The 111,345-nt window shown below is 69.7% G+C and carries 101 protein-coding genes and 1 pseudogene (1 of these 102 only partly in view); 62 read left to right on the top strand and 40 right to left on the bottom strand.

Annotated elements, in window-relative coordinates; translation table 11 throughout:
* Both Q0Q47_RS13015 and Q0Q47_RS13010 read left to right on the top strand, forming a co-directional pair.
* Positions 1-877: the 3' portion of an SH3 domain-containing protein gene (locus tag Q0Q47_RS13015; protein WP_293860086.1), read on the top strand. It extends 59 nt beyond the left edge of the window; the window shows 877 of its 936 coding nt (coding positions 60-936); its start codon lies beyond the left edge, outside the window; its stop codon occupies positions 875-877.
* A complete protein-coding gene (locus Q0Q47_RS13010) occupies positions 874-1,899 on the top strand; it encodes a L,D-transpeptidase (RefSeq protein ID WP_293860083.1) in 1,026 nt (341 codons plus the stop codon). Before Q0Q47_RS13015 ends, Q0Q47_RS13010 begins: the two co-directional genes overlap by 4 nt.
* A gap of 18 nt (positions 1,900-1,917) precedes the next feature.
* Here Q0Q47_RS13010 and Q0Q47_RS13005 read toward each other — a convergent pair whose 3' ends face one another.
* Complete coding sequence (locus tag Q0Q47_RS13005; RefSeq protein ID WP_293860080.1) at positions 1,918-3,054, bottom strand: 12-oxophytodienoate reductase; 1,137 nt, start codon at positions 3,052-3,054, stop codon at positions 1,918-1,920.
* 231 nt (positions 3,055-3,285) lie between these two features.
* On the opposite strand from Q0Q47_RS13005, the gene Q0Q47_RS13000 reads away from it, so the two are divergent.
* From Q0Q47_RS13000 to Q0Q47_RS12990, 3 genes are all read left to right on the top strand, one after another.
* On the top strand, positions 3,286-3,774 hold the full coding sequence (locus Q0Q47_RS13000; RefSeq protein WP_293860077.1) for a MarR family transcriptional regulator: 489 nt from the start codon (positions 3,286-3,288) through the stop codon (positions 3,772-3,774).
* A gap of 129 nt (positions 3,775-3,903) precedes the next feature.
* Complete coding sequence (locus Q0Q47_RS12995; protein WP_293860074.1) at positions 3,904-4,908, top strand: amidohydrolase family protein; 1,005 nt, start codon at positions 3,904-3,906, stop codon at positions 4,906-4,908.
* Between the two features lie 31 nt (positions 4,909-4,939).
* On the top strand, positions 4,940-6,313 hold the full coding sequence (locus tag Q0Q47_RS12990; RefSeq protein WP_293860071.1) for an amidohydrolase family protein: 1,374 nt from the start codon (positions 4,940-4,942) through the stop codon (positions 6,311-6,313).
* 66 nt (positions 6,314-6,379) lie between these two features.
* On the opposite strand, the gene Q0Q47_RS12985 is transcribed toward Q0Q47_RS12990, so the two are convergent.
* Positions 6,380-7,096, bottom strand: coding sequence for a DUF1045 domain-containing protein (locus Q0Q47_RS12985; RefSeq protein WP_293860068.1), 717 nt, complete (start codon positions 7,094-7,096; stop codon positions 6,380-6,382).
* Positions 7,089-7,706, bottom strand: coding sequence for a DapH/DapD/GlmU-related protein (locus Q0Q47_RS12980; protein ID WP_293860065.1), 618 nt, complete (start codon positions 7,704-7,706; stop codon positions 7,089-7,091). The genes Q0Q47_RS12985 and Q0Q47_RS12980 overlap by 8 nt, the downstream gene beginning before the upstream one ends.
* A 145-nt stretch (positions 7,707-7,851) precedes the next feature.
* On the opposite strand from Q0Q47_RS12980, the gene phnC reads away from it, so the two are divergent.
* From phnC to phnN, 12 genes are read left to right on the top strand one after another with little or no spacing between them, the layout of a single operon-like run.
* Complete coding sequence (phnC, locus tag Q0Q47_RS12975) at positions 7,852-8,658, top strand: phosphonate ABC transporter ATP-binding protein (RefSeq protein WP_293860062.1); 807 nt, start codon at positions 7,852-7,854, stop codon at positions 8,656-8,658.
* Between the two features lie 44 nt (positions 8,659-8,702).
* Entirely contained in the window at positions 8,703-9,641 is a 939-nt protein-coding gene (gene phnD, locus Q0Q47_RS12970) for a phosphonate ABC transporter substrate-binding protein (RefSeq protein ID WP_293860059.1), read from the top strand.
* Between the two features lie 25 nt (positions 9,642-9,666).
* The gene (gene phnE, locus Q0Q47_RS12965) at positions 9,667-10,581 is read left to right on the top strand and encodes a phosphonate ABC transporter, permease protein PhnE (RefSeq protein WP_293860056.1); all 915 of its coding nucleotides are present in this window, start codon (positions 9,667-9,669) and stop codon (positions 10,579-10,581) included.
* A complete protein-coding gene (phnE, locus tag Q0Q47_RS12960) occupies positions 10,578-11,453 on the top strand; it encodes a phosphonate ABC transporter, permease protein PhnE (RefSeq protein WP_293860053.1) in 876 nt (291 codons plus the stop codon). Before phnE (Q0Q47_RS12965) ends, phnE (Q0Q47_RS12960) begins: the two co-directional genes overlap by 4 nt.
* A 42-nt stretch (positions 11,454-11,495) precedes the next feature.
* Entirely contained in the window at positions 11,496-11,969 is a 474-nt protein-coding gene (gene phnG / locus Q0Q47_RS12955; RefSeq protein ID WP_293860050.1) for a phosphonate C-P lyase system protein PhnG, read from the top strand.
* A complete protein-coding gene (phnH, locus tag Q0Q47_RS12950) occupies positions 11,969-12,562 on the top strand; it encodes a phosphonate C-P lyase system protein PhnH (RefSeq protein WP_293860047.1) in 594 nt (197 codons plus the stop codon). The genes phnG and phnH overlap by 1 nt, the downstream gene beginning before the upstream one ends.
* 2 nt (positions 12,563-12,564) lie before the next feature.
* Entirely contained in the window at positions 12,565-13,674 is a 1,110-nt protein-coding gene (locus Q0Q47_RS12945; protein WP_293860044.1) for a carbon-phosphorus lyase complex subunit PhnI, read from the top strand.
* Positions 13,671-14,558 carry an alpha-D-ribose 1-methylphosphonate 5-phosphate C-P-lyase PhnJ gene (locus Q0Q47_RS12940; protein ID WP_293860041.1) on the top strand — a complete coding sequence of 296 codons (888 nt, stop codon included), beginning with the start codon at positions 13,671-13,673 and terminating at the stop codon, positions 14,556-14,558. The genes Q0Q47_RS12945 and Q0Q47_RS12940 overlap by 4 nt, the downstream gene beginning before the upstream one ends.
* Positions 14,555-15,334: a phosphonate C-P lyase system protein PhnK gene (phnK, locus tag Q0Q47_RS12935; RefSeq protein ID WP_293860038.1), complete on the top strand. Its 780-nt coding sequence runs from the start codon at positions 14,555-14,557 to the stop codon at positions 15,332-15,334. The genes Q0Q47_RS12940 and phnK overlap by 4 nt, the downstream gene beginning before the upstream one ends.
* A 2-nt stretch (positions 15,335-15,336) precedes the next feature.
* On the top strand, positions 15,337-16,047 hold the full coding sequence (gene phnL / locus Q0Q47_RS12930; protein ID WP_293860035.1) for a phosphonate C-P lyase system protein PhnL: 711 nt from the start codon (positions 15,337-15,339) through the stop codon (positions 16,045-16,047).
* Positions 16,048-16,056: 9 nt separating this feature from the next.
* A complete protein-coding gene (locus Q0Q47_RS12925) occupies positions 16,057-17,202 on the top strand; it encodes an alpha-D-ribose 1-methylphosphonate 5-triphosphate diphosphatase (protein WP_293860032.1) in 1,146 nt (381 codons plus the stop codon).
* On the top strand, positions 17,192-17,767 hold the full coding sequence (phnN, locus tag Q0Q47_RS12920) for a phosphonate metabolism protein/1,5-bisphosphokinase (PRPP-forming) PhnN (RefSeq protein WP_293860029.1): 576 nt from the start codon (positions 17,192-17,194) through the stop codon (positions 17,765-17,767). Before Q0Q47_RS12925 ends, phnN begins: the two co-directional genes overlap by 11 nt.
* On the opposite strand, the gene Q0Q47_RS12915 is transcribed toward phnN, so the two are convergent.
* The 3 genes from Q0Q47_RS12915 to Q0Q47_RS12905 all read right to left on the bottom strand — a co-directional run bounded on the left by Q0Q47_RS12915 (position 17,724) and on the right by Q0Q47_RS12905 (position 20,436).
* Entirely contained in the window at positions 17,724-18,740 is a 1,017-nt protein-coding gene (locus tag Q0Q47_RS12915; RefSeq protein ID WP_293860026.1) for an alpha/beta fold hydrolase, read from the bottom strand. The genes phnN and Q0Q47_RS12915 overlap by 44 nt on opposite strands.
* Positions 18,741-18,859: 119 nt before the next feature.
* Complete coding sequence (locus Q0Q47_RS12910; RefSeq protein WP_293860023.1) at positions 18,860-19,222, bottom strand: hypothetical protein; 363 nt, start codon at positions 19,220-19,222, stop codon at positions 18,860-18,862.
* Positions 19,222-20,436 (bottom strand): glycosyltransferase, encoded by a 1,215-nt coding sequence (locus tag Q0Q47_RS12905; RefSeq protein ID WP_293860020.1) that lies wholly within the window; start codon positions 20,434-20,436, stop codon positions 19,222-19,224. The genes Q0Q47_RS12910 and Q0Q47_RS12905 overlap by 1 nt, the downstream gene beginning before the upstream one ends.
* A 327-nt stretch (positions 20,437-20,763) precedes the next feature.
* On the opposite strand from Q0Q47_RS12905, the gene Q0Q47_RS12900 reads away from it, so the two are divergent.
* A complete protein-coding gene (locus Q0Q47_RS12900; protein WP_293860149.1) occupies positions 20,764-21,783 on the top strand; it encodes a glycosyltransferase family 1 protein in 1,020 nt (339 codons plus the stop codon).
* A 200-nt stretch (positions 21,784-21,983) separates the two neighbouring features.
* Here Q0Q47_RS12900 and Q0Q47_RS12895 read toward each other — a convergent pair whose 3' ends face one another.
* The 4 genes from Q0Q47_RS12895 to Q0Q47_RS12880 all read right to left on the bottom strand — a co-directional run bounded on the left by Q0Q47_RS12895 (position 21,984) and on the right by Q0Q47_RS12880 (position 25,086).
* Positions 21,984-22,790 (bottom strand): UDP-2,3-diacylglucosamine diphosphatase, encoded by an 807-nt coding sequence (locus Q0Q47_RS12895; protein WP_293860017.1) that lies wholly within the window; start codon positions 22,788-22,790, stop codon positions 21,984-21,986.
* A 65-nt stretch (positions 22,791-22,855) separates the two neighbouring features.
* The gene (locus tag Q0Q47_RS12890; protein ID WP_293860014.1) at positions 22,856-23,479 is read right to left on the bottom strand and encodes a CDP-alcohol phosphatidyltransferase family protein; all 624 of its coding nucleotides are present in this window, start codon (positions 23,477-23,479) and stop codon (positions 22,856-22,858) included.
* Between the two features lie 10 nt (positions 23,480-23,489).
* Positions 23,490-24,422 (bottom strand): phosphatidate cytidylyltransferase, encoded by a 933-nt coding sequence (locus tag Q0Q47_RS12885; RefSeq protein ID WP_293860009.1) that lies wholly within the window; start codon positions 24,420-24,422, stop codon positions 23,490-23,492.
* A complete protein-coding gene (locus tag Q0Q47_RS12880; protein ID WP_293860006.1) occupies positions 24,412-25,086 on the bottom strand; it encodes a 1-acyl-sn-glycerol-3-phosphate acyltransferase in 675 nt (224 codons plus the stop codon). Before Q0Q47_RS12880 ends, Q0Q47_RS12885 begins: the two co-directional genes overlap by 11 nt.
* A 232-nt stretch (positions 25,087-25,318) precedes the next feature.
* Between Q0Q47_RS12880 and Q0Q47_RS12875 the strand changes: the two genes are divergently transcribed.
* From Q0Q47_RS12875 to Q0Q47_RS12855, 5 genes and pseudogenes are all read left to right on the top strand, one after another.
* Entirely contained in the window at positions 25,319-27,397 is a 2,079-nt protein-coding gene (locus tag Q0Q47_RS12875; RefSeq protein ID WP_293860003.1) for a 3-hydroxyacyl-CoA dehydrogenase NAD-binding domain-containing protein, read from the top strand.
* A gap of 88 nt (positions 27,398-27,485) precedes the next feature.
* Positions 27,486-28,472 carry an ABC transporter permease gene (locus Q0Q47_RS12870; protein ID WP_293860000.1) on the top strand — a complete coding sequence of 329 codons (987 nt, stop codon included), beginning with the start codon at positions 27,486-27,488 and terminating at the stop codon, positions 28,470-28,472.
* A 35-nt stretch (positions 28,473-28,507) separates the two neighbouring features.
* Positions 28,508-29,347, top strand: a pseudogene (locus tag Q0Q47_RS12865) (ABC transporter permease); the annotation flags it as partial.
* A 3-nt stretch (positions 29,348-29,350) separates the two neighbouring features.
* Positions 29,351-30,352 carry an ABC transporter ATP-binding protein gene (locus Q0Q47_RS12860; RefSeq protein ID WP_293859997.1) on the top strand — a complete coding sequence of 334 codons (1,002 nt, stop codon included), beginning with the start codon at positions 29,351-29,353 and terminating at the stop codon, positions 30,350-30,352.
* Positions 30,349-31,296, top strand: a complete 948-nt coding sequence (locus tag Q0Q47_RS12855) for an ABC transporter ATP-binding protein (protein WP_293859995.1) — start codon at positions 30,349-30,351, stop codon at positions 31,294-31,296. Before Q0Q47_RS12860 ends, Q0Q47_RS12855 begins: the two co-directional genes overlap by 4 nt.
* Positions 31,297-31,329: 33 nt before the next feature.
* On the opposite strand, the gene Q0Q47_RS12850 is transcribed toward Q0Q47_RS12855, so the two are convergent.
* The gene (locus Q0Q47_RS12850) at positions 31,330-32,553 is read right to left on the bottom strand and encodes a Xaa-Pro peptidase family protein (RefSeq protein ID WP_293859992.1); all 1,224 of its coding nucleotides are present in this window, start codon (positions 32,551-32,553) and stop codon (positions 31,330-31,332) included.
* An 83-nt stretch (positions 32,554-32,636) separates the two neighbouring features.
* Between Q0Q47_RS12850 and Q0Q47_RS12845 the strand changes: the two genes are divergently transcribed.
* The 4 genes from Q0Q47_RS12845 (at position 32,637) to glpD (ending at position 37,870) form a co-directional block, all read left to right on the top strand.
* A complete protein-coding gene (locus Q0Q47_RS12845; protein WP_293859989.1) occupies positions 32,637-33,368 on the top strand; it encodes a VOC family protein in 732 nt (243 codons plus the stop codon).
* Positions 33,369-33,497: 129 nt separating this feature from the next.
* Positions 33,498-35,078 carry an ABC transporter substrate-binding protein gene (locus Q0Q47_RS12840; protein WP_293859986.1) on the top strand — a complete coding sequence of 527 codons (1,581 nt, stop codon included), beginning with the start codon at positions 33,498-33,500 and terminating at the stop codon, positions 35,076-35,078.
* Positions 35,079-35,452: 374 nt separating this feature from the next.
* Entirely contained in the window at positions 35,453-36,238 is a 786-nt protein-coding gene (locus Q0Q47_RS12835) for a DeoR/GlpR family DNA-binding transcription regulator (RefSeq protein WP_293859983.1), read from the top strand.
* Between the two features lie 108 nt (positions 36,239-36,346).
* A complete protein-coding gene (glpD, locus tag Q0Q47_RS12830) occupies positions 36,347-37,870 on the top strand; it encodes a glycerol-3-phosphate dehydrogenase (RefSeq protein ID WP_293859980.1) in 1,524 nt (507 codons plus the stop codon).
* A gap of 22 nt (positions 37,871-37,892) precedes the next feature.
* On the opposite strand, the gene Q0Q47_RS12825 is transcribed toward glpD, so the two are convergent.
* On the bottom strand, positions 37,893-38,648 hold the full coding sequence (locus tag Q0Q47_RS12825) for an SDR family oxidoreductase (RefSeq protein ID WP_293859977.1): 756 nt from the start codon (positions 38,646-38,648) through the stop codon (positions 37,893-37,895).
* Between the two features lie 165 nt (positions 38,649-38,813).
* On the opposite strand from Q0Q47_RS12825, the gene Q0Q47_RS12820 reads away from it, so the two are divergent.
* The 4 genes from Q0Q47_RS12820 (at position 38,814) to Q0Q47_RS12805 (ending at position 43,845) form a co-directional block, all read left to right on the top strand.
* Entirely contained in the window at positions 38,814-39,536 is a 723-nt protein-coding gene (locus Q0Q47_RS12820; protein WP_293859974.1) for a response regulator, read from the top strand.
* Complete coding sequence (locus tag Q0Q47_RS12815; protein ID WP_293859971.1) at positions 39,533-40,966, top strand: ATP-binding protein; 1,434 nt, start codon at positions 39,533-39,535, stop codon at positions 40,964-40,966. Before Q0Q47_RS12820 ends, Q0Q47_RS12815 begins: the two co-directional genes overlap by 4 nt.
* 33 nt (positions 40,967-40,999) lie before the next feature.
* Complete coding sequence (locus tag Q0Q47_RS12810; RefSeq protein ID WP_293859968.1) at positions 41,000-41,938, top strand: PepSY-associated TM helix domain-containing protein; 939 nt, start codon at positions 41,000-41,002, stop codon at positions 41,936-41,938.
* Positions 41,939-42,237: 299 nt separating this feature from the next.
* Positions 42,238-43,845, top strand: coding sequence for a sensor histidine kinase (locus tag Q0Q47_RS12805; protein ID WP_293859965.1), 1,608 nt, complete (start codon positions 42,238-42,240; stop codon positions 43,843-43,845).
* Between the two features lie 109 nt (positions 43,846-43,954).
* Here Q0Q47_RS12805 and Q0Q47_RS12800 read toward each other — a convergent pair whose 3' ends face one another.
* The 3 genes from Q0Q47_RS12800 to Q0Q47_RS12790 all read right to left on the bottom strand — a co-directional run bounded on the left by Q0Q47_RS12800 (position 43,955) and on the right by Q0Q47_RS12790 (position 47,873).
* Complete coding sequence (locus Q0Q47_RS12800; protein WP_293859962.1) at positions 43,955-45,028, bottom strand: NAD(P)-dependent alcohol dehydrogenase; 1,074 nt, start codon at positions 45,026-45,028, stop codon at positions 43,955-43,957.
* Between the two features lie 122 nt (positions 45,029-45,150).
* Positions 45,151-46,272, bottom strand: coding sequence for a Gfo/Idh/MocA family oxidoreductase (locus tag Q0Q47_RS12795; protein WP_293859959.1), 1,122 nt, complete (start codon positions 46,270-46,272; stop codon positions 45,151-45,153).
* 95 nt (positions 46,273-46,367) lie between these two features.
* Complete coding sequence (locus Q0Q47_RS12790; RefSeq protein WP_293859956.1) at positions 46,368-47,873, bottom strand: amidase; 1,506 nt, start codon at positions 47,871-47,873, stop codon at positions 46,368-46,370.
* Between the two features lie 347 nt (positions 47,874-48,220).
* On the opposite strand from Q0Q47_RS12790, the gene Q0Q47_RS12785 reads away from it, so the two are divergent.
* From Q0Q47_RS12785 to Q0Q47_RS12755, 7 genes are all read left to right on the top strand, one after another.
* Positions 48,221-48,910, top strand: coding sequence for an isochorismatase family protein (locus Q0Q47_RS12785; protein ID WP_293859953.1), 690 nt, complete (start codon positions 48,221-48,223; stop codon positions 48,908-48,910).
* A 101-nt stretch (positions 48,911-49,011) separates the two neighbouring features.
* Positions 49,012-50,550: an ABC transporter substrate-binding protein gene (locus Q0Q47_RS12780; protein ID WP_293859950.1), complete on the top strand. Its 1,539-nt coding sequence runs from the start codon at positions 49,012-49,014 to the stop codon at positions 50,548-50,550.
* A 13-nt stretch (positions 50,551-50,563) separates the two neighbouring features.
* On the top strand, positions 50,564-51,511 hold the full coding sequence (locus Q0Q47_RS12775; RefSeq protein ID WP_293859947.1) for an ABC transporter permease: 948 nt from the start codon (positions 50,564-50,566) through the stop codon (positions 51,509-51,511).
* Between the two features lie 81 nt (positions 51,512-51,592).
* Positions 51,593-52,480, top strand: a complete 888-nt coding sequence (locus Q0Q47_RS12770) for an ABC transporter permease (protein WP_293859944.1) — start codon at positions 51,593-51,595, stop codon at positions 52,478-52,480.
* A 54-nt stretch (positions 52,481-52,534) separates the two neighbouring features.
* Complete coding sequence (locus Q0Q47_RS12765; RefSeq protein ID WP_293859940.1) at positions 52,535-54,529, top strand: ABC transporter ATP-binding protein; 1,995 nt, start codon at positions 52,535-52,537, stop codon at positions 54,527-54,529.
* The gene (locus Q0Q47_RS12760) at positions 54,519-55,742 is read left to right on the top strand and encodes an MFS transporter (RefSeq protein WP_293859937.1); all 1,224 of its coding nucleotides are present in this window, start codon (positions 54,519-54,521) and stop codon (positions 55,740-55,742) included. Before Q0Q47_RS12765 ends, Q0Q47_RS12760 begins: the two co-directional genes overlap by 11 nt.
* A 24-nt stretch (positions 55,743-55,766) precedes the next feature.
* Positions 55,767-56,483 carry an isochorismatase family protein gene (locus Q0Q47_RS12755; protein WP_293859934.1) on the top strand — a complete coding sequence of 239 codons (717 nt, stop codon included), beginning with the start codon at positions 55,767-55,769 and terminating at the stop codon, positions 56,481-56,483.
* A 24-nt stretch (positions 56,484-56,507) separates the two neighbouring features.
* Here the strand turns inward: Q0Q47_RS12755 and Q0Q47_RS12750 are convergent, their stop codons facing one another.
* Together Q0Q47_RS12750 and Q0Q47_RS12745 are read right to left on the bottom strand one after the other, a co-directional pair.
* Positions 56,508-59,036, bottom strand: a complete 2,529-nt coding sequence (locus Q0Q47_RS12750; protein ID WP_293859931.1) for an HWE histidine kinase domain-containing protein — start codon at positions 59,034-59,036, stop codon at positions 56,508-56,510.
* Positions 59,026-59,541: a biliverdin-producing heme oxygenase gene (locus Q0Q47_RS12745; protein WP_293859928.1), complete on the bottom strand. Its 516-nt coding sequence runs from the start codon at positions 59,539-59,541 to the stop codon at positions 59,026-59,028. The genes Q0Q47_RS12750 and Q0Q47_RS12745 overlap by 11 nt, the downstream gene beginning before the upstream one ends.
* 227 nt (positions 59,542-59,768) lie before the next feature.
* Between Q0Q47_RS12745 and Q0Q47_RS12740 the strand changes: the two genes are divergently transcribed.
* Entirely contained in the window at positions 59,769-60,500 is a 732-nt protein-coding gene (locus tag Q0Q47_RS12740) for a Crp/Fnr family transcriptional regulator (protein WP_293859925.1), read from the top strand.
* Between the two features lie 16 nt (positions 60,501-60,516).
* Here the strand turns inward: Q0Q47_RS12740 and Q0Q47_RS12735 are convergent, their stop codons facing one another.
* Together Q0Q47_RS12735 and Q0Q47_RS12730 are read right to left on the bottom strand one after the other, a co-directional pair.
* Positions 60,517-61,818: a sorbosone dehydrogenase family protein gene (locus Q0Q47_RS12735; RefSeq protein WP_293859922.1), complete on the bottom strand. Its 1,302-nt coding sequence runs from the start codon at positions 61,816-61,818 to the stop codon at positions 60,517-60,519.
* A 41-nt stretch (positions 61,819-61,859) separates the two neighbouring features.
* Entirely contained in the window at positions 61,860-63,509 is a 1,650-nt protein-coding gene (locus Q0Q47_RS12730) for a glycoside hydrolase family 3 N-terminal domain-containing protein (protein WP_293859919.1), read from the bottom strand.
* A gap of 197 nt (positions 63,510-63,706) precedes the next feature.
* Here Q0Q47_RS12730 and Q0Q47_RS12725 point away from each other — a divergent pair, with 197 nt between their 5' ends.
* The 3 genes from Q0Q47_RS12725 (at position 63,707) to ade (ending at position 66,885) form a co-directional block, all read left to right on the top strand.
* Entirely contained in the window at positions 63,707-64,489 is a 783-nt protein-coding gene (locus Q0Q47_RS12725; protein ID WP_293859916.1) for a tRNA-uridine aminocarboxypropyltransferase, read from the top strand.
* Between the two features lie 68 nt (positions 64,490-64,557).
* Entirely contained in the window at positions 64,558-65,031 is a 474-nt protein-coding gene (locus Q0Q47_RS12720) for an OsmC family protein (protein ID WP_293859913.1), read from the top strand.
* A gap of 36 nt (positions 65,032-65,067) precedes the next feature.
* Positions 65,068-66,885: an adenine deaminase gene (gene ade, locus Q0Q47_RS12715; RefSeq protein WP_293859910.1), complete on the top strand. Its 1,818-nt coding sequence runs from the start codon at positions 65,068-65,070 to the stop codon at positions 66,883-66,885.
* Between the two features lie 188 nt (positions 66,886-67,073).
* Here ade and Q0Q47_RS12710 read toward each other — a convergent pair whose 3' ends face one another.
* The 9 genes from Q0Q47_RS12710 to Q0Q47_RS12670 form a co-directional block, all read right to left on the bottom strand.
* Entirely contained in the window at positions 67,074-68,246 is a 1,173-nt protein-coding gene (locus tag Q0Q47_RS12710) for an ABC transporter substrate-binding protein (RefSeq protein ID WP_293859907.1), read from the bottom strand.
* A 102-nt stretch (positions 68,247-68,348) separates the two neighbouring features.
* The gene (locus Q0Q47_RS12705; protein ID WP_293859904.1) at positions 68,349-68,798 is read right to left on the bottom strand and encodes an Rrf2 family transcriptional regulator; all 450 of its coding nucleotides are present in this window, start codon (positions 68,796-68,798) and stop codon (positions 68,349-68,351) included.
* An 18-nt stretch (positions 68,799-68,816) separates the two neighbouring features.
* Positions 68,817-69,032: a heavy-metal-associated domain-containing protein gene (locus Q0Q47_RS12700; RefSeq protein ID WP_293859901.1), complete on the bottom strand. Its 216-nt coding sequence runs from the start codon at positions 69,030-69,032 to the stop codon at positions 68,817-68,819.
* Between the two features lie 115 nt (positions 69,033-69,147).
* Positions 69,148-71,661, bottom strand: coding sequence for a methyl-accepting chemotaxis protein (locus tag Q0Q47_RS12695; RefSeq protein ID WP_293859898.1), 2,514 nt, complete (start codon positions 71,659-71,661; stop codon positions 69,148-69,150).
* A gap of 138 nt (positions 71,662-71,799) precedes the next feature.
* Complete coding sequence (locus Q0Q47_RS12690) at positions 71,800-73,197, bottom strand: M20/M25/M40 family metallo-hydrolase (RefSeq protein ID WP_293859895.1); 1,398 nt, start codon at positions 73,195-73,197, stop codon at positions 71,800-71,802.
* Positions 73,198-73,256: 59 nt separating this feature from the next.
* Positions 73,257-74,315, bottom strand: a complete 1,059-nt coding sequence (locus tag Q0Q47_RS12685; protein ID WP_293859892.1) for an ABC transporter ATP-binding protein — start codon at positions 74,313-74,315, stop codon at positions 73,257-73,259.
* The gene (locus tag Q0Q47_RS12680; protein WP_293859889.1) at positions 74,312-75,097 is read right to left on the bottom strand and encodes an ABC transporter permease; all 786 of its coding nucleotides are present in this window, start codon (positions 75,095-75,097) and stop codon (positions 74,312-74,314) included. The genes Q0Q47_RS12685 and Q0Q47_RS12680 overlap by 4 nt, the downstream gene beginning before the upstream one ends.
* 4 nt (positions 75,098-75,101) lie before the next feature.
* The gene (locus Q0Q47_RS12675) at positions 75,102-75,953 is read right to left on the bottom strand and encodes an ABC transporter permease (RefSeq protein WP_293859886.1); all 852 of its coding nucleotides are present in this window, start codon (positions 75,951-75,953) and stop codon (positions 75,102-75,104) included.
* 22 nt (positions 75,954-75,975) lie between these two features.
* Positions 75,976-77,016, bottom strand: a complete 1,041-nt coding sequence (locus tag Q0Q47_RS12670) for an ABC transporter substrate-binding protein (RefSeq protein ID WP_293859883.1) — start codon at positions 77,014-77,016, stop codon at positions 75,976-75,978.
* Positions 77,017-77,140: 124 nt separating this feature from the next.
* Between Q0Q47_RS12670 and Q0Q47_RS12665 the strand changes: the two genes are divergently transcribed.
* Positions 77,141-78,097 (top strand): nucleoside hydrolase, encoded by a 957-nt coding sequence (locus tag Q0Q47_RS12665; protein WP_293859878.1) that lies wholly within the window; start codon positions 77,141-77,143, stop codon positions 78,095-78,097.
* Between the two features lie 333 nt (positions 78,098-78,430).
* Here the strand turns inward: Q0Q47_RS12665 and Q0Q47_RS12660 are convergent, their stop codons facing one another.
* The gene (locus tag Q0Q47_RS12660; protein ID WP_367278242.1) at positions 78,431-79,363 is read right to left on the bottom strand and encodes a LysR family transcriptional regulator; all 933 of its coding nucleotides are present in this window, start codon (positions 79,361-79,363) and stop codon (positions 78,431-78,433) included.
* Between the two features lie 89 nt (positions 79,364-79,452).
* On the opposite strand from Q0Q47_RS12660, the gene pcaH reads away from it, so the two are divergent.
* Together pcaH and pcaG are read left to right on the top strand one after the other, a co-directional pair.
* Positions 79,453-80,181 carry a protocatechuate 3,4-dioxygenase subunit beta gene (gene pcaH, locus Q0Q47_RS12655; RefSeq protein WP_293859872.1) on the top strand — a complete coding sequence of 243 codons (729 nt, stop codon included), beginning with the start codon at positions 79,453-79,455 and terminating at the stop codon, positions 80,179-80,181.
* Between the two features lie 3 nt (positions 80,182-80,184).
* Positions 80,185-80,811, top strand: a complete 627-nt coding sequence (gene pcaG / locus Q0Q47_RS12650) for a protocatechuate 3,4-dioxygenase subunit alpha (RefSeq protein WP_293859869.1) — start codon at positions 80,185-80,187, stop codon at positions 80,809-80,811.
* A 123-nt stretch (positions 80,812-80,934) separates the two neighbouring features.
* On the opposite strand, the gene Q0Q47_RS12645 is transcribed toward pcaG, so the two are convergent.
* Together Q0Q47_RS12645 and Q0Q47_RS12640 are read right to left on the bottom strand one after the other, a co-directional pair.
* Entirely contained in the window at positions 80,935-82,971 is a 2,037-nt protein-coding gene (locus Q0Q47_RS12645; RefSeq protein WP_293859866.1) for an NADH:flavin oxidoreductase, read from the bottom strand.
* Between the two features lie 148 nt (positions 82,972-83,119).
* Positions 83,120-85,270: a family 1 glycosylhydrolase gene (locus tag Q0Q47_RS12640; RefSeq protein ID WP_293859862.1), complete on the bottom strand. Its 2,151-nt coding sequence runs from the start codon at positions 85,268-85,270 to the stop codon at positions 83,120-83,122.
* Between the two features lie 107 nt (positions 85,271-85,377).
* Between Q0Q47_RS12640 and Q0Q47_RS12635 the strand changes: the two genes are divergently transcribed.
* The 10 genes from Q0Q47_RS12635 to Q0Q47_RS12590 all read left to right on the top strand — a co-directional run bounded on the left by Q0Q47_RS12635 (position 85,378) and on the right by Q0Q47_RS12590 (position 95,461).
* The gene (locus Q0Q47_RS12635) at positions 85,378-85,785 is read left to right on the top strand and encodes a DUF6455 family protein (RefSeq protein ID WP_293859859.1); all 408 of its coding nucleotides are present in this window, start codon (positions 85,378-85,380) and stop codon (positions 85,783-85,785) included.
* 526 nt (positions 85,786-86,311) lie between these two features.
* Positions 86,312-86,512: a DUF2892 domain-containing protein gene (locus tag Q0Q47_RS12630; RefSeq protein ID WP_293859856.1), complete on the top strand. Its 201-nt coding sequence runs from the start codon at positions 86,312-86,314 to the stop codon at positions 86,510-86,512.
* A gap of 133 nt (positions 86,513-86,645) precedes the next feature.
* Entirely contained in the window at positions 86,646-88,085 is a 1,440-nt protein-coding gene (gene ccoG, locus Q0Q47_RS12625) for a cytochrome c oxidase accessory protein CcoG (protein WP_293859853.1), read from the top strand.
* Positions 88,086-88,196: 111 nt separating this feature from the next.
* Positions 88,197-89,876, top strand: coding sequence for a methyl-accepting chemotaxis protein (locus tag Q0Q47_RS12620; protein WP_293859850.1), 1,680 nt, complete (start codon positions 88,197-88,199; stop codon positions 89,874-89,876).
* Positions 89,877-89,985: 109 nt separating this feature from the next.
* Positions 89,986-91,359: an Nramp family divalent metal transporter gene (locus Q0Q47_RS12615; protein ID WP_293859847.1), complete on the top strand. Its 1,374-nt coding sequence runs from the start codon at positions 89,986-89,988 to the stop codon at positions 91,357-91,359.
* Between the two features lie 53 nt (positions 91,360-91,412).
* Positions 91,413-91,850, top strand: a complete 438-nt coding sequence (locus Q0Q47_RS12610; protein WP_293859844.1) for a Fur family transcriptional regulator — start codon at positions 91,413-91,415, stop codon at positions 91,848-91,850.
* Positions 91,847-92,398 (top strand): hypothetical protein, encoded by a 552-nt coding sequence (locus Q0Q47_RS12605; RefSeq protein WP_293859841.1) that lies wholly within the window; start codon positions 91,847-91,849, stop codon positions 92,396-92,398. The genes Q0Q47_RS12610 and Q0Q47_RS12605 overlap by 4 nt, the downstream gene beginning before the upstream one ends.
* 149 nt (positions 92,399-92,547) lie before the next feature.
* The gene (locus Q0Q47_RS12600; RefSeq protein WP_293859839.1) at positions 92,548-93,540 is read left to right on the top strand and encodes an ABC transporter transmembrane domain-containing protein; all 993 of its coding nucleotides are present in this window, start codon (positions 92,548-92,550) and stop codon (positions 93,538-93,540) included.
* A gap of 271 nt (positions 93,541-93,811) precedes the next feature.
* The gene (locus Q0Q47_RS12595; RefSeq protein ID WP_293859836.1) at positions 93,812-94,525 is read left to right on the top strand and encodes a ribonuclease activity regulator RraA; all 714 of its coding nucleotides are present in this window, start codon (positions 93,812-93,814) and stop codon (positions 94,523-94,525) included.
* 174 nt (positions 94,526-94,699) lie between these two features.
* Positions 94,700-95,461 carry a sulfite exporter TauE/SafE family protein gene (locus Q0Q47_RS12590; protein ID WP_293859833.1) on the top strand — a complete coding sequence of 254 codons (762 nt, stop codon included), beginning with the start codon at positions 94,700-94,702 and terminating at the stop codon, positions 95,459-95,461.
* Positions 95,462-95,473: 12 nt separating this feature from the next.
* Here the strand turns inward: Q0Q47_RS12590 and Q0Q47_RS12585 are convergent, their stop codons facing one another.
* The 5 genes from Q0Q47_RS12585 to Q0Q47_RS12565 form a co-directional block, all read right to left on the bottom strand.
* On the bottom strand, positions 95,474-98,632 hold the full coding sequence (locus Q0Q47_RS12585; RefSeq protein ID WP_293859830.1) for an efflux RND transporter permease subunit: 3,159 nt from the start codon (positions 98,630-98,632) through the stop codon (positions 95,474-95,476).
* A gap of 10 nt (positions 98,633-98,642) precedes the next feature.
* On the bottom strand, positions 98,643-99,746 hold the full coding sequence (locus tag Q0Q47_RS12580; protein ID WP_293859827.1) for an efflux RND transporter periplasmic adaptor subunit: 1,104 nt from the start codon (positions 99,744-99,746) through the stop codon (positions 98,643-98,645).
* A gap of 100 nt (positions 99,747-99,846) precedes the next feature.
* A complete protein-coding gene (locus Q0Q47_RS12575; RefSeq protein ID WP_293859824.1) occupies positions 99,847-100,179 on the bottom strand; it encodes a hypothetical protein in 333 nt (110 codons plus the stop codon).
* Between the two features lie 325 nt (positions 100,180-100,504).
* Complete coding sequence (locus Q0Q47_RS12570) at positions 100,505-100,807, bottom strand: hypothetical protein (RefSeq protein ID WP_293859821.1); 303 nt, start codon at positions 100,805-100,807, stop codon at positions 100,505-100,507.
* A gap of 152 nt (positions 100,808-100,959) precedes the next feature.
* Positions 100,960-101,535, bottom strand: coding sequence for a histidine phosphatase family protein (locus tag Q0Q47_RS12565; protein ID WP_293859818.1), 576 nt, complete (start codon positions 101,533-101,535; stop codon positions 100,960-100,962).
* Positions 101,536-101,751: 216 nt separating this feature from the next.
* Between Q0Q47_RS12565 and Q0Q47_RS12560 the strand changes: the two genes are divergently transcribed.
* A complete protein-coding gene (locus tag Q0Q47_RS12560; protein WP_293859815.1) occupies positions 101,752-102,543 on the top strand; it encodes a DUF2189 domain-containing protein in 792 nt (263 codons plus the stop codon).
* A 154-nt stretch (positions 102,544-102,697) separates the two neighbouring features.
* On the opposite strand, the gene Q0Q47_RS12555 is transcribed toward Q0Q47_RS12560, so the two are convergent.
* Genes Q0Q47_RS12555 through Q0Q47_RS12545 form a run of 3 tightly spaced genes read right to left on the bottom strand, consistent with a single transcriptional unit; the run spans position 102,698 to position 104,489 of the window.
* Complete coding sequence (locus Q0Q47_RS12555; RefSeq protein ID WP_293859812.1) at positions 102,698-102,976, bottom strand: MoaD/ThiS family protein; 279 nt, start codon at positions 102,974-102,976, stop codon at positions 102,698-102,700.
* An 11-nt stretch (positions 102,977-102,987) separates the two neighbouring features.
* A complete protein-coding gene (locus tag Q0Q47_RS12550; protein ID WP_293859809.1) occupies positions 102,988-104,061 on the bottom strand; it encodes an exo-alpha-sialidase in 1,074 nt (357 codons plus the stop codon).
* A gap of 11 nt (positions 104,062-104,072) precedes the next feature.
* On the bottom strand, positions 104,073-104,489 hold the full coding sequence (locus tag Q0Q47_RS12545) for a VOC family protein (RefSeq protein WP_293859806.1): 417 nt from the start codon (positions 104,487-104,489) through the stop codon (positions 104,073-104,075).
* 201 nt (positions 104,490-104,690) lie between these two features.
* Here Q0Q47_RS12545 and Q0Q47_RS12540 point away from each other — a divergent pair, with 201 nt between their 5' ends.
* The 5 genes from Q0Q47_RS12540 to Q0Q47_RS12520 all read left to right on the top strand — a co-directional run bounded on the left by Q0Q47_RS12540 (position 104,691) and on the right by Q0Q47_RS12520 (position 109,823).
* A complete protein-coding gene (locus tag Q0Q47_RS12540) occupies positions 104,691-105,308 on the top strand; it encodes a TetR/AcrR family transcriptional regulator (protein ID WP_293859803.1) in 618 nt (205 codons plus the stop codon).
* Positions 105,305-106,291, top strand: a complete 987-nt coding sequence (locus tag Q0Q47_RS12535; protein ID WP_293859800.1) for an HlyD family efflux transporter periplasmic adaptor subunit — start codon at positions 105,305-105,307, stop codon at positions 106,289-106,291. The genes Q0Q47_RS12540 and Q0Q47_RS12535 overlap by 4 nt, the downstream gene beginning before the upstream one ends.
* The gene (locus Q0Q47_RS12530) at positions 106,278-107,243 is read left to right on the top strand and encodes an ABC transporter ATP-binding protein (protein WP_293859797.1); all 966 of its coding nucleotides are present in this window, start codon (positions 106,278-106,280) and stop codon (positions 107,241-107,243) included. The genes Q0Q47_RS12535 and Q0Q47_RS12530 overlap by 14 nt, the downstream gene beginning before the upstream one ends.
* Complete coding sequence (locus Q0Q47_RS12525) at positions 107,240-108,403, top strand: ABC transporter permease (protein WP_293859794.1); 1,164 nt, start codon at positions 107,240-107,242, stop codon at positions 108,401-108,403. The genes Q0Q47_RS12530 and Q0Q47_RS12525 overlap by 4 nt, the downstream gene beginning before the upstream one ends.
* A gap of 190 nt (positions 108,404-108,593) precedes the next feature.
* The gene (locus Q0Q47_RS12520; protein WP_293859791.1) at positions 108,594-109,823 is read left to right on the top strand and encodes a TCR/Tet family MFS transporter; all 1,230 of its coding nucleotides are present in this window, start codon (positions 108,594-108,596) and stop codon (positions 109,821-109,823) included.
* A gap of 71 nt (positions 109,824-109,894) precedes the next feature.
* Here Q0Q47_RS12520 and Q0Q47_RS12515 read toward each other — a convergent pair whose 3' ends face one another.
* Positions 109,895-110,197 carry a DUF6496 domain-containing protein gene (locus Q0Q47_RS12515; protein WP_293859788.1) on the bottom strand — a complete coding sequence of 101 codons (303 nt, stop codon included), beginning with the start codon at positions 110,195-110,197 and terminating at the stop codon, positions 109,895-109,897.
* Positions 110,198-110,303: 106 nt separating this feature from the next.
* Between Q0Q47_RS12515 and Q0Q47_RS12510 the strand changes: the two genes are divergently transcribed.
* On the top strand, positions 110,304-111,239 hold the full coding sequence (locus Q0Q47_RS12510) for a dihydrodipicolinate synthase family protein (protein ID WP_293859785.1): 936 nt from the start codon (positions 110,304-110,306) through the stop codon (positions 111,237-111,239).
* The last annotated feature ends 106 nt before the right edge of the window (positions 111,240-111,345 follow it).

Raw genomic sequence — 111,345 nt, 5'->3', positions numbered from 1 at the left:
CATGGCGCAGGACATGCGCCCCGTCGCCGTGCGCTTCGCCCCCGGTGCGACGAGCGCCACGCTGCGCGGGACCGTCGTCGGCGACGCGACCGTCGCCTACACGGTGGCCGCCGAAGCGGGCCAGACCCTGAAGCTCGCCTTCAAGAGCTCGAGCAGGTTCGCCTCGTTCAATCTCTACGCACCCGGTCGAGGCCCCGGCGACGAGGCCCTCGCCGTCGCCGACATGCTGCCCGATCCCAACCGCTTCGAAGGCGCCCTGGCGACCTCGGGCACCTACACCGTGACCGTGTTCCTGAACCGGGCCGCCGCCCGACGAGGCCAGCGGGCGAACTTCACGCTCACCGTCGCGATCCCCGGCGCCTCGGCGGCGGCAGCGGGTCCTGTGAAGGGCGATTTCGCGGACGGCCTCCAGGGCGGCCCGGACACGTGGGTCGTGGCCGGTGTGCCGCGGGGTGACACGCTGCATCTGCGCGGTGATCCGTCCCTGCGCGCGGCGAGCCTCGCCGATCTGGCCAACGGCACGACGCTGCGCAACGGCGGCTGCCGCATGGTCGGGGCGCAGCGATGGTGCCAGGTCGAGACGACCGGCGGCTCGCCGATGCGTGGCTGGGTCAACGGCCGCTATCTGCGAGAAGCGTCGGGCAGTGCCGTGCCGGCCAGGGACCAGTCGGCCGAGTGTCGCCGCTACGCGGCGGTAGACTTCGCCACGAAGCCGGACAGGATCCGCATCCTCGGCACGCGGCCGGGCCCGGAAGGGTCGCTGGTCGATGCGACCGCCGATCTCGGGTCCCAGGGCGTGAAGCCCTTCGCCTGCCGCTTCAATCCGGCCGGGGTCTATCTCGGCGTGATGTCCAAGGTGAACGAGGGCGGGCTGTGAGCGTCGACGACGGTGGATCGGCGCGTCCGAGCCGCCGCGCCGTCCTGCGTGGCCTGGCGGGGGGCGCGGCGGCGACGGCGATCCTGGGCGGGCCGACGCCTGGGCTCGGCCAACGCACCACCAAGCTCGCCGACGAGCTCAAGAACGGCGAGTACGACTGGTTCCCGGACCGCTCCGACGCCGGGCCGATCCTGATCATCGTGTCGATCCCGGACCAGCGGGTCCACGTCTACCGCAACGGCGTGCGGATCGGCGCGTCGAGCTGCTCGACGGGCAAGGCGGGACACCGCACGCCGACGGGGGTCTTCACGATCCTGCAGAAGGACAAGCACCACCGCTCCTCGACCTACAACGGAGCGCCGATGCCCAACATGAACCGGCTCACCTGGTCGGGCATCGCGCTGCATGCCGGCCAGCTGCCGGGCTACCCGGCCTCGCACGGTTGCGTGCGCCTGCCGATGGGGTTTTCCGAACTGCTGTTCGGCGTCACCAGGCTCGGCATGACCGTGGTCATCGCGGACGACACCTCCCAGCCCTCCTCCGTCACGCACCCGGGCATGATCCTCGGGCAATATGCCCGCAACGAGTTCCACGCCGTGCAGACCGCGCTGCTGCGCCAGGCCTATGCGGAAGGACATGAGGCCACCCCGAAGACGACGGCCGTCGTCGTGAGCCGCAAGAGCCAGACCGCGCGCGTTCTCGAGAACGGCCGCGAGGTGGCACGCGGCCGCGTGGCGATCAAGGATCCCGGCAAGCCGCTGGGCAACAGGGTCTACACGCTGGCGCAGGCCGATGCCGACGCCGACAGGCTCACCTGGCTCGCCTCGTCCTTCACCGCCAGCACGGACCCGTTCGCCCAGCCGCAGACACTGGAACGGATCTCGATCGACCCCGCCCTGCTCGAGCAGGCCCGCCGGCGCATGCACATGGGCATGACGCTGGTGACGACCGACGACGCGGACACGATCTCGCGGCGCACGACGGCGCGGACCGGGTTCGTGGTGATGGACGCGGAAGGCTAGGGCGGCGCCGGGCGCGTTTCACTCCAGCGTGGCGAGCTGCGCGCGATCGAAGCCGTGCAGGTCGCCGATACGACCCCGCCGCAGGATTTCGGGCAGGTCGGGGTTGGCGATGAGGGCGCGGCCGATGGCGGCTGCGTCGACCTCGCCGCGCGCGAGCATGCCGGCCAACAGCTCCATCCGTTCCGCGGTCACGGCGCCGGCGGCGGTCCCGCCGCCGCGCTCCGTGGTGCCCTGCTTGAAGTCGGCGTCGAGCAGGATGGAGCCGACCGTGATGGACGGCTTGCCGGTGACCTTCCGGGCCCAGCCGGCGAGGTTGAGGGGGCTGCCGGCGAAGGCCGGTTCCCAGAAGCGGCGCTGGGAGGCGTGGAACGCGGTCACGCCGGCGTCGGCGAGCGGACGCAGGACGCGCTCCATGTCCGCCGGGCCGTCGAACAGCGTCGCGCCGTAGTCGAGCGACTTCCATTGCGAGAAGCGGAACAGGATGGGGAAGTCCGGTCCGCCCTCGGCCCTGCAGGCCTGGACCAGCTCGCGGGCGAAGGTCGCCCGCTGCAGGGCGTCTCCGCCGTAGCGGTCGGCGCGGCGATTGGTGCGGGCCCAGAGAAACTGGTCCACGAGATAGCCGTGCGCACCGTGGATCTCGATGCCGTCGAAGCCGATGTCGCGCGCCCGCCGCGTCGCCGTCGCGAAGGCCGCGATCGTGTCGGCGACGTCGCGCCCGCTCATCGCGCGGGCGATCGGCTCCCCGGCTCCCGACAGGCCGGAGGGCCCCGCGCGCGGCACGCGCGGGCGCACCTCGCCGGCATGCAGGACGGTGGTCCAGGCGGTGGCGCCGACGTGCCAGAGCTGCGCCGCGATGCGCCCCCCGGCCGCGTGCACCCGCTCGACCACGCGCCTCCACGGCAGCACGATGTCGTCGCCGTAGAGACGCGGCGCCGTGAAGGAGTGCCAACCTTCGGCATTGACCGCGACCCCCTCGGTGACGATCAGACCGACGCCGCCGGCGGCACGGCGTTCGTAGTAGGCCGCGACGGTCTCCCCAGGCACACCGTCGGGCGAGAAGCCGCGGGTCATCGGCGCCATGACGATGCGGTTGGGCAGGCGCAGCGACCCCAGGGTCACCGGGGTGAAAAGTCCGTGCTCCGGCGAGGCCATCATCGGCGGTCGCCTCCCATGCATCCGCCCATCGCCCCGGTCCCGACCCGTGTCCGGGGTCAGGCTAGGGACCGCCGTCGCGCCGGGTCAAGCGCGGATCGGCACGGTTGCTTCACCGCGACCGCGCGCAGCGGCCTTGCGGGCATCGCCGTCCTTGTGCACCCTGCCGGCGCCGGCGCGCCGGGGGCGCGGGGCTCGATGACGACAGACCGGGGTCACGGCGTGCCTCAGAAGATGACTGCGAAGACGGCTCGCGAACCCGACGCGGCGGACGTCCCCGTCCCCGGCCAGCGCGTCTCGTTCAAGATCCACCGGCTGAACGCCAAGCTGGCGCTGGTCGCCAACCGCCTGCTGCGCGAGCGCAAGATCGAGCAGATCACCTCGCGCCTGCTGGTGTTCCTGGCGGAGGCCGGCGAGGCGCGCGTCGGACAGCTCGTCGACGTGCTCGTGCTGCCCCAGTCGACGATCTCCCACCAGTTGCTCAACCTGGAGCGCCGCGGGTTGATCACGCGCACGCGGGCGCAGGACGACAACAGGTCGGTCGCCGTCACGCTCACCGACGAGGGCCGCCGCATCGCGGCCGAATGCGAGGCGCTGAGCCGCGACGTCTACCTCCACATGGTGCAATCCCTGTCGGAGGCTGAGCTCGGCGAGCTCTCCACGCTGCTCGATCGGCTGTTCGTCTCGCTCGAAGACTACTCCAAGGCCCACGACGACGATTGACGGCCGCGCTGCCGCTGGCCATTTATATCGAAATCGATCATTATCGATCCAGGGCGCGGGCAGGCGCCCCTTCGATCCTGCCCGAACGAGGCGCGCGGGCCGCTGGCACCGCCGCCCAGGGAGGTGGCCGTGGGACTGAAGGATGCAGCCGTCATCGACGTTCACGCCCACGTGGTCATCGCCGAGACCATGGGCGCCGCCGGTCCGTTCGGGCCGGAAATCGGCCAGCACCCTGACGGCATGCCCTGGTTCCGTGTCGGCTCCTACCGCCTCGACGGCGTGCGCTACGTCGGCGGGCCGTTCATGGAAGCCGACCTTCGGGTCCAGCGGATGGACCAGGCGGGCATCGACGTCCAGGTCCTCTCGCCGAACCCGCTGACCTATTTCCACTTCATCGATCCGGCCGCCGCCGTCACCTTCTGCCGGACGCACAACGAGGCGCTGGCCAGGATCGTGGCGGCACACCCCGGCCGTCTCGCCGCCTTCGCGGCCCTGCCGCTGCAGGATCCGGCCGCCGCCGTGGCCGAACTCGAGCACGCCGTGACGTCCCTCGGGTTCCTGGGCGGCTACATCGGCACGGACAGCCCGGTGCCGCTCGACCATCCCTCGCTCGACCAGTTCTATGCCGCCTGCGTCCGGCTCGACGTGCCGCTGTTCATCCATCCGGGCCCGGCGGGGCTCGACGGCCCGCCCGGCGACCCGAACCTCAAGCGCTTCGACCTCGACGTGGTCATCGGCTTCGCCGCCCAGGAGACGATCGCCGTCGCCACGCTGATCTACGGGGGCGTGCTCGACCGGCACCCGCAGATCGACATCTGCCTCAGCCACGGCGGCGGCTCGTCCGCCTACCTGCTGGGACGGATGGAGCGCGCCGCGCGCAAGCGCCCATGGTCGCCGCCGGAGCTGCGCCAGGACGGTGCCTTCGAGGAGCGCTACGCGCGCCTGTGGTTCGACAATCACCTCAACAGCGAGCGCTCCGAGCACTTCTTCGAGCAGATCGTCGGCCGCGAGCGCCTCGTCTACGGCACGAACTTCTCGGGCTGGGATGCCCCCGATCTCGGCACCGCCCATCGCCCCGCCCCCGACCTCGCCGACAACGCCCGTCGGCTGCTGCGCGTCGGCAAGGCCCGCTGACCCCGAAACGACGACCAGGAAAGGCTGACCGATGACGAACGCCGTTCTCTTCCAGAATGCCAACGTGATCGATGGCGCCGGCCGCGCTCCCTTTGCCGCCTCCGTGCTCGTCTCGGACGGCAAGATCGAGGCGGTGGGGCCCGAGGCCGATGCCCGCGCCAACCATCTCGCCCGCCGCATCGACCGGCTGGACGTCGCGGGCCGCACGCTGATGCCGGGCCTGATCGACACCCATTGCCACCTCGCGTTCGACGACGCCGCGTCGAACTCCGAGATCTTCTTCCAGCGGCGCAACGCACTTTCCGCCCTGGTCGCGGCCTACAACGCGAAGAAGCTGCTTCGCGCCGGCGTGACCGGCCTGCTGGATCCCGACTCCACCTTCGAGAACATGATCGACCTGCGCGACGCCATCGAGGCCAACGTGGCCGAAGGTCCGCGCATGTCCTGCGGCAGCTACGCGCTGATCACGGCCGTCGGCGGCACGGCGGGCCGGCTGATCAACGACACCGGCATCACCGGTTACTACATGGCGGTGCGGTCGAAGGACGAGATCGTCGCGGAGGTGCGTCGTCAGATCAAGGCCGGCGCCGACTGGATCAAGGTGCACGTCACCGGGGTCATCCCGCGGCTCTCGCATCTGGGCGAACTCTGCGTGTGGACCGACGAGGAGCTCGAGCTCATCACCGGCACCGCGCACGACCTCGGCACCCCGGTGATGGGCCATTGCCGCGGCGCCGGCGCGACCTACAAGGCGGCCAAAGCGGGCTTCGACCTCATCTTCCATGCCACCGGCATGGACGACCGCGCGCTCGAGATCATCGCCGACAAGAAGATCCCGATCTCGCCCGCGCTCACCTTCCAGGCCAACATGGTCGACTTCGGCGAACGGCTCGGCACGGACGCCTCTCTCATCTCGCTCTTCGAGCGCGAGATCACCGACAGCATCGAGACCATGCAGAAGGCCTACAAGGCCGGCGTGCCGCTGCTGTGCGGCAGCGAGAGCGGCTTCTCGATGGTGCCCTACGGCCATTGGCACTACCGCGAGATGGAGGTGTTCGTTCGCTATTTCGGGCTCACCAATCTCCAGGCGATCGAGTGCGGCACCCGCAACGGCGCCATCGGCCTGAAGATGCCCGGCAAGGTCGGCGAGATCGCGCCCGGCATGCTGGCCGATCTCATCATCGTCGACGGCGACCCCTCCAAGGACGTCCGCATCCTGGGCGAGCCCGGCCGCATCCAGCAGGTGATGGTCAACGGCGACTTCAAGGACATCTCCGAGCCCAAGACCCGCCGCAACATCCCTGGCTGGCGCCACGCCGGCATGGGCCTGCAACTCACCCGCGAGATGGCAATGTCCGACGGCCGCCTGCCCGCCGGCTCATTGCATGTGGAGGAGTTGCACTGAGGGGGCCCCGTTTGTGAGAGGTCGGGAGCCGTATCGTTGTGGACACGCAGCGATGGCCCCGCCTGATCACCCCTGAAGAGCAACCCGCGCCACGATCTTGAAGCGCGAGTCCGGGGTGTCCTGGCGGCAGAGCGAGATGCCATCGAGCAGGGTGGGGCTTGCGTCGATCACGGGCGCGAAAAGGCGCCGCAGGGCATCGACCGGGTCGGAGGCCCCTGCTGGAAGCGCCCCCGTGAGGGTCATGTGGAAGCGGAAGTCCTCCGCCACGTAGGGGTAGCCGAACCGGTCGAGATAGGCGCGCTGGCGCTCCGTCAGCCGCTCGGGCCTGCGGCGGGCGATCTCGCCGGCGTTGAGCGGTGAGCGCATGTCCTCGAACCGTTCGACGCAGGCGAAGGCAAGGGCGCCGAGGGCAGCCGGGGCCTGCCGCGGCACGATGGCGACGAAAGAGCCGAGGCGCGCGACCTGAAGGTCCATGGAGAAGGCAGCGGACGCGCGACCAAGACCCTGGAGTGCCGCCAGCAGATCGCCTTCCGTCACGCCCTCCCTGGGCCTGAAGGGCGCCTTGAGGGTGGCGTGGAAACCGTATGTCCGAGGATCGTCCGTAAGGGCATGCCAGGCCTCGGCTGACCACCCTTCGGGAACCTTTGCTGCAACGTCTGCGCCGCTCGCTGCGTCGTAGCCGAGGACGGCCGATCCGAGGCGCCACAGGGCCGTCTCGGGTCCTGGCGCAAAATAGACGGCGTAGCGGTGCCCGCGCCCGGCAGGCCGTGCGCCGTCAGCCACCGTGCTTCTCCAGGAAGGCCTCGACAGCCAGCGCGCGGAAATCGGGGAGTGCGGCACGAAGTCGTTCATGCTCCCAGTCCCACCAGGCAAGCGCCTGCAGGCGGTCGCCGATGCGGGTCCCGAAACGCCGGCGCACGGGCTTGGCCGGCACACCCGCCACGATCGTGTAAGGCTCCACGTCCTTCGTCACGACCGCCCCCGCCGCGACGACCGCCCCGGTGCCGATGGACCGGCCGGGCAGGATGATCGCGCCATGGCCGATCCACACGTCGTGCCCGATCGTGACGGGCGTCGACCGGCGCCACTCGAAGAACGTCGCTTCGTCCTCCTCGCCCTCGAAATAGGCCGAGGCGCGGTAGGTGAAATGGGCCTGCGTGGCGCGGTGCATCGGGTGGTTGCCCGGATTGATGCGGACCATCGCCGCGATCGAGCAGAACTTGCCGATGGTCGTGGAGATGATGCTGCCGTCGTTCACCACGTAGGAGTAGTCGCCCATCGTGGTCTCCGCCACGCTGGTCCGCTCGCCCACCTCCGTGTACCGCCCCAGGCGGCAGTCCTGCACACGGGCGGTGGGATGGATAAGTGGCTCGGGTCCGAGTTTCTTCGCCATGGCGTCCTCCGGCATCGATACGGCTCGCTCGCACGCGGGCATGACGTTCGCGTGACGTCGTTTTCGCGGGATCGTCGTCTCCCCGTCACAAGACCGTTGCGTGCGCTCGTTAGCGGAGTCCGGTGACAGCAACCGGAGCACGACCATGCTGGAGATCGACGACCTGACCCGTCGGTTTGGCGCCAAGGCCGCCGTCGACGCGGTGTCCCTGTCCGTCACGCCGGGCAGCTTCGTGGGCGTCATCGGGCGGTCCGGCGCGGGCAAGTCGACGCTGCTGCGGATGATCAACCGCCTGCAGGAGCCCACCGGCGGCACCATCCGGTTCGACGGGCGCGACGTCACCGCCCTGAGGGGCCAGGCGCTGCGCGACTGGCGCGCGCAATGCGCGATGATCTTCCAGCAGTTCAATCTCGTTGGCCGGCTCGACGTGCTCACCAACGTGCTGATGGGCCGCCTGAATAAGACCTCGACCGTGTCCTCGGTCCTGCGGTTGTGGAACGACTCCGACAAGGCGATGGCCCTGGCGGCTCTCGAGATGCTGGACATCGCCGGCCTCGCGTCCCAGCGCGCCGACAGTCTTTCGGGCGGCCAGCAGCAGCGCGTGGCCATCGCCCGCGCTCTCGTCCAGGAGCCACGCATCGTCCTTGCTGACGAACCGATCGCCTCGCTCGACCCGCGCAACACGAAGGTCGTCATGAACGCGCTCCTGCGCATCAACAAGCACTTCGGCATCACCGTGCTGTGCAACCTCCATTCCCTCGACCTGGCCCGCTCCTATTGCGACCGCCTCGTCGGGATGGCGTCGGGCCGCATCGTCTTCGACGGCACGCCCGAGGCCCTCACTGACGACGTGGCCCGAGACCTCTATGGGCTCGAGGCCGGAGACGTCATGGATCCCGTGCACGACGCGGGTCGTCCGCAGGCCGCGGCCACAGCCGCCGCGGCAGCCTGACAGACCGGTCCCGTCCAGACCGTCAACCTCAACCGGAGACACCGATGATCAACCGCCGTTTCTTCGTCGCGGCCGCCGCGACCCTGGCCGCAACCACGCTCGCCACCAGCGCCTTCGCCCAGGACTGGAAGGCGAAGTACCCCGAACTGACCTTCGCCATCGTTCCGGCCGAGAACGCGTCCGGCGTGCAGGAGCGCTTCGCGCCGTTCCTGTCCTACCTGTCGAAGGAAGTCGGCGTGCCGGTGAAGCTGCGCGTCGCGCAGGACTACGCGGCCGTCATCGAGGGCCAGCGCGCCGGCAACATCCACATCGCCAACTACGGCTCGGCCTCCTACGCGCGTGCGGCGCTGACCGGCGTGAAGACCGAAGTCTTCGCCACCGACGTCAGCGGCAACGGTTCGAAGGGCTACTACTCGGTCTTCTTCGTGCTGGCGAAATCGCCCTATCAGACGATCGAGGACCTGAAGGGCAAGAACCTCGGCCTCGTCGACCCGAACTCGACGTCGGGCAACAATATCCCGCGCTTCGTCCTGGACCGGAAGGGCATCAACCCGGACGCCTATTTCTCCAAGGTCGTCTACGCCGGCAGCCACGAGAACGCGATCCTCGCGCTGGCGCAGGGGCAGGTCGACGTCGCGGCCAACCAGTGGACGTCCGAGACCGACTCGACGCTGCAGCAGATGCTCACCAAGGGCATGCTGAAGAACGCCGACGGCTCCGCGATGAAGAAGGACGACTTCCGCATCATCGGCAAGTCGGACGAGATCTCCAACGGTCCGTACACCTACCTCGCCGACCTGCCGGCCGACCTGAAGGCCCGCATAGCCAAGGCCTTCTTCGATGCGCCGAGCAAGGACAAGTCCGCCTTCGACAAGCTCTCCGACGGCCAGCGCCCCGCCTTCGCGCCGATGACGAACAAGGACTACGAGAGCTACATCGACCTGATCAAGTTCGTCGACACGCTGCGCAAGAAGTCGTCCTGATCCGGACGCCCGGGCGCGGCTCGCCATGCCCGGGCAATCCGGCTCGTTCGCCGCCATGGGCGCGACCGTTCCCACCCTCCCGGCCGGCCAGGCGGCTGCGCTCATCCGGGCCTACGACCTCCAGGTCGCCGCGCGGCGCCGGCAGACGTTGCTGGGCTTCGCCGTCGTGGCTGGCCTCGCCCTCGTTTTCGGCGTCCTCGCCGAGGCCGATCCCACGAAGCTCGTCGCCAACATCGGGCGGCTGACCAGCTATGTCGGCCGCCTGTTCGTCCTCGACAGCGGGCAACTCGTCTTGCTCGATCCACGGGAGTGGTTCTGGGGCTTGGGCAAGTGGCTGAAGCTCCTGGGCGAGACCCTGCTCATCGCTTATCTGGGCACGGTGATCGGCGGGCTCGGCGCCTTCGTGCTGTCGTTCCTGGCCGCCCGCAACACGGCGCCCTCGGGCTGGATGTGCTTCGTCGTCCGCCGCTTCCTCGAAGTCTGCCGGACGGTCCCGGAGATCGTCTTCGCCCTCGTCTTCGTGGTGGCCTTCGGACTGGGGGCGCTGCCGGGCGTGCTCGCGCTCGCCATCCACACCATGGGTGCGCTGGGCAAGCTGTTCTCGGAAGTCGTCGAGAACATCGACATGAAGCCGATCGACGGCGTCCGCGCCACGGGTGCCGCATGGATCCCTACGATCCGCTTCGCGGCGGTGCCGCAGGTTCTGTCGAACTTCACCAGCTACGCGCTGCTGCGCTTCGAGATCAACGTGCGCGGCGCGGCCATCATGGGCTTCGTCGGAGCGGGCGGCATCGGACAGGATCTCGTCGAGGCCATCCGCAAATTCTACTACTCGGACGTCAGCGCGATCCTGGTCCTGATCGTCGTCACCGTGATGTGCATCGACCTCGCCACGGAGCGGGCGCGCCACGCTCTGCTGGGACGGGAGGCTGACCGATGAGCGCCCCGCCGAGCTTCCTGCGCGAGCGCGCCATGGCCGAGGAGGCCGGGCTGCGCAGCCGCCATCCCGACGCCTTCCGCGCGCATTGGCGCAGGCGCGCCGGCGTCGTCGGCGGCCTCGGCGCCGCCCTCCTGCTCTTCGTTTTCGCGTTGTGGGACCTCGACGTGTCCTGGGGCCGGGTGATCGGCGGCATCGGTCGGCTCGGCGAGTTTACCGAGCTGATGTTTCCGCCCCGCTTCGGGACGGTCGAGCGACTGTGGAGCTATCTGCATGCCCTCGTCGAGACTGTGGCCATCGCGTTTCTCGGTACGCTCCTGGCGGCGATCCTGGCAGCGCCTTTCGGCTTCCTGGCGGCACGCAACGTCGTCCCGCAGGCGCTCTTCCACTTCGGGCTTCGACGGGTCCTCGATACCCTGCGGAGTGTGGATACCCTGATCTGGGCACTCGTCTGGATCAACGTCGTGGGCCTGGGACCCTTCGCCGGCGTGCTGGCGATCATGAGCTCGGATTTCGGGGCCTTCGGGAAGCTCTTCTCCGAAGCCCTCGAGGCGGCCGACCGCAAGCCGGTGGAAGGCGTGGTCTCGGCCGGCGGCGGTCCCCTCCATCGTGTCCGGTTCGGGTTGCTGCCGCAGGTGCTGCCGGTGGTGGCGAGCCAGGTCCTCTACTTCTTCGAATCGAACACCCGCTCAGCCACGATCATCGGGATCGTGGGGGCCGGCGGCATCGGGCAGCATCTCTACGAGCAGATCAAGATCCTGGAATGGGGCCACGTCTCCTTCCTCGTCCTGCTGGTGCTCGCCGCGGTCTTCGTCATCGACGCCATCTCCGCCCGGCTGCGCTTCGCCATCATCGGGCAGCGCACCGGCGTGTGATCCGTCATCGGAGCGTCACCTCGCCGCAGTAGCAGGAACACCATGTCCAGCGCATCGACTCCATCCGACAGGCCAGCGGTTTCGACCGCCGAACGCAGGGCGCTCATGGCCCTTTCCGCCGAAGCCACCCACGAGGAGCTCTCCGCCGCTTTCGACGCGCTCGGGCGCCCTGAGCACGGCGACCTGCGTGCGCCGGAGATCGGCCTGGTCATGCTGCGCGGCCGCACCGGAGGCGACGGAGCGCCGTTCAACCTCGGCGAAGCGACGGTGACCCGTGCCGCCGTCAGGCTTGGCTCCGGCCACGTCGGTTACGCCTACCTGCTCGGACGCGATCCCGCGCGCGCCAGGCTGGCCGCCGTCCTCGACGCTGTCCAGCAATCCGGCGGCACGGCGGCGATCGAGCGATGCTTCGCGGATCCGGTCCGCAGGCGGATCGCGCACGACCGGGCCCGCGGCGCCGCCCGCACGGCGGCAACCCGGGTCGATTTCTTCACCCTCGTCCGCGGAGAAGACTGATGAGCGCAGCCCTCGCCGCCGGCTTTGCCAGCCCCGTCCACGATGCGCAGGCCGTCTTCCGGTGCGTGATGATGGCGATGGCCCGCCCCGGCACGGTCCGTCGCATCGCGGTACCGCTCGATCCGCCGGGCTGCATGCAGCCCGCCGCCGCCGCGGCGGCGCTGGCCTTGTGCGACTTCGAAACGCCCGTGTGGCTCGACGAGGCGTTGTCGAGCCACCCGCACGTCCGCGAGTGGCTGCGCTTCCACACGGGCGCACCGGTCGTCGCGGCCTCGCGCGCCGCGGCCTTCGCCTTCGTCGCGGACGGCAGAGCCTTGCCTGCGTTCTCCACGTTCGCTCTCGGAACGCTCGACTACCCGGACCGGTCGGTGACGGCGGTCGTCGCAGTCGATGCCCTGCACGAAGGCATGGGCTGGCGGCTCACGGGCCCCGGCATCCCCGGGGAGACGCGCTTCATCGCCGAAGGACTGCCGGCCGACATGCTGGATCGCCTTGCCGGCAACCGAGGTCTGTTCCCGCGCGGCATCGACATCGTGCTCGTCTGCGGCGACCGCATCGCCGCCCTGCCGCGCACCACCATCGTGGAGGCTTGACCATGTATGTCGCGGTGAAGGGCGGCGAGCGCGCGATCGCCAATGCCCACGCCCTCCTCGATCATTCCCGCCGCGGCGACCATGCCGTTCCCGAGATCGCTCCCAAGCAGATCCGCGAGCAGCTGGCGCTCGCGGTGGACCGGGTGATGGCCGAAGGCTCGCTCTACGACCGCGACCTCGCCGCGCTCGCCATCAAGCAGGCACGCGGCGATCTGATCGAGGCGATCTTCCTGGTTCGCGCCTTCCGCACGACGCTGCCGCGCTTCGGGCACGGCGAACCGGCGGACACGGCGGCGATGCAGATCCGCCGCCGCATCTCGGCCACCTACAAGGACCTGCCGGGCGGACAGGTCCTGGGACCGACCTTCGACTACACCCATCGCCTGATCGACTTCGCCCTGGCGGCCGGCGCTCCGGTGGCGGAACCCGCCGAGGCGGGGGAGGGCGAACCCGCCGACACGCCGCACGTGACCGCCCTTCTGGATGGCGAGGGGCTGATCGAGCGCAATCCGCCGCAGCCTTCCGGTCGGCCCGTCGGCGACCTGACCCGCGAGCCACTGGCCTTTCCCGCCGACCGCGATCTCAGGCTGCAGAACCTCGCACGGGCTGACGAGGGTTTCCTGCTGGCGATGGGCTACTCGACCCAGCGCGGCTACGGGCGGACCCATCCCTTCGTGGGCGAGATCCGCTTCGGCGAGATCGAGGTCGAGTTCGTGCCGGAGGACCTGGGCTTCGCGGTCCCGCTGGGCCGCATCCAGGTCACCGAATGCGAAATGGTGACCCAGTTCAAGGGGACGGCGGAAACCTCGCCGCAATTCACCCGCGGCTACGGCCTCGTGTTCGGACAGTCCGAGCGCAAGGCCATGTCAATGGCCCTCGTCGACCGGGCCCTGCGCGCGCGCGAGTTCGGGGAGGACGTCGTCGCGCCCGCCCAGGACGAGGAGTTCGTGCTGTCGCACTCCGACAACGTGCAGGCGACCGGTTTCGTGGAGCACCTCAAGCTGCCCCACTACGTCGACTTCCAGGCCGAGCTCGGCCTCATCCGGCAATTGCGTCGCGAGCATGCCGATCGAGCCGCCGCGGCCGGCTTCACCCGGGAGGCCGCGGAATGAACGCGCCGACGCTCACCGGCTACAACTTCGCCTATCTCGACGAGCAGACGAAGCGGATGATCCGCCGCGCGATCCTGAAGGCGATCGCGATCCCCGGCTACCAGGTGCCATTCGCCTCCCGCGAGATGCCGATGCCCTATGGCTGGGGAACCGGCGGCGTGCAGGTGACCGCCTCGGTCATCGGGCCGCAGGACGTCCTCAAGGTCATCGACCAGGGCTCCGACGACACCACCAACGCCGTGTCGATCCGTGCCTTCTTCGCGCGGACGGCCGGCGTGGCGACCACGACCGCGACGGCGGACGCGACGATCATCCAGACGCGCCACCGCATCCCGGAGGCGCCACTCACCGACGGCCAGATCCTGGTCTACCAGGTGCCGATTCCCGAGCCGCTGCGCTTCCTCGAGCCGCGCGAGACCGAGACCCGCACGATGCACGCGCTGGAGGAGTACGGCCTCATGCACGTGAAGCTCTACGAGGACATCGCGCGACACGGCCACATCGCCACGACCTATGCCTATCCCGTCAGGGTTGCCGGCCGCTACCTGATGGATCCTTCGCCCACGCCGAAGTTCGACAACCCGAAAATGCACATGTCGCCGGCCCTCCAGCTCTTCGGCGCCGGACGCGAGAAGCGCATCTACGCGGTGCCGCCGTACACGCGGGTGGTGTCGCTCGATTTCGAGGACCACCCCTTCGAAGTCAACCGCTTCGACAAGCCTTGCGCGCTGTGCGGTGCGCACGGCGTCTATCTCGACGAGGTGGTCCTGGACGATCGCGGCGGGCGCATGTTCGTGTGCTCCGACACGGATCACTGCGGCACGCGCCAGGAGCAAGGTCACCGCGGCGACCTGTCCACCCCCCGCGAAGGATCCGCCGCATGACCCAGGATCTCCCGCTCCTGTCTGTCCGCAGGCTCGGCAAGAGCTACGGCGCCCGTACCGGCTGCCGCGACGTCTCCTTCGACATCCATGCCGGCGAAGTGCTGGCCGTCGTCGGCGAGTCGGGCTCGGGCAAGTCGACCCTTCTCAACGTCCTGTCGACACAGCTCGCCCCGACCACGGGCGAAATTCACTACCGCATGCGCGATGGGGTCATGCGCGACGTCTTCGCGCTGTCGGACGCGGAGCGTCGCTTCCTGCTGCGCACGGACTGGGGCTTCGTGCACCAGGACCCGGCCCAGGGCTTGCGCATGACGGTGTCGGCGGGCGCCAACGTGGGCGAGCGCCTGATGGCCGTCGGCCAGCGGCACTACGGGCACATCCGCCACACGGCCGTCGATTGGCTCGGCCGGGTCGAGATCGACGCGGGTCGCATCGACGACGCGCCGCGCTCCTTTTCCGGGGGCATGCGCCAGCGACTGCAGATCGCGCGCAACCTGGTGACGCACCCGCGGCTCGTGTTCATGGACGAGCCCACCGGCGGCCTCGACGTGTCCGTCCAGGCCCGCCTGCTCGACCTCCTGCGCGGCCTCGTCGCGGATCTGGGTCTCTCGGTCGTGATCGTCACTCATGACCTCGCCGTGGCTCGGCTGCTGTCGCACCGGATCATGGTCATGCGCCACGGCACGGTGATCGAGACGGGTCTCACCGACCAGGTGCTCGACGATCCGCGCGAACCCTACACGCAGCTCCTCGTCTCCTCCGTCCTGCAGGTGTGACCATGGCCGCGAATCCCGCACCGGCCCTCGCCCTCGAGGCCGTGGGCAAGACCTTCACCATGCATCTGCAGGGCGGCCTCCGCCTGCCCGTCGTGCACGGCGTCACAGTCCGCGTCCTGCCCGGGGAATGCGTCGTGCTGGGCGGACCCTCCGGCGCCGGCAAGTCGTCCCTCCTGAAGATCGCCTACGGCAACTACCGCTGCGACGAGGGCCATGTCCTCGTCCGCGAGCCGGACGAGATCGTCGACGTCGCGACCGCCGAGCCGCGCCGCATCATCCGCCTGCGCCGCACGACCATCGGCTATGTCAGCCAGTTCCTTCGGGTCATCCCGCGCGTCCCGGCACTGGACGTGGTGATCCAGGCCGCCGTTGAGCAGGGTTTCGTGCCAGACGACGCCGCCACGCGGGCTCGTACACTCCTCGCCCGGCTCAACGTGCCCGAGCGTCTGTGGACACTGCCGCCGGCGACCTTCTCGGGAGGCGAGCAGCAGCGGGTGAACATCGCCCGGGGCTTCGTCGCCGACCATCCCATCCTGCTCCTGGACGAGCCGACCGCGTCGCTCGACGCGCGCAACCGCGCGGCCGTGGTCGACCTGATCCGGGAGAAGAAGGACCGGGGCGTCGCCATCCTCGGCATCTTCCACGACGAGGACGTGCGCGACCGTGTCGCGGACCGGATCGTCGACGTCACCCGCTTTGCATCCGCCGCCTGAGGACAAGCCATGGAACCCCGCGCCTTCGTCATCGAGAACGCCCGCCTCGTCCTGCGCGACCGGGTTGTCGAGGCCGGATGGCTGGCCGTGGCCGACGGCCGGATCGCGGAGACGGGGGAGGGGCGCGCGCCGGAGCGCGGCTTCGACGTCGAGGGCGACACCCTCATTCCCGGTCTCGTCGAACTCCATACCGATCATCTCGAGCTCCACTACACGCCGCGCCCGGCGGTCAAGTGGCCGCCCATCTCGGCCGTGCTGGCCTACGACGCCCAGATCGCCGCGTCCGGCATCACCACCGTGTTCGACAGCCTGCGCGCCGGGCAGGAGGATCGCCGCGACGACGTGACGAGCAATCTCGAGGTGCTCGCCGCCGCGCTCGACGAAGCGAAGGACCAGGGGCTCCTGAGGGCCGAGCATCTCACCCACCTGCGCTGCGAACTCTGCGCGCCGGACGTCATCGAGGCGACGCAGAGCTTCACGCACAAACGCCCCGTGCATCTCATGTCCTTGATGGACCACACGCCGGGCCAGCGGCAGTTCCGCGACGTCGAGAAATTCCTCGTCTACTACCGGGGCAAGACGAGCCTCACCGAGGCCGAATTGCAGGCTCTCATCGACCGGCGCCTGCGCCAGCACGAACAATGGTCCGCCTCGAACCGCCGCAGCCTGGTCTCGTTCGCCAAGGCCAACGGCGTCGCGCTGGCCAGCCACGACGACGCCACGCTGGACCATGTGGAGGAGTCGGTGGCCGACGGTGTCAGCATCGCCGAGTTCCCCACCACGGTGGAGGCGGCGCGGGCCTCGCACGAGGCGGGGATCGGCGTGCTGATGGGAGCGCCCAATCTCGTGCGTGGTGGATCCCATTCCGGCAACGTCGCCGCCGAGGATCTCGCCCGGCAGGGACTTCTCGACATCTTCTCGTCCGACTACGTGCCGGGCAGCCTGATCCACGCCGCCTTCGACCTCGCGCGAAGGGTCCCTGCCATCGCGCTGAACGACGCCGTCGCGACCGTGACCGACAATCCCGCCCGGTCCGCGGGGCTCGGCGACCGGGGGCGGATCGAGGCGGGTCTGCGCGCCGACTTCGTCCGGGTGCGCGAGACCACCACGCCCGTGGTGCGGGCCGTGTGGCGCGAGGGCCGGCGTGTCGCCTGACGGCACCACGCGCCGGGGCAGGCTCGTCCTGGTCGTCGGCCCGAGCGGCGCCGGCAAGGACACGCTGATGCGGCTGGCCGCCCGCGCGCTCGGCGGCAGGACCGACGTCACGTTCGCCCGCCGCCTGGTCACCCGGGCGTCCGGCGCCCACGAAGATCACGACACGATCGACGAGCCCGCGTTCGAAGCGGCCTTCGCCGACCGGGTGTTTCCGCTGGCATGGAAGGCCCATGGTCTCGGCTACGCCTTGCCCGGCACGATCGTGGACGACTTGCGCCAGGGCAGGACCGTCGTCGCCAATGTCTCGCGCAGTGTCGTGGACGACGCGCGATGCCGATTTGCCAACGTCGCCGTCGTGCTCGTGACCGCTCCCGTCGAGGAACTGGCGCGCCGCGTCGCCGCGCGCGGGCGGGACGCCGACACCGCCCAGCGCGTGGGAAGGGACGCTCCGGCAATCGAGGTGCTCATCCCCGATCTCGTCATCGAGAACGTGGGGGATCCCGTCGTCGCCGCCGCGAAACTCAGCGGCTTCCTGTCGCGAGCGGTGTCCTGCGCTGCGCCGTGAAGCCGTCGAACGCGGTCCAGAACCGATCCCGCAGCGCGTCGCGTTCCATCATCACGTCGTGCGCCGCGCCTTCGATCACCACGGCCTCGGCCGACGGCATGCGCCGTGCGAGCGCGAGGGCCGCGGGCGTGTGGGTGACCCGGTCGCGGTCGCCCGCGACCACGAGGATCGGCGTGTCGATCGTCGCGAGAGCCTCGCCGCGCAACCCCGCCATTCCGTCGTAGGCGGCCTTCAGCCAGCCGATGGTCGGCTTGCCGACCCCGAGCCGCGGCGCCTCCTTCAGGATGTCGTAGGAGCGCAGGTAGCGCACGGGATCGGACGTCAGCCAATTGTCCGGCTGGAACGCCGGCGCGGCCTGTCCGCGCCGGGCCGGACCCGGCACCGTCGCCGTGCCCAATCCGGCCCAATCCAGTGCCGAGGCGAGGGCGCGCGCGCCGACCGGGGCCAGGGCGGGTGACAGCCCCACCATGGGTGCTGTCAGGACGGCCCGGTCCAGGGAGGCGTCGCGCCGGACTAGCGCATGCAGAAGAATGGCGGCACCCATGGAGTGCGCCAGGCCCGTCCAGGGGCGCGGCAGGGCCGTCAGGATATCGCCGACGACGGTCGCGACGTCGCCGACGTAGCGGGCAAAGCCGTCCACGTGGCCCTTCGCGGGATTGGGCAGAAGGCGCTGCGATCCGCCCTGCCCGCGCCAGTCGAACGTGGCCACGGCGAAGCCTCGCGCCAGGAGATCCGCGATCACCTCGAAATACTTCTCGATGAAGTCACCGCGACCCTGCAGGAGCAGCACGGTGCCGCGCGTCCGGCCGGGCGGCAACCAGGCCGCGGTGCGCAGCAGGGCGCCCTCGGACCGGAGGAGCCTGAGCCGAGGGCGAAGCGGCACCGGGTTGCCTGCCACGCCGCACAGCCCCTGCACGGCGTCCAAGGCATCCCGGGGCGTGACGAAACGATCGAAGCGAACATGCACGGACACGGCGAGAACGATCCTCGTGATGGCGAGCCCTGGAGCGGACCGACATCGTTGCGACCGTCGCGCGTGTCATACAAGCGTTATGTGCGTCACGTATCCTCAAGACCGGCCCGGCGGGTGGCTCAGGCTTTCCCGCCCTTCCGGCGGTCGGCCTTGCGCTCCGTGCCGGAGGCCTCCGGCGACGCTTGCACCTTCGTCTTCGCGCCGGCCTTGGCGACGGCGGTCGCGTCCGGCACACCGTCGTCCGCATGGCGGACGGCATGGGCGGCCAAGCGCTTGAGCGCGCGACGCTCCTGGCGCAGCGCGTCCAGCTCGGCCTCGACCGCCTTGACGCCGGCCTTGGAGCCGAGCGCGGCGGCCGTCAGTACGCCGCCGTTCGAAGTCCTGAGCTCTCGCGTGGCCGCGGACGCGGCCTTGCGAGCCTCCCGCGCCGTCTCGTAGGCGGTGCGCAGCTTCTCGAACTTGCGCGCTGACTTGTCACTCATCACCAGACTCCTTCGCCGAGCCTGCTTGCTTCTCCAGCCCGGCTGTCACAATCCACGGCAAACTGTGTCGCAATCGTCATGCTCGCCGCGCGCTTTGCCGCGCCGTCGATGCTGACGCTGGTCCCGCGCCACGAGAAGGACCGGCCCGACAAGCCCGCCACCCAGACGGCCGGAATCGCGAGATCGCGCACGATCCACGCCGGAAGCGTGGCGATGTGCAGGGGCCATCCCGCGACGCGCGCGAGCGCCGCCTCGGCGCCGTACCAGATGCAAAGCCATGGCACGGCGACGGCCGCCACGGGGGCGTCCGCCACATGCGCCGCGCCGAGCATCGCCAGGAACGGCAGCAGCCCGCCCGACAGGATCTCCGGCGCGAACAGGAGCGGGAAGGTGGCCCGTCGCAGCCTGGCCCAGCGCACCTGTCGCGACCAGACGTCCCGCCAGCGCCGCGTGCCGAGCGGCTGCTCGCAGGGTGGGGCGGCCAGGCGAACCCGCAGCCCGAGGCCGCGGATCGCCTTGGTCGCCGCGGCGTCCTCGGCGGGCTCGCGGCCCAGCGCGGCATACCCACCCGCGCGCGCCAGGACGGACCGCCTCAGCGACAGCGTCTTGCCCTGCGCGAAACCCATGCCCAGCGCGTCGACCGCATACTGGATGCGCGCCTGATAGGTGTTGAGCACGGCACATTCCACGATGGCCCAGAACCCGTCGGCATGGCTGCCGACGGGAGGGGCACTCACCATCCCCACCCCCTCGCCCTCCGCCGCCGCGATGCGCGCGGCGTAGTCGGGCGGCAGCACGATGTTGCTGTCGGCCATCACCACCCAGTCATGGCGGGCCGCCTCCCACCCCTTGGCGCAATTGTCCAGCTTCGGGTTGTGGGGATGGCGATCCCGACCCACGAGGATGCGGCAGGGCACGCCGGGATGCTGCCGGGCGAGGTCCGCGACGAGGCCCCGGACCGGATCGTCCGCGTCCGCCGCGCAGAAGACGACCTCGTAGTCCGGGTGCGCGAGGTGGAAGCTGCTGCCGAGCGTCCGCACGGCGTCGTGGTCGATCCCGCAAACAGGCCTGACGAGCGTCATGGGCGCGAGCGCCGTCGCGGGCGCAGGGCCGTTGCGCGGCCTGCAGCGCCGTCCTGCGAGGAGGCAGGACACGAGCTGCACCGCAAGGGCCCCGGCCGCGAAGAGCCCGAGGACAAGTCCCACGGCGTTCATGCGTCCCCGCGGCTCCGTGCCGGTCCTGGCGATCGGTGAAGATCGTAGCGGACGAAGGCGATCATGACTGCTCCGTGCGTGCCGTGCCGACCGGGTGAGGGCTAGCGGCGCCGTGCGACGCCGCCATGACATCTGCGCCGTGACGTCGGCGCCATGACACGGACGACAGACAACCGTGCGCGGACTGTCATCAAACCGCAGCGCAAATCGGGTCTTGGTGGTTCGAAGCCGCAGGGTGACATCCGCATGCAGCAGAATCGCGAGCCCTTCTCGGCGGCTCTCTCCGTCCCCCCCACCGTCGGGTCCGACCTGGTGCGCGGCGCGGCGATGCCGTTTCGCATCCTGGTGGCCACCGATGCCTGGCGCCCGCAGGTCAATGGCGTGGTCCGCACCCTCGAGGCGCTGGCCGACGAGGCCCCGCGCCATGGCGCCGAGATCCTCCCGCTCACGCCGGAGCCGTTCCGCTCCGTGCCGATGCCGAGCTATCCGGAGATCCGGCTGGCGATTGCAGCGCCCTCCGCCGTCGCCGGGGCCATCGAGGCGGCGCGCCCCAACGCGATCCACATCGCGACCGAGGGCCCGATCGGCTACATGGTGCGCCGCTACTGCCTGCAGAACGGGATCCCGTTCACCACCTGCTATCACACGCGCTATCCCGAGTACCTCGCGGCGCGGTTGCCGGTCCCGCTCGGCGCGAGCTACGCGTGGCTTCGGCGCTTCCACAACGCCGCCGCGGCGACGATGGTGGCCACCCCCGCGCTGCAGGGCGAACTGGCCGCCCGCGGGTTCCAGCGGCTCGTGCTGTGGAAGCGCGGTGTCCCGGTGCAGAGCTTCGGCACGGGCCGGCCGGGCCTGATGCACCTGCCGCGCCCGATCTTCCTGTGCGTCGCGCGGGTCGCGGTCGAGAAGAACATCGAGGCCTTCCTGTCGCTCGACCTGCCCGGCACCAAGGTCGTGGTGGGCGAGGGCCCGGCGCGGGCCGAGCTCGCGGCGCGCTTCCCGCGCGCGGTCTTCCTCGGCCTGCGGACCGGGCAGGATCTCGCCGACGTCTACGCGTCGGCGGACGCCTTCGTCTTTCCCAGCCGCACCGACACCTACGGCCTCGTGCTGCTGGAAGCCCTCGCCGCGGGCGTGCCCGTCGCGGCCTTTCCCGTGACCGGGCCCCGCGAGATCCTGCAGGGCTCGGGCTGCGGCGTCCTGTCGGACGACCTGCGCATGGCCGCACTCTCGGCCCTGACCATCCCGCGTGAGCGCTGCCGGGCTTTCGCGACGCGCCACGACCTCGCCGACAGCACGCGGTCGTTCGTCCAGAACGTCCGCGCCGCGCTTCTGGACGGCGTGCGCTGAAACGAACCCGCTGCTCAGAGCTTGTGAATCGTTCCGTAGTCCAGCTGGCACCCCCCCGCGTCATGGCCGGGCCCGGCCACCCACGACTTCAGGATGACCCCAGCCAAAGTCGTGGATGCCCGGGCAGGACGGCGGAGAGGTGGTCGCGGGCTGGAGAAGTCGGATGCTACACCGCACCGGGGGGATTGATTTACAAGCTCTCAGGCCGCGGCGGGGACGGCTGCGGTCTCGGCGTGGTCCTCGCGCGTGCGGGCCGGCATCAGGCTCGTCCAGCGGATGAGCTCGAGGCGGCCGTCATGGTGCTCGACCACGGCCGAGCAGGATTCCACCCAGTCCCCCGTGTTCACGTAGTCGATCCCGTCGATCGTCTTCATGACCGGGTGATGGATGTGGCCGCAGACCACGACGTCCGCGCCGGCCTTCCGCGCCTCGGCGGCGACGGCGTCCTCGAAGGCGCCGATGAAGCTGACGGCGCGCTTCACCTTGTGCTTGCTCCAGGCCGAGAACGACCAGTAGGGCAGCCCGAGCCTGCGGCGCAGGCGGCTGATGTGGACGCTCAGCCAGATGGCGAAGTCGTAGGCCTGGTCGCCGAGCAGCGCCAGCCAGCGCATGTGGCGCACGACGACGTCGAACTTGTCGCCGTGCAGCACCAGCACGCTGCGTCCGTCGGCCGTGCGATGGATCGTCTCCTCGACGATCTCGATGCCGCCGAAGTTCGAGCCCGCATAGTCGCGCAGGAACTCGTCGTGGTTGCCCGGCACGTAGACGATGCGCCCGCCCTTGCGCACCTTGCGCAGCAGCTTCTGCACGACGTCGTTGTGCAGCTGCGGCCAGAACCAGGACGACTTCAGGCGCCATCCGTCGACGATGTCGCCCACGAGGTAGATCGTGTCCGCCTCGCAATGCTTGAGGAAATCGAGAAGCAGGTCGGGCTGGCACCCCTTGGTGCCGAGGTGGACGTCGGAGATGAACAGGGTCCGTACGTCCAGGGCGGGTCGGTCGGCCATGGAGGCTCCTGACAGGGCGAGTCCGAGCCGTTCAAGCCGATTTGTCTTGCAGCGGTGTGACAGCGTCAGCCGATTCTGTCGGCGATGGCGCGCGTGCGGGTGACGCAGGTCGCGAGACTGCCCAGCGCGACGATCCACAGGCCCGCCTGGAGCGCCCAGCCTGAGCCCAGCGCGAGGTGCTCGACCAGCGACACGACGCAGGTCGCCGTGAGCAGTGCCATGCGGTGCTGCTTGGCCATGGGGCCGCGGAAGTCCTGCTTCTGCCCAAGCGCTCCGCCCAGGACGCGCAGATAGGCCGTTAGGGCGGCGGCCAGCGCCGCGGCCCAGCCGAGCGACGGGATGCCCGCGGCCCAGCCCCAGGCGACGAGGAACAGGGTATCGGCCACCCGGTCCGGCACTTCGTTGTAGAGCGCGCCGACCGGCGTGCCGCGCCCACCCTCGACCGCGACCATCCCGTCCAGGAGGTTGCACACGAGGCGAAGCTGCACCGCGAGCGCCGCGAGCAGGAACAGCGCCGGCCAGCGCGGCGCCGCGGCGAGGGCCGCCGCGCCCAGCGCCGCGATCGCCACGCTGGCCACGGAGATCTGGTTCGGCGTGACGGACGTCTTCAGGAGCAGCGCCACGGCCTTGCGGGCGAAAGCGCTGCCGCGGCTGGCGAGCGGGCGGCGGGAGGACGTGTCGGCGGACATGGGGCTCTCCTCAGGTCCACCAGTAGCGGGTGAGGTGGAAGAAGATCGGGGCGGAGAAGACGATGCTGTCGATGCGGTCGAGCACGCCGCCGTGGCCGGCGATCATGTGGCCCCAGTCCTTCACGCCGCGGTCGCGCTTGATCCCGGACATGACGAGCCCGCCGAGAAAGCCCATGACGCAGATCACGAAGGCCAGCAGGCCGGCCTGCCAGGGCGTGAACGGCGTGATCCACCACAGGGCGGCGCCGAGCAGCGTGGCCGACAGCACGCCGCCCACCAGGCCTTCCCACGTCTTGGAGGGCGACAGCAGCGGCGCCACCTTGTGGCGGCCGTAGAGCTTGCCGAAGACGTATTGCAGCACGTCGGAGCCCTGCACCACGATGATCAGGAAGGCGACGAGCAGCACCTGCCGGCCCTCGTAGCCGGGAATCTCGAGGGTGAGCAGCGCCGGCACATGGCTGGCGCAGTAGACGCAGATCATCAGCGCCCATTGCTGCGCCGCGACGCGCGTGAGGAAGTCCGACGTGTCCTGCCGCAGCGCCGCGATCGCCGGCATGAGCAGGAAGCCGTAGACCGGGATGAACACGGCGAACAGGCCGTACCAGTTGGTCCAGACCAGCCAGTATTGCACCGGCAGGGCCACGAAGAAGGCCACCAGCAGCGCCCAATGGTCGCCGCGGCGCGTGTCGGTGAGCGTGATGAACTCCCGCAGCGCGAAGAACGACGCCATCGCGTAGAGCACGACGACGGCCGCCTTGCCGAAGGCGATGGCGGCGCCCAGCAGGGCCACCATCACCCACCAGGCCTTCACCCGGGCGTTGAGGTTGTCGACGGTGGGCGACGGGTCCCCCCCGGACCTGGCCTTGAGGATCGCACCCACGGCACTGGCGAACACCAGCACGCCGACGACGCCGGCGAAAAGGATGAGCGTCTCACGCGGCATGGGGCTGTCCGTCGAGCGGAACGGGAGCCGGATGGGCATCCTGGCGCCCCGAAAGCGCCAGGAGAGCCGCTCGGGCCCGATCGAGGAAGACGTGGCGGTCCTCGCCGGGCTGCAGGCGCAGGGGCTCGCCGAAGGTCACGCTGCACAGCAGCGGCACGGGCAGCACCTCGCCCTTGGGCAGGACGCGCGAGATGTTGTCGATCCAGGTCGGAACCAGCGCCACGTCGGGGTGCTTTGCCGCCAGGTTGTAGAGGCCCGAACGGAAGGGCAGCAGCGTCTCCTCCGTGGTGTTGCGGGTCCCCTCCGGAAACAGGATGAGGCTGTCGCCCTCGCCCAGCGCGCGCGACATCACCGACAGGGGGTCCTCCTTGCGGGCCGAGGCGACCCGGTCGATCAGGACGGCGCGGAACACCTCCGTCCCGATGAAGTGGCGCAGGCGGTCCTTCTCCCAGTAGTCGGCACCCGCCACGGGCCGCGTCCGGTCGCGCAGGGGCTTGGGCAGCACCGACCAGATCAGCACGAAATCGCCGTGGCTGGCATGGTTGGCGAAGTAGATGCGCTGGCTGGCGTCGGGAAGCGTCCCCCGCCAGTCGGGGCGGACGCCGGTGACGACGCGTGCAAAGCCTGTGATCAGGGTGGACGCAAACATCTGCAGGACGGACATGAACCCCTCGCGACGCTTTTTCTGACCCCACCGGCCGGCCGCTGGACGGCGAGGACAACCACGCGCGCAGGCTCGCACGGGGCTTGCCGGGCCGGGAGTGCGGATTCACACATCTGAGTCTGGGGCGGCCCTCTTTCTGCCGACTTTTCCACCGGGCGGGATCTGCTACACAGCACCCGGACGCAATCGCCGCGCACGACACCTCCTTCGCGGCGCAGGGAGTTTGAGGGTCATGACCGATCAGCCGGTTCGCACCGAGCGCCGCGGCGACGCGCTCCTGGTCACGATCGACAATCCGCCGGTCAACGTCGTGTCGCAGGCGGTTCGCGCGGGGCTCCTCGCGGCGGCGGCCGAGGCGCGGGCCGGCCTGGTGTCGGGAGCGATCCGGCGCGTGGTGCTGACCGGGGCCGGGCGCGCCTTCGTCGCGGGGGCGGACGCCCGCGAGTTCGACCTGCCGCCGATGGAGCCGCACCTGCCGGACGTGCTCCTGCAGCTCATGGACCTGCCGGTCGTCGCCGCCATCAACGGCGTGGCGCTGGGAGGCGGCCTCGAGATCGCGCTCGCCTGCCGCGCGCGCGTGGCCCATCCCTCCGCCCAGCTCGGCCTTCCCGAGGTCACGCTCGGCGTGGTGCCGGGCGCCGGCGGCACCCAGCGCCTGCCCCGTCTCGTCGGCCTCGCCGCGGCGGTGTCGCTCATCTCCGAGGGTCGTCTGGTCCGCGCCGCCGAAGCCCTGTCGCTGGGCATCGTGGACGGCGTGGAAGACGACGTCGTCGCGGCCGCCCTGGCCCTCGATCCCGCTCTCCTGGCACGCCCGGCGGTGGACGCGTCGCCGGCTCCGGCCGCCGATGCGGATGCCGTCTCGCGGGCCCGGGCCCAGGCCGCCAGCCGCATGCGCGGACAGATCGCGCCGCAGCGCGCCATCGACCTCGTCGAGGCCGCGGCCGCCGTCCCCCTGGCGGACGGTCTTGCCCGCGAGCGCCAGACCTTCCTCGACCTGCGCAAGGGCGAGCAGGCGGCCGCGCTGCGGCATGTCTTCTTCGCCGAGCGGGGCGCGGGCGCGCCCAAGGACCTCGCCGCGCTGACGCCGGCCGCGCTGAAGACGGCGCTGGTGGTCGGCGGCGGGACGATGGGCGCCGCCATCGCCTACGCGCTCTCGGGGATCGGCCTGCACGTCACGGTGCTGGAGAACGACGAGGCCGCGGTCGGCCGCGCCCGCACGAACGTGGCCGCCCTGTTCGCCGACGCCGTGAAGCGCGGCAAGACCGACGCGGACTCGGCTCAGCGCAAGCAGGCGGAGGGTTTCGCCTTCCTGCACGGGCCCGACACGCCGCTGCCGCCGGTCGACCTCGCCATCGAGGCCGTGTTCGAGGATCTCGCGGTGAAGAGGGCGGTGTTCGCACGCCTGGGGGCCGGGCTTCCCGCCACCACGCTGATCGCCACCAACACGTCCTACCTGGACGTCGACGCTATCGCCGAGACCCTGCCCGAGCCCTCGCGCTTCCTGGGCCTCCACTTCTTCGCGCCGGCCCACGTGATGAAGCTTCTGGAGGTCATCCGGGCCCGTCGCACCTCGTCCCACACGCTCGCCTCCGCCTTCGGCCTCGCCCGCAAGCTGGGCAAGATCGCCGTCGAGGCCGGCGTCTGCGACGGCTTCATCGGCAACCGCATCCTAACCCGCTATCGCCAGACGACGGACATCCTGCTGCTCGAGGGCGCCACGCCGGCCGCGGTCGACACGGCCCTGGAGCAGTTCGGCATGGCGATGGGGCCCTATGCGGTCCAGGACCTGTCGGGGCTCGACATCGCCTATGCCAACCGCAAGCGGAAGAACCTGAAGGACAAGCCGGGGATCCGCTACATCGCCATCGCAGACCGGATGGTCGAGGACCTGAAGCGCCTCGGCCGCAAGTCGGGGGCGGGCTGGTACGACTACGAGGGCACGGCGCGCCGCCCGTCCGCCGACGTGGTCGCCCTGGTCGAGCGCACCTCGGCCGACGCCGGCGTGACCCGGCGCGTCTTCGAGGCCGAGGAGATCGCGCGGCGGGCCATGCTGGCGATGATGGCCGAGGGCTTCGACATCCTGGCCGAGGGCATCGCGCGCAAGCCGTCCGACATCGATCTCGTGATGGTTCACGGCTACGGCTTCCCGCGCTGGCGCGGCGGCCCCATGCATCTCGCCGACCGCTGGGGCCTCGCCGCCGTCCGCGACGATCTCGCCCGCCTCGCCAAGGAAGACCCGCTGTCGTGGCGCGTCCCGGCGCTGCTCGACGAGCTCGTGAAAAGCGGCGCGAAGCTTGCCTCCCTGAACTGAGGGCTCGTCCGCCCGCGCCGATTGGCGTTGGACAGGTCGCGCCCGAGATGCGACCTTTCCACGCCGACGACCCCCGTTTCCCCTTCCGATGACGTCCTTCCAACGCATCCTGGCCACCCTCCGACGCAATGCCGTGGCGGCCGTGCCGACCATCCTGGCGATCGTCGTGCTCAACTTCTTCCTGCTGCGCCTGGCGCCGGGGGATGCGGCCGACGTGCTGGCGGGCGAGTCGGGCGCGGCCACCGAGGAGCTCATGCGCCAGCTGAGGGCGCGCTTCGGCCTCGACCTGCCCGTGCTCATCCAGCTGAAGAACTATCTCCTGGGGCTGGCCCAGGGCAGCCTCGGCTTCTCGCCCCGCTACAACATGCCCGTCACGGACCTCATCCTGCAGAGGCTGCCGGTGACCGTCGCGCTGATGGCGTCGGCGCTCGTCGTCGCGTTCGTGGTCGGCGTGACGGCCGGCTACGTGATGGCGCTGTGCGCCGGGCGCTGGCCCGACCGCGTGCTGTCCGTCGTGGCGCTGCTGCTCTATTCGCTGCCCGGCTTTTGGATCGGGCTGATGCTCATCGTCGCCTTCTCGGTGAAGCTCGGCTGGCTGCCCAGCGGCGGGTCGGAAACCATCGCATCGGGCCTCACGGGCGTGGATCTCCTGCTCGACAGGCTGCGCCACCTCGTGCTGCCGGCGACCACCCTGGCGCTCTTCTACGTCGCCATCTACGCGCGCCTGACGCGGGCGTCCGTGCTGGAGGTCTCCGAGCTCGACTTCGTCCGCACCGCCCGCGCCAAGGGCGTCGGCGGCGCGGGGCTGGCGTTGCGCCACATCCTGCGCAACGCCCTCATCCCCGTGACCACGATGGCAGGCATCCACGTCGGCGGCGTGCTCGGCGGGGCGGTGGTGGTGGAGACGGTGTTCACCTGGCCCGGTATGGGCCGCCTCGCCTTCGAGGCGGTGCAGCGCCGCGACTTCGCCGTCCTGCTCGGCGTGCTGTTCCTCTCCTCCATCGTCGTGATCGTCGTGAACATGCTGGTCGACCTGCTGCAGGCCTGGCTCGACCCCCGCATCGAGGCCTCGTGATGCAGGCGGTCGCCACAACCCAGCCCCCGTCGACAGGCCGACGGCGAGCCCTGAGGGCCTTCCTCGCCAATCCGGCCGGGGTCCTGGCGGTCCTGTTCCTCCTGTTCGTGGCCGTGCTGTCTCTCGCGGCGCCCCTGATCTACCCCGAGGACCCGCTGTCCATGGTCGCGCGCCCGCTGCTCTGGCCGGGGCAGAACGCGGCCTATCCGCTCGGCACCGACAGCCTGGGACGCGACGTCGCCGCGGGCATCGTGTGGGGCGGGCGCGTGTCGCTGCTGGTGGGGATCGTGGCGATGCTTCTCGGCGTGGCGATCGGCCTCGCCATCGGCGCCACGGCCGGCTATTTCGGCGGACGCGTCGACCAGGTGCTGGTCAAGATCGTGGAGATCTTCCAGACCCCGCCGAGCTTCGTGCTGCTGGTCGTGCTCGTCGCCGTCGCCCAGCCGTCGCTCACCACCGTCGTCCTGGCGATCGGCGGTGTCACCTGGCCCTCGACGGCGCGGCTGGTTCGGGCCGAGTTCAGGAGCCTGCGGTCCAAGGACTTCGTCATGGCGGCGCGCAGCCTCGGCTACGGGCACGCCCGGATCATCCTGCGGGAGATCCTGCCCAACGCGCTGCCACCGCTCATCGTGTCCTCCTCGGTGATGGTCGCGACGGCGATCCTCATGGAGTCCGCGCTCTCGTTCCTGGGGCTCAGCGACCCCAACGTGGTCAGCTGGGGCAGCATGATCGGCGCGGGCCGCGAGATGCTGCGCACGGCCTGGTACCTGAGCGCCGTCCCGGGCCTCGCCATCGTGGCGACCGTGCTGGCCCTCAACGCGCTGGGCGACGCGCTCAACGACGCGCTGAACCCCCGCCTGTCCGGACCGCGGTGAGCCATGGCCGACGCTGCCGCACCCCTCCTGGACGTTCGCGGGCTCACGGTGGCCGTGCACGGCATCCCCCGCGTCCGCGATCTCAGCTTCTCCGTGGCCTCCGGCGAGACGCTGGCGCTGGTGGGGGAATCCGGGTCGGGCAAGTCGCTCACCGGCCTCGCCATCATGCGCCTGCTGCCGCGGGCGGCGCGGCTCGCGGGCGGCGTGCTGCATTTCGCGGATCCGTCGGGCGCCGGCGTCGATCTCGCCACGATCGACGAGAGCGCGCTGCGGACGATCCGCGGTGGTCGCATCGCCATGGTGTTCCAGGAGCCCATGACCTCGCTGAACCCGGTGCTGACCGTCGGTGCCCAGATCGGCGAGACGCTGCGCATCCATGCCGGGCTCTCGGCCGCGGCGGCGCGCAGGCGCGCCGTCGAACTGCTCGACCTCGTGCGCGTGCCCGATCCCTCGCGGCAGGTCGACGAGTATCCGCATCGGCTCTCCGGCGGCATGCGCCAGCGCGTGATGATCGCCATGGCGGTCGCCTGCAATCCGGCGTTGCTCATCGCGGACGAGCCCACGACGGCGCTCGACGTGACCATCCAGGCGCAGGTGCTGGAACTGATCGACCGCCTGCGGCGGGACCTGTCGATGGGCGTGATCCTCATCACGCACGACCTCGGCGTGGTGGGCCAGTGGGCCGACCGGGTCGTCGTGCTCTACGCCGGCTCGAAGGCGGAGGAAGCCCGGGCGGAGACCGTCTTCGCGGATCCTCGGCATCCCTACACCCAGGGCCTCATCGGCGCCTCGCCGCGCGCCGCCGGACGCGGCGGCTGGCGCGCCGGCCCGCTGCCCGAGATCCCGGGCAGCATCGCCGACGCCCCCGCCGAGGGATGCGCTTTCGCGCCGCGCTGCCCGCACGTGCGTCCCTCCTGCCGGGCCGCGCGCCCGCCGGCCATCGCGGTCGGGCCGGCCCACCTGGCGGCCTGCCCGGTGCTGAACCCGGTGGAGACGGCCGCATGACGCTGCTCGCCGTCGACGACCTCGCGACCCATTTCCCCACCCGCCGCGGGCTCGTGCGCGCCGTCGACGGCGTGAGCCTGACGGTCGAGCGCGGCGAGACTGTGGGGCTCGTGGGCGAGTCGGGCTGCGGCAAGTCCACGCTCGCCAAGGCCATCCTGGGGCTCGTCCCGGTCACCGCGGGGAGCGTCAGGCTCGAGGGGCGGGAGATCGCCGGGCTGAGCGACGCGGCCATGCGCCCCGTGCGCCGGCGCCTGCAGATGATCTTCCAGGACCCCTACGGGTCCCTCAATCCCCGCCACCTGATCCGCGACATCCTCGGCGTGCCGCTGGCGGTCCACGGCATCGGCACGGGCGCCGCCGACCGGCGCGCGCGGGTGGCCGACGTGCTCGCGGCGGTGGGGCTGCCCGCGGACGCCGCCAACCGCTATCCGCACGAGTTCTCCGGCGGCCAGCGCCAGCGCATCGGCATCGCGCGCGCCCTCGTGCTGCGCCCGGACCTCGTCATCTGCGACGAGCCCGTGTCGGCGCTCGACCTGTCGATCCAGGCGCAGATCCTCAATCTCATGGTGCGCCTGAAGGAGGAGTTCGGGCTCTCCTACCTGTTCGTGTCCCACGACCTTTCGGTGGTCCGCTACTTCACCGATCGCGTCGTGGTCATGTATCTGGGCCGCATCGTCGAGAGCGCCGCGGTGGAGCGTCTCTTCCAGACGCCGCTGCACCCCTACACCCGCGCCCTCATCGATGCCGTGCCGGACCCTGCGCGACGCCGCAGCGTGACCGTCCTGCAGGGCGACCTGCCGAGCCCGGTCGACGCGCCGAAGGGCTGCGCCTTCCATCCGCGCTGCCCGCTGGCGACGGACCGCTGCAGGACCGAGCGCCCGGCGCTGCGGCCCCTGGAGGGACACACCGTCGCCTGCCACCACGCCGAGCAGGCGCTGGCCTGACGCCGGGATCGCGCGTCCCCGTGCGGAGCGGTCTCAGAACGATCGGAAGGACCGGTCCGCGAAGGTCATCGGGGCGTGGCCGTCGGCGGTCACCAGCACCTGGTCCTCGACGATGAATCCACCGAGCCCGTCGACGTAGAACGGCGCCTCGACGGCGAGCACCATGTCCGGCTCCGCCGCGACCGGGCAGTCGGCCGAGATGAACGGCCACTGCTCGCTGAAGGGATCGTTGCCGAGGCCGTGGCCGAAATGGCCCCGCGCATAGCCGGGCACCCCGGCGCTACGGACCGTGTCGAGCATCGCCGCATGGATGTCGGCGAGGGGAACGCCCGGGCGCAACAGCGCGAGGCCCGCCTCGAGGGACGCGAGCAGGGCGGCATGGAGCTCCTGCGCCGCCCGCGACGGTTGGCCCACGACGACCGTGCGCGCGAAGTCGGACGACAGCCCGCCGACCACGGTGCCGAGGTCGAACTTGATCACGTCGCCTGGCTCGGCCGGGCGTCCGGCGCCCCACGGGTCCGGACCCACCGAGATGTAGTCCCAGAAGCTGTTGAACCCGACGCCCCGTCCCGCCGCCTCGGCCCGCACGCCCTCGGCATAGCGCGCCGACAGAGCCTCGCGGGTGACCTTCGGCCCGACGCCCAGCAGGGCGTGCCGGTAGCCCGCCTCGCCCAGGGCGGCGGCGGTGCGCAGGCTGGCGATCTCGGCCGCGGACTTGACCATGCGCAACCGGCGCAGCGGATCCGTGCCGTCGACGAGCGAGGCGTCGTTCAGCACCGAGGCGAGGAGGGCGTGATCCGCGGCGGGGACGAAGCCCGCGTCGATCCCGAGCCGTCCCTCCGCCAGGCCCAGCCGGCGCAGTTCCGCCCTTAGCAGCGCGAAGGCCGCTTCGGCGTCGAAGGTCTCGGGCCGGGCCTCCACCTCCGGCGGGGCCAGGATGGCCGCGAGGGGCTCGTTTGCGCGATGCGGGCGCACCGACCCGGTGCCGACCCAGATCGGATGGAAGACCACGCGCGACGCGGCGCAGCCCAGCCGCACCGCGCCGGCCGCCAGGTCGGGCATGATCGCCACGAGGTCTCGCGTGGCGTCGCGCGGAACGATCGCCATCGCGGCACCGGCGCGGCGGAACAGCGACGCGGGTCCCGGATGGGTGCCGATGGCCCAGGACACGTGCTCGGGCTGAAACAGCACCAGGGCATCGAGGCCCGCTTCCCGCAGGAGGCGCTCGGCGCGCTTGCGATCGATCGTCCCGGCCATCCGTTGCACCCCTCGTGCGCGTGACACGTGCTCCCGCATACCGCAGGATCCGGCCGTTCCACAAACGCGAGCCAGGGCGGACGATGGCCTGCATCCTCGAGACCGGCACGGGGCAGATGCCGGGAGCCCCGGCCGACGGCCTCGCCATCGACCACATCGGCATCGTCGTCCAGGACCTCGCCGCGGAGGTCGCCGCCTGGCGCGCCGCGGGTTTCCGCGTCTCGGACCCGGAGCCGCTGATGGGCCGCTCCGGCGAGGGGCAGGCCGTGCCGCTGGGCCAGAGCAGCGCGCATGTCGTCTTCGAGAACGGCTATGTCGAATTGTCCTCGCCCGTGCCGGGCAGCGGCAATCACCTCGAGCCCTATCTGGCGAAGGGCGAGGGCGTGCGGATCCTCGTCCTCGCCGCCGCGGACGCGCCAGCGGCGCGAGCCGCGCTCCTGCGGGACTGGCCGGGCGTGCCCGACGTTCGCGAGGCGTCGCGCGAGGTCGTGCTCGCCGACGCGGCGCGGCGGGCCCGCTTTTCCTGGTTTCCCTTGCCGTTCGACGTGGTGCCGGGCGTGCTCTCGGCCGTCGTCCAGCACCACTCCCGCGACATCGTGCTTCACCCCTCGCTGTGCACGCACCCGAACGGCCTGCGGCGGATGGACTGCATTGTCGCGACGGGGACGGCGGGGGAGCTCCGGCGGCCGGGTGTCGCGGCGGGGGAGCCCGATGCGCCCCGTCTCGCCCTGCTGGCGGGCGACCGGGCCCTGGCGATCACGGCGCTCCGCCTGTCCCGTCCCGGCGGGGAGACGGTTCTGCTCCGGATCGCCTGAGATGGAGACGAAAGCGCTCCCGTCGGGCCGGACGGGGGCATTTCTTGCTTTTTCCCAATCCCGCAATTGCCGGTACGCGCCGTGCATGCTGATATTCCGGCAGAGCCAACGCCAGTCCACGGATCCATCATGCTGAGACGGACATTCCTGCTGCTTTCGACCGCCGCCCTGGGCGTTGGATTGGCATCCGCGCCGGGACGCGCGCAGACCGAGACGCCCCGCCACGGCGGCACACTGCGCTTCGTGATGAAGTACGAGCCGCCGACGCTCTCCTCGGTCAACAACACCTCGACCCCGCTGACGTCGGGCAAGATCTTCGACGGCCTGCTCACCTACGATTTCGACCTGAACCCCAAGCCGGCGCTGGCCACGTCGTGGACGCTGTCGCCCGACGGCCTGAAATACACGTTCAAGCTCCGCGACGGCGTGACCTGGCACGACGGCAAGCCCTTCACCTCGGCCGACGCGGCCTTCTCGATCCTGCGCCTCAAGGCCGGGCATCCCCGCGGCCGCGGCACCTTCGCCAACGTGGTCGAGGCCAACACGCCGGACGCCACCACGCTGGAGCTGGTTCTGTCCAAGCCGGCGCCCTACCTGATCGTCGCGCTCGGCGGTTCTGAGTCCCCGATCGTCCCCAAGCATCTCTACGAGGGCGTGGACGTCGCGGCACCTCCCGGACCGGCGCTCCTCATCGGCACGGGACCCTTCGTGCTGAAGGAATGGGCGCGAGGCAGCCATGTCGTCCTCGAGCGCAACGCGAACTACTGGGACAAGCCCAAGCCCTACCTCGACCGCGTCGTCGTCCGCTTCATGCCGGATGCGGCCGCGCGTGCCGCCGCCTTCGAGGCCGGCGATCTCGACCTGGGCTCCAGTGCGCCGGTGCCACTCGCCGACCTGCCGCGCTTCGAGGCCGACCCGCGCTTCACCGTCCTGCGGCAGGACTACGCCTATTCGGGCGCCCAGCATCAGATCTTCTTCAACCTCGACACGCCGGTGCTCAAGGACAAGCGGGTGCGCGAGGCCGTGGCGCACGCGCTCGACCTGAACAAGATCGTCGAGACGGTGTTCTACGGCGCCGCCAAGGTCTCGCCGTCGCCCATCAGCGTCGCGCTCGGCCCCTATTACGACACCACGATCAAACCGCGCGCCTTCGACACGGCCCGCTCGGAGAAGCTGCTCGAGGAGGCCGGCCTGCCCAAGAAGGGCGACGGCATGCGCGTGCAGCTGCGCCTGCTGATCAATCCCTTCATCGACACGCGCCTGGCGGAGTTCGTGCGCCAGTCGCTGAGGCGCGTGGGCATCGACGCGGTGATCCAGCCGCGCGAGTTCGCGGCCTATGTGAAGCAGGTCTACACCGACCGCGAGTTCGACCTCATCATCGAATCCCTGTCCAACGTGTTCGATCCCACCGTCGGCGTGCAGCGCGGCTACTGGTCGAAGAACTTCAAGCCGGGACTGCCCTTCTCGAACTCCGCGCATTACGACAGCGCAGAGGCCGACCGGCTGCTCGAGGCCGCGGCGGTGGAGACGGATCCGGCCAAGCGGAAGGCGCTGTGGAAGGACTTCCAGCAGCTCATCTACAAGGACATCCCGTCCGTCGACATGATCTCGCCGCTCGAGGTGGTGATCGCGAAGAAGAACCTCCGCAACTTCGCCACCGGCGCCGAGGGCATCAGCAGCAACTGGGCGGATGCCTATTTCGCCAACTGAGGTCTGGTGAACTCTCGTGGCAGACGCGGCACGATGGTGGTCGCCTTTCGCCACCCCTCCGCGTGTAGGAAGCTGAAAGCTCGTGAAACAAACCACGGTGGGGCGTTGCATCCGACTTCTCGAGCGCGCGACCAACTCCCCGCCGTCTTGCCCGGGCTTGGCCCGGGCATCCACGACTTTGCTGGGGCCATCCTGAAGTCGTGGGTGGCCGGGCCAAGCCCGGCCATGACGCGGAGAGGGAGGTGCCAGCTGGACGACCGAAAAATTCACAAGCTCTGAGCAGCAGCGCCTGCGTGGAGGCGCCCTCGGACCCTGCGGTTGTTTCGCTTCGGCTTTCGTTTTAACGTCGCCCGGTCGTCACGAGTCGGGTCCTCATGTCGTCCATCACGCCGCGCCAGAAGGACATCGTCTCGATCGCCCGTGCGGCGGGGAAGGTGACGGTGGAGGATCTGTCGGCGCGCTTCGACGTCAGTCCGCAGACCATCCGCAAGGACCTCAACGACCTGTGCGACCAGCGGCTGCTGAGCCGCGTCCATGGCGGGGCGGTCGTGGCGTCCGGGGTCGAGAACCTCGCCTACGAGGCGAGGCGCTTCATCGCCACCGCAGAGAAGGCGGCGATCGGCGCGGCGACCGCGCAGCTGATCCCCCACGGCGCGTCGCTCTTCGTCAACATCGGCACCACCACCGAGGAGGTGGCGCGCGCCCTGCGCGACCACGAGGGCCTGCTGGTCATCACCAACAACCTGCACGTCGCCACGGCCCTGTACCCGCACCCGAAAATCGACGTGATCGTGGCTGGCGGCCCCGTCCGGCGATCGGACGGGGGGGTCGTTGGGGCGGCCGCGGTGGACCTGATCGGCCAGTTCAAGGTGGACTTCGCGGTGATCGGCGCCTCGGCCATCGACGCCGACGGGGCGCTGCTCGACTTCGACTACCAGGAGGTCCGGGTGTCGCAGGCGATCATCGAGAACGCGCGCCACGTGATCCTGGTCGCCGACAGCAGCAAGCTGTCCCGCTCCGCGCCGGTACGCATCGGCCATGTCGGCGCGGTCCATACGCTGGTCACCGACCATCTGCCCGAGGGACCCCTGCGCGAGCAGTGCGAGACGGCCGGCATCCGGATCGTGGAAACCGGGCCGCAGCCCGAGGACGAGCGCTAGCACTTTCGAATTTGGTTTCGTTTGATGCTTGATCGCGCGTGAAGCGCGCACTATTCTATCGTCCCGAAGGGTGGCCAAGGCATGCCGCCCGTGACGGGGACGAAGCCCATGGCGGATCTCTACGACATCGCGATCATCGGCGGCGGCGTGAACGGCTGCGGCATCGCGCGCGACGCGGCGGGGCGGGGCGCATCGGTGGTGCTCTTCGAGCAGGGCGATCTCGCCGGCGGTACGTCCTGCGCCTCGACCAAGCTCATTCACGGCGGCCTGCGCTACCTGGAGCACTACGAGTTCCGGCTGGTGCGGGAGGCGCTGACCGAGCGCGAGGTGGTGTGGCGCATGGCGCCCCACATCGTGTGGCCGCTGCGCTTCGTGCTGCCGCATCACAAGGGCCTGCGCCCCGCCTGGCTCCTGCGCCTCGGCCTGTTCCTCTACGACCATCTCGGCGGGCGCAAGCTGCTGCCGGCCACGCGTGTCCTCGACCTGGCCACCGACGACGCCGGCAAGCCGCTCGCGCCGGGCTACCGCAAGGCCTTCGAGTATTCCGACTGCTGGGTCGAGGACAGCCGCCTCGTGGTGCTCAACGCCCGCGACGCCGAGGCGCGCGGCGCGAAGATCCACACCCGCGCCAAGGTCGTGGCGGCCAACCGCGAGGATGGCTGCTGGAGCGTCACCGTCGCGCTGTCCGACGGCAGCCATTCGACGGTCCGCGCCAAGGCGCTCGTCAACGCCGCCGGCCCGTGGGTCGCCGACGTCCTCAACGGCGTGGTGCGCGCCAACAGCGGCGCGGGAGTCCGGCTCGTCCAGGGCAGCCACATCGTCGTGCGGCGGCTGTTCGCGCACGATCGCTGCTACATCTTCCAGAACGCCGACGGCCGGATCATCTTCGCCATTCCCTACGAGCGCGACTTCACCCTGATCGGCACGACGGACGTGGACTACAAGGGCGATCCGCGGGCCGTGGCGGCGAGCGAGACCGAGATCGGCTATCTCTGCGCGGCCGCGAGCGAGTACTTCGCCTCGCCGGTGCGGCGCGAGGACGTCGTGTGGACCTATTCCGGCGTGCGCCCGCTCTATGACGACGGCGCCTCGAAGGCCCAGGAGGCCACCCGCGACTACGTCCTGACGCTCGATGCCCCGCAGGGCGGAGCACCGCTGCTGTCGGTGTTCGGCGGCAAGATCACGACCTTCCGGCGCCTGGCCGAGTCCGCCATGGACAAGCTGAAGGGTCGCCTGCCCATGCTCGACAAACCGTCCTGGTCGGGCGGCGCCGTCCTGCCGGGCGGCGACTTCCCCGCCACGGGCTACGAGGCTCTCGTGTCCTCGATCGCCGCCGAGCATCCCTGGATCGAGCGGGGTCTCCTGCGTCGCCTCGTGCGCGCCTACGGCACCGACGTGCGGACGATCCTGAAGGGCGCCACGGGCGAGGCCGATCTCGGCCTGCGCTTCGGCGCCGACCTCACGGAGCGGGAGGTGCGCTGGCTGGTCGACAAGGAGTGGGCCCGCTCCGCCGACGACATCCTCTGGCGCCGCTCCAAGCTCGGCTTGCGCATCGGGCCGGAGGACAAGGAGGCGCTGGAGCGCTTCGTCGCGCAGTGCGTGGCCGCCGCCGCGCCGGCCGTCCCCGCCTGAGAGGAGGGGACGCCGGCTCGCCTCAGAGCGACGCCGTGATGCCGCCGTCGACGTAGAGCACGTGGCCGTTGACGAAGGTCGACGCGTCGGAAGCCAGGAAGATGCAGGCGCCGACCAGTTCGTCGACCTTGCCCCAGCGACCGGCGGGGGTGCGCTTCTCGAGCCAGGCGGAGAAGGCGGGGTCCGACACCAGCGCCGCGTTGAGCGGCGTGTCGAAATAGCCCGGCGCGATCGCGTTCACCTGCAGCCCGTGCTTGGCCCAGTCCGTGGCCATGCCCTTGGTGAGGTTGCCGACGGCGCCCTTCGTGGCCGTGTAGGGCGCGATCGAGGGCCGGGCCAGTGCCGTCTGCACCGAGGCGATGTTGATGATCTTGCCCGCGCCACGGCGGATCATGTGGCGGGCGCAGGACTGGCCGGCGTGGAACACCGAGGCGATGTTGGTCTGCAGGAGGCGCTGGAACGCGTCCTCCGGGAAGTCCTCGAGCGGCGCGCGATGCTGCATCCCCGCATTGTTGACGAGGATGTGGATCGGACCCGTCTCGGCCTCGAAACGGTCCACCGCCTCGCGCGTGGCCTTGGCGTCCGTGACGTCGAAGGCCAGGACCCGCGAGCCGGGGACCTCCTTCGCGGCGGCGGCGAGCTTGGCCTCGTCGCGTCCATTGAGGACCACCTCGGCCCCCGCGGCGGCGAGGCCCTTCGCCAGGGCCAGTCCGATGCCCTGCGACGAACCGGTGATGAGCGCGCGGCGCCCGGTCAGGTCGAACAGCGTGATGGTCATCGTGGTGTCCTCTCGTCGCCCCCCGTGGACCGGGGCCGTGGCGGCCTTCTGCCATGGATGGTCCATGCGCTCCAGCCCCGGCGCACCGTGCGGGGCCGGGCTTGCGACAAATCGATACAGTTTTCCGGTGGCGCCCGGCCGCGCCGGGAGACACAGTCCGGCGCGATGGAGAAGGCTCCGCACATCCTCGTCGTCGACGACCACCGCGAGATCCGCGATCTCGTGGCGAAGTTCCTCACGCGCAACGGCCTGCGCGTCACCGTGGCCGACGGTGGCACGCAGATGCGGGACCTGCTGGCGCGCGCCGCGGTCGACCTCGTGGTGCTCGACGTGATGATGCCGGGCGAGGACGGCATCGCCCTGTGCCGCGCCCTGCGGGCGGACGGCGACCTGCCGGTGATCCTGCTCACGGCCGTGTCGGGTGACGACGACCGGGTGGTCGGCCTGGAGGCCGGCGCCGACGACTACGTGACGAAGCCCTTCAACCCGCGCGAACTCCTGGCGCGCATCCGCGCGGTGCTGCGGCGGACGCAGGCGGGTCCCCGGCCGGTCGTGGAGGGCGAGCCGAAGGCCTTGCGCTTCGACCGCTTCGTGCTCGATCCGCAGCGTCTTTCGCTCACCGACGAGGCGGGCCGCGCCGTGGCCCTGGGAACGGCGGAGTTCCGCCTCCTGCATGCCTTCCTGACCCGCCCGGGGCTGGTGCTCAGCCGCGACCAGCTTCTGGACCTGACCGCCGGCCGCACCCCGCAGCTCTTCGACCGCAGCATCGACAACCTGGTCAGCCGGCTGCGGCGTCGCATCGAGCGCGATCCGCAGGAGCCCGCCTTGATCAAGACGGTCTGGGGCAACGGCTACGTGTTCGCGGGAGAGGTGGAGGCGGAGCGGTGAGGTCCCTGTGGAGCCGGATCTGGCCGCGGAGCCTGGCGGGGCGCCTCGTGGTCTCCCTGCTGGCAGCCCTCGTGGGCGCGCAGGTGATCCTCGCGCTCGTGTTGCGCAGCCAGCAGGACAGCGTCGTGGCAGAGGTGGTCCAGGGCCAGGCGCTGAACCAGACGGTCGCGTTCGCACGGCTCCTGCAGATGCGTCCGCCCGACGAGGCGCAGTCGATCGCCGAGGCCTTCGGGTCGCGGCAGTCCTGCGCGCGGCTCGTTCCCGGCGTCACCATGGACAGGCCGATGACCGAGCCGGAGAAGGCCCTGGCGGGCACGCTCGCGGTCATGCTCCACGGCGTCCAGGCCGGCGCTCCCCTCGTCGAGATCTCGCCGATCGGTCCGGACGAGCACCCCTGCGAGGGATCCCCGCGCTTCGGCGGGACCGCGGAGCAGAGGGGTGGGCGCCCGGCCGGCGCCCGGCCCCCGGAACGCGCGCGCACGGCTGCCGTGTCGATGTCCGTGCCGCTCGCCGATGGCCGCGCCATCACGGTGCGCACCGCGGTGAGCGTGCCGACCCTGTCGCGCGCCACTGTGTTGTCCTTCCTGTTGTCCTCCCTCGCCGTCTCGCTTGCCGCCCTGCTCGCCGTCCGCCGCCAGACCCGCTCGCTGTCGGCCCTCGCCGATGCGTCCGAGCGCTTCGGACGCGGCGAGACGGTCCAGCCTCTCCCCGTCACCGGGCCCGCCGAGGTCAGCGCCGCCACGGCCGCGTTCAACACGATGCAGGAGCGCCTGGACACCTTCCTGCGCGACCGGTTGCGGCTGCTGGCCTCCGTCAGCCACGACCTGCGCACGCCGCTGACCGCGCTGCGTCTCAAGGCGGAGTTCATCCAGGACGAGACCGTCCGCGACGACCTCGTGCGCACCATCGACGAGCTCGCGCTCATCTGCGAGGAGACCCTCGCCTTCACCAGGTCCGAGACGAGCACCGAGCCCTCGCGCAAAGTGGAGGCGCGGACCCTGGTGGAGGAGGTCGCCCAAACGTTCCTTGCCGCGGGAGCGCTCGTCGACGTGCTGCGGGTGGAGCGGCTCGAGCTGGTCTGCCGGCCGGTGGCCCTCAAACGCGCCCTGCGAAACCTCGTCGAGAACGCGATCCGCTATGGCCGGCGCGCGGCCCTGTCCGTGTCGCGTCCTGCCGGGGGCGGGATCGTCTTCACCGTGGACGACGAGGGTCCGGGGCTGCCGCCCGACCATATCGAGCAGGCCTTCGAGCCCTTCGTCCGCCTGGAACCCTCGCGCAGCAGCGAGACCGGCGGACTGGGCCTCGGCCTCGCCATCGCGCGCAGCATCGCCAAGGCCCACGGCGGCTCGCTGACGCTGGCCAACCGGCCGGGGGGAGGATTGCGCGCCGAACTCCGCCTGCCGCCCGGCTCCCTCGCGGCCCCGTCCTGACCCTGCCCGATCCCGAAGACCCGGAGACCCATCATGATGCTGAAGCCCCTTCTTCTCCGCCTGCACCGGTGGATCAGCTTCACCTTTGCCCTGCCTTTGCTGGTGGTGGTGGTGACCGGCCTCATCCTCTCCTTCGAGCCAGCCACGGAAACGGGGCGGCCCTCCGTGCCCGTGGACGAGGCGCGCATCCAGGCACTGCTCAAGGTCGCCGACCCGGCCGGAACGGCCACTGGGCTGGCCCTGCGCGGCCGGGACAACACGCTGGCGGTTGGAAGCCCGCGCCAGACAGTCGAGGTGGATCTCGCCTCCGGTCAGGTCCGCACTGACGGACCGTCCACGTTGAATGCCCTGTACCGCTGGGCGAGGCCCGTTCACGAGCATCTCATCGGCGACATGGGCTGGCTCGTCTTCGGATCGACCGTGGCGCTCATCGTCGTCTCCGGCCTGGGGATCGCGATGGGCTGGCCCCGGTTCAGGAACACGCTGGGCGGCTGGCACGCGGTCGGGGCGTGGGTGATGCTTCCGCTGGTGGTCCTGTCGCCGTTGACCGGGCTCATGCTGTCGCTTGGCCTGGGCAACGGTGGCGGCTTCGGTGGCGGGGCCGGCGGCGGACGGGCGACCCTGTCGGAGGCGGTCACCATGATCGCGCGCCAGCACGACGTGGCCGATCTCGCCCAGATCCGCAACCGCGGCGGCCGCTTCATGGCCCGCGTCGTGGTCGGCAACACCCCCGTGACCTACATCGTCTCCAAGGCCGGGCTGCAGCCCCTGCCGACCAATTGGCCGCGCAGCCTGCACGAGGGCACCTGGAACACCGTCTGGGGGCCCCTGGCCAACGCCGCCGTCAGCGTCCTCTTCATCGGCCTGATCGCGACCGGAGGAACGATCTGGCTGCGCCGCACCCTCCGCCAGAGGCGAATCCGGGCCGAGAAGCGCGCCCTCGCCCTCCAGGCGAGCGGCACGCGAGCCTGATGTCATGAGCCGTCCGAAGGGCGCCCGCCCGACCGCCTGACGCCGACGGCACCCCGCGCGAGCCCGTCCGCCCGGGGTGCCCTTTACTGTGGGTGTCGGTGGGCCCGCCAGCCCCAGGGCAAGCTTAGCCGGAACAAAGGAAGCCGAGGAATTCGTGCAGGAAAATGAATTCGGCCGCGCTTGATTGACATTTGATTGCACGGGACGACCTGTGTACAAAAGCTGCTCATGATTTGTCCTTTTCGAACTTGAGCGCGACTGTGTCAGGCCGAGGCGAGGCAAGCGGGTCATCCCGCGGGTTGTCGATCAAGATCCACCTCATCGCCTTCGGCCTTCTGTGCTTCCTCCCCGCCTTCGTTGCGGCCGCCGTCGGCGGCCTCGATCTGGCGAAGCGCGAGCGAGGCCGCGTCCAGGAGGACCTGCGCCGGCTCGTCGAGGGCTTCTCGATCGCCGTCGACGCGGAAATGGCCCAGCTCACCAAGTCGATGCAGGCGCTGGCGACGTCACGTGCGCTGTCGGACGGCGACTTCGAGGCCTTCCGCAGCCAGGCCATGCAGGTGGCCCAGGACAACGACGCGGCCATCGCGCTTCGGGAGCCGTCGGGCCAGCACATCTTCAACACGGTGATCGAGCCGGGGACGGCACCCATGCCGCTCACCAGCGATCCCGTGATGCGCGCCGCCGACGCACGGGCCATCGCCACGGGACAGCCGGTGACGTCGGACCTGTACGTGGCCACCGGCGCCCGGCGCCCCTTCGTCAGCGTCGTCATGCCGATCGTCAAGGACGGGAAGGTCGCCGCGCTGCTGTCCATCGCGGCGACGCCCGAGCGCGTCACGCGCCAACTGCGGCTCGGGCCGCTGGGGCAGGCCGGGTGGCTCGGGGCGGTGGTGGGGACCGACAACCGCGTGATCGCCCGCACGCGCGAGCTGGACCGCTTCGTGGGGGCTCCGGCGACCGGCGATCTCGCCGCCGCGATCAAGGCCAGCAGGGCCGGGGTGCTGCCGTCCGTCACGCTCGACGGTGTCGCCGTTCTGACCGGGTTCCGCACCGGCGCCAACGGCTGGACGACCATCGTGGCGGTCCCCGAGGCCGTGCTGAACGAGCCCGTCCGTCGCGTGACCCAACTCCTCACCGTGGCCGGCCTGATCGTCCTCCTCGTCACGGTCACGGGCGGCTGGATCTATGGCCGGTTCATCGGCCGGGAACTCGACACGCTGGCCGAGAATGCCCGGCGCATGCAGCGGCACACGCCCCTGAAGCCCTTCAAGCTGAGCATCCGCGAGGTGGCGACGGCGCAGCAGGCCCTCACCCAGGCGGGGCACAACGCGGAGGAGCTGCTGCGCGAGCTCGACCACAGGGTCAAGAACACGCTGTCCGTGGTTCAGGCCATCGCCGCGCGGACGGTGTCGGACCCGGGGGAGAAGCGCACCATGAGCGGCCGTGTCGCGGCGCTCACCCGTGCTCACGAGGCGCTCAGCCAAGCGCGCTGGGAAGGCGTGGCGCTCGACCGGCTCCTGCGCGGGATCCTCGACGACGCGGGTCTCGGTGCCACGATGGGCGGGCCCGCGCTCACGCTGTCGCCGCGCGCCACCACGTCCCTGGCGCAGGTCGTCCAGGAACTGGCGGACAACGCCCGCAGCCACGGCGCACTGACGGTGCCGGAGGGGCGCGTCGACGTGACGTGGACGTTGGTCGGCGATGCGGTGGAACTGACCTGGGTCGAGAAGAACGGGCCGGCCGTCCCGGATACGTTCAAGCCGGGCTTCGGATTGAAGGTGGCGGAGCTCTGCGTCGTGCGTCAGCTGAACGGCGTGCTGGCGATCAGGCCGGCGACCACCGGCTGGACCGTGGTCATGACCATTCCGCTGCGCAGCCCGCTCGGGGTCGCCGCGACGCTCGCCTGAACGAGAAGGCCCACCGGTGGGGGTGTCCGGTGGGCCTCGGGGTCTCGAACAGTCGTCATCCTTCGGGAACAAGCCTGAAACGTCCAGGCCCCCAACTGGTTCCCGGTCCTCAGGGAGTGATCGCGACCTTCAGCACGCCGTCGCGCTGGTGCGCGAAAAGGTCGTAGGCCTCCTCGATCCGATCGAGCGGAAACCGGTGGGTGACCAGCGCCCCCAGGTCGGCCCGGCCGGAGGCGACGACCTCCATCAGCCGGCGCATGCGTTCCTTCCCGCCCGGGCACAGCGTCGTGACGATGCTGACGTCGCCCAGGCCCGCGGCGAAGGCGCCGAGGGGAATGGTGAGGTCGGTCGAATAGACGCCGAGGCTCGACAGGGTGCCCCCAGGCCGCACGCATCGGAGCGCCGACGCGAAGGTGGCCTGGGTGCCCAGGGCCTCGATGGCGACGTCCACGCCACGCCCATCCGTGAGACGCATCACCTCCTCCACGGGATCGACGGACTTGAAGTCGACCGCGTGGTCCGCGCCGAGCCGTTTCGCCGCCGCCAGTCGCGCCGGCACGGTGTCCACGCCGATGATCGTCGTCGCCCCCATGAGCTTCGCGCCCGCCACCGCCGACAGGCCGATCGGCCCGAGCGCGAAGACGACGACCGTGTCGCCGATGCGGATGCCGCCGCGTTCAGCGCCGGAGAAACCAGTCGACATGATGTCCGGGCACATCAGGACCTGCTCGTCGGTCAGGCTGTCCGGGATGGGGCTGAGATTGGCCATGGCGTCGGGCACGAGGACGTAGTCGGCCTGGCAGCCGTCGATCGTGTTCCCGAACTTCCATCCGCCGATGGCCTTGAAGCCGTGCCGCGTGCCGGCCCCGTCCTGCGACGAGCACCCGCACAGGCAGGCGGCGCTGTGGCCGCTGGGCGTGATGGCGCCCGCGATCACCCGCTGGCCCTCTCGGTAGCCCTGGACGGCGGACCCGAGTTTCTCGATGACGCCGACCGGTTCGTGGCCCACGGTGAGGCCCCTGGCAACGGGGTACTCGCCCTTCAGGATGTGGACGTCCGTCCCGCAGATCGTCGTGGTGGTGACGCGGACGAGGGCATCGTTGGGCCCGGGGTCGGGAATGGGCTTCTCGTCGAGGACGATCCGGCCCGGTGCCACGAAAACGGCGGCGCGCATCTTCGCCATGGTGCAGCTCCTGTTCCAAAGGCCGGAGATCCGGCGGGCTCAGGACATAGACGGCTGGTGCATGGCGATCATTGACCGGGATCATGGAGATCCCGTGGCGAACCTTCGGGACGGCACGAGGATCAGTCGATCGTCTGCCAGGATCGCCCGTGGGAGGCCGCCACCGCGGCGTCGATGACTTTCTGCACCTCCCAGGCCTCACGGAAATCCGGTCCGCAAGCTGGCCCCCCGGCGATGCAGTCGAGGAATTCGGCGACCTCGATGGTCTTGAGGTCGTTGAACCCGATCTGGTGCCCCGGCGCGATGCAGAAGTGGCGATAGGGAGGGTGCTGCGGTCCCGCCTCGATGCGCGTGAAGCCCGACAGCCGCGGGTCGTCGCCGGCGCGGTACCACTGCAACTCGTTGAAGCGTTCCTGGCTGAAGACGAGCCCGCCCTTGGTGCCGCTCACCTCGAACGCCAGGTGCATCTTACGGCCGGTCGCCATCCAGTTGGCCTCCAGCGTCCCGCCGCACCCGCGGGCGAAGCGCACCGTGAGCCGGGCGATGTCGTCGACCTCCACCTTGCGGCGTTCGCCGGACCCGGCCGCCACGGGCCGGTCCTTGACCACGGTCTCGAGGTCGGCCGTCAGCCGTTCGATCGGGCCGAGCAGGAAGCGCGCGAGCGCGATGATGTGGCTGCCGAGGTCGGCGAGCGCGCCGGTGCCGCCGGCGGGATCGAGGCGCCAGCCCCAGGGCACCTGCGGGCTGGCCATGAAGTCCTCGGCATGGATGCCGCGGAACCCGGTGATCTCGCCGAGCTCGCTGTCGGCGATCATCTCCCGGGCGAGCTTCAGGACCGGGTTCTTGAGATAGTTGAAGCCGACCTGGGTCTTGACCCCGGCGGCTTCGGCCGCCTGCATCATGGCCCGGGCGACCACCGCATCCTGGGCGAGCGGCTTTTCGCAGTGGATGTGCTTGCCGGCCCTCGCCGCCGCCACCGCCATGTCGTGGTGCAGGAGGTTCGGTGTCGTGATCGACACGATCCCGATGGAGGGGTCCTCGACGATCCTCCGCCAGTCCGTGTGCCACTGCGCGAAGCCGAACTGCTCGGCCGCCGCACGGGCGGCGTCCGGAACGATGTCGGCGATCGCGACCAGCTTCGGGCGAGGAAGGCCCGGGAAGGTGGACGCCGCCGCCCCGTAGGCCAGCGCATGGGCCCGGCCCATGAAGCCGGTGCCGATGATGCCGACGCCGATCTGGTCCATGCTCGCCTCCCGCCGCCGGCCCTTTGTCGCGGCCGGCTTCGGGAGGCGGTGTGTCATGCGCCGGGTGCGTCGTCAACGCGCCCCACGGCCGGGGTTCAGGCGACGACGGCCTGGAGCCTGGCTTCGAGTTCGGGGGCCTGCCGCGCCCGGGTCTGCTGCTCGAAAGCATAGGCGAAACGAACCATGGCCTTGTCGTCGTAGGGACGGCCCAGGAAGGCGAGGCCCGCCGGGAGCCCGGCCGTGGTGTACCCCGCCGGCACCACGATGCTCGGCACCGGCCCGAGGAACGTGTTCAGGTGCGGTGCTCCCTTGTGGTTGACCCAAGGGGGATTGGTGCCGTCGGCGATCAGCGTGGGCTCGTGTTCGATCGCCTTGTGGACGATGGCGTCGAGCCCGTGGTCGGCCATGACCTTGAGGAGGCTCGTCATCAAGGTGTCGCGCGCCTCGAGATAGCGGGCGTAGGCCTCGGCCGAGCCCTTGCGCGCCCACCGCGTCTTCATCTGCGGCGAGACGGCGGTGTACTCGAAGGAGGCCATCGCCTCGGCCATGCTGCGATAGGGCGCGTCGGGCAGTTCGGAGACGTAGTATTCGAAGGCCTCGGCACCATGGTCGGGATGGCTGGCGCGCAGCGCCAGCAACTCCTTGAGATCCGGGATCTCGATCGGGTCCACCAGCACGGCGCCCGCCTCCGCCAGGGCGGCGAGGCCGCTCTCGAACACCATGCCGACGCGCTTGAAGTCCTCCGCGGCTGGGTCCGCATCGACGCCGATGGAGGTGCGCAGCACGCCGAGCCGGGCGCCCTTCAGCGCGTCGGCCGACAGCCCGTCGAGATAGCTGCCGGAGAGCTTGCCGACGCCGTGGGCGGTGATCGGATCCATGGGGTCGTAGCCGGTCATGGAATCGAGAAGGCGGGCGGCATCCTCGACCGTGCGGCACATCGGGCCGACGGACCCCAGCACCGAAGGCCACCCGTCATACACGCCCCCGCGGCTGACGAGGCCGATGCTCGGCCGCATGCCGACCACGCCGTTCCAGATCGACGGCCGGCGGATGGAGGCGAAGCCCTCCTGGCCCAGCGCGACCGTGCAGAAGTTCGCCGACACGGCGGCGCCGGAGCCGCCCGACGAGCCGCCTGCGGTGCGGTCGATGGCGTAGACGTTGCGGGTCGAGCCGAAGAGCGAGCCGTGGGTGTCGCCGGCGCCCATCTCGCCCAGCGTCGTCTTGCCGAGGATGAGCGCCCCGGCGGCCCGGAGCTTCGCGATGACCGTCGCGTCGCGCCTGGGCCAGTTGTTGCGGAACAGGATCGAGCCGCCCGTCGTCGGGCACTCCTTCACGTCGATCTGGTCCTTGACCAGGATCGGCACGCCGTGCAGCGGCCCGACCGGGCCACCGGCCTTCAGCGCCTCGTCGAGAGCCGCCGCCTGCGCCTCGACGTCGGGGTTCAGGCTGATGACGGAGTTGATCCGCGGGCCCGCCTTGTCGAGCCGCGCGATGCGCTCCAGGTACCAGCCGACGACCTCCTTGGCCGTCCAGGCGCCGGACGTGTAGCCGGCGATGAGCCTGGCGATGGTGATCTCGGAGAAGTCCTTGTCCGTGGTCATGGTGCGTCGCTCCTGCGCTGGGGTGTGCAGGACCATCTGCAATGGGTGGGCCATGGCGGGAACGGCCGGATTCCGGGGCCCCGCGCCCGCCTGAGCCCGTCACGACGGGCGGGCGCGCCGAGTCATTGTGCACTGCACGGAAGGCTGGGCACTTTTTGGCATTAGCAGGACTTATAGGTCCCCGCGAAAGCCCAGCATTTCCCCCGATCGAGCACTCCACACGTCTGGCACGGTCATTGCAGAACTGTCGGACAAGCAGGTCACGGCAACAACGGTTGCATGAACACGAATTCGACGACTCGGGACCCTCCCGAGCCGACGGGAAATCTTTGTCCAGAGCCCGGGAGATGGCGATGTACGGTTGGGAGACTTACCTCAGCGAGCGCGACAAGAAGCACGACGAGCATTGGGGCAAGAAGGAACTGTTCGGCTTCGGCAAGAAGCCGGCCCTTCTGCTGATCGACATCTACTACAGCGTGCTGGGCTTCACCCGCGAGCCGATCTTCGAGTCCATGAAGACCTGGCCGTCGAGCACGGGCCTGGAAGGCTGGGCGGCCGTGGACAAGACGGCCGAGCTGCTCGCCGTCGCCCGCGCCAACAAGGTGCCCGTCGTCCACATCAAGGGGCTGGAGAGCGGCATCGCCCAGTGGGTGCACCGGCATTCCCGCCGCTCCGACATGCCCGCGGAGATGCGCAAGCGCGGCAACGAGATCGTCGCCGAGGTGGCGCCCATCGCGGGCGAGGTGGTTCTCGAGAAGACCGCTCCGAGCGCCTTCCAGGGCACGCCGCTGATGTTCCACCTCAACGCCCTCGACGTCGACACGCTGATCTGCTGCGGCGAGACCACGAGCGGCTGCGTGCGGGCGAGCGTGGTGGACGGGGCGACGAACCGCTTCCGCATGGGCGTGGTCCACGAGTGCGTCTTCGACCGCACCGAGGCCTCGCACTTCATGAACCTCTACGACATGCACCAGAAATACGCCGACGTGATCTTCCTCGATCAGGCCAAGGCGTATCTCGCCGGCAAGCCGATGTGATCGGAGACGGGCCGCGGCAGGCCCGTCCACGCGACTTCGGGCGGGGGTCATACGGGCCTCCGCCGGTTCCCGACCCCAGAGATGTTCGACGAGGGCTGACCATGATCTTCGACCGCCGCCGGATTGTTTCCCTTCTCGCCGCCACCGCGTCCGCGGCCCTTGCGAGCACGGCCCTGCCGTCCGTCTCGACGGCCCAGGAGAAGGTGCTGAAGGTCCGCTTCTACGACGATCCCGCGGGCTTCGATCCCGCGACGATCTTCCGGATCGAGAACGAGAACATCGCGTTCAACATCTTCAGCGGGCTGACGACCTACGACAGCAAGACCGGCAAGATCATCCCGGATCTGGCCGAGGCCTGGGAGACCGACGACAACCAGCTCTGGAAGTTCAAGCTGCGCAAGGGCGTTAAGTGGCAGAAGGGCTACGGAGACTTCACGGCCGCGGACGTCGTCTACACCTTCACCCGCATGCGCGACCCGAAGACCGCGTCGCCCTATGCGCCCGAGCTCGCCAACATCGACAAGATCGAGACGCCCGACGACTACACGGTCATCATCCGTCTGAAGGCGCCTGACGGCAACTTCCTGCACCAGGTGGCCAACTATCACCAGGGCCAGATCGTCAACAAGAAGGCCATTGAGGACGCCGGCGACAAGGTGCGCTGGAACCCGGTCGGCACCGGCCCCTACGCGCTCGACTTCATCGACGTGAACTCGCGCATCGTGCTCAAGCGCCACAAGGACTATTTCCGCGGCCCGGCGCCGATCGAGACCATCAATTTCTCGATCATCAAGGACGAGAACACCTCGACCATCGCGCTGCGCAACGGCGAGATCGACCTCGTGATGCGCGCCAACCGCGAGGAGCACCTGGACACCCTCAAGAAGGAGGGGTTCAAGATGAACCGCGTCGAGAACTACGCCGTCGCCCTGAAGGTGCTGAACCCGTCGTTCAAGCCGCTCTCGGACGTCCGCGTGCGCCAGGCCATCGCCCACGCGATCGACTACGACACCATCAACCAGGCGACGGCGCCGAGCCAGCAGGCCGTGGCCACCAACATGCTGATGCCGTGGATGGACGTCTATTCGGACGACGTCCCGAAGTACAAGTACGACCCCGTCAAGGCGAAGAAGCTGCTGGCCGAGGCCGGCTATCCCAACGGCTTCACGGTCAAGCACCTGAACACGTCGGCCCAGGGCGTCACCGAGCTGCAGCAGTTCGAGATCGACTTCCTGTCGAAGGTCGGCATCACCATGAAGATGGAGCTGGTCGACACCCCCACCTTCAACCAGAAGCGCAACGCCGGCGACTTCGAGTTCGCCACCCGCCTGCTGCCGGCGGTGAACCCCGACACGATCCTGTTCAACTACCTGCATCCGTCCAACGCCTCGCCCAAGGGGCTGAACGGGGCGAAGTACGACAATCCAAAGGTCACCGCGCTGCTGGAGAGCGCCCGGGCCGAGGTCGATCCCAAGAAGCGCAAGGCCATGTACGCCGAGATCCAAAAGATCGCGATGACGGATCTCTACTACCTGCCGATGTACGCGAACCACGTCACCTGGCCCGGCAAGCAGAAGGTGAGCGGCGTCAACATCAACTATCTCGGCCAGGTGAACTTCTTCGAAGTCGACATCAAGTGACGGGAGAGGGGCCATGCTGGCCTATTCGCTGAAGAAGCTCGTCCAGCTCTTCATCACCACGCTGGGCGTCGTGACGCTGGTCTTCTTCACCCTGCGCCTCATCCCCGGCGATGCGGCGTCCGCCATGGCCGGGGACTCGCTCTCGGGCGAGGCTCTGGAACGGCTGCGCGAACAGATGGGGCTCACCAAGCCCTATCTGGTGCAGTACCTCACCTACCTGAAAGGCCTCGCGAGCCTCGACTTCGGCGAGACCATCACGACCGGGCTGTCCGTGTTCGGCCTGATGAAGAGCGCGCTGCCCATCACGCTGATCATCGCCATCTCGACCATCGTCTTCACGGTGCTCGTGTCGATCCCGCTCGGCACGCTGGCGGCCTTCATGGCGCACAAGGGCCACAAGGGGCTCGACAACGCCATCACCGGCACGGCGATGGTCCTCGACCTGATGCCCGGCTTCTGGACGGGCCTCGTCTTCCTCCTGTTCTTCTCGCTGAAGCTGCGCTGGTTTCCCGCCAGCGGCGACGTCAACATCGCCGACCCCGCGAGCTTCCTGCAGCGCATCGCCCTGCCGGTGCTGGTGCTGTCGGTGACGCAGATCGCCACCATGGCCCGCATCACCCGCACCGCGGTGCTCGAGGTGCTCGGCGAGGACTACATCCGCACCGCCCGCTCGCTTGGCTGGTCCGAACTGCGGGTGCTCTTCCGCCACGCGCTGAAGAACGCCGCGCTGCCGATCGTCACCGTGGTCGGCCTGAGCTTCGGCAGCCTGCTCAACGGCACCGTCATCGTCGAGTTCATCTTCAATATTCCGGGGATCGGAAGCCTGCTCGTCAACGGGATCAACAGCCGCGACTACCAGATGGTGCAGAACCTCATCATCTTCTACGCGCTGATCTTCGTGTCGATCAACTTCATCACCGATCTCGTCTACCGCAAGCTCGATCCCCGCGTGAAGTTCTGAGGTCCGAGGTCGATCATGGCAGGAAGTCTCTCTCTCGGCCGCTCGGCCCCCGTCACGCTCCGCAGGGCCAACGAGGGGCCCATGCGTCCCACCTCGCCGGCCCCGCCGCCGGCGACCCAGGTGCGCAAGCCCCCGGTGCACCGCACGGGCTGGCGCGCCATCCTCGCGAACCGCAAGACGCAGATCGCCCTGATGATCCTGGTGCCGATCCTGGTGCTCGCGGCGCTCCTGCCGTGGCTGCCGCTGCAGGCCCCCCTGCAGACGAACCTGCGGGCCATGATGAAGCCGCCGTCGCTGACCTTTCCCTTCGGCACGGACCGCATGGGCCGTGACGTGCTCAGCCGGACGCTGGAAGGGGTGAAGGTCTCGCTCTTCGTCGGCTTCAGCGTCGCGTTCATCTCGCTCGTGTTCGGCGTCGTGCTCGGCACGGTGTCGGGCTTCTTCGGCAAGTGGGTCGACCGCGCCATCATGACGGTGGTCGACATCTTCCTGGCCTTCCCCTCGCTGCTGCTCGCCATCGGCCTCGTCTCGATCGTCGGCACCGGGTTGATCCCGGTGATCATGGCAATCTCGCTCGCCGACATCCCCCGCTTCGTGCGGCTGCAGCGATCGCTCGTGCTGAGCCTGCGCACGCGGGCCTACATCGATGCCGCGCGCACGGTGAAGGCCCCCCAGTGGTGGCTGCTGACGCGCCACGTGGTGCCCAACACGATCGCGCCGCTGCTGGTCGCCGCCAGCATCGCCGCCGCCAACGCCATCCTGGTGGAGGCGAGCCTGAGCTTCCTCGGCCTCGGCATCATGCCGCCGGAGCCGTCCCTCGGAAACCTGATCCGCGACGGCCAGACCTATCTCGAGCAGGCCTGGTGGATCTCGACCCTGCCCGGCGTGGTCATCCTCGCCATCGCCATCAGCCTGCACTTCCTGTCGGACGGCATCCGCGAGGTGCTGGACCCCAGATCCCGCAAGTGAGCGGGTCGCGCAAGTGAACGGCGCGCAGGTGACCAAGGGGAGAAGGACGCAGCCATGACCTACGCCAAGCCCATCGCCGACACGGTGCTCGACGTCCGCGACCTCCACACGCAGTTCTTCACCGAGACCGGCGTGGTGAAGGCCGTCAACGGCGTGTCCTTCACGCTGGGCCGCGGCGAGCGCATGGCGATCGTCGGCGAAAGCGGCTCGGGCAAGAGCGCGATGGCGATGTCGCTGATCAGCCTGCTCGCTCATCCCGGCAAGCTCGTCTCGGGCGAGGTCTGGCTCGACGGGCAGGATCTCGCGGCGATGAGCGAGAAGGAGCTCAACGGCATCCGCGGCAGCCGGGTCGGGACGATCTTCCAGGATCCGATGTCGTCGCTCGACCCGGTGATGAAGGTGAGCGACCAGATGGTGCCGCCGATCGAGCGGCACCTGAAGCTCGGGGCCAAGGCGGCGCGCGACCTGGCCATCGGCTGGCTCGACAAGGTCGGCATTCCCGACGCGGCGCGGCGCATCGACGCCTATCCGTTCGAGATGAGCGGCGGCATGCGGCAGCGGGTCATGATCGCCATGGCCCTGTCCTGCAACCCGCGCCTCGTGATCGCCGACGAGCCGACGACGGCGCTCGACGTCACCATCCAGGCCCAGATCGTCGAGCTGTTGCGCCGCCTGACGGCCGAGACCGGCACGGCCATGCTGTTCATCACGCACGACCTCGGCCTCGTGTCGCGCTTCGCCCAGAAGGTCGCGGTGATGTATGCCGGCCGGATCGTCGAGATCGGACCGACGGCCACCGTCTTCCGCCGCCCGAAGCACCCCTACACGCAGAGCCTGCTGCGCACGATTCCGCGCGCCGGCGAGACGGAGAAGCGCGAGCGGCTGCTGCAGATTCCCGGCTTCCCGCCGGACATGAAGGTTCCGCCGCAGGGCTGCGCCTTCCGCGAGCGCTGCCCCGGGGCCCATGACCTGTGCGCCGTCGAGACGCCGCAGCAGACGGTCCGCGGCCCCGACCACAACGCGGCCTGCTTCCTGCCCAACGGGCTCGACGACGTGGCCGAGCCCGCGGCCGAGGCGCCGGCGGAACGGCCCGTCCCCGTCACCACGGACTGGCGCGCGCTGCCGCGGCAGGACGTGCTGGAGATCAACAACCTATCGAAGCACTTCGTCGGCGAGACGCTGCTCCCCTGGGTGAAGCCGCCGACCGTGCGTGCGGTCAACGGCGTCAGCCTGCGCGTGCGCCGCGGCGAGACGCTCGGCATCGTCGGCGAGAGCGGCTGCGGCAAGAGCACCATCGCGCGCATGCTGCTCGGCCTGGACGAGCCGACCGGCGGCGAGATCTTCATCCAGGGCACCGGCCAGATGGTGTTCCAGGATCCCTATTCGTCCTTCAACCCGAAGATGAAGGTCTTCGACATCATCGCCGAGCCGCTGGTCGTCCAGCGCGTCGGCACGAAGGACGAGCGGGCCCGGCGGGTTCGCGCCCTTATCGAGCAGGTCGGCCTCGAGCAGAGCTATCTCGACCGCTTCCCCAACCAGCTCAGCGGCGGGCAGCGCCAGCGCGTGGCCGTGGCGCGCGCGCTGGCTCTCAACCCGTCGGTCGTGGTGGCCGACGAACCGACCTCGGCGCTCGACGTGTCGGTGCGCGCGCAGATCATCAACCTGCTCTGCGACCTCAAGGCCGACCTCGGGGTCAGCTTCGTCTTCATCTCGCATGACCTCTCCACTGTCCGCTACGTCTCCGACTGGATCGCGGTCATGTATCTCGGCGAGGTGGTCGAGTACGGGCCTGCCGAGGAGGTGTTCGCCGACCCGGCGCATCCCTACACGCGCGCCCTGCTCGACGCCGTGCCCGTCCTCGATCCCGAGGCCGAGGCCGAGCGCGAGATCCGGGTCATCTCCGGCGAGCTGCCGAGCCCGCTGAACCTGCCCAAGGGCTGCGCCTTTGCCTCGCGCTGCCCGAAGGTCACGGATCTGTGCCGGCAGGAGAAGCCGGTCCTCGTCCAGCGCCGCGAGCGGCGCACGGAGGCCTGCCATCATGCAGGCTGACCGGTTCCGCCGCTTCGGCGTCTATGGCGGCGGGGTGTTCTTCACCATCACCGGGCTGTCCGGCCAGTTCTTCACGCTGTATGCGCAGGAACTGGGCGCCTCCACCCTCAGCATCGGTCTGCTCGTCACGCTGCGCGCGGTGCTGCCGATCTTCATCGCGATGCCGTCCGGCCAGCTCATCGACAGCATCGGCCCGATGAAGATGCTCATCGTGGGCGCCGTCTCGCTGCTGGCCTCGCTCATCCTCAATGCGACGGCGGCCGGGATCGTCTCGCTCGTCCTGTCGCAGTTCTTCCTGGGCGCCAGCATCATCATCATGGCATCGGCCTTCCAGGTGCTGGTCTCGACGGGCGACGTCCAGACGCGCAACGAATACATCCAGAAATACTCGATGTGGATGTCGGGCGGCGGCATGCTGGGCCCGCTCCTGGGCGGGCTGGTCGCCTCCGCGTTCCAGGCCCCGATGGACGGCTACCGCGCGGCCTTCCTGACCGCCGCCGTGTCCTGCGCCGGCCTCCTGGTCGCCCTCCTGTGGCTGTCGCGGTCCTATCCGCATCCGGACGACAAGGCGGCGGACGTACCGCTGGAGGACATCCTCAGCGTGCGCGGCGTCTTCGCCAGCTACCGGCGGGGAATGGACCTCACCGGCCACCGGCCCGTGCAGTTCGGCCTCACGGCCACCTTCCTGATCATGTACATCCAGTCCCTCTACAACGGCTTCCTGCCGCTCTACATGGACTCGGTCGGCTATACGACCATGCTGATCTCCGTGGCGCTGGCCCTGAACGGCCTGGCGAGCATGGCGGCGCGCTACATTCTCAAGGGGCTCATGGACCGCCTGCCGGCGGAATACATCCTCACCGGCGCAGGCTTCGTCGCGGCGACCTGCGTGCTCGTCACCCCCATCACCGGCCTCCACGTCGTCTCGATGATGGCGACCGTCATCGTCATGGGCGGGGCGGTCGGGCTCAACCTGCCGCTCAGCATCATGATCATGGTCGACGCCGTCGGCGAGACCGAGCGCGGCAAGCTGATGGGCCTGAGGCTGCTCGTGAACCGCGTCTCGCAGATGCTGAGCCCTGCGATGTTCGGCGTGCTCGGCCACCTGTTCGGCCTGTCGGTCGCGCTGTACGGCGGCGGCGCCTTCCTGCTCGCCACCATGTTCGGCTTCTCCGCCTACGCCAACCGCACACGGTCGCTGCGCGGCAGCTGACCCCCCTTTCAGAAGGACACGCCCATGGCCCGCATCGAAGCCTTCGAGGACCATTGCTGGAAGGACGTGGTGGATGCCGACACCCTGAAGATCTACGCGGCCTACGCCCGCGAGACCTTCGTCGGCCCCAACCCCGCCGTCATCGCCATCGACCTCTACAACTCCGCCTATCGCGGCGGGCGCCGCCCGCCGGTCGAGATCCAGGCGGAGTTTCCGTCATCGTGCGGGATCAATGCCTGGAATGCCGTCGAGCCGACACGGATGCTCTTCGCCGCGGCGCGTCTCGCAGGCGTGCCGATTTTCTACTGTACGTCGGACGTCCGCCCGCAGAGCCGGCCGTCGGGCGTGGGGGCGACGCGGCGCCAGAAGCACACGTCCATGCCGGACGACTCCTTGATCCTGCCGGACCTCGCGCCCGAGCCGCAGGACGTGATCATCCCCAAGCAGCGCGCCTCCATCTTCGCCGGCACGCCGCTCGTCTCGCACCTCACCGTGCTCGGCGTGCGCAGCCTCATCGTCTGCGGCGAGAGCACGTCGGGCTGCGTGCGCGCGAGCTGCGTGGACGGCTATTCCAGCGGTTACCACGTGACGCTGGTGGAGGAGTGCACGTTCGATCGCTCGGACCTGATCCACAAGATCAACCTGTTCGACCTGCACCACAAATATGCGGACGTCATGAAGGTCGACGAGGTCGTCGCGCATCTGGGCGCGATGGGAGGCCAGCGCGTCGCGGCCGAGTAGGGCCGCGCACGACCCTCGATCGTCTCAGCGGCCCGCGATCTGCATGAGGGCCGAGCGCAACGTCTCCGCCGAGTAGGGCTTTCGCACCACCGGGACCGACCGCATCGCCTCGGGGATCATCACGGAGTCGCCGTAGCCGGTGGCGAAGACGAACGGGACGCCTCTGCGGGCGAGCTCTTCGGCCACGGGCAGAGACGTGCCGTCCCCGAGATTGACGTCGAGGATGCCGATGTCCGGTGCTCCCCCGGCAATGCCGCGCAGCGCGTCTTCCACCGTGGCGTGGGTCGCCACGCGCGGGACGCCCATGTCCTGGAGAATGGCTTCCGCGTCCAGGGCGATGACGAGCTGGTCTTCGAGCAGCAGGACGGAGAGGTTCGCGAAGTCGTCCGTGTCGGATGGCGACGGGGTTGCGGCCACCGTCGACGCGACGACGGGAAGGGTCGCGCTCGCGAACCGGGCCGGAATCGTGAACCGCGCCTGCAGGCCCTCGCGGCGATAGTCGAGCTCGGCGCTGCCCTGAAGGTCGAAGGGAACGCTTCGCCCCAGGAGCACCGAGCCGAAGCCCTGCCGTTGCGGCGGCTCGACGGGCGGACCGCTTCGTTCCCCCCAGGTCATCCAGCAGTCGTCGGCGGCGTCGAGCCCCGTTTCGACCCGGAGGCGCCCGTCCGCGACGGACAGCGCACCGTACTTCGCCGCGTTGGTCGCCAGCTCGTGCAGCACGAGGGCCATGACGGAATAGGCGCGCGCGTCGAGGCCGACGTCGTTGCCCGCAATGCTGACCTGCTCCGCCGGGTAGGGCGACAGTTCGGCTCGCAGCAGCTGGTGAAGGCTGCCGCCGCCGTCGGCGCGCACCACCTGGTCGTGGGCGTGGGACAGGGCGAGAATGCGGCCCTTCAATCCCTCGACGAACCGTTCGAGACTGAGGCCCGCTTCGGCGGGGTGGCTCACCAGCGACTTGATCAGCGCCAGGATGTTCTTGACGCGGTGGTTGAGCTCGTCGTTGAGCACCCGCTGCCGGATCTCGGCCTTCTGCCGTTCGGCGGCGAGGATCTCGACGTTGCGCATGATGACCTCGCGCAGGCCGATCAGCAGAGCCTCGGCGACGTTGCGCTCGTCATCGGTCCAGGGATCCGACTGTCCTTCGACGCTCTGCTTCCAGACCGCGAAGCTCTGGCGTGGTGTCAGTCGGTCGCCGTTCGGACCGGTGCTGTAGACCTTGTTGGGATCGCCGGCCCACTCGAGCGTCTGGACCTTTTCCTTGCGGAAGAAGAACAGGAAGTCCCGCGGGGTGATCGACAGGGGCACCGCCAGAACACCCGCCGTCACGTCGGCGAAAGCCCGAGCCTCCGGCCAGTGTTCGTAGAGCGCGTGCGTGGCCACGACCGCGGGCGTGCTCGGGGCCGATGCGAAGTCCGCCAGCCCTGCGATAGCCGACGTCGGCGGTGTGCTGCCCCAGGCCGACCACTCACCGTCGAGCCAAAGGCCGATGCCGTCGCAGGCGATGACCTTGGCCAGGTCCGGAAGGGCGTCGCGAATGGTCGCGTCCACGTCCTGGTGGAAGGACATGCGCGCCAGGAGCTGGTCGAGCGCGGCCCGGACGCGCACGGTGGCCTCCGCCCTGTGCCTGTGGTGGAGCGAGGTGAGGTGAAGCGAGAAGAAGTCGCCGAACAGCTCCGCCCCCACCCGTTGCGCCAGGGGCAGGATCTTGGGCGCGTAGTGATGGCAGGCGATCAGGCCCCAGAGTTCGCCGCCGACGATGATCGAGATCGACATCGACGCACCCACGCCCATGTTGCGCAGATACTCGAGATGGATGGGCGACACGCTGCGCAGATGGGCGAAGGACAGGTCGAGCGGTGCCCTCATCTCTTCCGACACGGGCAGGATCGTGCTTGCGGCGCCGGTGGCGTCGCCGATCACGCGGATGGTGTTCTTGAGATAGAGCGACCGGGCCTGCTTAGGGATGTCCGCCGCCGGAAAATGCTGGCCGAGAAAGGACTCCAGATCGCCCCGCTTGGCCTCCCCGACGACCTTGCCGGAGCCATCGGCGGCGAACTCGTAGATCATGACCCTGTCATAGCCCAGCAGCCCTTGAAGATAGCGGGGCAGCCGGTCGTTCAAGGCCTTCATGTCGGTGAGCGCGTGAACCTTCGCCATGAGCGCGCGCACGATGTCGAGCGGATCCTCCCGGCTCTGGGCGGAGGCCGGTTCGAACTCGATGATCATCGCGCCCTCGAAGCGGTGCACCGACACGTCGAACAGCGTGCCGACGGGCAGCACCACGGCGCGCAGGAGGCCCGGCCGCCGAGGATCGGACGACTTCGTCGCGGCGTTGAACAGGTCGTGGACGAGAGCCTCCTCGAACACGTCCCCCAGGGTCAGGTCCAACGGACTGACGGTCAGCCCCAGCATGGCGACCGCGTTCTCGGAGCAGCGCAGGATGCGCGCGCCGTCCGCGCTGCAGGCGATCAGGCAACCATGCGCTTGCACGCTGCCCGGCGTGTGGATGGGCTCCCGGTCGCAGTTGGTGAGGTCGGTGCCGTTAGTGGACATCGATGCTTTCAGCGGCCTCCAGGGCGACCCGAAAGACGCGCTCGGCTCCTGCCGCAGCGGCCTCGAGGTTGAACCTCTCGGGTCCCTCCAGGCAGCCGAGGAAACTCTGCCAGCGTGCGATCGAGCGGGATTGAACGGCGAGGTGACGTGCGCCGAAGTCCTGCGTGAAACCGAAGGCCTGGGCCCGCTCGAACAGAACGCGCGCGCCCAGCATGGACCCTTCCAGGACGTATTGGGCGCCGAGCCACTCGTCCGCCTCCGCTCCAAGCGCCAGAGGCTGCGGCGAGGATCTGGCCGCGAGTCCGAGATCGCGGCAGTCGGCCCGGACGTCGTCCAGGATCGACAGCGGCGCCGGGGTCGCGGTGGGCCGCTCGGGGCTTTGGAAACAGGCCTCCACGGACGAGCGGAACGCCTCGATGATGAGCACGTAGCGGCCGTAGCCGAGGGGATCGACGAAGTCCCCGATCAGCGTGTCCAGGTCGCGATGCAGATGGGCCGTCGCCATCCGCAGCTCATGCCGTTTCGTGCGCATCCGTCCATGAAGCCAAGATCGAGAGGAGCCGCGGCGCAAGCCTCGCGGGGCACGGGATCGGTCCGCGTGCGCTTCACCTACCGGCGCGCGCCTGTGCGCCCTCGCCGGTCTGCATGGAACCCCAATAGCACCGAGCCGTTTTTCGATCTGTTCACTAGTGCACACAAGCCGACCAAATTCCGCAATCTGGAAGGGGATCAATGACGACTGGATCGAGGGAGCGCCCGAGCAGCAACATCCTGTCGGCGCTGCGTGACGAAGACTTCAGCCTGATCGAGCCGCATCTCTCGCGCGAGACGCGGACCACGGGCGACATGCTCTACCGGCCCGGCGACAACATCGCGCAGGTGTATTTTCCCCTCGGCCCGACTCTCGTCTCCTACCTCGTGACGAACGCCGACGGGCGTGACGTCGAGACCGTGCTGGTGGGCCGCGAGGGCGCGGTGGGCGGCATCGTCAGCTCCGGCTTCCTGCCCGCCTACTGCCTCATCACGGTGAAGTTCGGCGGCGCCGTGCTGAAGGCCCCGGTGAGCAGCATCCAGGCGGCCAAGGAGCAGTCCGCGAGCTTTCGGCGGCTGTTCTCCCGCTACGCCGACTGCCTGATGGCCCAGATGTTCCAGGCGACCGCGTGCAACGCGCTCCACAGCATCGAGCAGCGGACCGCGAAATGGATCCTGGCCGCGATGGACCGGACGGGCGAACACGTCGTGCCGCTGACCCACGAGGAACTGGCGTCCCTGCTGGGCGTCGGCCGCAGCTACACCAGCCGTGTGCTGCAGAAGTTCAGGGCCGAGGGGGTCCTGACCACGGCGCGCGGGTCGTTGATGGTGAAGGACAAGGACGCGCTGATCCAGCGCTCCTGCACCTGCAACGAAAGCGTCCGCGGCCATTTCGACCGCGTCCTCAGGGGCGTCTATCCGGACGCGGACTGACGCCCCGAAAGGCCGATCACGCGCCCGTCACGCGCCAGATGACGTCGCCGACGTCGTCCACCACCAGCAGCGATCCATCAGGGCCAAGCGAGACGCCCACCGGACGGCCGTAGCTGTCCTTCTCGTCGGGCGAGAGGAAGCCCGAGAGGATGTCGCGCGGCGGGCCGGCGGGCCGGCCGTTCTCGAAGGGGATGAAGATTACCTTGTAGCCCGACAGCGTGCTGCGGTTCCACGAGCCGTGCTGGCCGATGACCATGCCGTCGGGGAAGCCCGGCAGCGTGCCGGCGGGCATCCAGCACAGGCCCAGCGAGGCCGTGTGGCCGCCGAGCGCGTAGTCCGGGATGGTGGAGTTGGCGACGGCCTGCGCGTCCTGCGGCACGCGGTCGTCGACCACGCGGTCCCAGTAGCTGTAGGGCCAGCCGTAGAAGGCACCGTCCTTGACCGAGGTGAGATAGTCCGGCGGCGTCTCGTCGCCGAGGCCGTCACGCTCGTTGACGACCGTCCACAGCACGCCCGTCGTCGGCTCGAACGCCATGCCCACCGCGTTGCGCAGGCCGCCCGCGAAGATGCGGCTGGAGCCGGTCGCGAGGTCGATCTCCCAGATGCAGGCCCGGCCTTCCTCTTCCTTGAAGCCCTTGTCGGCGATGTTCGTCAGCGAGCCCACGCCGGCATAGAGCTTGGTCCCGTCGGGCGAGAGCAGCAGGCTGCGCGTCCAGTGGCCGCCGGGCTTGAACGTGGTCACGCGCCGCGCCGGCCCGGTGACCTTCATGGTGGCGCGGTCGAACGGGAAGGCCATCACGCCGTCGGTGTTGCCGACGTAGAAGGTGTCGTCCTTGAGCGCCATGCCGAAGGGCTGGTTGAGCTTCTCGAGGAAGACCTCCGAGACCTCCGCGTTGCCGTCCCCGTCGGCGTCGCGCAGGCGGGTGATGCGGTTGGCGCTGACGCCGACCGCGCCGGCCCGGCGCATGGTGGCACGGATGGCGTAGTCGAAGATCGACTTCAGCGGCCCCGGCACGCTGCGGGATTCCGCCACCAGCACGTCGCCGTTGGGCAGCACCTCGAGCCAGCGCGGATGGTCGAGGTCGGTCGCGAAGGCGTTCACCTTCAGGCCCGGCGCGGTGGTCGGAAGCTGGCCCGGAATCCAGCCCTTCGCCGTCGGCATCTTCAGGGTCGGCACCTTGCCTTGCGGCTTGGCCCTGGGGATCGCCGGCGTCTGGCCGAAGGCGGGGGTCGGGTCGCCGTCCTGCATGCGGCGCTTGGCGACCGCGGCGGCACCGACGAGGGCGACGGCGCGGGCAAAGAGGCTCTGGAAGTCCATGGTGGTCCTCGGCTGGATCGGGGGAGGGATCGCGGGTCCGCTCAGTAGCGGGCGTCCTCGAGCCCACAAAAGGGATCGACGGGGTTGTTGCGGTTGAACGGAGCCTCGCCGGTGAGGAGATCGACGACGGCGCGCTGCATCGTCTCCGAATTGGCGTAGGCGTTGATGTAGGTCGGCACCCGCGGCGCGTCGTAGAGCATGTAGGGATAGCCGAACGAGACCATGACGGTCGGGATGTCGTGCCAGTAGCGCTTCATGGCCCTGCCGAAGAAGCCCGTGAGCTTGAGCCAGTCGAGGAAGATCCGCCCGCGCGTGAGCAGCGTCTCCTCGCCGAAGAGGTAGAGCATCACGTCGTACTGGCCGGGCTCCGGCACCATGTCCTTGGCCGCCAGCGTCACCTCGAAGCCGCGGGCCCGCAGCATGTCGGGCAGAGCGAAGGGCAGGGGATCGTCCTTGAACGGGAAGACGATGCCGCCGGACACGACGAAGACCCGCTTGTGCTTGCGCGGATCGAGCGGCAGCAGGCCGGTGACGTCCTTCACGAGCGTCGGCGCGCGGCGGGCCAGCGCCTCGGCATAGGCGCGATGGGCGGCCGTGTCGGGGTCCTTGCGGGCCGGCGCGGGCTTGTGCAGGCCGAGCGCCGCCTTCAGGGCGAGCTGGCGCGCGACGGCCTCGTCCACCCGCGCCCATGTCAGCCGCCCGTCGGCGAGCGCGGCCTCGAGATATCCGAGGTCGCGAACCGGATCGTCGGAGAACAGGATCACGTCGCAGCCGCTGCTGACGATCTCGGGCAGGTGCTCCGAGCGCTTCGACCAGGAGCCGAGGCCCGCCATCGGCGTGGCGTCGGAGACGATCAGCCCGTTGAAGCCGAGGCGTCCGCGCAGCAGGTCCTCGTTGAGCAGCCTGCTGATCGTCGCCGGCCGGAAGGCCTCGACGCCGGCATCGGGCTGGTGCGAACGCACGAAGGCCGGCAGGGCGATGTGCGCCGACATCACGGACATCACGCCGGCGTCGATCGCCTTGCGGTAGAGCCGGCCGAACGTCGCCTCCCAGGCGTCCATGTCGAGTGGGTTGATCGTGGTCACGAGGTGCTGGTCGCGGTCGTCGTAGCCTTCGCCCGGCCAGTGCTTCACGGTCGCGCCGATGCCGAGCGTCTGGAAGGCCCGGATCTGGGCCAGCGCGTGGCGCTCGATGACGTCGACGTCCGAGCCGAAGCCGCGGGTGGCGACGATGGCGCTGCGCCATGCCGCATTGATGTCGAGGAGCGGCGTGAAGCTCCAGTTGATGCCCGCGGCATGGGCCTCCTCGGCCATGATGCGGGCCACCTCGGCGGTCGCCTCGACGTCGTCGATGGCGGCGAGCGCCAGCGGGTTGGGCAGTTCGGCGCCGGCGGGCAGGCTGGCGCGGCTGCCCTCCAGGTCGGCGGACACGAGCACCGGGACGGGAAGCGCCGCGTTGAATCGGGCCACGAGCGCCCGATCGGCCTCGAAGGTCGCGCTGCCCTTGCGCGTGATGCCGCCCGGCCGGAACGCGAGCGCCGCCTCGACCTCGGCGCCTTCGTTGCCGGGGAGGCGCAGGTTGAACAGATGGCGCAGCCTGTCGTCCGGGGAGAGCCGCGCGAGCGTCTCGGCCACCCAGCGTCGTCCCTCGGCGTCGAGGTTGAAGGGTGCGCGGGAGAAGCTCTCGGTCACGGCATGGTCCTCCGGGTGCGAACGTCGCGCGGCACCATAGAGGCAGAGACGCCCGCGTGCGAGCCCCGCGCCGTCAGACCACCATTGCTCGCGTGCCGGCCACGCTTCAGCCCGCGCGGTCCGCCGGGAGCCATGGCGGAACGCCCGCACCGGGTCGCCATGCTCGTCAGTGCCGCGGGCCCGGTGTATGAGGGGCGATGACCTCGCCCGACGACCAGCAGCCAGTCCCCGTTCCGGATCCGCTCGCGCCGTGCCCGCACTGCGCCAAGCCCGCGCCCCTGTGCGTCTGCGAGGCCGTGACCCCCGTCGAGTCCCGCCTGACGGTGCTCATCCTGCAGCATCCCCAGGAACAGGATCGCCTCCTGGGCACGGCCCGGCTCGCGGCCCGGTATTTCGACAAGGCCGTGTTCCGGGTCGGCCTGTCCTGGCCGAGCCTGTCGAAGGCGCTCGGACGCGATGCCGACCCGGCCCGCTGGGCCGTTCTGCATCTGGGCGCCATGCGCGGCGCCGACCTGCCGCCCGATCGCGAGGTCGTGGTGTTCGACCGCAAGGGCGTCATGATGCCGGACCAGGACGCCGCGCTCGACGGGCTGGAGGGGATCGTCGCCTTCGACGGAACGTGGAGCCAGGCCAAGACCCTGTGGTGGCGCAACGCGTGGGTGCTCAAGGCACGCCGCCTCGTGCTCAACCCGCGGCAACCGTCGCTGTATGGCCGGCTGCGCCGCGAGCCCCGCCGGGAGGGCCTGTCGACCATCGAGGCCATCGGCCTCGCCGTGTCCGCCGTCGAGCGCCGGCCAGAGATCCGGGACACCCTTCGCACCGGCTTCACGGCCATGCTGGACCGCTATCGCGACGCGGCCCAGGCCAGTGACGAGGGGCAGGTGGCGTCGTTGATCCGCGAGGCCGAGCGCGGTGCGACGAAATCGGTCAGCGCCCGGCGGGGCGGACACCGCCGCGGCTGGCGCGCCCCGGCACGGTAGATGCAGTCGCGTTGCCGTGGCCGGGCAGCGATCCTATCGTCTGCGTCAACACGAAGGAGTTCAGCCTCATGCGCGGCACTGTCGATATCGATCCGGCTCTCGTGACGCCGGTGACCATGCAGTTTGCGGCCGAGTGCCCCGGCTACGCGCTGTCGCGGGTCACCGTGCGCGACCACGTCGTCACGATCGACGAGCCTGCCGAGCGGGGCGGGACGAACGAGGGCCCCACTCCCACCGAGACGTTCGTCTCGTCGCTGGTGGGCGTGACCAACGTCATCCTGCGCCGCATCGCCAAACGCGACGGCATCGCGATCCGCAGCCTGTCCGTCACGGCCGAGGCGGAACTCGACCGCCGCGGCGTCTGGCTGGTCGAGCCCGTGACGGTGCCCTGGCGGGCCATCGCGATGGCGCTCACCATCGACACCGATGCGGATGAAGCGCAGCTTGCGGTGTGGGAGGAGGACCTCCAGGCCTTCTCCCCCATCCACGCGCTGCTTCGGGCCGGCGGAACGCCCGTCACGCTCGCGTGGCGCCGGGCCTGACGACATCCCGACTGCTGGAGCCCCGAGAGGAAACCGATGGCGACCGCACCCCAGAACACCCGGCCTCAGAAAACCTGGCCTGAGGCCGCGGCCCGCCTCATCGCCGTCGCCGCGGGCCGTGCTCCGGCCGACCTCGTCATCCGCAACGGGCGCTGGGTGAACGTCCACTCGGGCGAAATCATTCCCGGCACCGACGTCGCCATCGCCGACGGGCGCTTCGCCTTCGTGGGGGCCGACGCTTCGGCGGCCATCGGCCCGCAGACCGCCCTCATCGATGCCGGCGGCCGCTACCTCGTCCCCGGTCTCTGCGACGGGCACATGCACGTCGAGAGCGGAATGGTGACGGCGACCGAGTTCGCGCGCGCGGTCATCCCTCACGGCACGACGACGATGTTCGTCGACCCGCACGAGATCGCCAACGTGCTGGGCCTCCCCGGCGTGCGCCTGATGCACGACGAGGCCGCCGGCCTGCCCGTGAACATGTTCGTGCAGATGCCGAGCTGCGTGCCCTCCGCTCCCGGCCTGGAGAATGCCGGGGCGAGCATCGGCGTCGCGGAGGTCGAGGAGGCCATGGGCTGGCCCAACATCATCGGCCTCGGCGAGATGATGAACTTCCCCGGCGTCGTGGCCGGCGACGCCGTGATGCTCGGCGAGATCGCCGCGACGCAGACTGCGGGCAAGACCGTCGGCGGGCATTATGCCTCGCCCGACCTGGGAGTCGCCTTCCATGCCTATGTCGCCGGCGGACCGGCGGACGATCACGAGGGCACGCGCGTCGAGGACGCGATCGCCCGCGTCCGCCAGGGCATGCGCGCCATGCTGCGGCTGGGTTCGGCCTGGTACGACGTGGCCAGCCAGATCAAGGCGGTCACGGTGCAGGGCATCGACCCGCGCAACTTCATCCTGTGCACCGACGACAGCCATTCCGGGACGCTGGTCGCCGACGGTCACATGGACCGGGTGCTGCGCCATGCCATCGCGCAGGGCCTGAAGCCGGTGACCGCGATCCAGATGATGACGCTGAACACGGCCCAGCACTTCGGGCTCGAGCGCGAGCTGGGCTCCATCACGCCCGGCCGCCGCGCCGACCTCGTGATCACGTCGGACCTGCCGACCTTCCCGGTCGAGACGGTGATCGCGCGGGGCGTCGTGCTGGCCGAGAACGGAACGCTCGTCGCCGACATTCCGCCCTATGCCTACCCGGCTTTCGCCAAGGGCACGGTGAAGACCGGCCGGCGCATCGAGCCGCAGGATTTCCACATCGCGGCGCCCTCCGGTCGCAACGAGGTCGAGGCCCGCGTCATCGGCGTCATCGAGAACCAGGCGCCGACCAAGGCGCTGGTGAAGCGGCTTCCCGTCGTCGACGGCCGCGTGTCGGGCGACCGCGCGCAGGACGTCTGCCAGATCGCCGTCGTCGAGCGCCACCGGGGCACGGGGTTGGTGACCAACGCGCTCGTCTCGGGCTTCGGCTACGGCGTCGACTGCGCGGTGGCGAGCACCGTCGCGCACGACAGCCACCACATGATCGTGGTCGGCACCTCGCACGCCGACATGGCGCAGGCTGCCAACCGCCTCGCCGAGGTCGGCGGCGGCGTGGTGGTGATCAGCGGCGGCAGGGAACTGGCGCTGGTGGAACTGCCGATAGCTGGCCTGATGTCGGACGAGCGCGCCGAAATCGTGGCGGCGAAGGCCGCGAAGCTCGTCGAGGCCATGCAGGCCTGCGGCTGCCGCCTCAACAACGCCTACATGCAGCACTCGCTGCTGGCGCTGGTGGTGATCCCCGAACTCCGGATCTCCGACATCGGCCTCGTGGACGTGACCACCTTCAGGCCGGTGTCGCTGTTCGTGGAGTGAGCTTCAATCCACGACTCGAACCTCTCGGCCGTCCTGCCCGGGCTTGGCCCGGGCATCCACGACTTTGCCTGGGCCACGCGAAAGTCGTGGGTGGCCGGGCCAAGCCCGGCCATGATGCGGAGAGGGATGTGCAAGTTGAACTCGGGCAAAGGGCAGTGTAGGCCACGCCTTTGCCCCGGTATGCCGTATCAAGGCGCCTTTGCGGCCTTCACCGGATCCTTGACCTGCTCGATCTTGGCGAACTCGACATTGTAGAGCTCGCCGTCGACCTTCTCGACCTTGCGGATGTAGATGTCCTGGATGATGTCGCGCGTCTGCGGGTCGATGGTCACCGGGCCGCGCACGCTCGTCCAGCTGAGGCCCTTCATGGCGTCGATGAGGGCGGTGCCGTCGGCGTTGCCCTTCGTCTTCTCGAGCGCCTTGTAGACGAGCTGCATGCCGTCATAGGCCCCCACCGCCATGAAGTTCGGCCGCATGCCGTTGTTGGCCTTCTTGAAGGCATCGACGAAGGCCTTGTTCTCCGGCGAGTTGTGCGCGGCGGAATAGTGGTGCGTGTTGATGACGCCCAGCGCCGCGTCGCCCATGGCGTTGAGCTGGTCGTCGTCCGTCACGTCGCCGGTGGCGATCAGCTTGATGCCGGCCTTGTCGAGCTCGCGCTCGGCGAACTGCTTCATGAAGGTGGCGCCGAAGCCCGACGGCACGAACACGAAGACGGCGTCGGGCTTGGCATCCTTCACGCGCTGGAGGAATGGCGCGAAGTCGGGCGCGCGAAGCGGCGTGCGAAGGCTCTCGATCACCTTGCCGCCGTCCTTGGCGAAGCGCTCGGCGAAGGCCTTCTCGGCGTCGATGCCGGGACCGTAGTCGGTCACGAGCGTCACGACGGACTTGATGCCGTTCTTGAAGGCCCACTCGGCCATCGGGACCGTTGCCTGCGGCAGCGTGAAGCTGGTCCTCGCGATGTAGGGCGACTGCTCCGTGATGATCGCCGTGGCGGCCGCGGTCACCACCTGCGGGACCTTGGCCTGGGTGGCGATCGGGGCGACCGCCAAGGCCAGCGGCGTGAGCCCGAAGCCCATCAGCACGTTGACCTTGTCGTTGACGACGAGCTCCTGGGCCAGCCGCTTGGTGATGTCGGCGTTGCCCGTGTCGTCCTTGACGATGAGCTCGACCTTCTTGCCCGCGACGGTGCTGCCGTTGAGCTGCATGAAGAGCTTGGCGGCCGCCTGCTGCTGGATGCCCGTCGTGCTGGAGGGGCCGGTCATCGGAAGAATGAGGCCGATCTTGACGTCCTGAGCGGACGCGGCGCCTGCCAGACCCAGCGCTGCCAATCCGGCGAGAGCCGGTACGAGTGAGCGGAACATCAAAACCCTCCCAAGGCACCGTGCGCCTTGCGCACGATTGTTGCTTATTCGAACAGGCTAGTGTCCGCAGGCCCGGGGGGTCAAGCACCCCGGCGATCCCCGTCAGATGTGGTACATGGCGGCCATCTCGTCGAGATCGGCCATGGCGCGCATTTCGGCCAGTGTCCGGCCGTCCAGGACGGTAGAGATGGCGTTGCGCACCTCGATCATCATGAGCCGGACGGCGCATTGGCGCTCGTCCGTGCAATCCTGGCACCGCCGATAGGCGGTCTTGCTGGCGCAGGGCAGGGGAGCGAGGGGCCCGTCGAGCACGCGGATGACGTGGCCGATCCGGATCTGCGCGGGCGGGTGGGCCAGCGTGAACCCGCCGCCCTTGCCCTTCTTGCTCTGCACGAACCCGGCATTGCGCAGGTCGGCGAGGATGGCGTCGAGGAACTTGCGCGGAATGGCGTTCCGCTCGGCGATGTCGTTGACCAGGACAGGGCGTCCCGGCTCGGCCCCGGCGAGGTGAACCATCGCCTTGAGGCCGTACTTGCCCTTCATGGTCAGCATCGCGGGCCTGCTTCGTGTTCAGGCGCCCCGGCGCGAGGGTTCGTAACCGGCGTCGCGGATCACATGCTCGGCGCGGGCCGCGTCGCCGCTGACCCGGACTTCATGCTTGGCGAGGTCGATCGCGACCGGAACGCCCGGCATCTCGGCGGCCAGCGCCTTGCTGATCGTCGCCACGCAGTGCTGGCAGCTCATGTCCGGCACGTCGAAAACGGTCTCGGCCCTGCTGTCGGTCATCGTCCTGTCCTTCCATGCTGCCGGCCACCCTTCCGTGGCCGGCCCGCGCCGTCAAGGCGGACCATGGATATGGGAATTCGTGCCCACATTGTCCATGCGGGCCGACGACAGGCGATCAGGCCGCGCGACGCCCCATGGCCGGGCGGCGGACCGCCGATCTCTGGTCGCGGTCGAGGACGAACTCGGAGACGAGCTGCTCCAGGCCGCGGATCTGTTCGCTGAGGGCGGCCGCCGAGGCGGCGCTTTCCTCGGCCAGCGCCGCGTTCTGCTGGGTGGTGCCGTCCAGCTGCGACACGGCCTGGCTGATCTCGTCGATGCCCGTGGCCTGCTCGTTCGTCGCCGAGGAGATCTCCGCGATCGTCTCGGCCACGTCGTGCGAGGCCCTGACGATGCGCTCCAGCGACTCGCCCGTCGCCCGCACCAGCTTCACGCCGGAGGCGACCTCCGAGACGGACGCGCTGATCAGTGCCGTGATGTCCTTGGCGGCCTCCGACGAGCGCTGGGCCAGGGTGCGCACTTCGGACGCGACGACGGCAAAGCCCTTGCCCGCCTCGCCGGCCCGGGCGGCTTCCACCGCGGCGTTGAGGGCGAGGAGGTTGGTCTGGAACGCGATGTCGTCGATCACGGTGGTGATGTCGGCGATGCGGCGCGATGCGTCCTCGATCCGGCTGATCGCGGCAACGGCGTCGCTGACCACGCGACCGCCCTCCGTCGCGTTCTGCTGCGCCTGGGTCGCGAGCGCGGCGGCCTGGCGCGCCGACTGGGCGCTGTTCTTGACCGAGGCGGCGAGCTGCTCCGTCGTCGCGGCATTCTCCTCCAGGCTCGTCGCCTGCTCCTCGGCCCGCGAGGCCAGGTCGCTGGCACCGGCGCGGATCTCGTGGGCCGCGTGGCCGACTGTCGTCGCGGTCTCCTGGATGGTGGCGATGGTCGAGGACAGGCGCGTGATCGTTTCGTTGATCGAGGCCTTGAGGTCGCCGAACACGCCCTCGTAGCTGCCCTGCACCGGCTTGGTCAGGTCGCCGGCTGCCACGGCGGCGAGCGACTTGGCGAAGTCGTCGGTCGCGTTTTCGACGAGATCGGCGACCGCGTTCAGGCCCTGCGCGATCTCGCGCGCCGTGCTCTTCTTGCCGGCCATGTCGACGCGGCGCGTGAAGTCGCCCTTGGCCGTGGCCTGCACGATGGTGGCGATCTCCTTCTCGGCCGACAGCTCCTGGGTGATGTCGGTCCAGATCAGCGCGTGGCCGACCTTCGTGCCGGTGTCGTCGAACACCGAGGCCATGTCCACGTCGATGATGTGGCCGCCGACTTCGTAGCGGACGCGGCGCCGGCGCCCATCGTCGGAGATCAGCTCGCGGTGAAGCGCATCGTTCTTGCGGTAGTAGTCGATGTGCTCGCCGTACATGCCGGTGATGGAGAAGTCCTCCTTGGCGGCCCGGAAATGCGGCTCGAGCTCCATGAACAGGTCGACGAGCGCGTTGCTCATGAAGCTGATGTGCTCGTTGACGTCCGTGATCATGAGCATCGCGCCGGAGCCGTTGAGCCCCGCGGTGGTGAGGGCGTTCTCGCCGGCCATGCCCTGCAGCCGCTTCAGCGCGCGGGCGATGTCGCCGAACTCGTTGTTGAGCGCGGTGTGCGGGATGGTGGTGACGTAGTCGCCCTTCTCGAAGTTGGCGATCGCGCCGAGCACGCCGTTGAGCGGGCGACGGATCGAGCCGGTGACCATGAAGAGCAGGATCGTCGCGATGAGCAGCGCGACGGCCGTGATCGCCAGGTTCATGTTGCGCTCGCCGGTCAGGCGGCCCTCACGGGCCATCAGCAGGCGCTGCAACTGTCCATTGGTGAGCACGGCGAGGGCATCGGAATCCTGGCGGAGCACGCTCAGCGCCGCCTGGGCGGCTTCGCTCTTCTCGACCGAGCCGGCAGCGGCCTTCTCCAGGAGGTCCCCAACGCGCAGCACCATGTCGTCGGCGCTCTTCTTGAACTTGGCCAGCGGGCCGGACAGGGCCTTGCGGGTGGTCTCGTCGGAGGCGGCCAGCGCCTGCTCGATCGCGTTGGCAACGCCGGACCGGGCGTCGTCGATGTGGACGAGGTTGCCGTTCACGTCGCCGTAGAGCTTCAGGCCGACGGACTTGCTGCCGGCGGGCCAGGTCTTGAGAAGCTGGCCGATGTCGGCGAAGTGCTCGGTGACGTCGGCGAGCCGGTTCGTCACGGCATCCATGAGGTAATAGGTGTCGATGTCGGGATCGAGCGTCAGGTTGGAGCCGTCGGCGACCTTGGCGATCGCGGTCTTGGCGGCCTCCACCGTTTCGTCCGCGGAAGCGCCGGGCTTGGTCGCCAGGCTCATCAGCTTTTTGATGGCCTCGCGGGCGGCGAAGCGTGCGCCCAGACCCGCATCCGCGTCACGCAGGCGGCGCGCCGCGTCGGCCGGATCCGTGCCGTTCGCCGAGGCCAGGGGCCAGAGCTTCTCGATGTAGCGGGCGCCTTCGATTTCCTTGCTGACGAAGTCGATGGAGCGCTGGGTATTGGCCACGTAGAGCCAGGTCACGTAGATGAGCGGGACCGCCAGGCACGTCAGAATGACGATGATCTTCTGCCCGACGGTGACCTTGACCTTCGATACCCACGCCATGCTCTGCGCCCCCGCTTCCCCCGGCGGATCCGGTCAACCGGACCCGCGTAGTTCCAGCTCTGGCTTAAGCTATGGGCTATGAATGCCCAGTAAATGGGCATAGGATTTTTATGAAAGGCAAAATCGGGTTAAACGGATTTAAGCCTTTGCAGCCAGGGCGTGAAGGATCCGCGCCCACGACCGCGTCCCGTGGTGGAAGCTCGACAGATCGTACTTTTCGTTGGGCGAGTGGATGCGATTGTCGAACCGTGCGAACCCGACCATCAGCGCATCCATGCCCAGCATGCGCTTGAAGTCGCCGACGACGGGGATGGATCCCCCCGTCGCCGCGACCGCGGCTTCCCCACCCCATTCCTCGGCCAGGGCCTTGAGCGACGCCTGCAGCATTGAGCTGTCCGCCGGCAGCACGAGCGCGGGGCTGCCGCCGTGCTCGCGGAACTCGACGGAGCAGTCGGCCGGGATGCGGGCGCGCACATGGGCCCGGAAGGCCGCCCGGATGGCCGCGGGATCCTGGCCCTCCACCAGACGGAACGAGACCTTGGCGGAGGCCTTGGCCGGGATGACCGTCTTGAAGCCCTCGCCGGTGTAGCCGCCGACGATGCCGTTCACCTCGCAGGTCGGGCGCGACCAGATCTGCTCCTGGACGCTGCGACCCTTCTCACCGGCCGGGATCGAGAGCCCGACATTGCGCAGATAGCCCTCCTGGTCGAAAGGCAGCCGCTCCCACTGCGCCTTCACGGAGGCGGGCAGTTCCTTCACGCCGTCGTAGAAGCCCGGCAGGGTGATCCGGCCGTCGGCGTCGCGCAGGGAAGCGAGGATCTCGGTCAGCAGGTGGATGGGGTTGCGGGCGGCGTTGCCGAACATCCCGGAATGCAGGTCGCGGTCGGCGCAGGTGATGAAGATCTCCTCGCCGACCAGGCCGCGCAGCATGGTCGTGATGGCGGGGGTCTTCTCGTCCCACATGTCGGTGTCGCACACGAGCGCGATGTCGGCCTTGAGCTCGTCCTTGTGGGCTTCCATGAAGGGCTTCAGGCTGGCGCTGCCCGACTCTTCCTCGCCCTCGAACAGGATCGAGACCTTCACCGGCAGCGACCCCGTCACGGCCTTCCAGGCCCGGCAGGCCTCGACGAAGGTCATCAGCGCGCCCTTGTCGTCGGAGGCGCCGCGGCCGACGATCCAGGTGTCGCCATTGGGCTGGGGCACGAGGGTGGGCTCGAACGGCGGCGTCTTCCACAGCTCGACCGGATCGACCGGCTGCACGTCGTAGTGGCCGTAAAACAGCACATGGGGGCCGTCCGGACCGGAGCGGTCGTGGCCGACGACCATCGGATGGCCTGTGGTGGGCCGCGGCGACGCGTCGAAGCCGATGCTCTTCAGGTCCGCGGCCAGCCACTCCGCCGTCCGTCGGCAGTCGGCGGCATAGGCGGGATCGGTCGAAATGCTCGGGATCCGCACGAGCGCGAAGAGCCGCTCGAGGCTCGCGTCGAGATCGGCGTCGATGCGGGCGAGGACGGCGTCGAGCTTGGCATCGGTCATGGTGGGTCTCCTCGAGGCAGTGATGGCACCGGCTGGGGTGCCTGGTCGATCGGTGTCGTTCAGGCCGCGGCCGGCAGAATGGCCGACAATGACGGGACGACGGCAAGCCCGGCCGCGGCGCCCGGCTCCTGCGGCGCGTCGAGCGCGCCGTGGGCGACGAGGGCGCCGGCGGGGGTTTCGCAACGATAGGCATAGGCGCGGCCGAGATAGGTGCGCAATCCCAGGCGGGCCGGGATCCCGCGGCCGGGCGGCCCCACGACGAGCCCCTCCGGACGGGTCGCGAGGACGAAGCGGTCCGGGATCGGGCCGAAGTCCCGCTCGTCGAGCGTCAGCGACACGCCCCCCGCGCCCTCCGCCATGACAGCGCCGTCCTGCCGGGAGGAGACGGTCATCGGCAGGAGGTTCTCGAACCCCACGAACCGGGCCACGAAGGCCGTCGCCGGCCTGCGGTACAGGACCTCGGGCGTGTCGAGCTGGACGATGCGGCCGGCGTCCATGATCGCCACCCGGTCGGAGATGGAGAAGGCTTCCTCCTGGTCGTGCGTAACGTAGACCGCGGTCGTCCCGTTGGCCCGCTGCAGCTCCCGGATCTCGACCCGCATGTCGATGCGCAGCTTGGCGTCGAGGTTGGAGAGCGGTTCGTCGAACATGAGGAGCGGCGGGCGGATGACCAGCGCGCGGGCGAGGGCCACGCGCTGCTTCTGGCCACCGGACAGGGCCGCGGGCAGGCGGTCGGCGAGGGCGGAAAGGCCGACGCGCTCGAGCATGGCGGCGGCCTGACGGGCCCGGTCGGCGGGAGCGATGCCGCGCTGCTTGAGCCCGAAGGCGACGTTGTCGGCGACGCTGAGGTGCGGGAAGAGCGCGTAGTTCTGGAAGACGAGCCCGATGTCCCGCTTGTGGGGGGGCAGCGTCGTGAGATCCCGGTCGCCCAGGCGGATGGTGCCTTCGCTGGGGGCCAGGAAGCCGGCGACGAGCCGCAGCGTCGTCGTCTTGCCGCAGCCGCTGGCGCCGAGCAGCGACACGAGCTCGCCGGCACCCACCGAGAGCGACAGGTTCTCCAGCACCCGCGTGGTGCCGTAGCGCGCGCCGACGCCGTGGAGGGAGAGAGGTTGGGTCACTTGGTGAAACTCGTCAGTCCGAGGGTCCGCTCGACGATCGCCATCACCGCGACCGTGAGCACCATGAGCAGCACCGAAACGGCGGCGACCGTGGGGTCGAAGAACTGCTCGACGTAAGTGAGGATCTGGATCGGCAGCGTGCTGATACCCGGCCCCGTCAGGAAGACGGAAATCGACACGTCGTTGAGGGACGTGATGAAGGCCAGCACGAAGGCCGCGATGATGCCCGAGCGGATGTTCGGCAGCACGACCGTGAAGAACGTCTTCAGCGGCGGACAGCCGAGGCTGATGGCGGCTTCCTCGGCGCTGAAGTCGAAGGTCGCCAGGCTCGCCCCCACCACGCGCACGCAGTAGGGCAGCACGAGCAGCGCGTGGCCGAGGATGAGCGCCGGCAGGACCGGGATCCCGACCTGGACGGCGGCGAGACGCAGGAGCGAGAAGCCCGTCACGATCTCGGGGATCAGGATCGGCAGAACGAAGAACAGGCCGAGGAAGCCCGGCAGGGCCTGGCGCCGCCGGGCCATGGCATAGGCGGCGGGGATGCCGACCAGCAGGGCGAGGAAGGTGCCGCCGACGGCCACCTGCATGCTCGTGACGAAGGAGGCGCGGAAGGCGCCGTTGGCCAGCGCGTTCTCGTACCAGCGCAGCGACAGGCCCTGCGGCGGAAAGGTCAAGAACGTCGTCGTGCTGAACGAGGATCCGACCACCACGACCAGGGGGCCGAGGAGGAACAGGTAGACGACGGCCGCGCCGGCGATGAGCGCGGGATGCGTGCGGTTCATCGGCTCACCCCGTCGCCGGGTTGAGGCGGCGCGCCAGCATGGTCATGGCGACGACGACCAGGAGGGTGATCACCACCATGACGGTGGCGATGGTGGCCGCCCCCATCCAGTCGAAGGACACCATGGCCTTCTGGTAGAGCAGCGTCGCCAGCACCGTCTGCTGCTCGCCGCCGAGGAGCTGGGGCGTCGCGAAGGCGGTGAACGAGCCCGTGAACACCAGGACCGAGCCGACGATCAGGCCCGGGACAGCAAGCGGCAGGATCACCTGGCGGAACACCGCGCCGGGTGTCGCGCCCAGCGAGGCCGCGGCCCGGGACAGGTCGGGATCGATGTTCTCCAGCACGCCGACGAGCGAGACGATCATCAGCGGCGTGAACAGGTACACGAGCCCGACGATGACCGCGAACTCGGTGTAGAGCATCTGCAGGGGCGCCGACGCCAGGCCGACCTTCTGGAGGAAGTCGTTGGCGAGCCCGTTGCGCCCCAGGATCACCATGAAGGCGAAGGAGCGCACGACGGTGCCGGTGAGCAGCGGGAACACCGCCGCGACGATCAGGATGCTGCGCGCCTTCTGGGGAGCCCGCGCCACCACGTAGGCGGCCACGAACCCCAGCACGAGCGACACCACGGTCGTCACGGCCGCGATCTCCAGCGTGCGCAGCGTGACGGCCTGGTTGAAGGCGCCGGTGAAGAAGCGCTGGTACAGGGCGACGGCGCGGCCCGACGTGAGCGGCATCGTCGCCGTGTTGGCGACGGGCGCGACGAGGAGCCCGGCCACGATGGCGAGCGCCGGCGCGACCAGGAGCCACGTCGCCGCCGCGCCCTGCCGGTCGGATGCCTTGGAGGACTTCGCCATGAGATGGCGGATCTTCGGCCGCTCAGCGGCCGAAGATGTCGTTCCAGCGGTCCTGCCAGTCGGGCTTGGCCGCGTTCACCTTGGCGTAGTCGATGCGGCGCAGCGCCTTGATGGTGGCCTCGCCGTAGGTCCAGGGCGCGGCCTGTTCCGGGGTCAGCTCGACGGTCCGGTTGGCGGGTGCGTCGGTGCCGGCGATCGCGAGGTTCTTCTGCACCTCGGCGCTCAGGTGATGGTTGATGAAGGCGAGCGCGAGGTCCTTGTTCTTGGAGCCCACGACCACGTTCACCGTGTTGAAGGTCGAGAAGGCGCCGTCGCCGAGGTCGGCCCACACGGCGGTGGGGATGGCGGCCTTGAGCTGCGGGAACACGAAGTCCTGCACGGCGGCGACCGAGACCTCGCCGGTCGAGAACAGGTTCACGAGCTCGGAGCCCGTGTTGTAGGTCTTCACCAGGTTCGGCTTGATCTCGGCCAAGCTGGCGAAGGTCTTGTCCGCCTCCTTGTAGGGATCCGCCTTCTTGCGCTCGGCGGCGACCAGCGCGATCAGCGGCCCGGCGGTCGTGTTGAAGCCCGGCAGGCTGATCTTCTTCTTCAGGTCGTCGCGCCACAGGTCGGCCCAGGACGTCACGGGCTTCACCTTGGCGGAATCGAACACGATGCCGTAGCGGCCGATGGTGTAGGCCGGGCCGTAGCCCTCGCCCTGCGGGGCCTGGGCGATCGGGTAGACGTCCTTGAGATTGGGCACCTTCGCGGGGTCGATCTTCTCGAACATCTTGTCCTGAAGGCCGGTCTCGGAGAACACGTCCGACAGGTAGATGAGGTCGACGCCGCCGCCGCGGATCTTCACCTTGTTCAGGCGATCGCCGGCGTTGCCGGTCTCCAGCACGATGTCGACGCCGTACTTCTCCTTGAACGGCTTGAACAGGAAGGCTTCGAGCTTGTCGCCGTTGAAGCCCCACATGGAAATGGTGAGGGTCTTCTTCTCCTGCGCGGTGGCCGGAACGGCCGCGGCGGCGCCGAGAAGGGCGGCGAGCGCGAGGGAGGCGAGGCGGAAGCGGGTCGTCATCGTGTGTCCTCTTGCGACGGGGCGGATGGCCTGCGACAGGTCGGCAACGCCATCCCGCCCTATAAGCACGAAGCATGCTACACGGCGAGCGTCATTTAGCATCTGGAAAGAGGGCAAAGCTGCCATGACCCAGCTTCCCGTCATCATCGACACCGACCCCGGGCTGGACGACGCGCTCGCGCTCATCATCGCGCTGCGCTCGCCGGAGCTGGACGTGGTCGGCGTCACGACCGTGGCCGGCAACATCGGCCTGTCCACGACCACCCGCAACGCCGGGCGCATGCTGGCCCTGCTGGGCAGGTCGGACATCAAGGTCGTGTCGGGCGCCGCCGAGCCGCTGCGCCGCCCCCATCTCGATGCGGCGGAAATCCACGGCGGCGACGGAATCGGGGGCGTGGCCCTGCCGGAGCCCGCCGCCGCCCCCGCCGGGACCGACGCGGTGGGCTACCTGCGCGACGAACTGGAGAAGCGCCCGGCCGGATCCCTGCGGATCATGGCGCTCGGGCCGCTCACCAACATCGCCCATCTCATCCTCGAGCATCCCGAGACGGCGGCGCGCGCCGAATCGATCGTCGCCATGGGCGGCGCCGTGCGCGACCGCGGCAACGTCACGGCCGCGGCCGAGTTCAACGTGTGGGCGGATCCCGAGGCCTACGACGTGGTGCTGCGGTCCGGGCTTCCGTTCGTGCTCGCCCCGCTCGACGTGACGCGCAAGGTGCTGGCGACGCCGGACTGGAGCGGCCGGCTGGACGCCGTCGGCGGGCCGCTGGCCGAGGTGGCCGCGCAGATGATCCGCGCCTACCTGGCCAACATCGAAGCCATGCGCACCGCCAAGGGCTTCCCCGAGGCCGAGCGCAAGGCGACGGGCTTCCCGCTGCACGACCCCTGCGTGATGCTGCACGCCCTGGCGCCGGAGCTGTTCTCCATCGAGCGGCTGCCACTACGGATCGTCTGCGACCGCTCGGACGCCGACGGCGCCACTGTGATCGATCCTGCCTCGACGTTCTTCGCCGACGTGATGACGGGCGTGAAGTCGGACGAGGCACTGGCGCTGGCGTTCGACCGTCTGTCGCGTGGGTGAGCACGGGGCCGCTGTGCGTCCTTCGACACGCGGCCTGCTCAGAGCTTGTGAATCTTTCGCGGGTCCAGCGAGCACCTCCCTCTCGGCGTCATGGCCGGGCTTGGCCCGGCCACCCACGACTGACGCTTGGCCCCAGCAAAGTCGTGGATGCCCGGGCCAGGCCCGGGCAGGACGGCGGAGAGGTGGGCGCGCGGTGGAGAATTCAGGTGCAATGCCGCACGGGGATTGAGTCACAAACTGTCCGGATGAGGACCTTCAGTGGTGATCTAAAGGCACAAATCTCCTCATCCTGAGCAGGCCGCGAAGCGGCCGTGTCGAAGGACGCACCCCCTTTCAGCCGCGCCCGGCCTTGCGCATCTCCGCTACTCCCGCCGCCAGCAGCCGTCGCAGCCACACGTGCAGCGGGTCGGAGCCGAAGCGGCGGTGCCAGACCATCATCATGGTGAGCCCGCCCGCGCGACCCTCGTGGACAGCCTCGAGCGGCGCCGCCGTCGAGGCGAAGTCGCGCATCAGGTTGGCGCGCAGGAGGCTTGGGAGGGTCGCGATCATCGTCGTGCCGCGCAGGAAGGCGGGCACGCCCGAGAAGCTCGGCACGGTGACCGCCATGTCGCGCTGCACCCCGTCCGCCTGGAGACGCCGGTCGAAGTCCAGGCTCTCGCCGTTCGGGTAGACCACGCTGACGTGCCGGGCCGAGAGAAACTCCTCGGCCGTGCGCGGCGCCGCCCGAGCCTCCGGGTCGTAGAACACGACGTAGCGGTCGCGCAGCAACGGCCTCTGCACGATGTCCGTGCCTTCCGGCGCGTAGGGAGAAATCAGCAGGTCGCAGCGTCCCTGGCGCAGCATGTCGGCACTGGGGACGTCGGACGGAATCACGCGCATGTGAACGCGGGAGGCACGCTTCTCGGTGGCTCGGAACAGGCCTGGCAGCAGCAGGTCCCGCTGCAGGTCGTTGGCCGCCACGGTCAGGTCCAGGCTGGCGGTCGACGGGTCGAACGTGCCCCGGGCGCCGAACTGCTGCAGGCCGGCCAGCAGGTCGCGCGCCGGCTCGCGCAGGGAGAGGGCATGGGCCGTGGGCGCGATGCCGCGGCCCGACTTCACGAAAAGCGGCTCGCCGACCAGCCTCGACAGGCGCTGCAGGGCGTGGCTCACGGCGGACTGGGTCATGTCCAGTCGGGCGGCGGCGGCCGTCACCGATCCCTCGTCGAGGACCGTCAGGAACAGGCGCAGCATCGCGCCATCGAGCGCCAATCGATCGATTTCATTCATGGGTGACATGATAGCGGATGAATTCATTCTGTGAATGAGCTGGCGCATGGTGACGCCCGAACCCCGTTCAACGGGACAGGAGGAGACGCATGGCCGGCGCCAAGAGCGAATTCATTGCCTGGGATCGCACCCTGCATCCCGCGGCCTTCACCCCCACCTACAAGACCAGCGTCCTGCGCTCCCCGCGCCACGCGTTGCTGTCGCTGCACAATTCGCTGTCGGAAGTGACCGGGCCGGTCTTCGGCCACAACGAGATCGGCTTGCTCGACAACGACCTGATCCGCAACTACGCCAAGTCGGGCGACCCGATCGGCGAGCGGATCATCGTTCACGGCCGCGTGCTCGACGAGATGGGTCGTCCCGTGCCCAAGACGCTGGTCGAGTTCTGGCAGGCCAATGCCGCCGGCCGCTACCGGCACAAGAAGGACACCTACCTCGCCCCGATCGACCCCAACTTCGGCGGCTGCGGCCGCACGATCACGGACGAGAACGGCTACTACTATTTCCGCACGGTGAAGCCGGGTCCCTATCCCTGGCGCAACTACATCAACAGCTGGCGTCCCGCCCACATCCACTTCTCGGTATTCGGCTCGGGCTTCGTGCAGCGGCTCATCACGCAGATGTACTTCGAGGGCGACCCGCTGATCCCGATCTGCCCCATCGTCAACGTGATCCCGGACAAGGCGGCCGTCGACCGCCTGATCGCGCCGCTCGACATGAACGAGCAGGTGCCGATGGACAGCCTCTGCTACCGCTTCGACATCGTGCTGCGCGGCAGCCGGTCGACGCTGTTCGAGAACCGCCTGGAAGGGAACTGAGCGATGCCCCAGGAACTCCATTACCTGAAGCAGACCGCCTCCCAGACGGCGGGTCCCTACGTTCACATCGGCCTGGCCCCGCACGCCGCCGGCTTCGACATCTTCCAGAACAATTTCAGCAACGTGCTGGCCGGGGCCGGTACGCGCGGCGAGCGGATCGTGATCGAGGGCCGCGTGTTCGACGGCACCGGCACGCCGGTCCGCGACGCGCTGGTCGAGATCTGGCAGGCCAACAGCTTCGGACGCTACAACCATCCGGCCGACACCCAGGACAAGGAGCTCGATCCCGAGTTCCGCGGCTGGGGCCGCGCGGCCGCCGACTTCAACACCGGCGTCTACACGTTCGACACGGTGAAGCCGGGCCCCGTGATCGGGCGCCACGGCCGGCCGATGGCGCCGCACGTCAGCGTCTGGGTCGTGGCCCGCGGCATCAACATCGGCCTGAACACGCGGATGTATTTCGCCGACGAAACGGCGGCGAACGGGGCCGACCCCGTGCTCAACCTCATCGAGCTCGAGAGCCGCCGCAAGACGCTGCTCGCGGCCCGCTCGGAGCGGGACGGCAAGGTCGTCTACACGTTCGACATCCATCTCCAGGGCGACCAGGAGACGGTGTTCTTCGACGTGTGAGGGCGGCTGCGGCGTCCAACCACGGCTCCTCGTCCTCTCCGCGTCCTGGCCGGGCCAAGCCCGGGCAGGACGACGAGGTGGGAGCGGGTCGGACATCATCTGGATGCCGCTGTCCCTGCCCGCTCACAGGTCCTTCACCAGCCGGATCGCGTCGTAGATCGCGGCGTGGGTGTTGCGGGCCGAGACGGCGTCGCCGATGCGGAACAGCTGGAAGCGGCCGTCCGGGTTGGTCGCGATGGCTTGCGCGCGACCGGCGATGAGCGCGGCGTGGTCGACCTCGCCACGGTTCGTCGACAGGGGCTTCAGCGCGAAATAGAGGTCGTCGAGCGGGATCGTGCCGTGGTTGACCACCACCTGGTCGACGATGCGCTCCTCCTGCGCCGTGCCGTAGTCGCTCCCCACGGTCGCGACGAGCCGGTTGCCGTCTCGGCGCAAGGCCCTGAGCTTCCAGGTCACCGTGAAGGTGACGCCGAGCGGCTGCAGCGCGCGCACGTAGGGCACGAGGTTCATGCCCATCACCTCCGGCGAGAAGGTGCGATCCGGCGTCATGACCTCGACCTTGGCGCCCGCCTGGGCGAGAGCCTCGGCCGCCTGCAGCGCCACGTGGTCGCCCGCGTCGTCGAAGACGAGCACGTTGGAGCCGGGCCGGACGTCGCCCGACAGGATGTCCCAGCCCGAAACCACGAGATCGTTGCCCTCCTTCAGGACGGCCGTGTCGGGCAAGCCGCCGGTCGCGACGATGACGATGTCGGGCGTCTCGGCCAGGACGGTGTCGACCTCCGCCCAGGTGTTGAAGCGGAACGTCACGCCGTGGCGGCGGCACTGGTCCATGCGCCAGTCGACGATGCCCATCATTTCGCGCCGGCGCGGGCTGCGCGCCGTCAGCCGGATCTGGCCGCCGGCGGCGTCAGCCGCCTCGATCACGGTGACGGCGTGGCCCCGCTCCGCGGCGACGCGAGCGGCCTCGAGGCCGCCCGGACCAGCCCCGACGACGAGGACGCGACGGGCCTCGGCCGCCTTCGAAATGGCGTGGGGCACCTCCTGCTCGCGCCCCGTGGAGGGGTTGTGGATGCAGAAGGCGGCGCCGCCCTGGTAGATGCGGTCGAGGCAGTAGTTGGCGCCGACGCAGGGCCTGATCTCGTCCTCCCGCTTCTCCCGGATCTTGCGGACGATGTGCGGGTCGGTGAGGTGGGCGCGCGTCATGCCCACCATGTCGAGGCGACCGGAGGCGATGGCGTGCCGGGCCGTCGCGACGTCCTGGATGCGGGCCGCGTGGAAGGTCGGCAGCCGGGTCGCGGCGCGAACCTCGCCGGCGAAGTCGAGATGCGGCGCCGAGGCCATGCCCTGCACGGGGATCACGCCGGTGAGGGCGGCGTCGGTGTCGATGTGGCCGCGGATCACGTTGAGGAAGTCGACGAGCCCGCTGACCTGCAACCGCCGCGAGATCTCGAGGCCCTCCGCGCGGCCGATGCCGCCTTCCGCCATCTCGTCGGCCACGTAGCGAACCCCGACGATGAACCCTGATCCGACGCGGTCGCGGATGGCCCGCAGCACGTCGAAGCTGAAGCGCATCCGGTTCTCGAGGCTGCCGCCATAGGGGCCGTCCAGATCGTTCGTGCGCGGCGACCAGAACTGGTCCATCAGGTGCCCGTAGCACTCCAGCTCGATGCCATCGAGCCCGGCAGCCTTCATGCGCTCGGCGGCGTCGGCATAGTCGCGCACGATGCGGGCGATGTCCCAGTCCTCGATCCTCTTGGGGAAGGCGCGATGCGCAGGCTCGCGCGCCAGCGACGGCGAGACCACCGGCAGCCAGTCGCCCGCGTCCCAGCGGGTGCGCCGGCCGAGATGGGTGAGCTGGATCATGACCGCGGCACCCTCGCCGTGGCAGGCGTCGACGAGCCGGCGCATCCACGGCACGACCTCGTCCTTCCAGGCGAGGATGTTGTTGAAGGCCGGCGGACTGTCGCGCGACACGGCCGCGGAGCCCGCCGTCATGGTCATGGCCACGCCCCCGCGGCAGCGCTCGACGTGGTAGGCGCGGTAGCGCTCCTTCGGCAGCCCGTCCTCCGGATAGGCCGGCTCGTGCGAGGTGACGATCAGGCGGTTGCGCAGCGTCAGGTGCTTGAGCTGGAAGGGCTGCAGCAGCGGGTCGTTCGACATGGGGCCAAGTCCGGTGATCCTGGTCCATGAGGCTAGCAGCGCCTGCGGCCACGCCACAGTCGCGATTGCGCCTTCGGCTGCACCGCCAGCGTCCCGAGGGGTCTCTTCGGCGAGGACGGGGGTGCCGTGCCGGGATGCCGGCCCGGCGCTACGCGCTCATCCGCTCATGGCGTTCCAGCGCCTCGCCCAGCGGCGGCATGATGGTGCTGCGCTCGCTGGCCAGAGAGAAGTTCAGGGCGCTTCGGCCACCGCCCGGCGCACCGGGGGAGGGCAGGCGCATGCGGTCGAGGAAATCGCGGGCCCCGATGGTCCCCTCGTTGGCGAGATGCCAGACCCCGGCCGCCTCGTCGATCAGGAGGTCGAGCACCGCGTGGACGAGGTCGGGAATGTAGGTGGGCGACAACACCAGATCGCCTTCCACGTCGAGCCCGGTCACGCGCACCACCTCGCGCACGGCGCGGCGCACCATGTCGGGTTCGCCGGCGCCGAACAGCGGTCCCGTGCGGGCGATGAGGACGTTGTCGTGGGTGCCCAGGATAGCGCGCTCCGCCTCCGCCTTAGACCGGCCGAACAGGCCGAGCGGGGCAACGGGGTGGCTCTCCCGGTAGGGGGCCTGGAGGCGTCCGTCGAACACCTGGTCGCTCGACACGACGGTGCAGGGAATGCCGAGATCGCTGCAGGCCTGGGCCAGCACGACGGTTCCCGTCACGTTGTCCCGCCACACCTGCTCGGGAGCCTCGTCGGCCGAGAGCGCGCCCGACCAGCCCGAGCAGTTGACGACGGCCCAGGGCCGCAGCGCCTCGAGCGCGGCGCGGACGGCCTCCGCGTCGGCGGGGTCGAGCCGGTCGCGCCCCAGCATCTCGGTGGCGAGCCCCCGCAATCCGCACGCTGCCGCAAAGGCGCGGCCCAGGCGCCCGTTGCCGACGACGAGCACGGGCCTCGCCCGCCCGACGAGCGGAGCCGCGCGGGTGGCGGCGGGAGGATTGTAGAAGCGCGTGGGAGCCTGCCACCAGCCGTCCCCGTCGAGGACGGGATGCTCGAACCGGCCCCGCCGTGCCAGGGCTTCGGCGGCGCGGGCCAGTGCGGTGCGCCGGGGGCGCCCGTCCTGCGTGCGGATGTCGAAGGCGCCGGGTTCGTAGAACCCGGAGCGGGCGGTGAGCAGGGAGTTCCAGTCGACCGCGCCGAAAAGGGACCAGACGGTCACCGCGCGGATGTCTGCGCCTTCCGTCCGCACAGCGACGGCGGCGTCCCACATTTCGCGCAGCCAGCGCAGCTGTTCGTCGCGCGTGGCGCCGAGATGGGCCTCCGTCACCGCGATGGGGAGATGATAGCGCGCCCAGACCTCGCGCAGCCGCGCCGCCGGGCCGGTGTCGGCGTCGGGCAGATGAACGCGCACGGCCTCGACGTCCGCATAGGACTCGAAGGCGTTTCCGCCCCATGAGAAGGGCGGGAACCGCTCGCGATCCTCGTCCAGGTAGCGCTCGCTGGTGAGATAATGGTTGATGCCGACGATGTCGGGTGGGCAGGGCTGGGAAACGAGTTCGCCGAGGAACGCGGCGGGCACGCCGCAGGCCAGGAGTTCCGCGTGCAGCGGGTGGCCCGGGACCACGCGGCCGCACAGCAGGTCGAAGCTCAGCCAGCGGCGCTCGTTCTCGTAGTCGGCCTGGTAGGCCATGTGCGGCGAGGAGAACGTCTTGCCCAGATCCTCCGTCTGCACCAGACGCGCGTGCGGGATCACCGACCGGATCGCCCGCATCGCCGCGGCGACGGCGCGGCACTGATGCACGAGCGCGTTGAAGAAGACGCCCGGATCGCGCCCGTGGGGGTACCAGTGGCCATAGAGACCACTGAACCGGGCGGTGGTCAGGGGCTCGTTGACGGGGGTCCAGTCCTCGACCCAGGGGTAGCGCTCGGCGACGCGGCGCGCGTGCACCGCGAGCTTGGCGGGGAGATCGGGGTCGACCAGACTTGTGTAGTGCGGTCCGCTGCCGTGGTGCATCAGCCCGACGATGGGGGCGATGCCGGCCTCGCGCAGGCGGGCGAGCCGGCGGTCATGCCAGTCCCACCGGCAGGTGTCGGGATGGTCCGGCGACACGGTTTCCCACAGCACCGGGTAGCGCAGGCGCCGGATGCCCAGCGACGCGACGAGGTCGATGTCGCCCTCGCGCTCCGCGTGGCGGGTGTCCTCGAACTGGTCGCGGTAGGTGTCCCCGACCCGCACCACCGTGCATTCGAGCCCGCCCCACAGTTCCAGCGGGTCGGAGGTCGTCGGAGCCGCGTCGGCAGATGGACATATCATCGCGGCCCAACGACCGCAGGCCCGCATCGTTCCCTGTCTCTTTGTCATAGCTCAAAGCGCGGGGGTGGGGGCCGTGGAACACTCGGGCCGTCACGAGGAACGCACCCATGTCCAACGACCCCCAACACGAGAGCATCCTGGACCGCGCCAAGGCCTGGCTGGAGCGCCGCCGCCGCGTCAACCAGCTGATGAGCGATTTCGAGAGCTTCTCGGCCTTCGAGCGCACGGCCGCTCTCCAGGAACTCGGCCTGACCGAGGACGACCTGCCGCGACTGTGCGCCGGACACATGAGCAGCGGCTACCTGGACCGCATGCTGGAGGCCAACGGCGTGGCCGCGGGCTCGCTGCGCAAGGAGGATCCGGAGCTGTGGTCGGCCCTGGAGCGCAATTGCGCCATGTGCCAGGACTGGCGCCAGTGCCAGCACGACCTGGCCGCGCACCAGCATCTGGATGCCGCGCCGGCCTATTGCGTGAACAAGGACGAGATCGAGGAGATCCGGCCCGTCAACGCCTAGAGCGAATTTCGACCTGATTGCATCAGGTCGACCGCTCCAGGCTGATGTTTTGTCGCGTTTTCTTTCGACGAACCGGAATTCACGTCGTCGGAAAATGCTCGAGGCGTCGGGTCCCGTCTCTCTCGCGTGTAGCGCCGGGTGTTCGCCCGGCGCCCATCCCGTGCCGCGCGCCGGCGGTCCTGCTCGTGAGAGGAGGCCCCCGGAGAGGGCTTTTCTGGCCGTGCCGGTGTTCCTCGTGCCGGTCTTCCGGGCACGCTGGGCAGCGACGCCCGTCGTCGGGGCGCGGCACTCCTGATTCCTGCTTCGATGCACCGCTCGGCCGGGCCCGCAGGCGCGGGCGATCCCGCGCGCCGTGGCGGCGCGAGCCGCCGGACGGTGCGGATCCCGCCAGGTGAGACGGAAAGAGGTCCGATCTCCGCAAAGCTCCGGATGCCGTTGTGTGATCCCGTCACCGACGATGCCGGGGCGCCCGTGGGAGATGAAGGCGTCGCGCGGCACAGGCCGCGCTCACGAGGGGAGAAGAGCGATGTCGTCGAATGTGGGTGGTCTTGACCGTATCGCACGGATCGTCGTCGGGCTGGCCTTGATCGGCGCGGCCGTCGCCGGGGCCATCGGGGCCTGGGGCTTCATCGGCATCGTGCCGTTGGCCACGGGACTGTTCCGGTTCTGCCCGGCCTACAGGCTGATCGGGCTCAACACCTGCCCGCTCGAGAGCCGCGGGGCCTGAGCTTTCCGCCGGATGCACGGGATCGCCGCGCGGCCGCCCCGACGGCTGGGCCGGTCGATCGAGACCAGGGAATCAGCAGCCGCCTCGCGACGCTCCGGCCCGCGAGGCGAAGACTCATGAAGGATGCGATCGGATGTCGGACGGCAACACGATCATCGAAGGGCCGCTCTACGCCGCCCGCAAGAAAGTCTATCCGCAGGCCGTGACGGGGACGTTCCGCCGCATCAAGTGGGCGGTGCTGATCCTGACCCTGGCGATCTACTATCTTCTGCCCTTCGTGCGCTGGAACCGCGGACCCGGGCAGCCAGACCAGGCCGTCCTGGTCGACATGCCGCACAGGCGCTTCTACTTCTTCTTCGTCGAACTCTGGCCGCAGGAAGTCTACTACTTCACCGGGCTGCTGATCATCGCGGCGATGGGTCTGTTCCTCATGAACGCCGTCGCCGGCCGGGTCTGGTGCGGCTACATGTGTCCGCAGACCGTCTGGACCGACCTGTTCTACGCCGTGGAGCGCTGGGTCGAGGGTGACCGTCGCGAGCGCATGAAGAAGGACCGTGGCGGTCTCAACCTGGACGTCGTCTCGCAGAAGATCCTGAAGCACACGATCTGGCTGATGATCGCCTGGTGGACCGGCGGCGCGTGGGTGCTCTACTTCTCGGATGCCCCGACACTGGTGCGCGACCTGGCCACGTTCCAGGCACCGCTCGTCGCCTATGTCTGGATCGGCATCCTCACCTTCACCACCTATGCCCTCGCCGGGCACATGCGCGAGCAGGTGTGCATCTACATGTGCCCATGGCCGCGCATCCAGGCGGCGCTGACGGACGAATGGGCGCTCAACGTCACCTACCGCAAGGATCGCGGCGAGCCGCGCATGTCGCTCAAGAAGGCCGAGCATGCCCGCGAGCAGGGCGAGGCCGCGGGCGACTGCGTCGATTGCGCCCAGTGCGTCGCCGTCTGCCCCACCGGGATCGACATCCGCAACGGGCCGCAACTCGGGTGCATCCAGTGCGGCCTGTGCATCGATGCCTGCGACACGGTGATGAAGCAGGTGAACCGGCCGACGGGCCTCATCGCCTATGACACGGACATGAACGCGGCGCGCCGCAAGGCGTCCGAGCCGCCGGTCTACCGGATCGTCAGGGCCCGCACGGTGCTCTACGCCGCCATCATCGGGATCGTCGCCGTCGTGATGCTCTACGCGCTGGCCACCCGCTCCACCCTCGACGTCAACGTCCTGCACGACCGCAATCCGCTGTTCACGCGGCTGAGCGACGGCAGCCTGCGCAACGACTACACGGTGCGCCTGCTCAACAAGAACGCCGTCGAGCGCAACGTCGTGCTGACGGTGGAGGGGCTGCCGGGCGCGCGCCTGCAGGGCGTCGGCCTGGAATCCGCCGCCGGAGGCGGGATCGCGGTGTCCGTCGGGGGCGACCAGACGCGGGAGATTCGCCTCCTCGTGTCGGTGCCGAAGGACGCCATCCCGGTCGCCTCGACCGCGGTGACGGTGCGGATCCGCGACGCCGCCAGCGGCGAGGAAGCCACGGCCAAGGAGCATTTCCTGCCGAATTGAGCCGTGAACTTCACCGGTTAACGACATGGGAATGAAAAGCGGCAAGACTGCGCGCCGGTAATGACAGCCGCGGCCGTTCCGCGGACCTGGGCAATGGCAGGACAGTCGAGGATGAGGTGGCCATTCCGTGCGCGCGACCCCGACGCGGCCGACGGCGGCGCGGCGGACGGGCGTGGCACTGGCACGCTTCAGGTTCCCCAGCGCCGGTCGCCGGTCGCCTCGATCCTCATTACCCTGATCATCGTGCTGACCGGCGTGATCCTGGCCCTGTTCTACACGCTGAGGCTCCATGACGGCGCCCGTGAGCAGCGCATCACGGGCTACGCCATGTGGTTCGCCACGCAGCTCAACCGCGAAGCGATGCGGCTCCACATCGCGCTGACCGAGGCCATCGGTGCCGGACCCGGCGAACTGGACGACGCCCTGGACCAGGTGCAGATGCGCGCCGACATCCTGGACAGCCGACTTCACAGGTTCGACGACGGCAGCCTGAGCGACCGCTTCAGCGAGCAGGCGATCCTGCTGAACACGCGGGGAGCGATCGAGAAGCGGGCGCGAGGCCTCATGGCGGGCGTGGAGGCTCTCCCCAAGTCCGACGACAAGACGGGGGAACTGCGCCGCCTGCACGCGGACTCGTCCATTCTGGTCGACGCCACCAACGACATCCTGTCGCGGATCTACCAGGCCGACGCCGACGAGCGTGGCCGTGAGCGGGAGCGTGCCTATGCGATGGCCCGCCTCCTGCTGGCCTCGGTGGTGGGGCTGGGGCTCGCCATGTTCGGGCTCCTGGCCCAGCAGCTCAGGCAGATGCGCAGCGTCACGGCCACGCGGTTGCGCATGGAAACGGTGGAGCGCGACAACCTGGCCAAGTCCCTCGAGCTGCAGCGACGGGACGAGCAGGCCACGATGCTGATGCGCGAAGCTGCCGTCGCCGACACGGTGGGCTCGTTCAACCGGTCGATGAACGAGTCGGTGAGGCGTCTCGCCGGCATGATCGAGGACATCGCACGCCAGTGCGAGGAGATGAACGCCGCCGCCCACGTCGTGCGCGAGGACAGCGAGCGGGCCGCCTCGTCGTCGTCGCGGGCCGCGTCACACGTTGCCGACGTCGCGAAGACCGCGGCGCAGTTGTCGCTGAGCGCCAGGGACGTCTCCCGGAAGACGACCGAAAGCCTGGACGCGACGGGCGACGTCCGCAGCCATGCGGTGACGAGCAGCGAGGCGATCCGCGAACTCACCGTCGCGGCCGCCCAGATCGACTCGGTGACCAAGCTCATCGCCTCGATCGCGGGCCGCACGAACCTGCTGGCTCTCAACGCGACCATCGAGGCCGCCCGGGCCGGCGAAAGCGGCAGGGGCTTCGCGGTGGTGGCCGCCGAGGTGAAGTCGCTGGCGCAGCAGACGGCCCGCGCGGTGTCCGACATCGCCGGCCAGATCGAGGCGATCCAGCGCGCCAGCGACCTGTGCGTGCGCACGCTGGACGAGATCGGCGCCCGCGTGGTCAAGCTCGGCGCGATCGGCGGGCAGATCACGAGCATCGTCGACGTCCAGACGCACGCCGTGGAGCGGGTGGCCGGCATGATCGACAACGCCTCGGCCGACACGCGGGACGCCTCCGCGACCGCCCGCGCGGCGCGCGAGGCGGCCGATCGGGCCAATGCGGCCGCCGCCGCGATGCTCCGGCTGACGGCGGACGTGAACGCGGAGGCGCGCCGCATCCGTCGCGAAATCGAGGCCTTCAGCTTCCCGCTCGACCCCGGTGTCCCGGACGAGGTCCGGCACAAGGCCTGACCCCAGCACCGACGAACGATCGGTCGCGAATCTTGACCGAAGAAGAGACTGGCGCGGCGCCACGACTTGCGTCTAAGATGCAAATGCGTTGCAACTGCGGAGACTGGCCGTGACGACGGACGCCCCCTTTGGACGTGCTGCCAGCGAACCCGGCGACGACGGGGCCTCGAAGGGCTGGCGCAACGCCCGCGGCGAGGCCGCGCTCTCCGACGTCTACCGGTCGGTCGCCGTTCCGCGCTTCGGATCGCCCTGGCGCAAGCTCTTCGCCTTCGTGGGACCCGGCTACCTCGTCGCCGTCGGCTACATGGACCCCGGCAACTGGGCCACGTCCATCGCCGGCGGGTCGAAGTTCGGCTACACGCTGCTGGCGGTCGCGCTGATCTCCAACATCATGGCGATGGTGCTGCAGAGCCTCTGCGCCCGCCTGGCGATCGCGTCAGGCCGCGACCTGGCCCAGGCCTGCCGCGACGCCTACCCGAAGCCCGTCGCCGTCGTGCTGTGGTTCCTGGCCGAGATCGCGATCGTGGCCACCGACATCGCCGAGGTCATCGGCACGGCCATCGGCCTCCAGCTCCTGTTCGGGATTCCGCTGACGGTGGGCGTGCTCATCACCGCGGTCGACGTCTTCGTCATCCTCTACCTGCAGCGGCTGGGCTTCCGCTACCTGGAGGCGGCGGTCATCGCGCTCCTCGCCGTCATCGCCGTCTGCTTCGCGGCCCAGATCGCCCTGGCGAGCCCGGCGTGGAACGAGGTTCTCAAGGGGTTCGTGCCCACGCCGCAGATCGTCACCAACCCGGAGATGCTGTACCTGGCGCTCGGCATCCTCGGCGCCACGGTGATGCCGCACAACCTGTACCTCCATTCCGCGATCGTTCAGACCCGCGACTTCGGCCGCTCCGCCCCCGAGAAGCGCCAGGCCCTGACCTTCGCGACGATCGACTCCACCGTCGCGCTGTTCTTCGCCCTGCTGATCAACGCGTCTATCCTCATCCTGGCAGCGGCGGCCTTCAACGGAACGGGCCGCACCGAGGTCGCCGAGCTCGGCGAGGCTCACAGCCTCCTGGCGCCCCTTCTCGGAGCCGCCATCGCGCCGGCCCTGTTCGGCATCGCGCTCCTGTGCTGCGGGCTGAACTCCACCGTCACGGCGACGCTCGCCGGGCAGGCCGTGATGGAAGGGTTCCTGCAGATCCGGATGCCGGCCTGGGTGCGTCGCCTGGTGACGCGTCTGGTCGCCATCGTGCCGGCGGCCCTCGTGACGATCTGGTACGGCGAGAGCGGGACGGCACAGCTGCTGATCCTCACCCAGGTCGTCCTCAGCCTCCAGTTGTCGTTCGCGGTGATCCCCCTCGTGATGTTCACCGCGAGCCGGGCGAAGATGGGTGAACTCGTGGCTCCACCCTGGCTCGTGGCCGCCGCCGGCCTGATCGCCGCCATCATCGTGGTGCTCAATGTGAAGCTCCTGGTCGACTTCGTCGCGGGTTGACACCGCGGCGCGGCTCCCGCATCGCAGCGCACTCCGCGATCACGAGGACTCGCATGCCTGCTACCGCCAATCGCATCGAGGCCCAATGCCGGGCCAAGGGGATGCGGCTCACGGGCCAAAGGCGTCTCATCGCCGCCGTGCTCGCCGAATCCGAGGATCACCCCGACGTTCCCGAGCTGCACCGGCGCGTGGCTCTGCGCGACGAGACGATCTCGCTGTCGACGGTGTACCGGACCGTGAAGCGGTTCGAGGAACAGGGCATCATCGAGCGACATGCCTTCCAGGACGGCCGCGCCCGCTACGAGAGGGCCTCGAAGGATCACCACGATCACCTGATCGACCTGGAGACGGGCAAGGTGGTCGAGTTCCGTTCGGAGGACATCGAGGTCCTGCAGGCCGAGATCGCCCGTCGCCTCGGCTACCGGCTCGTCGGGCACAAGCTCGAGCTCTATGCCGTTCCCCTGGGCTCGGGGCGCAAGGCGGCCCAATGAGCGAGCCCGTGCCCACCCGCGGCCCGGGGAGCCGGGTCGTGCACTGGCTCCTCGCGCCCATCAGGGTGATCGTGGCCGTCATCGTCGTGCTGGACGAGCTGGCGCGCCCCATCTACCGGCCGGTCGCGGCCTGGTTCGCGTCGCTGCGCCTGGTGCGCCGTGCGGAAGCCCTCGTGGCCACGTTGCCGCCCTACGCCGTCCTGGGCATCCTGGCGGTGCCGCTCATCGGCGTCGAGCCGCTGAAGGTGCTCGCCCTCATCTGGCTGAGCCAGGGGCGCCTCGTGGCGGGCGTCGTCCTGATGGGCATCGCCTACGCTGGAAGCTTCCTCCTCGTCGAGCGCATCTACGACGCCGGCCACGCCCAGCTCATGAAGATCCGCTGGGTCGCCGTGATCATGACCGCCGTCACCCGCATCCGCCAGGCGGTGCTGCAGTGGGTTCGCGGTACGGCGGTCTGGGCCGCGGCCATGGCCGCCGTCGCCCGGGTCAAGGCCTGGCGCCTGTCGATCGTGCAGGCGCTGCGGGCCCTGCGCTCCCCCTCGTCCTGAGCGCCGCGATCCGCAGAAACGCGGATTGTTTTCTCCCGTGCCGGCGGCCCATTCTCGATTGACGCCTGAAGCGGAGCCGTCGCGGTCGGGGGACGATGATGAACGCGGACCAGTCCAGGGTCCGAGGGTCCGGATCCCGGGCCCGCCTCATGCCGCAGAGCCTGCCCGGGTTCATCTGGCGCATCAGCGGACGGCACCAGATCGTCCTTTCGGCGCTCTCGATCATCGTGTTCCTGCTGTCGGCAGCGCCGCTGGAGGTGCAGCGCCGCATCGTCAACGAGGCCTTCAAGGGCGGCATCTACAAGCCGATCCTCGTGCTCGCGCTGGCCTATGTGGGACTGGCGCTGGCCGAAGGGGTGATCAAGCTGGCGATGAACGTCTACCGCGGATGGGTGGGCGAGAACGCGCTGCGCTGGCTCAGGCGCTCGGTCAACCGGCTGCAGGCCGGCCTGGCGGAAGACGAGAGCACCGACGAGGCGCTGGGGATCGAGACCTCGATGATGCTGGCCGAGGCGGAGCCCATCGCCGGGTTCGTGGCGTCCTCCGTGTCCGAACCCCTGCTGCAGGGCGGGCTGCTGCTGACGGTGTTCGGCTACATGATCTACCTGCAGCCGTTCATGGCGCTGGTGGCGTTCGCGGTGTTCAGCCCGCAGATCGTCATCGTCCCCGTCATGCAGCGGGCCATCAATCGGCGCGTCGCCCGACGCATCGCCACGTTGCGCGAAGTCAGCGCCGCGATGGTGGGGGCCCGCGCCAATGCCGGAGCGCTCGACCTGCTGCAGGAGGAACGCATCGATCGGGTGTTCGCCTTCAACATGGGGATCTTCAAGCTGAAGTTCTCCATGAACTTCCTGATGAACCTGCTCCACCATGCGGGCACGGCCGGCGTCCTGGGCATCGGCGGCTGGTTCGTGGTCACGGGAGAGACGGAGGTCGGCACCGTCGTCGCGTTCATCTCGGGGCTCGCCAAGATCAACGACCCGTGGGGCGACCTCGTGAACTGGTTTCGCGACCTCAGCTCCACCTCCACCCGCTACGGCCTCATCGCGGACGCCATGAACACCCTCGCGGCCCACGACGTGCCCGGATTGGGACGGCCGCGTCCCGCGCCGGCGCAACCGGCGGCGGTCTCCGGGTCCTGAGGGCCTTCCCGGCACCAGAATGTCCCGTTCGGGCACGAAACGGGGTGGCACCGCCCTTGCTGCGGGGACAGCGCATCCTACCCGGATGAAGACGTCCCAACCTCGGCCCCGCCCACCTGGCGGGGCCCTTTTTCTCGTAGTAGGCGGCGCGTCCTCTTGTCTCGTCGTCGGCGCGGCCTGCCATGACGTGGCGGAAGCCCGGCGTTGCGCTGGTCCAAGCCGCGCTGGACCTGTATAGGGGGCTTGAACCCGACAGCGCCAGGACACGTCCATGTTGAAGCCCGAAACCCGCGACCGGCTGAAGACGGTCTCCACCGCCACCCTGTGCACGGCGCTGTTCAAGCGCGGCCTGCGCAACCAGTTCATCCAGGACGTCCACCCGCTGAACCCCAACGCCGGCACCATGGTCGGCGAGGCCTTCACGCTGCGCTACATCCCCGCCCGCGAGGACCTGAACCCGCTGTCGGTGTTCCAGAACCGGGCCCATCCGCAGCGCAAGGCGGTCGAGGAATGCCCGCCCGGCGCGGTCATGGTGATCGACAGCCGCAAGGATGCGCGCGCGGCCTCGGCCGGCTCGATCCTGGTGTCGCGCCTGATGAAGCGCGGCGTCGCCGGCGTGGTGACGGATGGCGGCTTCCGCGACAGCCCGGAAATCGCGCAGCTGCCGTTCCCGGCCTACCACCAGCGCCCCTCGGCGCCGACCAACCTGACGCTGCACCAGGCGCTCGACATCAACGTGCCGATCGGCTGCGGCGACGTGGCCGTGTGGCCGGGCGACGTGGTCGTGGGCGACGGCGAGGGCGTGGTGATCATCCCCGCCGGCATCGCCGACGAGGTCGCGGCCGAGGCGGTGGAGATGACGGCGTTCGAGGACTTCGTCACCGAGCGGGTGATGGACGGCCAGTCGATCCTCGGGCTCTACCCCCCGACCGACGAGGCCAACAAGGTGGCCTTCGACGCCTGGCGCAAGGAGAAGGGGCGCTGAGCGCCTTCTCCCATTCGAGCCTCCATCTCTCCGTCATCCCCGGGCTTGGCCCGGGGACCCACGACTTCCCCCACCGTTGCAAAGTCGTGGATGGCCGGGCCAAGCCCGGTCAGGACGACGGAGGGGATGTCTCAGGCAGTTCGTCGCAATGACGCTGCCAAGTGGTGAGCCTGCATGCTGACCCTCACTGATCCCCTGACGCTCGCGCTCGCCTGCGCGGCCGCCTTCGCCGTCGGCCTGTCGAAGGGCGGGCTTCCCGTCATCGGCATGATGGCGGTGCCCGTGATGAGCTTCGTGATGGGGCCGCTCGAGGCCGCGGGGCTGCTTCTGCCGATCTACATCGTCACCGACATGTTCGGGCTGTACTTCTATCGCAAGGAGTACAGTCCCCGGAACCTCGCCATTCTGGTGCCTTCGGCCGTGGCCGGCATCGGCATCGGCTGGGCCTTCGCGTCCGTGCTCTCGCAGGACGCGGTCGCGGTGGTCGTGGGCATGGTCGGGCTGCTCTTCTGCCTGTGGCGCTGGTTCGGCTCACCCTCGCAGGAGAGGCAGCCCGCGCGGATCATCCCGGGCATCTTCTGGGGCGGACTGTCGGGCTTCACGAGCTTCGTGTCCCATTCGGGCGGCCCGCCCTACCAGATCTACACGGTGCCCCAGCGGCTGCCGAAGCTCGTCTTCGCCGGCACGAACACGATCCTGTTCGCGATCGTCAACGCCGTGAAGCTGGTGCCCTACGTCGCGCTCGGCCAGATGTCGCTCGCGACGGTCAAGACGTCCCTGGTGCTGATGCCGGTCGGCGCGCTCGCCACTTTCGTCGGCGTGCGCCTCACGCGGATCCTGCCGGAGAAGCTGTTCTACGCCTTCGTCCAGACGGCGCTGTTTCTCGTGTCGCTGAAACTCGTCTGGGAAAGCGGCTGGCGCCTCATTCCCCATTGAGCCGACCGAGGGTCAGTGACCCTCGGCACCGCCATGGGCTCCGGCCGAGGGCTTCACCCCCAGCGCCGACTTCACCTTCTCGCGCACCGTCTGCACGATCACGTAGAGGCCGGGGATCACGAAGATCCCCAGGAAGCTGGCCGCGATCATGCCGCCGAACACGGCCGTGCCGACCGCGCGCTGCGTGGCCGCGCCCGCACCGGTGGCGATGACCATCGGGATGAGGCCGCAGATGAAGGCGAAGGAGGTCATCATCACGGCGCGGAAGCGAAGGCCGGCCGCCGTGAGGGCGGCGTCGGTGATCTCGGCTCCCTTGGCGCGCTCCACGACCGCGAATTCGACGATCAGGATCGCATTCTTGGCCGCCAGCGCGATCAGCACCACGATGCCGATCTGCGCGTAGAGGTTGTTGTTGAGGCCCGACAGCCACAGCGCCGCCACGGCCCCGAACAGGCCGACGACCACCGAGAGCAGGGCCGCTACCGGGATCGACCAGCTTTCATAGAGGGCCACCAGGAACAGGAAGGCGAAGAGCACGGCGAGCGCCAGGATCGGCCCCGTCTGTCCCGCCGCCGCCTTTTCCTGCTTGGCCGTGCCCGTCCACTCATAGGTGAAGCCCGCGGGCAGCGTCGCCCTGGCCACCTCTTCCATGGCCGCGATGGCCTCGCCGGACGACCGGCCCGGCGCGGGGCCTCCGTTGATGGTGACCGAGCGCAGGTTGTTGTAGCGAATGATCGAGGACGGCGCGGTGCGCATCTCGACCTCGGCCACCGCCTGCAGCGGCACCAGATCGCCCTGCGCGGTGCGCAGCCGGACGCGGTTGAGGTCGCCCACGGTCGCGCGGTCGGGCGCGTCCGCCTGCACCTTGACCTGCCAGGTTCGGCCGAAAAGGTTGAAGTCGTTGACGTAGTTGCCGCCCATCGACGTCTGGAGCGCGCTGAAGATCGAGGAGACGGAGATGCCGAGCGTCTCGGCCCGTTCGCGGTCGATCTTCAGGTAGACCTGCGGCGTGGCGGCCCCGAAGGTCGTGTAGACGGCGGCGAGCCGCGGGTCCTGGTTGGCGGCCACGACGAGGCCGCGCGCCACGGCCGCGAGATCGCGCGGCGCGGCGCCGGACAGGCTCTGCAACTGGAACTCGAAGCCCGAACCGTTGCCGAGGCCGATGATCGGCGGAAGGTTGAACACGAAGATGTCGCCGGCGGCGATGCCGGCGAAGCGCTTCCGCAGCTCGGCCAGGGCCGAGAAGACCGAAAGGCTCTTGTCCTCGCGTTCCGCGAATGGCTTCAGCTCGACGACGATGAGGGCCTTGTTGGGCAGCGCGAGTCCGTCGAGCAGGCTGAAGCCGCTCACCGAGAACACGCTCTGGGTCCACGGCCGCTCCAGGATCACCTTCTCCGCGTCCTCGAGCACCCGCACGGTGCGGGTGACGGACGAGGCGTCGGGCAGCTGGACCTCGCCCATGAAGGCGCCCTGGTCCTCCTCGGGCAGGAAGCCCGTCGGCACGTGGGAGTTGGTCACGTAGGCCAGCACCGCGAAGCCTGCGATCAGCGCGCCGGTCACGGCCATGCGCCGGGCGATCGGCGTGACGATGCGGACATAGCCGTCGCGGGTGGCGTCGATCGTGCCCTGCATCCGCGCAATGAGGCCCTTCGTCGGGCGAGGCCGATGGCGCAGGAGCAGGGAGCACAGCGCCGGGGTGAGCGACAGCGCGTTGATTGCCGAGATCAGCATGGACACCGAGACGGTGACCGCGAACTGGCGATAGAGCTGGCCCGTGATGCCGGGCAGGAAGGCCGTCGGCACGAACACCGACAGAAGCACCAGCGTGATGGCGATGATCGGCCCGGTGACCTGTCCCATCGCCTTGCTGGTGGCTTCGGCGGGCGTGAGATCCGGGTTGTGCTCGATCTCGTGCTCGACGGCTTCCACCACGACGATCGCATCGTCGACCACGATGCCGATGGCCAGGACCAGCGCCAGCAGCGACACGGTGTTGAGGCTGAAGCCGAAGGCGAGCATGGCGCCGAAGGTGCCGATGAGCGCGACCGGCACGGCCAGAATCGGGATCAGCGTGGCGCGCCAGTTGCCCAGGAACACGAAGACGACGATGGCCACGAGCACGAAGGCCTCGATCAGCGTGTGCTTCACCGCCTCCATCGTCTTCTCGACAAAGACGGTGGTGTCGTACATCACGTCGATCTTCACGTCCGAGGGAACGCGGGTGCGCGCGTCGTCGAGCACCTTGCGGACCCCTTCCGCCACGGCGATCGCGTTGGCGCCCGGCGCCTGGTAGATGCCCACCCCGGAGGCCGGCTTGCCGTTGAAACGCGCCTGCGAGTCGCTCGACTTGGCGCCGAGCTCGACCCGGGCCACGTCCTTCACCTTGACCAGCGCGCCGTCACGCTCGGCGCGCACGACGATGTTCTCGAACTCCTCCACGCTGGTCAGGCGACCCTGCGTGGTGATGTTGAGCTGGAAATCGACCTCCTGGGAGAACGGCGCGGCGCCGATCCGGCCCACCGCGGCCTGGACGTTCTGCGACTGGATCGCCTTGACCACGTCGTCGGAGGTGAGGCCCAGATTGGCGAGGCGGTTGAGGTCCAGCCACACCCGCATGGAGTAGTCGAGGCTGCCGAAGATGGAGGCCTCGCCGACGCCGGGGACGCGCCGCAGGGAGTCGAGCAGGTCCAGCGTCACGTAGTTCGACAGGAACAGCGCGTCACGCGATCCGCCGGGCGACGACACCGCCACGACCTGCAGGAGCGCCGCCGACTGCTTCTTCACGGTCACGCCGACGCGCTGCACCTCGGGGGGCAGCTGCGACACGGCCTGGTTCACCCGGTTGGTCACGTTGACCGTGTTCAGGTCCGGATCCGAGCCCACCTCGAAGCTTACCGACAGCGTGTAGCTGCCGTCGCCGCCCGACGTGGACTTCATGTAGAGCATGCGCTCCACGCCATTCACCTGCGCCTCGATGACCTGCGCGACGCTCTCCTCCACCGCCGAGGCCGAGGCGCCCGGGTAGACCGCCGTCACCTTGACCTGCGGCGGCACGATGTCGGGGAACTGGGCGACCGGGATCACCTTCAGCGCGATCACGCCGACGATGGTGAGCAGGATGGAGATGACGAAGGCGAACCGGGGCCGCCTGATGAAAACGTCGGCGATCATGGCGGCGTCCTCAGCGCGCTGCGGGGGCGCGCTGGGCGGCCACCGTCATGCCCGGCCGGACCCTCTGCTGGCCCTGCACGATGACGAGATCGCCGGCCTTCAGGCCCTCGGTGACCGCGACGAAGCCGTCACGAGAGGCGCCAAGCTTCAGGCGGCGCTGTTCGGCGACGTTGTTGCCGGCGACGACGAAGACATAGGACCCCGCCTGGTCCAGCGCCACGGCGCTCTCCGGCACCACCAGCGTGGGTTCGGGGGTGGCGCTCTCGACCAGGACGCGGATCGTCTGCCCCGGCACCAGAAGCGCCTTCGGATTGGCGATGACGGCCCGGACCGCCTGGCTGTCGGTGCGCGAATCGGCCTGCACGTCGAGAAAGTCGATCTTGCCGGTCTCGCCGTAGAGGCTCCCGTCCGGCAGCCGCACGCGGACCTTGAGGTCGGCCGCGTTGGGGATGTTCCGACGGGCCTCCTGCAGCTCGCGCTGCGTGATGTTGAAGAGCACGTAGACGGGGTCCTGCTGGACGATGGTGGCCAGGACCCCCGTGCTCGGCGACACGAGGTTGCCCGGCGAGACCGCCGCACGGCCGATCCGCCCATCCATGGGCGACCGGATCTCGGTGTAGGACAAGGTGATGTTGGCCGAGCGGACGGAGGCCTCGGACGCCAATACGTCGGCCTTGGCGCGCTGCAGGTCGGCCTGGCGCTGATCGAGCTGGACCTGCGAGATGTTGCTGGTCTTGTTCAACTCCTGCGCGCGCTCGAACTGCACCTCGGCATTGGCCAGCGTGGCCTGGGCCGCGGCGAGCGCGGCCTTCTGCTGGTCCAGGGCGGCCTCGTAGGGCGCGCTGTCGAGCTTGAACAGGACCTGGTCCTTGCGGACGACGTCACCGTCGTTGAACAGCCGCGGACCGAGGTAGCCCTCGATCCGGGCCCTGAGGTCGACCTTGTTGACGGCGTCGATGCGGCCGATGAATTCGGTCTGCTGGGCCAGTTGGCGCGTGGCCGCGGGTTCGACCACGACGGCGGGCGCCTGGGGAGATTGGGCCACTGCCGGACCCGTCATCGCGATGCCGGCCGCAAAACCCAGATAAGCCAGAGACCTGTTCAACTGCCGCATGCTCGTCCTGTCCCCGCAAGAAAACGGCCCCATCGTCTCCGGGGGCCGTCAGCGGGACCATAACAGCACGGATTGCGGCGCGGGTGAACCGCGCTCGTCGTCAGCGGCTGCGCGGCAGCAGGCCCTGGCGCAGCACCGACGCCGTGACCGGGGCGGCACCGGCGAGGGGCCGGCGCACGCGCGACACGACGACGACGGGGCTGCCGTCGCGGCGAACCGGACCCGCGCTCGCCTTGGACTTGGCGACCTTGGCGATGAGCGGCTTGATCTCGTCTTCGGTGACGCCCATCAGACCCGCCGCGATGGACGCGATCTCCTCGGGATCCTCGGAGAGATCCATCGCAGCGACGATGGCCTCTTCGACGGCGGGCTCCTCCCTGCGAACCCGCACGGGTCCCTTGTGCCAGGTGGCTTGGCTGGAAGGCCGGCGCATCGAAAGTCTCCGCATCAGGTCGGGTCGACTCCGTGTCGCCCGCTCACCGCTATTGTGCAGTGCAATATGGACGAATGCGGGCGATTTTCAAGCACTGACAGCGCCGCGCGACCATACGCACGCGGAAAGTTGAACGGAATGATTGATATTTCAATACGCGCGCTCCCGGACCCGCAAGCGGGCCGGGAGCCTGGTTTGGCGACCAAGTCGAGGGCGGGATTCGCGAATTTCGCGCCGGCGCCCGTTTGAGGGGCGTGAGAGGGCGTATGCGCTTTCCGCGTGAGGTGCGGCCCTCATGCCACAGTGGCGAGGGCCAACTCTCCGATTATTCGCAGACCCGCACCATGCGGTAGCCCGCGACGCGGCCGTATTCGTCGAACAGCGGCCGGCGCTCGCGATGGCAGATCGGCTCCGGCTCCTCGTAGACGATCGTCGGCGGCGGGGGCGGCGGGGGAGCGGCATAGGCCGGCGCCGGGCGACCGCCGCTCATCAGGGCGCCGCCCAGGACGGCGCCGGCGGCGAGGCCGCCCAGCAGGGCTGCATTGCGGCCTTCCGCGGCGTGAGCGGTGTCGACGGCCATGCCGCCGAGGCAGATGGCGATGAGAGCGGCAGGAACGATACGCAACATGGGGGTGTCCCTCTCCGTGGCCCGGACAAGGCGGGCAGTGGTTGCGTAAAAATGGAGGGAGGGAGTCAACGAGTCGTTAAGGTCGCGGCGCGGGAAAACACCGATGCCGCGGCATCGCCACCGGCCTCCCCGTCCCGCCACGGCGTGAGGCCCTAGAGCCGCGGGGCGATGGGCGTCCAGGCGTTCAGCACCCGCCGCGTGGCCCTGTCGAAGCTCCACCAGTGGCCCTGGAACGGCTGGTCCCGCCTGCGGTCGATGGGTTCGCCCAGATAGCGGCACAGGAGCAGCGTGCCCACGCCGCCATGGGCCACGACGGCGACGTCCCCGCCGGGCGTGAGCGCCAGGACGTGATCCACCGCGGTGGCGATCCGCTCCTGCGCGTCGACGGCGCGCTCCCAGCCGCGCACGCTCTCCTGCGGCCTGCCGAAGAAGGCGTCGGCCATGGCCTCGAACTCCGGCGGCGGCAGGAAGCCGGTGGCGCTGCGGTCGTTCTCGTGCAGCGGCTCGTGGACGCGAGGGGCGACGCCGCGCGCCTCCGCCAGGATCGCGGCCGCCTCGACCGCCTTGGTCTCGGCGCTGGACCACACCGCCGCCACGCCGGCCGTCGTCGGGGCCGCGGCGAAGCTCGCCATGCGCGCGGCTCCCTTCTCGGAGAGCGACCAGAGCGGGACGGGCCTGCCGGGGTCCACGGCCACCTCCGGATGCGAGATGAAGAACACGGTGGCCATCGGCAAAGCTCCGGCTGGATCACGAGATTGCGAAGGCCCCGACCCGGCGGGGGCCGCGGCGCGCGGTTGACGTCGGCGCAGAATGAGCCACGCTCACGAGATCGACAACGACGCGGGCGTACCGTTCGAAGACGAAGTGCACGACCAGTACCGGACGGCCCGCGGGCCTCCCGCCGCATCGAGGCGGCAGGGGGACCACTCGAAGGGAGAGGTTCCATGGTTGAGCAAGCCTTGTCGACGTCCATGACCGCAGGCGAACGCGGCCTCGCGGTCCGGCGCATCACGATGCAGGACATTCCCGATGCCCTCGGGCGCGGGTGGGCCGACTTCCTGGCCATGCCCACGCACGCTCTGTTCCTCGTCGTCATCTACCCCGTCGTCGGGCTGCTCCTGGCCGCGGCCACCGCGAGCGCGGACATCGTGCCGCTGCTGTTCCCGCTGGTGGCCGGCTTCGCGTTGCTGGGGCCCGTCGCGGCGATCGGCCTCTACGAGGTGAGCCGTCGGCGCGAGCGCGGCGAGCCTGTGACCGCCTCCGACGCGTTCGGCGTCGTCCGCTCCCCGGCGCTGCCCGCCATCGTCGAGCTCGCGGCCTTGCTGGCGATCATCTTCGTCGCGTGGCTGGTGGCGGCCATGGTGCTGGAGCGGGCCATCATCGGGCCGACCCGGGCCGGTTCGATCGTGGACTTCGTGACGGGTGTCCTCACCACGTCGGACGGCTGGACACTGATCGTCGCCGGGCATGCCGTCGGCTTCGTGTTCGCCGCGCTGTCGTTCGCCATCGGCGCGGTGTCCTTCCCGCTGCTCCTCGACCGCGGCACCGATCTGCGCACCGCGGTGATGACCTCGGTCCGCGCCATCCGCGAGAATCCGAAGGTGATGGCCGCCTGGGCGCTCACCATCGCCGTGCTCATGGCGGCGGGCTCGGTGTTCTTCTTCATCGGCCTGGCGATCGTTCTGCCCGTGCTCGGCCACGCCACCTGGCACATGTACCGCAAGCTGGTGCCCTGAGCGGTCGAGGCATCGTGCGTCCTTCGACACGCGGCCTCCGGCCGCGGCTCGGAATGAGGACCTTGGTGGAGCTTGAAGCACCAATGGTCCTCATCCGGAGCAGCCCGCGCAGCGGGCGTGTCGAAGGACGCAGCCTCTCACCGCAGCCGAGCCGTCACCCCCCGCTCACTGCGGTGAGGATGTAGACGTCGGCACCCGGCGCCAGCGGGGTGTCGAGCTTCGCCCTGCGGCCCGCCACGAAGACGTTGATGTGGCGGCGGACGGCAGGCGTCTCGTCGCACAGGCAGGCGCGCATGCCCGGCCAGCGCTCCTCGAGCCCCGACATGAGCTCGGCGACGCTGCCGGCGCGCAGCGTCAGGAGCCGCGGCGCGTCGGGGAAGAGCGGCACCAGCGCCGCGGGCAGCCGGACGTGGACCTCGCCGGGATCGGACACGGGGCCGGTCCTCAGCGCGAAACCAGGGTCTCGACCGAGGTGATCGTGGGCAGGTGCCTGGCCACGCAGGTCCAGGTCTCGCCCTCGTCGCGGCTGGCATAGAGCTCGCCGCCCCCCGTGCCCATGTAGACGCCGGCGGGCGTCAGCGGGTCCGTGGCGAGAGCCTGGCGCAGCACGTTGAAGAAGGCATCTCGCTGGGGAAGCCCTTCCCGCCCGTCGCGCCAGGTGGATCCTGCGTCGTGGGAGCACCACACGGCGGCGCGGGCGTCCGGCATGTAGCGCCCCTTGCTGTCGCCATTGAGCGGGGCGAGGTAGACGCGCTCCGGATCGCGCGGGTGCGCGGCCACCGGGAAGCCGAAGGTCGACGGCAGGCCGGCCTCGATGCTCTCCCAGTTCCGGCCGCCGTCGTCGCTGCGGTACATGCCGCAGTGGTTCTGCTGGTAGATGCGGTTCGGCATGCCCGGCGCCATCGCGATGCCGTGCACGCACTGCCCGGTCTCCGGATAGCGCTGGTCCTCCGGCATGTAGTCGCAGCGCACGCCCCTGTTGCGGGCTTCCCACGTCCTGCCGCCATCGGCGGTGTGGAAGACGCCGGCCGTCGAGATGGCCACCCAGACCTGGTTGGGATCGCTGGGATGCAGGACGATGTGGTGCAGGATGAGCCCTCCCGCACCCGGCAGCCAGCTCTCCCGGGACGAATGGCGCTGCAGGCCCTCGACATGCTCCCAGGTCTCGCCGCCGTCGTCGCTGCGAAACAGCCCGGCAGGCTCGACGCCGCACCAAAGCCGGCCATGGCCGGCCGCCAGGCTCCAGGCCGACTTGATCGGCGGCGCGCCCTCCGGAGCGGAGAGGCCCTTGCTGGAATGGGTCCAGCTCTTGCCGCCGTCGGTCGACGTCCACACCGCGGGGCCGAACCACTCGTTGCCGGCCGCGGCATGGATGGTGCCATCGGGGGCCCCGATCACGTGGTTGACCGGCCAGGTCTGGCAGTGGGGTCCGTCGACGGTCCAGTCCTGGCGAGCCTCGTCGCTGCGCAGGATGAAGGCGCCCTTGCGGGTGCCGACGAGAAGCGAGATCCCAGGCATCGGTCGGCTCCTCACTCTTCGACGTAGACCATCCACGACACGCCGAAGCGGTCGGTGAGCGAGCCGAAGGACTTCGAGAAGAAAGTCTTCGCGAGCGGCATCATCACCTGGCCTCCTTCGGCGAGCGCAGCGAAGGCCCGTTCCGCCTTCTGCTCGTCGCGCGTCACCAGCGTCAGCGAGATCCCCTGGAACTGGCCGGCCTTGCCCGAGCAGTAGCCGTCGGTCATGCCGACGGCGGATCCATCGATCTTGAGCCCGGCATGCATGATCTTGTTCTCGCTGCCGGGCGGCATCGTGCCGGGCGGCGGCTGATCCGGTGCGTCCGAGAACCGCATCATCATCTCGACCTCGGCACCGACCGCCTGCTTGTAGAAGGCGATCGCCTCCTCGCAGCGGCCTTCGAAGCTCAGGTAGGGCTGGATCGGCATCGGCTCTCTCCCGCACGGTTCTGGGGGACACGCGGTCCCGGCGGCCGGCCTCATGGGCCCGGCGCTCACAGGACGTGTGGCACGGCGGCGTCCCGACACGAGGATGCGCCTTTTTTCGTCGGCGGGGGAGGGACCGTCGCGGCACTGGCCACCCGCCCCGTCTCATGTTATGACTGACTGGTCAGTCATAAAGGGTGATCGATGCCCCGCCGTGCCGCCGCCGAGAGCCAGCGTGACCGCCGGGCCGAAATCCTGGCCGCCGCGCTCGACGTGTTCGCCGAGCAGGGTTTCGCGGCCGCCCGGCTCGACGACGTGGCGGCCAAGGCCGGCGTCGCCAAGGGCACGCTGTACCTGCACTTCGCCAGCAAGCAGGACCTGTTCGAAAAGCTCGTCTCCGGCGAGGCCGCGCCGGTGCTCGGTCAGCTCGAGGGCCTGGTCCGGCACGCCCACGGCCCGACGATCGAGCTCGTGGCGGCGCTCCAGGCCATCTTCGTGCGCGAGGTGCTGGGGACACGGCGCAAGGACATCGTCCGCCTCGTCATCAGCGAGGGGCCGCGCTTTCCCGCCATCGCCCAGTTCTGGCATCGCGAGGTGGTGTCGAAGGGGCTGGCCGTGCTGTCGGCCCTTGCCCGGCGGGCCGCGGCGCGAGGCGAGATCGAGGGCGACGCGCTCGTGCGGTTCCCGCACCTGTTCATGGCGCCTCTCCTGATGGCCATGATCTGGGATGGGCTGTTCTCGCCCTTCGCACCGCTGGACGTGCCCGCCCTGCTGCAGGCGCATCGCCAGGTGCTGTTTCCGTCCGGAGGGACGAAGCCATGAAGAAGGTCGCCGTCGCGCTGCTGGCCCTGGTCGGGCTCGGCGCCTGGGGCTGGACCGGTTGGTCGGGGCGGGAGAAGGGACCGCCGCGCTACCAGGGCTGGGTCGAGGCCGACACCATCTTCATCGGCGCTGAGGATACGGGCCGCCTGGCGACCCTGGCGGTGAGCGAAGGCCAGCAGGTGAAGGCCGGCGATCTCCTGTTCGTCCTCGATTCCCGCACCCAGGCCGCCGATCTGCAGGCCGCCAAACAGGCCCTCGACGAGGCCAGCTCCAAGGTGGAGCGGCTCCAGGCTGCCCAGCAACGGCCCGAGGAAATCGCCATTCTCGAGGCCACGCTGCAGCGCGCCCAGGCCTCGCTGGAGTTCGCCCGGCAGGAGCTCACGCGCACCCAGGAGCTCGTGCGCAAGGGCTTCGCCACGCAGTCCCGCGCCGACCAGGCGCAATCGACCTTCGACCAGGCCAAGGCGGCGGCGGAGGAGGTGCAGCGCCAGATCGTCGCCGCGCGCCTCGGCGGCCGTCGCGAGGACCTCGACGCCGCCCGCTTCGTCGTCGGCCAGGCCGAAGCCCGCGTCGCGTCCGCCCGCGCCAGGTTCGACCGCCTGACCGTCGCCGCGCCGCAGGCCGGTCGGGTGCAGGAGGTCTACTACCGGGCGGGCGAGATCGTGCCGAACATGCGGCCCGTGGTGGCCATCCTGCCGCCGGCGAACATGAAGGTGCGCTTCTTCCTGCCGCAGGCCGTGCTGCCCTCCGTGCAGGTCGGGCAGGCGGTGGCGCTGACCTGCGACGGATGTCCCGCCGGGCTCGCGGCCGAGATCATCACCATCGCGCAGGAGGCCGAGTTCACCCCGCCGGTGATCTACAGCCTCGAGGAGCGCCAGAAGCTCGTCTACCGCGTCGAGGCCCGGCCGCGCACGCCCGAGGCCTTGCGCGTCGGCCAACCCGTCGAGGTGCGTCTCGGAGGCGGCGGCGATGCCCTCCGCTGACGCGCCCGACGCACCTTCACGGAGCCGCAACGGCGACGTGGTCATCGACGTCCAAGGCCTGAGCAAGAGCTTCAACGGCCGCACCGTCGTGCGCGATCTCTCGATGCAGGTGCGCCGCGGCCAGATCTACGGCTTCCTCGGGCCCAACGGCTCCGGCAAGACGACCACCATCCGCATGCTGTGCGGCTTGCTGACGCCGGACTCGGGGACCGGCACGTGCCTGGGCTACGACATCCTCACGCAGAGCCATCTCATCAAGCGCCGGGTCGGCTACATGACCCAGCGGTTCTCGCTCTACCAGGACCTCTCGATCCGCGAGAACCTGGAGTTCGTGGCCCGGGTCTACGGCCTCGCCGACCCGCGCGGCGCAGCCCGGGACGCCATCGCGCGGCTGGGACTGTCCGGCCGGCAGGACCAGCTCGCCGGCGAGCTCTCCGGCGGCTGGAAACAGCGGCTCGCGCTGGGCGCCTGCATCCTGCCGTCACCGGACCTGCTGCTCCTCGACGAGCCCACCGCTGGCGTCGACCCCAAGGCGCGACGCGACTTCTGGTCGGAGATCCACGCGCTGGCGGCCGAGGGTCTGACGGTGCTCGTCTCGACCCACTACATGGACGAGGCCGAGCGCTGCCACGAGATCGCCTACGTGGCCTATGGCCACCTCCTGGCCCACGGCACCGTCCTCGAGGTGATCGCCCGGGCGGGCCTCACCACCTGGACGGTCGCGGGCGACCACCTCCTGGCGCTCGCCGACAGGCTCGCGCACCTGCCGGGCGTGGACATGGTCGCGCCCTTCGGCAACAGCCTGCATGTCTCGGGCCGTGACGCCGTGAAGCTCGAAGCCGCGATCGCCCCCCTGCGCGGGGACGCGTCCCTCCACTGGACGCAGGACAAGCCCAGCCTCGAGGACGTCTTCATTGACCTGATGGGGCAGGTGAAGGACAACTTCCAATGAGCGAGGGGACCCGCACCGCACCCGCCGTGCGCCGGCTGGCCGCCCAGCCCTTCGGCCGGTTCTGGGCCATGCTGGTGAAGGAGTTCATCCAGCTGCGGCGCGACCGCGTCACGCTCGCCACCATGGTGTCGGTACCGCTGATGCAGCTGCTGCTGTTCGGCTTCGCCATCAACACCACGCCGCGCCACATGCCCGCGGCGATCCTTCTGCAGGAGCAGACCGACGTCTCGCGCTCCATCCTGGCGGCGTTGCAGAACACGAGCTTCTTCGATTTTCGCCGCGTCGCCCGCACCGAGGAGGAGGTCGATGCGGCCTTGCGCTCGGGCGAGGTGCTGTTCGCGGTCGAGATCCCGGCAGGGTTCGAGAAGGCGGTGCGGCGCGGCGAGACGCCCGCGCTCCTGTTCATCGCGGACGCGACCGACCCGGTCGCGTCGGCATCCGCGCTGGGGGCGCTCAACGAGGTGACGCGCACGGCTTTGGCCGGCGATCGTTTCGCCGCGGGGACGGCCAGCGCGCCGCCGTTCGAGATCCGGCAGCACCGGCGCTTCAACCCGTCCGGGTCGAGCCAGCTCAACATCGTGCCGGGCCTGCTCGGCACGATCCTGACCATGACGCTGCTCATTTTCACCGCGCTCTCGGTGACGCGCGAGGTGGAACGCGGGACCATGGAAAACCTGCTCTCCATGCCCATTCGCCCGACCGAGATCATGATGGGCAAGATCGCGCCCTACATCGTCGTCGGGCTCCTGCAGGCGGCGCTGATCATGGGCGCGGGCGTGTTCGTCTTCGGCGTTCCGATGGTCGGAAGCCTCGCCCTGCTGACCGCCATCTCGACCGTGTTCATCGCGACCAACCTGTCGATCGGCTACACCTTCTCGACGCTGGCCCAGAACCAGCTGCAGGCCATGCAGATGGCCATGATGTTCTTCCTCCCCAACATCCTGCTCTCGGGCTTCATGTTCCCCTTCTCGGGCATGCCCACCTGGGCCCAGTGGGTGGGCGAGGCGCTGCCGCTGACCCACTTCCTGCGGGTCGTGCGGGGCGTCATGCTGAAGGGATCGGGACCGGCAGACGTGGTGCGCGAACTCGCCTTCCTGATGGGGCTCATGGGCATCGCCATGACGATCGCGGTGACGCGGTTCAGGCAGACGTTGGATTGATGGAGCATCGGCCCGATGCTGCGTGCTTCGACCGGCTCAGCATGAGGCTTCGACACGGCCGCTACGCGGCCTGCTCAGGATGAGGACCATTGTGGGTCTTGAAAAATCACAATAGTCCTCATCCTGAGCAGCCGCCGCAGGCGGCGTGTCGAAGGACGCAGGACCTCGCCGTGCGGGGAGAGAGACCCGCATGAGCCTACAACCCGGCCGCCACGCTCTCACCTTCGTCTTCATCACCGTCGTCGTGGACATGATCGGCATCGGGCTCATCCTCCCGGTGCTGCCCGCCCTGATCCGCGAACTCGCCCATGTCGACGTGGCGCAGGCGGCCGTGATCGGGGGCTGGCTGCTGGTCGCCTACTCGGCCATGCAGTTCCTGTGCGGACCCATCGTCGGCAACCTCTCGGATGCGTATGGCCGCCGGCCGGTCCTGCTGCTGGCCTTGGGCGGCCTCGGGATCGACTACGTGCTGTGCGCGTTTGCCCCGTCCATCGCGTGGCTGTTCATCGGACGGCTGCTCGCCGGCACCTTCGGGGCGAGCCACGTGACGGCTTACGCCTACATCACCGACATCACGCCGCCTGAACAGCGCGCCAAGGCCTTTGGGATGGTGGGCGCGGCCTTCGGGATCGGCTTCGTCATCGGGCCGGCGATCGGCGGGCTGCTGGGCGCCTACGGGCCTCGGGTGCCCTTCATGGCCGCCGCGGTGCTGGCGCTCGCCAACGTCGTCTATGGCTGGTTCGTGCTGCCGGAGTCGCTGCCGCCCGAGAAGCGGCGGCCCTTCCGGTTCAAGCGCGCGAACCCGCTCGGCTCGCTGGCCGTGCTGCGCAGGGACCCGCTGCTCAGCGTCTTCGGCGTGGTGGTCTTCCTGCACTTCCTGGCGACGAACGTCTATCCGGCGGTGTGGGCCTACTACACGATCTACCGCTACGGCTGGAGCGAGCTGCAGGTCGGTCTGTCGCTCGCCGTCTACGGCATCGTCACGGCGGCGGTGCAGGGTGGGCTCGTGGGGCCGATCATCGCGCGGCTGGGTGAGTGGCGCACGGCGCTGCTGGCGCTCTGCGTCGAAGTCGCGGCCGGGTTCGGCTACGGCATCGCCTCGGCAGGCTGGTTCATCTACGTGCTGATCGTCGTCGGCGCGCCGCAGAACATCGCCCTGCCGGCGATCAACGCCATGATGACCCGGCGCGTGGGCGCGAGTGCCCAGGGCGAACTGCAGGGCGCACTGGCCAGCATCACCGGCATCACCGCCATCATCGGACCGCTGCTCGCCACGCAGCTCTTCGGCCATTTTACCGGGCCGCAGGCGCCTACGGAACTGCCCGGCGCACCCTTCTTCGCCGCCATGCTGCTCTCGGCGATCGCGGCGTGGCTCTTCCTGCGGACACGGGTTCTCGCGGCTTCCGGGCCGCCGGCCTAGAGCATGCTCCAGGTTTCCGGTGGTCGCATGCTTTTCGCGAAAAGCCGGGTTCCACCTTTTGGCGGCAAGTTCTAGCTCTTCTTCCCGCCCCGCGCGCCCTTGGCGAGCGTGCGGTCCTGGGCCTTCTTGCCTTCCGTCTCGGCCTGCGCCGTTTCCCCGCGCTTCTCCTTGCCCTTGGTGCGGGCCAGCGCCGTCTTGTTGCGCTTGGGTGTCTCGCGGGTGGAGGCGCCGGCTTCGCTGAGCGCGATGGCGATCGCCTGCTTCGGGTTCTTCACCTTGGCGCCATCGCTGCCGGTGCGCAGCTCGCCTTCCTTGAACTCGTGCATCACCCGTTCGACGGTCGCCTTCTGGGCTGGGCTCTGGGACTTCGCCATGGCCGTGATCTCCTTGCGTGATGCAGGGCAACGTCTCCCCGTCGGCGGTGGTTGCGGCCGCGCGCCTGCGCTATAGGGGATCGGCCAATCACGGGGAGGATGAACCATGGCTCAGACCGCGCAGGCGAAGCGGCCCTACAAGGGCGTGTACCCGGTCGTTCCGACGATCTTCGACGAGCGCGGTGAGCTCGACATGGCGGGCCAGCTGCGGGCCGTCGACTGCATGATCGACGCCGGCTCGAACGGCCTGTGCATCCTCGCCAACTTCTCCGAGCAGTTCGTCCTCACCGACGAGGAACGCGAGCGCATCATGGGGGCGGTGCTCGACCACGTGGCCGGGCGCGTTCCCGTCATCGTCACGACGACACACTTCGCCACCCGCATCTGCGCCGAGCGCAGCAAGCGCGCGCAGGCGGCAGGCGCCGCCATGGTCATGATCATGCCGCCCTACCACGGCGCCACGATCCGCGTGTCGGAGAAGGGCATCTACGACTTCTATGCCGCCGTCTCCGACGCCATCGACATCCCGATCATGGTCCAGGACGCCCCGGTCGCCGGCACGCCGCTGTCCGTGCCGCTGCTGGTGCGTATGGCCAAGGAGATCCGCAACCTCGCCTATTTCAAGATCGAGGTGCCCTTCGCCGCCGCCAAGCTGCGCGAGATGATCGCCCGGGGCGGCGAGGCCATCGAGGGCCCGTGGGACGGCGAGGAGGCGATCACGCTGATGGCTGACCTCGATGCCGGCGCGACCGGCTCGATGACCGGCGGCGGCTATCCCGACGGTATCCGCACCATCATGGATCCCTGGCTCGCCGGCGACCGCGACGCCGCGATGCGCGCCTACGAGCGCTGGCTGCCGCTGATCAACTGGGAAAACCGCCAGTGCGGCCTGCTGGCCGCCAAGGCGCTGATGAAGGAAGGCGGCGTCATCGCCTGCGAGACCGGCCGCGCGCCCCTGGCCCCGCTGCACCCCGCGACGCGCGCCGGCCTGATCGAGATCGCCAAGCGCCTCGACCCGGTGGTGCTGCGCTGGGGGCGGTGAGGAGAGGTCGGCTCCCCTAAGCCGTTCTCCACCCAAGCTCGATCTATCGGCCGTCCTGGCCGGGCTTGGTGTACAGACCGGAGACATGGTGAACACTCGTTCGGGG

The organism is uncultured Alsobacter sp., assembly GCF_945952055.1.
Taxonomy (GTDB): domain Bacteria; phylum Pseudomonadota; class Alphaproteobacteria; order Rhizobiales; family Beijerinckiaceae; genus Alsobacter.
Note: the sequence above shows the minus strand (reverse complement) of the source record. Positions and strands in the feature narration are given on the sequence as shown.

What these genes read in the sequence shown, in the direction of transcription:
- Q0Q47_RS12750 (WP_293859931.1), bottom strand. Translation starts at nt 59,036, where the DNA reads ATGTCCACTAACGGCACCGACCTCACCAACTGCGACCGGGAGCCCATC.
- Q0Q47_RS12590 (WP_293859833.1), top strand. Translation starts at nt 94,700, where the DNA reads ATGCTGACCCTCACTGATCCCCTGACGCTCGCGCTCGCCTGCGCGGCC.
- Q0Q47_RS12720 (WP_293859913.1), top strand. Translation starts at nt 64,558, where the DNA reads ATGCGCGGCACTGTCGATATCGATCCGGCTCTCGTGACGCCGGTGACC.
- Q0Q47_RS12600 (WP_293859839.1), top strand. Translation starts at nt 92,548, where the DNA reads ATGCCGCAGAGCCTGCCCGGGTTCATCTGGCGCATCAGCGGACGGCAC.
- Q0Q47_RS12760 (WP_293859937.1), top strand. Translation starts at nt 54,519, where the DNA reads ATGCAGGCTGACCGGTTCCGCCGCTTCGGCGTCTATGGCGGCGGGGTG.
- Q0Q47_RS12825 (WP_293859977.1), bottom strand. Translation starts at nt 38,648, where the DNA reads ATGACCATCACGCTGTTCGACCTGACCGGGCGCCGCGCGCTCATCACC.
- Q0Q47_RS12540 (WP_293859803.1), top strand. Translation starts at nt 104,691, where the DNA reads ATGCCCCGCCGTGCCGCCGCCGAGAGCCAGCGTGACCGCCGGGCCGAA.
- Q0Q47_RS12695 (WP_293859898.1), bottom strand. Translation starts at nt 71,661, where the DNA reads ATGGCGTGGGTATCGAAGGTCAAGGTCACCGTCGGGCAGAAGATCATC.
- Q0Q47_RS13000 (WP_293860077.1), top strand. Translation starts at nt 3,286, where the DNA reads ATGACTGCGAAGACGGCTCGCGAACCCGACGCGGCGGACGTCCCCGTC.
- Q0Q47_RS12870 (WP_293860000.1), top strand. Translation starts at nt 27,486, where the DNA reads ATGACGTCCTTCCAACGCATCCTGGCCACCCTCCGACGCAATGCCGTG.
- pcaH (WP_293859872.1), top strand. Translation starts at nt 79,453, where the DNA reads ATGGCCGGCGCCAAGAGCGAATTCATTGCCTGGGATCGCACCCTGCAT.
- phnL (WP_293860035.1), top strand. Translation starts at nt 15,337, where the DNA reads ATGGCCGCGAATCCCGCACCGGCCCTCGCCCTCGAGGCCGTGGGCAAG.
- Q0Q47_RS12800 (WP_293859962.1), bottom strand. Translation starts at nt 45,028, where the DNA reads ATGGCGAAGATGCGCGCCGCCGTTTTCGTGGCACCGGGCCGGATCGTC.
- Q0Q47_RS12535 (WP_293859800.1), top strand. Translation starts at nt 105,305, where the DNA reads ATGAAGAAGGTCGCCGTCGCGCTGCTGGCCCTGGTCGGGCTCGGCGCC.
- Q0Q47_RS12795 (WP_293859959.1), bottom strand. Translation starts at nt 46,272, where the DNA reads ATGGACCAGATCGGCGTCGGCATCATCGGCACCGGCTTCATGGGCCGG.
- Q0Q47_RS12745 (WP_293859928.1), bottom strand. Translation starts at nt 59,541, where the DNA reads ATGGCGACGGCCCATCTGCATCGCGACCTGGACACGCTGATCGGGGAC.
- Q0Q47_RS12925 (WP_293860032.1), top strand. Translation starts at nt 16,057, where the DNA reads ATGGAACCCCGCGCCTTCGTCATCGAGAACGCCCGCCTCGTCCTGCGC.
- Q0Q47_RS12610 (WP_293859844.1), top strand. Translation starts at nt 91,413, where the DNA reads ATGCCTGCTACCGCCAATCGCATCGAGGCCCAATGCCGGGCCAAGGGG.
- Q0Q47_RS12605 (WP_293859841.1), top strand. Translation starts at nt 91,847, where the DNA reads ATGAGCGAGCCCGTGCCCACCCGCGGCCCGGGGAGCCGGGTCGTGCAC.
- Q0Q47_RS12860 (WP_293859997.1), top strand. Translation starts at nt 29,351, where the DNA reads ATGGCCGACGCTGCCGCACCCCTCCTGGACGTTCGCGGGCTCACGGTG.
- Q0Q47_RS12755 (WP_293859934.1), top strand. Translation starts at nt 55,767, where the DNA reads ATGGCCCGCATCGAAGCCTTCGAGGACCATTGCTGGAAGGACGTGGTG.
- Q0Q47_RS12895 (WP_293860017.1), bottom strand. Translation starts at nt 22,790, where the DNA reads ATGGCCGACCGACCCGCCCTGGACGTACGGACCCTGTTCATCTCCGAC.
- Q0Q47_RS12770 (WP_293859944.1), top strand. Translation starts at nt 51,593, where the DNA reads ATGCGTCCCACCTCGCCGGCCCCGCCGCCGGCGACCCAGGTGCGCAAG.
- Q0Q47_RS12660 (WP_367278242.1), bottom strand. Translation starts at nt 79,363, where the DNA reads ATGAATGAAATCGATCGATTGGCGCTCGATGGCGCGATGCTGCGCCTG.
- Q0Q47_RS12835 (WP_293859983.1), top strand. Translation starts at nt 35,453, where the DNA reads ATGTCGTCCATCACGCCGCGCCAGAAGGACATCGTCTCGATCGCCCGT.
- Q0Q47_RS12875 (WP_293860003.1), top strand. Translation starts at nt 25,319, where the DNA reads ATGACCGATCAGCCGGTTCGCACCGAGCGCCGCGGCGACGCGCTCCTG.
- Q0Q47_RS12585 (WP_293859830.1), bottom strand. Translation starts at nt 98,632, where the DNA reads ATGATCGCCGACGTTTTCATCAGGCGGCCCCGGTTCGCCTTCGTCATC.
- pcaG (WP_293859869.1), top strand. Translation starts at nt 80,185, where the DNA reads ATGCCCCAGGAACTCCATTACCTGAAGCAGACCGCCTCCCAGACGGCG.
- Q0Q47_RS12900 (WP_293860149.1), top strand. Translation starts at nt 20,764, where the DNA reads ATGCCGTTTCGCATCCTGGTGGCCACCGATGCCTGGCGCCCGCAGGTC.
- ade (WP_293859910.1), top strand. Translation starts at nt 65,068, where the DNA reads ATGGCGACCGCACCCCAGAACACCCGGCCTCAGAAAACCTGGCCTGAG.
- Q0Q47_RS12880 (WP_293860006.1), bottom strand. Translation starts at nt 25,086, where the DNA reads ATGTCCGTCCTGCAGATGTTTGCGTCCACCCTGATCACAGGCTTTGCA.
- Q0Q47_RS12775 (WP_293859947.1), top strand. Translation starts at nt 50,564, where the DNA reads ATGCTGGCCTATTCGCTGAAGAAGCTCGTCCAGCTCTTCATCACCACG.
- Q0Q47_RS12945 (WP_293860044.1), top strand. Translation starts at nt 12,565, where the DNA reads ATGTATGTCGCGGTGAAGGGCGGCGAGCGCGCGATCGCCAATGCCCAC.
- Q0Q47_RS12570 (WP_293859821.1), bottom strand. Translation starts at nt 100,807, where the DNA reads ATGTTGCGTATCGTTCCTGCCGCTCTCATCGCCATCTGCCTCGGCGGC.
- phnE (WP_293860053.1), top strand. Translation starts at nt 10,578, where the DNA reads ATGAGCGCCCCGCCGAGCTTCCTGCGCGAGCGCGCCATGGCCGAGGAG.
- phnK (WP_293860038.1), top strand. Translation starts at nt 14,555, where the DNA reads ATGACCCAGGATCTCCCGCTCCTGTCTGTCCGCAGGCTCGGCAAGAGC.
- Q0Q47_RS12705 (WP_293859904.1), bottom strand. Translation starts at nt 68,798, where the DNA reads ATGCTGACCATGAAGGGCAAGTACGGCCTCAAGGCGATGGTTCACCTC.
- Q0Q47_RS12525 (WP_293859794.1), top strand. Translation starts at nt 107,240, where the DNA reads ATGAGCGAGGGGACCCGCACCGCACCCGCCGTGCGCCGGCTGGCCGCC.
- Q0Q47_RS12630 (WP_293859856.1), top strand. Translation starts at nt 86,312, where the DNA reads ATGTCGTCGAATGTGGGTGGTCTTGACCGTATCGCACGGATCGTCGTC.
- Q0Q47_RS12790 (WP_293859956.1), bottom strand. Translation starts at nt 47,873, where the DNA reads ATGACCACGGACAAGGACTTCTCCGAGATCACCATCGCCAGGCTCATC.
- Q0Q47_RS12550 (WP_293859809.1), bottom strand. Translation starts at nt 104,061, where the DNA reads ATGCCTGGGATCTCGCTTCTCGTCGGCACCCGCAAGGGCGCCTTCATC.
- glpD (WP_293859980.1), top strand. Translation starts at nt 36,347, where the DNA reads ATGGCGGATCTCTACGACATCGCGATCATCGGCGGCGGCGTGAACGGC.
- Q0Q47_RS12820 (WP_293859974.1), top strand. Translation starts at nt 38,814, where the DNA reads ATGGAGAAGGCTCCGCACATCCTCGTCGTCGACGACCACCGCGAGATC.
- Q0Q47_RS12990 (WP_293860071.1), top strand. Translation starts at nt 4,940, where the DNA reads ATGACGAACGCCGTTCTCTTCCAGAATGCCAACGTGATCGATGGCGCC.
- Q0Q47_RS12620 (WP_293859850.1), top strand. Translation starts at nt 88,197, where the DNA reads ATGAGGTGGCCATTCCGTGCGCGCGACCCCGACGCGGCCGACGGCGGC.
- Q0Q47_RS12855 (WP_293859995.1), top strand. Translation starts at nt 30,349, where the DNA reads ATGACGCTGCTCGCCGTCGACGACCTCGCGACCCATTTCCCCACCCGC.
- Q0Q47_RS12595 (WP_293859836.1), top strand. Translation starts at nt 93,812, where the DNA reads ATGTTGAAGCCCGAAACCCGCGACCGGCTGAAGACGGTCTCCACCGCC.
- Q0Q47_RS12560 (WP_293859815.1), top strand. Translation starts at nt 101,752, where the DNA reads ATGGTTGAGCAAGCCTTGTCGACGTCCATGACCGCAGGCGAACGCGGC.
- Q0Q47_RS12810 (WP_293859968.1), top strand. Translation starts at nt 41,000, where the DNA reads ATGATGCTGAAGCCCCTTCTTCTCCGCCTGCACCGGTGGATCAGCTTC.
- Q0Q47_RS12980 (WP_293860065.1), bottom strand. Translation starts at nt 7,706, where the DNA reads ATGGCGAAGAAACTCGGACCCGAGCCACTTATCCATCCCACCGCCCGT.
- phnH (WP_293860047.1), top strand. Translation starts at nt 11,969, where the DNA reads ATGAGCGCAGCCCTCGCCGCCGGCTTTGCCAGCCCCGTCCACGATGCG.
- Q0Q47_RS12520 (WP_293859791.1), top strand. Translation starts at nt 108,594, where the DNA reads ATGAGCCTACAACCCGGCCGCCACGCTCTCACCTTCGTCTTCATCACC.
- Q0Q47_RS12725 (WP_293859916.1), top strand. Translation starts at nt 63,707, where the DNA reads ATGACCTCGCCCGACGACCAGCAGCCAGTCCCCGTTCCGGATCCGCTC.
- Q0Q47_RS12910 (WP_293860023.1), bottom strand. Translation starts at nt 19,222, where the DNA reads ATGAGTGACAAGTCAGCGCGCAAGTTCGAGAAGCTGCGCACCGCCTAC.
- Q0Q47_RS12845 (WP_293859989.1), top strand. Translation starts at nt 32,637, where the DNA reads ATGGCCTGCATCCTCGAGACCGGCACGGGGCAGATGCCGGGAGCCCCG.
- Q0Q47_RS12890 (WP_293860014.1), bottom strand. Translation starts at nt 23,479, where the DNA reads ATGTCCGCCGACACGTCCTCCCGCCGCCCGCTCGCCAGCCGCGGCAGC.
- Q0Q47_RS12635 (WP_293859859.1), top strand. Translation starts at nt 85,378, where the DNA reads ATGTCCAACGACCCCCAACACGAGAGCATCCTGGACCGCGCCAAGGCC.
- Q0Q47_RS12645 (WP_293859866.1), bottom strand. Translation starts at nt 82,971, where the DNA reads ATGTCGAACGACCCGCTGCTGCAGCCCTTCCAGCTCAAGCACCTGACG.
- Q0Q47_RS12785 (WP_293859953.1), top strand. Translation starts at nt 48,221, where the DNA reads ATGGCGATGTACGGTTGGGAGACTTACCTCAGCGAGCGCGACAAGAAG.
- Q0Q47_RS12580 (WP_293859827.1), bottom strand. Translation starts at nt 99,746, where the DNA reads ATGCGGCAGTTGAACAGGTCTCTGGCTTATCTGGGTTTTGCGGCCGGC.
- Q0Q47_RS12850 (WP_293859992.1), bottom strand. Translation starts at nt 32,553, where the DNA reads ATGGCCGGGACGATCGATCGCAAGCGCGCCGAGCGCCTCCTGCGGGAA.
- Q0Q47_RS12545 (WP_293859806.1), bottom strand. Translation starts at nt 104,489, where the DNA reads ATGCCGATCCAGCCCTACCTGAGCTTCGAAGGCCGCTGCGAGGAGGCG.
- Q0Q47_RS12640 (WP_293859862.1), bottom strand. Translation starts at nt 85,270, where the DNA reads ATGATATGTCCATCTGCCGACGCGGCTCCGACGACCTCCGACCCGCTG.
- Q0Q47_RS12565 (WP_293859818.1), bottom strand. Translation starts at nt 101,535, where the DNA reads ATGGCCACCGTGTTCTTCATCTCGCATCCGGAGGTGGCCGTGGACCCC.
- phnD (WP_293860059.1), top strand. Translation starts at nt 8,703, where the DNA reads ATGATCAACCGCCGTTTCTTCGTCGCGGCCGCCGCGACCCTGGCCGCA.
- Q0Q47_RS12940 (WP_293860041.1), top strand. Translation starts at nt 13,671, where the DNA reads ATGAACGCGCCGACGCTCACCGGCTACAACTTCGCCTATCTCGACGAG.
- Q0Q47_RS12670 (WP_293859883.1), bottom strand. Translation starts at nt 77,016, where the DNA reads ATGACGACCCGCTTCCGCCTCGCCTCCCTCGCGCTCGCCGCCCTTCTC.
- Q0Q47_RS12700 (WP_293859901.1), bottom strand. Translation starts at nt 69,032, where the DNA reads ATGACCGACAGCAGGGCCGAGACCGTTTTCGACGTGCCGGACATGAGC.
- Q0Q47_RS12735 (WP_293859922.1), bottom strand. Translation starts at nt 61,818, where the DNA reads ATGGACTTCCAGAGCCTCTTTGCCCGCGCCGTCGCCCTCGTCGGTGCC.
- Q0Q47_RS12885 (WP_293860009.1), bottom strand. Translation starts at nt 24,422, where the DNA reads ATGCCGCGTGAGACGCTCATCCTTTTCGCCGGCGTCGTCGGCGTGCTG.
- Q0Q47_RS12665 (WP_293859878.1), top strand. Translation starts at nt 77,141, where the DNA reads ATGACCCAGCTTCCCGTCATCATCGACACCGACCCCGGGCTGGACGAC.
- Q0Q47_RS12675 (WP_293859886.1), bottom strand. Translation starts at nt 75,953, where the DNA reads ATGGCGAAGTCCTCCAAGGCATCCGACCGGCAGGGCGCGGCGGCGACG.
- Q0Q47_RS12510 (WP_293859785.1), top strand. Translation starts at nt 110,304, where the DNA reads ATGGCTCAGACCGCGCAGGCGAAGCGGCCCTACAAGGGCGTGTACCCG.
- Q0Q47_RS12740 (WP_293859925.1), top strand. Translation starts at nt 59,769, where the DNA reads ATGACGACTGGATCGAGGGAGCGCCCGAGCAGCAACATCCTGTCGGCG.
- ccoG (WP_293859853.1), top strand. Translation starts at nt 86,646, where the DNA reads ATGTCGGACGGCAACACGATCATCGAAGGGCCGCTCTACGCCGCCCGC.
- phnG (WP_293860050.1), top strand. Translation starts at nt 11,496, where the DNA reads ATGTCCAGCGCATCGACTCCATCCGACAGGCCAGCGGTTTCGACCGCC.
- Q0Q47_RS12690 (WP_293859895.1), bottom strand. Translation starts at nt 73,197, where the DNA reads ATGACCGATGCCAAGCTCGACGCCGTCCTCGCCCGCATCGACGCCGAT.
- Q0Q47_RS12710 (WP_293859907.1), bottom strand. Translation starts at nt 68,246, where the DNA reads ATGTTCCGCTCACTCGTACCGGCTCTCGCCGGATTGGCAGCGCTGGGT.
- Q0Q47_RS12780 (WP_293859950.1), top strand. Translation starts at nt 49,012, where the DNA reads ATGATCTTCGACCGCCGCCGGATTGTTTCCCTTCTCGCCGCCACCGCG.
- Q0Q47_RS12515 (WP_293859788.1), bottom strand. Translation starts at nt 110,197, where the DNA reads ATGGCGAAGTCCCAGAGCCCAGCCCAGAAGGCGACCGTCGAACGGGTG.
- Q0Q47_RS12765 (WP_293859940.1), top strand. Translation starts at nt 52,535, where the DNA reads ATGACCTACGCCAAGCCCATCGCCGACACGGTGCTCGACGTCCGCGAC.
- phnC (WP_293860062.1), top strand. Translation starts at nt 7,852, where the DNA reads ATGCTGGAGATCGACGACCTGACCCGTCGGTTTGGCGCCAAGGCCGCC.
- Q0Q47_RS12840 (WP_293859986.1), top strand. Translation starts at nt 33,498, where the DNA reads ATGCTGAGACGGACATTCCTGCTGCTTTCGACCGCCGCCCTGGGCGTT.
- Q0Q47_RS12575 (WP_293859824.1), bottom strand. Translation starts at nt 100,179, where the DNA reads ATGCGCCGGCCTTCCAGCCAAGCCACCTGGCACAAGGGACCCGTGCGG.
- phnE (WP_293860056.1), top strand. Translation starts at nt 9,667, where the DNA reads ATGCCCGGGCAATCCGGCTCGTTCGCCGCCATGGGCGCGACCGTTCCC.
- Q0Q47_RS12905 (WP_293860020.1), bottom strand. Translation starts at nt 20,436, where the DNA reads ATGAACGCCGTGGGACTTGTCCTCGGGCTCTTCGCGGCCGGGGCCCTT.
- Q0Q47_RS13005 (WP_293860080.1), bottom strand. Translation starts at nt 3,054, where the DNA reads ATGATGGCCTCGCCGGAGCACGGACTTTTCACCCCGGTGACCCTGGGG.
- Q0Q47_RS12680 (WP_293859889.1), bottom strand. Translation starts at nt 75,097, where the DNA reads ATGAACCGCACGCATCCCGCGCTCATCGCCGGCGCGGCCGTCGTCTAC.
- Q0Q47_RS12530 (WP_293859797.1), top strand. Translation starts at nt 106,278, where the DNA reads ATGCCCTCCGCTGACGCGCCCGACGCACCTTCACGGAGCCGCAACGGC.